Origin of the sequence: Amycolatopsis sp. NPDC051372 (assembly GCF_040682095.1) — a bacterium.
Classification (GTDB): Bacteria; Actinomycetota; Actinomycetes; order Mycobacteriales; family Pseudonocardiaceae; genus Amycolatopsis.
Genome location: NZ_JBFBAF010000042.1, coordinates 1 through 81,121, shown reverse-complemented (window position 1 = coordinate 81,121; position 81,121 = coordinate 1). Strand labels below are relative to the sequence as shown.

Here is an 81,121-nt window from a genome sequence, read left to right as displayed (position 1 = left end):
GACCTCAACGCCAAGATCCGCGCCTTCATCGACGGCTGGAACGAACGCTGCCACCCCTTCATCTGGACCAAAACCGCCGACGAGATCCTCAAGAAATCCAACCGTCAGACCACTTCAAACACAGACCACTAGCAGATATGAACTTCTTTCGGACTGGTAATCTGCTGCCGCTCTTCGTCAGCCGTCCGAGCGTGCATGCCGCGCTTCAGTGCGAGGGCGGCCGCGAGCTCGGGATCGGCCACGTCGCTTGGCTTGACTATGACGCGTCCCGCGCTGATTTAGCAGACACACGAGTTTGCCGAACACGGATGTCGCGCAGTTACACCCGCATCGACCCGGCCGAGGGGCTCGGCCGAGTGAGCCCGTGGGTGGAGGCGGTGGCCGCATGTCGCAGCCGCCGACGCCTCGGCCACCAGCTGTCCTCGTGCGCGGAAATCAGGCTGCTGGCGGTATGTTGTGATTGTTCTGGCTGAAGGTGTTGTCCGGATCGAAGACCTTCTTGAGTTCGCGGAGCCGTTGGTAGGTGTGCGGCGCATAGGCCAGCTCGGCGCCGTCGTGCCCACTGATGAAGTTCAAGTACTTCAGGCCGGTGCCCCAGGCGGAAAGACGTTCGATCAGCGTCTCGATCCGTTCGAGCGGGGCTGCGTTGACTTCGTGCGTACCCACGGCCGCACCCCACACGACGAAGCCGGCGTCGCGATTGCCAACCGCATTCGCGATCGCGGGAGGTCGGGCCAGAGCGCCGCCGAGGTGACGAATATCTACGATCGTCACAGTGCAGCCGGACTTCGGGCCGGCTGCCTCAACGAGGAGGTCGACGGCTTCCGGGGTGAGTTTCTCGAGCAGTGTCGATCGTTCCTCGTACGGCATGGGATCGGTAGGCTCTTGGTGGACTGCGGCGAACTCCGGGAAGGACCGTAAACCGACATCGTCGATGACCCTCGGTGCGACCTGCCGAAGCGGCGCGACGAGGCGCGCTCCTTCCTCCGGGTCACCGATATACGCGATACGCACGTGGACGACCAACTTGCCGCGAAGCGGCTCTGGCACCGACGGCAACGGCGGTAACCTGAGAAGCGCCACGGAGGAGTTCATCTCCTCCGGCGCCTCGTCGGTGAGATCGCGATACGCTTGAAGCACAACAGCGGTTGAGTCGCCAGCGTAGTAGAGGCCGCCACCGAAGAATTCCTTCACCGGGAACAGCGCCAGTTGCAGAGCCGTCACGACGCCAAAGTTGCTCTTGCCGCCGCGTAGGGCCCAGAACAAGTCGGGATCGCTGTCCGCCGACACTTCACGCAGGCAGCCGTCGGCGGTGGCCACTTGCAGACTGAGTACGTGGTCGGCCGCCCAGCCGAAAGTGCGGCCCAGGAAGGGGCTGAGTCCGCCGCCGAGCACATAGCCTGCGACGGCAACGCCCGGTGAAGAACCACACAGAGGAGCCAAGTCGTGGCGGGCAGCGCGATCGACGACATCCTGCCACCGAGCGCCGGCACCAACGTGCACCGTCGCGTTGGTCGGGTTCACCTCGACGTCGCCCATGCGTCCGGTGTTTATCATCATCGACCCGCGAACGGGGTCGAAGGGCTGGTGACCCGTGCACACGACCCCGATCTGGAGCCCGTTGGACGATGCGTATTCCACTGCGGCTTGGACGTCTGCCGCGCAGGTGGCACCGACGACAACTGCTGGGCGGTGTTCGACCAGGAGGTTGAACCCAGTGCACTCCGCCGCGTAACCCGCTTCGCCGGGCCGCAGAACGGGGCCGAGCACGACGCTCTTCAACTCGGTGATTCCATCGAGTGAGGCCTCCACTTGAGTTCGAGCAGCTTTCACTGACCTTGGCCTTTCTCGGTAGACAACCGGCGCGTCATGCGCTGAGAAATTTCTAATACAACGCAGTCAGGCGCTCGGGAAGTTTTGCTGGAATATCGACTCCGAAAGGCTAACCTCCGTTCGGAGCTTCGCGCGCTCGGTAACTGGTTACAGCAGACTTACAAAATTTCCCGAGATAAAGTGAGATGACCAAAGGGACAAGAATGATCGCCGGTAAGCTCTGGACTGGCCCGTCGCTGCCAGGCTATGAAGCTCGCGTGCGACAGTGTTGGAAATCTCATTCATTGTGACGAGGTTCACCATAGGCAATGACTCGCGGTTCCCTAGCGCAGCTCGAAAGTTTCGCTACCAGGATGGCGTGCTTTCGCGAGCACCATCGTGTGACAAATGCTGACCGTGCACCTCAGGGCTTCGAAATCTGTCAGCGCCCAGCCAAGACTCGGTCCAGGAAACCGAGCACGAGCTTGGCAACTTGGTCCAAAGCGCTCTCCAGGAGGAAGTGACCCCCGTTGAGAAGGTGCACTTCCGTGTTCGGGGCGTCTCCAGTGAAGGCCAGGGCACCCTCAGGGCCGAAGATCGGATCGTTCTTCCCCCACACTGCCATCACGGGAGGAAGGTTCGCCCGCAGGTACTCGTGCAGTGCTGGATACATCGGCGGATTGGAGGCGTAGTCCAAGAACAACTTCAACTGGATTGCGTCGTTGCCAGGCCGCGACAACAGCTGGTAGTCGTGGTGCCACGCGTCCGGACTCACCAAGCTCTCGTCTGGAACGCCGGTCACGTACTGCCATCTCGTGGTTTCCAAGGTCAACGCCTTGCGGATGTTCGCCTCTGTTTCCGTGTTCTGCTCGCGCTGGTAAGCCCACACGGTCGACCAAAAATTCTCAACAAAGCCCGAGTCGTACCCGTTGCCGTTTTGCGTGATGATGGCTGTGATCGAGTCCGGATGTGCGATGGCGAGGCGCCAGCCGATGGGAGCGCCGTAGTCCTGGACATACATTGCGTAACTGCCTAAACCTAGCTGCTCCAGCAGCCCCGCCGTCAGGCTCGTCAATGCGTCGAACGTGTAGGCGAAGTCCTCCACCGATGGCGCCGACGACAGGCCGAAACCCAAGTGATCCGGCGCTACGACGTGATACCGCGCCGAAAGTTCCGGGATCAGCGTTCGGAACATGAAGGAGCTCGTCGGGAACCCGTGCAGCAGGACAACGGCGGGAGCATCCGTGGGACCCGCTTCGCGATAGAAGAGCTGCTGACCCTCGACGGTCGCATAGCGATGATGAACGGTGGCCATATCTGACTCCAAGCGATATCAGTTGCAGCTGAGACGAAGCGACAGTTGACCACTCACCTAGGGCAGCGAGCGCAAACTGAGCGCAGCGCGTGCTGCTCTCGCGTCAAACCCGTGGCTCGAGACTAGACGCCGAATCCGTGTGTGGCACGAGTTGCGCGGCGCCGCTCAAGCACACCAGGAATCGTTACGGGGGAAGCGGGCAACCGGACGACGCGCATCCGCAGCTGTGCCTTGCTGCCGCTACCCACTCCCGTGGTGCGGTCTCAGGGTCAGTGGGCAGGTCGGGCGCTGCTGGCGGCGCACTGACCGTTAGTGTTTGCATGCCCCTATGACCGCGGGAGTCAACTCTGGCATCGCCGGCCCTGCCTGGCCGCTTCCGGCCGGACGCCGACGTGGCGGGTCGGCCTCGTCGAGGGGCACTGCAACCACGAGCTGCTGCGTTTCGTCGCAACCAGCCGTTGCGCAGTAGGTAGACGTCGAGTACGCAAAGTAGTCAAGTGCAACCAAAAGTCACCATCACTCAGCGTCGACCGCCTGGGAGTTCAGGGCTGGCGAGGTCGGAGTTCTTCAGAACGCGGCGCCGTCACGAACGCCCTCGTGACAGCCTGCCCTGGAGTTTTTCGACCTCATCGCCTGATAGGCAGCCGTGCCCATCTGGGGCGCCCGGCTCAAGCTTCGAATCCGTGGTGGAAATGCGTTGCGCGGGCGACGCGGACATCATCGTCATCAGCGATCGGCCGAGAACGTGCGGGAGGGTCTCGATGTCTACATGATTGCGGGTGATCCCGACGCGCTCGTTCACATGCGCAGTGAAGGCGTGCAGCACCTGCGCGAACCATCTACCAGCTGTGGTGCAGAGGCCAGGTGGCTGGCACGAAAACCTGGTGATGCTCGCCACATGGCGACGCGCCGCCGCCGCTCAATGGCAGGTTATTGTTTCCTGCGCAGTGGTGGAAACCGGACTGGGGGACTTGGAATCTCTGTCCTTACGGACATCTTTCCGATCCGACCACCGTGAGAAAATTGCCTATAGTCGACGGTGTTGACTCCCGCGCAGTCACCGGCTCGATACGCGGCGGGAGGCGGCTTGCAGTGGCGGGCAGACCGCCCACTTCCGAAGACCCCAGAAGGCATTTCATGACTAATCGTCCATTTCGTTTCGGCGTAACACTCTTCAACATCGGCTCACGGGCGGCTTGGCGCGCTCGAGTGCGTGAAGTGGAGGAACTCGGGTACGACGTGCTTCAGCTTCCGGATCACCTGGGCATGCCGGCGCCGTTCCCCGCGTTGGTCGCTGCGGCTGACGTGACGAACCTCCGGCTGGGCACCTACGTCCTCAACGTCGGTGTCCTCACTCCCGCCTACCTTGCCCGCGACGTCGCTGATGTCCATCGGCTGACCGCGGGGCGTCTGGAGTTGGGCCTCGGTGCCGGCTACGTCCCGGGCGAGTTCGAGGCAGCGGGTGTGCCGTTCGGCACAGGAGGGGATCGGTTGCGAAAACTCGCCGACGTCGTCGCAGCCACCCGGGACCTCCTCGCCTCCGAGCCCGACAAGCCTGTTCCGCCGATCATGTTGTCCGGGGCGGGTGATCGCATGCTGCGTCTCGCAGGCCATGAGGCCGACATCTTCAGCTTCGCGATCATGGCTGGGGTCGAGCCGGGCCTTGCTCCGGAAGAAGCCATGGCTCGTCGCGTCAACGTGTTGCGGGAGGCAGCCGGTGACCGTCTGGGTGACATCGAGCTGAACCTGTTCGTCGCAGCGGTTGGCGAGAGCGCAGATCGGCTCGACCTTTCGATCATCCGTGACGCCAGCGGTCTCGACGACGACAAGCTCTGTCGGCTCCCGGGAGTGCTGGTCGGTTCTCCGCGCGAGATCGCGGACCGGCTGTTGCGCTACCGAGAAGAGTTCGGCACGAGCTACATCAGCGTGCTGGAGCCACACATGACTACCTTCGCTGAGGTCATCAAACTCCTGCGCTGACAGGGTCGTCGCGAGCGTTGTGCTCGCCGGCTTGGTGTGGGCAGGACAATCGTCTAGCTGCTGGCCCCGCGCCCCGTGGGCGCGGGACCAGCAGCGGGATGGCGCAACCGAAGCCCTCCGAGGTTGCCGGAGGTCCATTGTCGATCGAAGAGAGCCGCGCGATCGTCCACCCGGCGACGATTTTCGGGAGACGGCAGGCTGACTGTCCCGCCCGCGCCCCATTCGGTGCTCATTCCGCTCCGCGGCGAACGATCCCTGAGAGGATTGTTTGCGGCCGTGATTCGCGCGGACCGCCGACGGGATCGCGCTGTCGGCTCTCCGCTGGAGCCTGGACGTCCATGGAACCACCGTTGTGCAGAGCAGCTTTCCTGGGGTGCAGCGGGAGGCCCATCATGCGCCGAGGACAACTTGTTCCGCCTCTTGCGTCGCCCTCTGCTTCGCGGTGACGCTGATGATCGATTCGCCCAGTGTCCACAGCGCCACACCGATCAAGACCAGGTCCTTGAGCAGGAACTGGCCAGGTTGTGCCGATAGCACCGGAAATGGCCCCGCAAACGTGACGACCACGCCTGGGGTCGTGAAGAGAAAGCTGAGTGTGCCTAGGAACAGTAGGATCGCCAGCGCGCTGCCCACAGCGGACAGCCGTGGCCGCAACGGCTGGATCGCGATCAGGATCGCGGCCACGATCTCCATGGTTCCCAGTGCCACTGCGACCGTGTGTGGACTGAAGATGTCTAAGAGCCAGCTCATCAGCGGGCTGTTCTCGATCAGTACCCGCGCGTCCATTTTTACGTATTTGCCACCACCGATCCACGCCAGAACGACGACCAGACCGTAGCGGCTTACAAGCGAGCCTGCTCCGGCCAACCGACCACCCCACAATTGGGCGCGCGTGGCCACGATGACGTTCGTCGACATGCAAACAATCCTCTCCGCAACGCTTGCCGCCTGCACTCCGGACGGCGTTGGCTGATCTCGACGAACGCGACGGTATCGGCGCTGACCGCAGCGGAGATCTTTTGCCGGAGATCTCTAAGAACCACGTAAGAAGATACCGGACCGCGCGCTGTCCAGCGTTGTCGTGCACGGGCACCGCACGAGTGACCCGTTGGACGAGTCGGATGGCTGCGCAGCGGTGAGGTCAGCGCAGCGGTGGAGCAGGCGGGGGTGCTCAGTCCTGTCGTCGACTCGCGTAGCGAGATTCTGCCTGGACCAGGTCGGCCTTCAGCTGGTTGATCGCCTAGGCCCGGGATTTCACTGCGAATGCCTTGGGCCGTTTGAACGTCCGCATCGTCTCGACCTGTCCGTCACTGGGCTTCACGATCGTGGTGGCGCGCTCAGCAGCGACCGCATGATCGAATCGCGCAGCCTTGGGTAGCGAGGAGCCCTGCGTGTCCTGGCGAGCACGCGGCCGGCGCGGTCTCCGCCCGCACCGCCGCGTGGATTGGCCGATGACAACGACCTCGTCAAGGGCGCATCTCAGGTCGGCCCGGCGGCAACCACCCCGACGCCGAATGCCGAGTCGGTCGACACTGCCGGCTCAGCGCTGGTGCGGTGTGCCCGCGGAGACGAAGTTCGGCCGGCGGGCACGGTGTTAGGGGTGGACGTGGCCCTTGCCCTTGCCCTTGGGGTGCCCCTTGGCTTTATCGGCTGGATTGGCAGCGTTGTTGTCGCGGTTGGCCGTAAGGGCGCCAGGGCCGGCCACTGAGGCCGGGCCTGGCGCGGCTGGAGGCGGTCCGGCGATCGCCGTGGCAGGTGGCTTCGCGGGCGTCGCCGGCGAGGGCGTGGGGATGATCTGCACAGGCGTCGTGGAGGAGGTGGGGACGGATGTCGTGGGTTGTTCGGCGGCGGGAGTTGAAGCGGGGCTTGGCGCGTCGGGATTCGTGAGCGCTACGACAACCATTGCCAGGGTGGCCGCGGCTGCGAGGCCCCTCGAGGCGATCAGGGTTCGTTGACGCCGCGTGAAACCCGGCATCGAGGCGCGGTCAGGGCCCGTGGTGCCTGTGTGCGTGGCCGTGGCCCGCTCAGCATCTGCAGTGCTTCATGCGCTGTGGGGCGGTGTTCTGGCTCGCGGGCGGTCATACGTGTGAGGGTCCGTGCGAGAGGTACGGGCAGCCCGTCGGGGATGCGCGGAGACCGGTGTAGCCGCGCGAGTGCCGATTCGGCCATCGTGTCGGGGTACTCCCGCTCCGCGGTCAAGCACTCGAGCAGGATGAGGCCGAGCGCGTACACGTCGGCGGCCGGTCCGGCCGGCTCACCGGCGATCTGCTCCGGTGCGAGGTAGGCGGCCGTGCCGGTCACAAAACCAGTGCCGGTGATGTGGGTCGAGTCGAGTTCGTGGGCGATGCCGAAATCGCCGATCAGCGGGCCGTCGGGGTCGAGCAGGATGTTGGCGGGCTTGAGGTCCCGGTGCACGACGCGCCGGTTGTGCAGGTGTGCCAATGACTCGGTGAGCCGGACCCCCAGCTCGGACACTTCTGCGGTTGGCAAGGGCCCGGCGAGCAGGCGCTCGGCGAGATTTCCGCCGTCCACCAGCTGCATCACCAGAAACGGTCTGCTGTGATCGGTCCCGCTGTCCAGCACGGCCACCACCCCGGGGTGGTTGATGCCGGCCTGGATGGTCTTCTCCCGGAGCCGCCGTACCTGGTCCGCCGCGACGACGTCCCGGTCGTACACCTTGAGTGCGACCGGGCGGCCGAGCCTTCGATCGAACGCCCGGTAGACCCGCGCGGTACCGCCGCTGCCGATCAGGTGTTCGACCTCGTAGCGTCCGGCGGTCAAGGTCAGAGGCTTGTCTGGGCCATCCTGGGGCACCACGTCGCCAACGAGGGAAAACCGAGGAGCGGTGACGCCGTTACTCGCTCGCTCATCCGTCATCGGCAGCCACCCCCATGTTGTCGGTGACCCACCAAGTATCCAGCGACACAGTCCGCTAAACGACAATCAGGGAAGTCGTGGCACCAGTGCCTGGAGCGAGTTCCGTGACCCGTGATCGCTGTCTGGCGAGCCGGGCGGGCTCGAGGCTGAGCCCGGTGGAGGCGGAGTTCGCCCACATGCTTCTCACGCGCTGGGACGAGGGACGCTCGTCCCTGGGCCCGGCGGCGGGGTCAGCGCCCGCCGGCGGACACGCGGAAGCCGCACACCTTGCGGGTGCCGCCAGCGCGCACGCCGCACCGAAGAGGACGTCGCCGGCGGCCGACGGGTTCTCGCGGGCGAACGTGCCACACAGGTCGCGTGCGGCGATCTGCTCGCGCACGGCGTCGGCCTCGACGTGTTCGTCGTAGAACCGCGTCGCGGCGGCATCGCCACCCAGCCGCCGCAAACCGTACGGATGGTGGCGAGCACGGCGGCGTGGTGGGGTAGGAGATGGGAGCGGTCCGCGGTCACCCCGTCGGCGCGTATCTCAAGGTCGCGGCGACGTCGCCGCCGCCGGGGACGTCCTCGTGGCGGACGGCGAGCAGGCGGGCGCCCGATAGCCAGGCGCGGCGCGCGATCTCGTCGACGAGCCCACCGGCGTCGGAAGCTCCGAAGGTCACCGCGCCCAGGTCGTCGACCTCACCGGGGACGGTGGCGTCTATGTCCACGAACAGCGTGTCGACGGCGCCGCGCGTGGCGAAGCGGGCCAGGTCTGCGAGGTCCGTTGAGGTGCGACCCTGCCCGAAGCGTTCGTTGAACGTGGTTTTCTCTTCGTCGAGCCGGGAGGCGTACCAATTGTCGAGGACCGCGCGGGCTTCGGCGACCAGTTCGCCGTCGCCGCGGTCCTCCGGGTTGCCGGGCACACTGTGCGGCACAAGGTCGGGGTAGCGGCAGTGCACGCGGAAGATGCTGTCGAGCGGCTCGGTCGCGGCGAGCACGAGCGGCACACCGTGGCCGGGCAGCACCTCGCGCAGCGCGCTGTCGACCAGCCGGGAAAACTGCGCCATTCGCACCTTCTGCCCCTCCACGCCTTGCACCCGGCGGTTCGGAGCGCGGTCCTTGATGGATGCTTTGCCGACGGCGGACGCCACGTCCGCGGGCATGTCCGGCACCCGTACCTCACGTGGGGGAGCGTCGGGCACGGTTTCCAGCACTCGCGCTGAACCCTGGGCGAGAGCCAGCACGAACGCGGTCTGCGGGAAGGTCACCGCGCGCATCAGCGGTTTGACGAAGAACCGTGTCGCTCCGACGGCGGCTGGCGTGAGGCGGTTGGGCAGCCGGAAGCTGCGCAGGGAGGCCGGTGTCGCGAACACGGCGAGGCTGCGTGCTTGGTGCCGCCAGAAGTCCCCGGAGTTCTCGTCCTCCAGCACGGCAAGCTGTTCCGCCAGCGCCGCGAGGTCCTTTTGGTCCACGTCGCCCAGCTGCGCCAGCGCTTCCCGTACTCCGTTCTTGTACGCGATCCGCTCCGCCTCGCCCGGTGACGTGGGCGCGGTCTGCAGGTAGATCGACACGGCGGCCGGAACTTCGGCCCGCCAGAGCGCGTCGATCTCGGAGCGGGTCGGGATGTCAGTGTACAGCGTCATGCGGTCCCTCCTCCTCGAGGTGTCCGTGCGCCCGTCCCGCCTGCGGCCGGGCAGGACCTCCAATTTCGACAGTAGGTCCAGGCGCGGCCGGAAACCATGGAAGTCCGGTGACGCCGCATTCGGCGTAACTTCCTGTAGTCCTGGGAACGTAAGAAATCACAAGTTCTAGCCAGCCACCGCTCATCGCTGTCCTTGGCGGGGTGACGTACACCGCGCTTCATCGGGTGGTCGCGGTCGAGTCAGGAGCTCCGGACAACGGTTTCCTTAACGCCGCGTCGGACGCCGGCGTGGTGGCGACGAGTGACCTGGTCTGCAAGTCTGAATCCGATCTGCAGTGGCGGCTCGTGATCCACGGCTGGACATGGTGTGCGCCGCACGTCCCCGAGCGTTCCGCAAGGCCTACTGGCGGGTAGGCCTGCGGTAGGTGATTTGCGCCAACACATATCACCCGTTGCGGGCGAAGACGGCCACGCCTATCAGAGACTAAATGGGGAGGTAGCTCTACCCGCCGCGCACAATGAATTACACGGGGGGAGTGCGCCGTGACCGGTCCGCGATCGTATCCCACCGAGGCCGTCGCCGAAGTGTCCAATCTGAGCAAGCCGCCCGTCATGGATACCAGAAGCGCTACCTACGCCGCTGAACTCGCCGATATTACAGGCATCACCGTCGTCGGCGTTGAGCACGGCTGCGGGGCGGGCGCTGCATGACCTGGCCACTGCAGCGCGATGCGCTCGGCCGCCGGTAGGGCGGGTGGGCTGGTGGCGGTGCTGCTGGTTACCGCTTGCACCACAGCCCCGCCGACCACGCCCGCTGGTGTGCCACAAAGCCTAGGCAGCCTGGCCGACGTGCCGGCCGTTTCGGCCAGCGTGCTGCCGACCGTGGTCAAAGTGCTCACCAGCGGCGGCAACGGCAGCGGTGTCATCTACACCGCCGACGGTTTGGTTCTCACCAACGAGCACGTCATCCGCGGGGCCGCGTCGGTGCAGGTCGCGTTCGCCGACGGCCAGCGCTATTCCGCCACGGTCAGAGCAGTTGATGTCGCCACCGACCTGGCTCTGGTACAGACCGGCCGCAGCGGGCTCCCGGTGGCCCGGTTCCAGGCCCGACTGCCGGTGATCGGTGAGCTCGCCGTCGTGGTCGGCAGCCCGTTGGGTTTCGAGAACAGCGTGACCGCCGGGGTTGTGTCCGGTCTGCACCGTGAGATTCCCGGCAGCGCCACGGAAACTCAGGCGCTCGTCGACCTGATTCAGACCGACGCTGCCATCAGTCCGGGCAGCAGCGGTGGCGCCGTCGTGAATACCCGCGGCGAGGTGATGGGAATCAGCGAGGCCTATATCCCACCGCAGGCCGGGGCTGTCTCCCTTGGCTTCGCGATTCCCGCCGCCACCGCCACCGACGTCGCCGAGCAGTTGCGGGCCACTGGCCGCGCCCGGCATGCATTCGCCGGGCTCGAACCGGCCCAGATCACCCCGCAGATCGCTGCCCAGATGCACCTGCCGAGTACAGACGGGGTCATCATCAGCGCGATCGTCCCGGGCGGGCCTGCGGCTAACGCCGGCCTGCATCCCGGTGATGTCATCCTGACCGTTGACGCGACACCGACGCGGCGGCCTGAGGACTTTCTCGGCGCATTGCGCCGCCGGACTCCGGGGGACGAAATCGCCGTGACTGTCCGCGGGCCCGGCGGCCAGGAACGCTCGGCCGAGCTCACGCTCACCGATCGACCGGCATTCAGTCAATGAGGGGACGTGCACGATCAGCGCCCGGCGGGTCCCGAGCGCCACTGCTGGGCCTGAACCGCCGCAACCGTTTGGAGCAATAGTCGATGCTTCGGTCCAGGTGGCAGGCCTCGGCGGCCAGGCCCCGGGCGCGGCAATGGTCAGCGCTGTACGTCTCCGGTCGTGTGCTGGATGAGCCCGGCTTCTTGGGGGTGGCTCGCACGGTCGAACACGGCATCGAGAATCTGCTCGAGCTTGTGCACGGTGCCGTCGAACGTCTCGGCCACCGAGCGGCCATGATCAAGGATCAGTCGAAGGGTCGTAAAAGAGGCCCCGGCCGCCACCAGAGCCGCTGGTCTCGTTGTCCAGCGCCGGAAAGAAGCAGCCGCCCTTCGGGAGGGATGTCTTGACGACCCCGGTCTCAACCCGCCAAGGCACGGCACGTCTCCTGCGGACCCAACTCGCGCGATCCCGTTTGAGGACCAGACCTCAGCCGTCCGAAACTGCCCACTCATGACGAGATCATCGCCGCGTGGGACTACCAGACACCGAACGACGGTCCTGTTAGGACCGCTCAGAGTTTCGGGTCCTTGTCGTCCGCCTTCGCCATGCGACGATCACCGGCACGAGCAGGGAGGCGACGATGCCGGCCGCGAACCCGTTGTTGTATAGGTTGAGCCCGGCCGTCAGGCTTCCGACAGTGAGGACTACGCAGGAGTGCAGGAACCCGGCGACCACCCCCCAGTGCGGCCCGAACCGGCCGGGGATCGGGGCCAGTGCCGTGCCGAACAGGGCGGCGAACAGGATCGACGGGTCGGTCACGTGCCACGGGGCGGTCAGGGAGGCGAGGAAGACGCCGGCCATGACGGGGACGATGTTGAACGTGTGCTTGCCGAACGCCGCGAATCCCACGACGCTGAAGATCGTCCCCACGATCGGCCCGTTGAGGTCCCCGCCGATGGCCAGGACGTAGCCCGTACTGATCCCGCCGGTGATCGCCATGTTCAGCAGCGTCGGCCCGAGTCCCACCTTGGTGATGAAGTCGGTGGGTGCCTGCCCCGGCAGCCGGTGCAGCGCACCCAGCTTGCGCCACGCCTGCCGGTCGACGAGCAACCCCAGCATCGCCGTCGACGCGAACAACGCGCCGAGGAATACGCCCAGGATCAGGTTGTAGCCGCTCGTCCAGATCAGCACGGGTTCGGGAACGTATCCATACGCCTTGTAGACCGCCACGACCACCGTGCCGACGAGGCCGGCGACGAAGCCCATGTTGTAGAGGGTGAACCCGTCGTGGGCTCGGAACAGTTGCTTGGCGATCGGCGCCACCACGAAGCCGATGCAGAGCTTGGTGCCGAGCGACAGCGCAAGCCGGGCGGGCAGTGGCAGCGACGTGGTGAAGAGAATCTCGGAGAAGACCGGCGCCAACGCGGCACCGAAGAACGCGGTGTTGATGTGCTCGGCGAAGGGTTGCCGCTGGTGCTTGGCGTAGAGGTAGGTGCCGGCGACCCCGGGCCAGACGTTGAGGAGGTTGTTGCCGAACAAGCCGATGCCGAGCATGAGAAGGAGGCAGGCGACCGCCGCGCCGTCGATTTTGGCCTTGGAGACGCGGTAGACGCCACAGACGAGGACGATGAGCAGGCCCGCGTTGACGAACGCCGCGCCCAGCCCGCCGATTCCCACGTAGTCGGTGACGAGGACGTCCCGCGCCATCAGGATGTCGACCACACCGCGGGCGACATCCACGGGACCGCTCACCGTCAAGCCGAAGGCCACGAACGACAGCGCAAAACAGAGGACGATCAGCAGCACCTGCCCGTCGGTTGCCTGGCCGCTCAGACGGTCTCTGTTCATCGCGCCTACTGACGGCTGGCCGGCAGGGGTTTCGCGCGTTGCTTCCGAAGCTGCTCGGGTGTTGTCAGGCCCTGCCTGAGGTGCTGCTCGGGTGTTGACAGCGTATCGAGCGGCACGGCGTCGAGATTCGTGACGTGTCCCTTGACGAGCAGGATCGCGAGTGTGGCAAGGCAGAAGGGCAAGGTGAGGGCCGGGAGTCCCCACGGAGTGAACAGCACCGACAGGGTCGCGGCCAAGACGGCGGACATGACGGCGGACATGACGGCGCCGAAGATGCCGAGCACGAATGTTCGCCGCGACAGGACCAGAAACACCCCGGCGATGGCTGCCGCCGTCAGGCACGAATTGTATCCCAACAGGCCGTGGTAGATCGCGTATCCGTCGCTGCCGAGAGCTATGCCGATCGCGCCCCCGACCGCTGACCCGGCCAGCACGAGCCCGGCGGCGATCCGTGAGCAGACCGTCATCCCGATGATGATGACGATGCCTGAGATCAGGCTGTTGGCGAGGAAGATCTGGCTGACCCCGCGGAAGAGCGCGTTGGCCAGCGCCGCCACGTCGTACGACCCGGCGGAATCGACGGTCGATCGCAGCGCGGTGCCGGTGGCGGGCCCGGGGTGCTGGATGGTTCCGGGTGTCAGCAGCGTGCCCGCGTGACCATGTGCCAGTCCCAGCGCGGCGACCAGGGAGGCAAGGGTGACGATGTTGAAGGCGAGTGTCAGCGGGGGAGCCTGCCAGGTGGGAACGAGGATGGTGGTCAACGCGGCCATCACGATGGTCGATGCCGCCGCACCGCCGATGATGTAGCCGAAGATCGCCCCGTGCCACGGTGGGGACAGGAACGTCGCGAATCCGGCGCCGACCAGGGTGCCGTTGAACCCGTAGAGACCAGCCCGGATCGCGACGCGGTCGAGGCCGAGCAGATGCGCGGTGACAGTCGCGGCGGCCACTCCGACGATCGTGGCGGTACCCAGCCACGGTGTGTACAGGTAGAGAGCGAGCAGGAAGAGCACCCCGGTGACCGGGTTGTCCATGAAGCAGACCTGCCCGACGCCGCGCAGGCAAGAATCCGCGAACGCAACCGCCGGGTGCCGGTCGGCACGCTCGCTCCACGAAGGCATCGTCGCGTCGAGCGAATGCAGCCGGTAGACGCCGGCGCGGGCCTGGACGGTCATCTTGCCTCCTCCGTGATCGGGCGGAAATGCGCGGGAGGCCGGGGAACCGGCGCCGCAGCGCATCGATTCCAGCTTTCGTACCGATGAGGCGCGGCGTGGGAAAGCGCGGGCCGTCGCCCCGCGAAATACGCCTCCACTGCACCCAGCCAGGCGGACCAGGTACCGGCGAGGATGTGGTCGGCCTCGTGGGCGGCGCCGGTGAGGGCGCGAGCCAGCATGCCGTGCCCCGCGAGCGGTGTCCTACCCGGGCCGATCTCGGTGCCGGTCGACAGGCCGAGCACCATGGCCGTGGCCACGACCCGGTGGAGGCCCAGCATTCCAGGCAGCGCGCGAGCCCGCGGATCGCGCAGGTCCAGCGTCTCCACGAGCAGCGGGGCACCGCCGAGCGTGACGCGCTGACGGGAGAGGACTGAACCGCCGTCTTCCGCGTACCGCCCGAGCACCAAAGTCTCGCGGAATGCCACGACCCCGCCCTCGTCCAGTGCCACGTCGAGGTCACGCTCGACGTCTGCGCCGTCCGCGATGACGAAGGGTGCCGACCGCCAGATGAAACTACCGCCCGCGCCGACCTTGACCCGGGCGGTGTAGGTGGCTCGCCCGCCCCGGGCGTTGTACGCGACGGTGCCCGACGGCTCGATCAGCTCGAGGTACGTACCAGCGCCGACCTCCACGTCCAGTTCGAGCCGGTCGCCGGCCAGGAGCATCGCCTGGTGCCCGACGAGGGCGATCCGGGCGTGCCGTCCGCATCGGGTGAGCAGCCGGGGGTGAGGAAGTCCCCGGCAGTCATTTCTTCGGCACAGAGACCATCGCCGGCACAACCGATCCGCACGCGGGTGGGCCGCGGGCCGGCGCAGCCGGCGGCGTTCATGGGCGCGCGTTCGCGGCCGGTGCGCCACCGTGGCTGTGCAGGTGGGGGCTGGGATGGTGGTCAGCGGCATGAGTGTGCGGTGCCATCGGTCCGGGGTCCCGGGGAGTGTGCCGGCCGCGGCGGTGCTGGGCCACCAGCTGGAGGATCCAGGTACGCAGTTCGGCGATGCTGGCAGGATCGTGCTGGCTCAGTGCCAGGACGGGCAGGTCACCCCGCACCTTGCCGGCGTCGTCGACCATCTGTGCCGGGTCCACTCCCACGTAGGGCGCCAGGTCGGTCTTGTTCACCACGAGCAGGTCGGCTCTCTCGATACCGGGGCCGCCTTTACGAGCGACGTCACCGCCCCCGGCCACGTCGATGCAGAAGATCTGGGCGTCGGCCAGCGCTGGACTGAACGTTGCGGTCAGGTTGTCTCCGCCGCTCTCGACGACCACCAGGTCGAGGGGGGCGAACTGCCGCTCGAGGTCTTCGACGGCGATCAGGTTCGGGGCAACGTCGTCGCGGATCGCCGTGTGCGGGCACGCACCGGTTTCCACCGCTGTGATCCGTTCGACCGGGAGCACCCCAACGGCCCGGAGCAGCCGGGCGTCTTCATCGGTGTAGATGTCGTTGGTGACGACGGCTATCTGCAGCTCGTGCCCGAGCTGCTGGCAGATGGTTGCGATGAGCGTGCTTTTGCCCGTGCCGACTGGGCCGGCGACCCCCAGCCGCAGGGCGCGCACCGCAGCGTCCTGCGGTGAATCGGCAGGGGCGCCGGGACCGTTGCCCCGGCAGCAGGATCGGTGAGCTCGATGTCGTCAGGCACGGAACATCCTCCTCTTGCTGAGATAGTGGGTGAGCGACCACTCCTCGATCAGTGGAGCCGCGCTGGCCGGCAGGGCCGCCGGCTCGGTGATCGTCACCGCTTCCCTTGTGACCTCGTCGATCATGAGCGCGACCGTGAGCAGCCAGCGGACCGGCTCGAGGGGATCGATCGGCAACAGTTTCAAAGCGGCTGAGGCGACAGCCTGAGCGTCGTCGTAGAGGCAGACGCGGGCGGCCTGCCGCTCGTCCATCGCGGTCAGCGCCGTGACTACGCCGAGCGCGACCGGTCGTTGCGGTGCACCGCCCAGCGCCCGCAGCCCCCGCACGGCATGCGCGTGGGGCCACAGGCGCTCCACGAGCCGCGCCAGGCCCCGGCCCAGCTGACCGAGGCCTCCCGCATCGGTGCACTGGGGGTACGCGCCAGCAACTCGTCCTGCAGCGTCCGCAGTCCGGCGCCATCCGCCGTCCCGGCGCTCCTGGCCCAGCGGTGGCTGAGCACGGTGGCCGCGGCCTCCATCCTGCCCACCGTCATGAGCCGCGCGCGCAGGTAATCCGGCACGCCGTAAGCCGACAGGCCCGCGTTCACGGCGGGCTCCAGGCCGGCGGAGTGGGCGTGGCCGCCGACGGGCAGACGACCGTCGGCCAGCAGCAGCGCTGCGATGGATGCAGTCACGGGTCGGAACCGGCCTCCTAGAACAGTGTGTACCGCTGCGCCATCGGCACCTCGCCCACCGGCTCGGGTCTTACCGCCTCGCCGTCGACCGTGACCGTGAAGGTCTCCGGGCCGACCTCGATGGCCGGGAGCGCTGTGTTGTTGGGCATGTCCGCCTTCGTCAGATGCCGGGTCGGGCGGACCGCGGCCAGCCGGCGGGTGAGGCCGAGCCGCCCGGCCAACCCGTCCTCCAGGGCGGCCGGTGCGACGAATGACGTGGCCAGGTGTGGCGCCGACGCGTGACCAGCCGCGAGTGGTGGGCGGATGAAAACCGGCTGTGGTGTGGTGATGACGGCGTTCGGGTCGCCGAGCGGTGCCGCCACGATGGCGCCGCTCTTGAGTACGGCTTGCGGGCGGATCCCGAAGAACGCCGGGTCCCACAGCACGAGGTCGGCCATCTTGCCCGGCTCGATCGAGCCCACTTCGTGGTCGATGCCGTGTGCCACTGCCGGGCAGATCGTGTACTTCGCGACGTAGCGGCGGGCTCGCTCGTTGTCGGCCGGAAAGCTGCTTTCGCCGCGGCCGTAGCGCGCCTTCATCACGTGCGCGACCTGCCAGGTGCGCAGCACGATCTCACCGACCCGTCCCATCGCCTGGGCGTCGGATGAGGTGATCGAGATGGCGCCCAGGTCATGCAGCAGGTCCTCGGCTGCCATCGTGTTCGCGCGGATCCGGGACTCGGCGAACGCGAGATCCTCCGGTACCCGCGGGTTCAGCGCGTGGCGCACGATCAGCGCCACCCTTCTGTGTGACCTGGGTCCATCGGGTGTCGGCGCTGACCTGGGACTTCGCGCCGACAGAGCCTCATGTCAACGGCGCCTGAGTAAATCTATGATGGCCGGGGTAGACATTCAACTAAGGTCATGTGTAGTCTTCTCCACGTACCGAGAGAGACAACGTCAAGCATGCGCGGGAGATGACGGAACTACCCGCGAAGTGAGACAAGACGGTCAGGCAGGACGGGGCCAATCAGTGGACAGGTCTCGGCTGGTGACCGGTGAACGATCCTGGACCGGGCCCGGAAGACGCACTAGGTCAGACGGTCCCGGCGCAGAACGCAAGCGGCCAGGTGCGCTTGTGAGGTTGTTTTACTGCAGCACCAAGTCAGTACGCGGTATCGAATCAGGTAGTGATAAGGCAAGTCAGTTAAGTCAGTTTGTGCAGGACGGTCAGGTGGCCGGAACCGATCACGGACGGGGTTCCGGGCAGTGACCAGCGGCGTGACGCGTGCTGGGGCCGATCAGTGGAAGGGCTCCAGCCGGTGACGTTCGCAGCAGTCGCAGTACACGAAGTCGCAGTACATGAAGTGGTGCACAGTAAGAGGAAAACACAGGAGAGAAGGGAAAGGGCACATCATTGGATCGCCCGCAGCGGCTGGGCAGTAGTGCCGCGCGGGTACCGCAGTCCCATCGGATTGGAAGGTGGTTCTCGGTTACGAATAAGCGATCTCCGCACCGTCCGGCTCTCGGACGGACACCGCGGATACAGGAAGCTGGCCTCACAGTCGGTTGACAATGGTGAAACCCAAACCCCTGGGACCCCGGGTGCCGTGCGCGGCATCCGGGGTCCCTTGTGATGTGGAGGTGGAATGATTCCTGACCAACGCGAGACCCCCGCCCCCGATTCGGGCGGGGCCGACAAGTTCGACGACGACCAGTACCCCGCCTACACCATGGGCCGGGCCGCGGACATGCTCGGCACAAGCCAGAACTTCCTGCGCAGCCTCGACGAGGCCGGCCTGATCGAGCCCCAGCGCTCGGCCGGCGGACATCGTCGCTACTCCCGCCACCAGCTGCGCATCGCCGCACGCGTACGGGAACTAGTCGACCAAGGCACCGCTGTCGACGCCGCCTGCCGCATCATCTCCCTCGAAGACCAGCTCCACGAATCCCACCGCCAGAACACCGAACTGCGTTCGCGCGAGTAACCCCGGCCCGGGTGTGCCGCGCAGACTCCGCGGCTGGTCACCGGGGACACCGGCCGCTCCCACCACCAGGACGCACTGCCCCGGCCGCCGTCCTGTATCCGTCACGTCGGCAGCGACAAGGACGGCCGGATCGGTTGAGCGAAACACCTACAGCCACGACCTTCGCGCCCCTCCTCGACTCATTGGCGGCCGGGCAACGAGATCAGAAGCACGGGTGGCCCGGCACAAGCTGAGGATCGCGCCGGGCCACCTGCTGTGGACGGGTTTACGGAGTGGAGTCGGTGGCGGCGCTGCCGACGATGTGGATCGGGCCGATGTCGATTTGGGAGACATCCATCGTGCGCAGCACCGTGATGAACAGTCCGAATGTGATCGCGGCGCACCGCGGCGATGTCCTCCGGCACGAAACCCAGCCACGGCAGCGTGCACAACTGGATCGCCACCCTCAGCCGGTTCCCCGTCCCGCGCGCAGACGACTCCAGGCACGCCCGATCATCCGCGCCGAGCGTGAAATGCCGGATCAACTCGTCCCGGCCTAGCTCCTCCGACCGCAACCGCCTGATCTCCGCATCGGAGAAGAACCTCGTAAACACCCGACACCACCCGCCCGAAACGATCAACGACGGGCACATCCTCACCACGCTCGCCCGCCAGCCAATCCCGGGCCCCACCGGCAAACCCGATCGCAGCGCGTCCCTTCGCTGCCCCACATGCACCGAGAATCCCATGTCAGATTCGGTCGGTACCAGACTTTGACGGCAATTCATGACACCTGCCGGAGGACATTGCTCTGATCGAGACCAGATTTGGAACCGCGCCGGGTGCGGCGCCAGCATCCGGCGGAAAAGGGGCGGATCAACGCTTTTTGCCGAGGCTTCGAGATGGCGGCAGATGCCCGGTGGTGGGGCCCGGCCCACCACCGGGGAGGGCGGTCAGGCGCGACGGGCGCCGGGTTTGCCGTCGTCGGTGACGAAGGTGGCGAGGGTGTAGAGCGGGGCGTCCTGGCGCAACACGGTGTCTGAGACCCGAAAGTCCGCGCGCCACTGCTGCGGTGTGAGGTCGACCTGGATGTAGCCGCGCTGGTTGTTCGGCGCTCGCGAGGCTGGTGGCGCACGGCACGCAGTACACGCACGCGAACACCACAGTGCCCTCGGATTCGTCCCCCGGCCTCGTCGCCCAGGTCACCGGCGGCAACCCCGCGACGACCGGCGTGTACTACGACGCCACTTACAACCACGCGCTGTTGCCCGCGGGCACCACGAACTGCACCGGCGTGAAGCCGGGCACCGGAGCGGACTACACCGAGGATCTCGACCTCGACAAGAACTCCGTCGACGCCGGGCAGGGCCTCGCCGGTCTGCCCGGCAGCGTGCTGAAGATGACCGGCAACCCGCGCACGCTCATTGACCCGGCGAAGCTGCCGGTCGACCCTCGCACGTGCAAACCCGTTTACCCGCACCAGTACCTGCAGGTGAATACGGTGTTCGAGGTGGCTCGCCAGGCCGGGTTGCGCACCGCGTGGTCGGACAAGCACCCGGCCTACGAGCTGCTGAACGGCCCGTCCGGCACCGGCGTGCAGGACCTGTTCACGCCGGAGATCAACAGCCAGGTGCCCGCCGGACCGCCCGGCGGGGACTGGACTACGGACAACGCCGCGACCCAGCAGTACGACTCATACAAGGCGCGCGCGGTGCTCAACGAGATCGACGGCTACGACCACAGCGGCACCACGAAGGTCGGCACGCCGGCGGTGTTCGGGCTGAACTTCCAGTCGGTGTCGACCGCGCAGAAGCTCCCCGTCTCCGGCGGCCAGGCCGGCGGGTACACCGCCGGCGGCGCACCCGGGCCGGTCGTGCGCTCGGCACTGGACTTCGTGGACCAGGAGCTCGGCGCGTTCACCGCGGAGCTCCAGCGGCGCCACCTCGACCAGAGCACCACGATCGTGCTGTCCGCCAAGCACGGCCAGTCGCCGATCGACTCGAACGCGCTGACCCGCATCGACGACGGCGCCCTGCTCGACGGTCTCAATGCGGCCTGGCGCGCGGCCCACCCGGGCGCGCCCGACCTCGTGGCCCAGTCGACCGACGACGACGCGATGCTTCCTTGGCTCACCGACCGCTCGGCCGCGGCCACGACGTTCGCGAAGAACTACCTTCTCGCGCAGTCCGGCACCGGCAACGGGGTCGCCGGCGCGCCCAAGCCGTTCGTCCACTCCGGACTGACGACCGTCCACGCGGGAGCGGACGCCGCGCGCTACTTCGGCGTGCGCCCCGGCGATGCCCGCGTGCCCGACCTCGTCGGCCTCACCGTGCCCGGCGTGGTGTTCGCCGGCGGGCAGTCGAAGATCGCCGAGCACGGCGGAGCGGCCGCTGACGACCGGGCCGTCCCCCTGGTCGTCAGCGGCACCGGCCGCGGACGCAGCGTCGGCGGCTCGGTGGAGACCACGCAGATCGCGCCGACGATCCTGCGGCTGCTGCATCTCGACTCGCGCTCGCTCGCCGCGGTGCGCGCGGAAGGAACCCGCGAGCTGCCGGAGCTCGACCGGTAGTGGACCGGCGCCCGCACCGCGAGTGCGGGCGCCGCGCACCGGACGAAACAGGCACGGCGCACCCGGAAGAACCGAACGACTACATGGATGTAGATTTACTACATGCCTGTAGAACTTTTCGAAGGCGACCGCGTGGTGATCGTGTCCGCGCGGGTGGGCGCCGGGCACGACGGTGCGGCGCGGGAGCTCGCCCAGTGGCTGGCCGAGCGCGGGGTGCGCGCCGACCGCGTCGACTTCCTCGACCTGCTGCCGGGCCGGCTCGGGCAGACGCTGTGCGGCGCCTACCACCGACAGTTGCAGGTCGCCCCGCGCAGCTGGGACTGGCTGCTCGGGGCACTCGGCTCGCCGGCGCTCGCGGCGATCGCCCGGCGGCTCGCGGCGCTCGCGTCCGCCGGGCTGGCCGAGGTGGTGGGCGACGACGCCCGGCTGGTCGTGTCGACTTACCCGCTCGCGACCCACGCGGCGGCGCACCTGCGGGCGCGCGGACGGCTCGCGCCGAGGCTGGTGGCGTACCTGACGGATCCGTCGGTGCACCGCCTGTGCGTCAGTGCGCAGGCCGACCTGACCGTGGCGCCCAACGAGACCGCAGCGAGGCAGGCGCGAGCCTGGGGCGCGGGCCGCGTGCTGGTCGCGCCGCCCTTGGTCGCGCGGGAGTTCCGGCCGGTCGCAGGCGCGGCCGAGCGGACGCGGCTGAGGTTCGCGCACGGTCTGTCCGCGGATCGCGCGCTGGCCCTGGTCGTCTCGGGGTCCTGGGGCGTCGGAGAGGTCGAACGGACGGTGGCCGACCTGCGTGCCGACGGTTCGGTCGAGCCCGTGGTCGTCTGCGGCCGCAACGACGCGTTGCGCGAACGCCTGCGGAACGCGGGGCACCGGCACGTGTTCGGCTGGGTGGACACGATGGCCGACCTGATGCGCGCGTGCGACGTCGTGGTCCAGAACGCGGGCGGGCTCACGACTTCCGAAGCCCTCGCGACGGGCCTGCCGGTACTGACCTACCGCTGCCTGCCCGGCCACGGCCGCGCCAACGCCGCCGTGCTGGACCAGGAGGGCACCGTGCCGTGGGTGCGGACGCCGGACGCGCTCGGCCCGGCATTGCGTGCCGCTCTGGCCCGTGAAGCCGCGCCGGCCCTGCCGATCGAGGTGGCCGGATGATCCGCGTGGCGGCGGCGGGCGCGCTCGTGGCGCACGCCGCCCCGGCCGCGTTGTTCCTGCCGCACCTGCGCACCGACGCGCTCGCCGGAGTGGGTGATCCCGGGCACGTCGCGCTCACCTTCGACGACGGCCCGCACCCGCGCTCGACCCCGCATTTCCTGGCCCTGCTCGCGAAAACCGGCACGCGGGCGACGTTTTTCGTGCTCGGCCGCGAACTCGCCCGGTGCCCGGAGCTCGGGCGCGAGATCGTCGCCGCCGGGCACGAGCTCGCGGTGCACGGCTGGGACCACCGTTGTTTCCTGCGCCGGTTCCCGTCCGCTCTGCACGACGACCTCGCGCGGACGGTCGAGCTGATCACCGACGTCGCCGGCGTCAGGCCGCGGTGGCTGCGCGCGCCCTACGGGGTGTTTTCTGCCGGCTCCCTGGTCGCCGCCCGGAAGCTGGGCCTGCGGCCCGTGCTGTGGACGGCCTGGGGGTTCGACTGGTCCGCCCGCGCGACTCCGGCGTCGGTGGCCGCGACAGTCCACAAGGGACTTCGCCCCGGCGGCACGATCCTGTTGCACGACTCGGACACCGCCGCCTCCACGGTCGGTTCGTGGCGGTCAGCGCTCGGCGCACTCCCGGCGATCCTGGTCGGCTGCGCGGACCGCGGTCTCGCCGTGGGACCCCTTCGTGAACACGGAGTGGGACGCGCACGAGGCCTGCTGGGCGGCTTCGATATCGGCGTGCATCGCGATCGCGGCCTGAGCCCCGGCTCCGGCGGACCAGCCGCAGCAGCCGAGTACCACGGCGACCGCGAAGGCGGTCAGCACACCGCGACGGCGCGGGGGTGACGCGGGGATGTCGAGCAGCGCGCGCACTCGACGGCGGGTGCCGGGTGAACCACCAGTTCTCGACGGCGTTGACCACACCGCCGAGAACAATCTCCCGCAGCCAATTCACAGTCCGGACGGAGACACTCGCGTCGCCGGGGTAAGCGAGCGCGTAGCCGTAAGTGCCGGCTGGGTAGGCCAGCAGGGCCGCGATCACCAGCAGCACGATCCGGCGTCGGCGGCGCTTCGGCCGCGGCGGCGCGGGTGGCTGCCGGGCCACCGGCTGTGGCGGAAGGAGGTGCGGCGGAACCGGGTGCGGAAAGTGCTGGTCGGCGGACATGTCCGCAAGCTATTCCGGGCCTGGTGCACGCCCGGAAAGCCGCGGGTTACGAGACATCCCTTAGCGGTGGAATCCACCGTCAATTGATCGGAGTGCTCTGATGTCGATGGCGTCGGCCATGGGTCCGCGTAGGGACCACGCAAGCACCGGGAAGGCTCCGGCGCGGGACCACCTACATGCCGTCCGCCGGTCCGGCGCCGGGTTCTGGACGGTGGCCGTGGTGTTCATGACGGCCATGGCGTTCTCCACGGTTCCCACGCCGCTGTATCCGCTGTACCAGGTTCATGACGGGTTCTCCACGTTCACGGTCACCGTCGTGTTCGCCGTCTACGCCGTTGGTGTGCTGATCAGTCTGTTGCTCGCCGGGCACGTCTCGGACTGGCTGGGCCGGAAGAAGGTCATGACGGCGGCTCTGGCGCTGGAACTGCTGGCCGCCGCAGTGTTCCTCGCCACGCCGTCACTGCCGGTGCTGATCGTCGCCCGGCTCGTCACCGGCCTCGGCGTCGGCATGCTGTCGGCGACCGCCACCGCGTATTTGCACGAGCTGCACAGCGCTGACCGGCCCGGCGCCTCGACGCGGCGGTTCGAGATTGTGTCGACCGCGGCCAACATTGGCGGGCTCGGCCTGGGTCCGATCGTCGCGGGAGTGCTCGCCCAGTACCTGGGTGCGCCGCTGCGTCTGCCGTATGCCGTCTTCGTCGTGCTGCTACTCACCGGCGTCGCCGCCCTCGCGCTAACACTGGAGACCGTCCACAGGCCCGCGGTCCGGCCGGGCTACCGTCCGCAGCGGGTCGGGGCGAGTCGCGGTGACCGCGGATACCTCGCCGCGGCCGCGGCCGGATTCACGTCCATGGCCGTGTTCGGCCTGTTCACATCCGTGGTACCCGGCTTCGTCGGCGGGACCCTCCACCACCCGTCCCGCGCGCTGGCCGGACTGGTCGTGTTCGCCGTGTTCGGTGCCGCAGCGGCGGCGCAGACGGGCACCGGCCGGCTCGGCACACGGACTCGCCGGCACATCGGGCTGCTCGCCCAGGCCGTGGGTATAGCGGTCCTCGCGGTCGGTATGCACGCTGCCAGCCTGCCTGTGTTCCTGCTCGCTGGGATCATCGCCGGAGCCGGCGCCGGGGTGCTGTTCAAGTCTGCCGTCGGACACGTGGCCACCACGGCCACCCCGGCCCGGCGCGGCGAAGCCCTCGCCGGCCTGTTCCTCGCCTCCTACCTCGGTCTGGCCCTGCTCCCCGCCGGGCTGGGCGTCGCCAGCCGCTCCATGAACGTGACCGCCGCGACGACGTGGTTCGCCGCCGTCGTATTGGCCCTGCTCGCCGCCGTCGCCGTGCTGACACGCCACCGCGGGCCCACCACATCCCCCGAGCCCGCTAATGCTCGGCCCCTCCAGGAGCACGACGGGAGTGCACCTCACGTTCACCACCAGCGCGGATCGGCTTGAGCCCGGTCTGCCAGGGCCTCGTCAGCGCGATGTTGTGGTCCGGCGACCCCCTGGCCGATTACGCGCGCGGCACGGAAGCGGGGCGCGATGGTGCGATGGGCGGACAGCCCGAGGTCGCGGGCGCACCACCCGGTGGCGGAGCGCGGGCCATCACAGGCGGCCCGTCCCGAGCCGATGTTCGCGCAGCAGGAACCGTCTTCCGCGAAAGAAAAACAGGCCTTCGCGCAGGAGGAACCGGCGGCGCAGCCTAAGCCTGCCGGGGGAAGAATAGGTCGCAGACATGGACAACAGTGGCTGAGCCGATCGCCGCAGTCGTGCGCGCCGCCGCCCCCGGCCGGCGCTCGTGGTCCTCCGGCGAACACACCCACCTCGAGGTGCGTGGCATGCATCAGCCGGGCAAAGCGCGAACCGGGCCGACCGGATCGCTCTTTACGTTTTCCTGATACTGACCTGAGGTCGCGGCTGCGCACCGAACTGGGCCCGTCCGGGCGGCGGCGCACCTCGTCATCGCGCCCGCGATGACGAGGTGGGGCCGACTACCACCGCCAAAGCACCGGCGTGTCCCAAGATTCACAACGGGAAGGGCCACAATTCTCTGACATACCGGAGCTACTCAACGCTGACACAGCCAGCCGCTGGGCTGGGCTTTAGCACATATTCCGCAGGACGCAGTTGCTATGCACTAACGGTCAGCCCCGCGTGCCGGCCGCGGTCCGTTCGGGCCGGCGGAGGCCGGAGAGATCGACCTTCTTGACGATGTTGCGGTCCACCACGTTGTTCCCCAGCGCAAACTGCGCCCAGCTTCCCGCGAGTTCCTGACGGCTGCGCTCGCTCCACTCGCGGGCCAGGTCGCTGCGCGACTTGTGGAAGTTCAGAGCGAACCCCTCGCTGTGCAGCCGGAGGATCGAGAAGCCGCCCGGGTACTCCTTGGCCGCGGCGACCTCCTGCAGGGTCACCCGCGGTGCGCTCGGGCTGACCGTGTGGTGGTTGCGGTGAGTGTGTCCCGCGTGGTGCAGGAAGACGCCCGGAGTCTTCGCGTAGGTCTCCAGGATCGACGCGGCCTGGGCGGCGTCCAGCGAGCTGCTCGACTTGATCGGCTTCGACGACTCCTGAACGACGAGCGGGTGGTGACCGAACACGAGGGTCGGCTGCTCCTTGTGCTCGGCCAGGTCCTTCATGAACCAGGCGTACTGCTCCGCTGCCAGTGCACCCGCGTCGCCTCCGCCGCCGGCCTTGTCGTACGTGTCGAGTCCGATCACGTGCAGACCGGAGAGATCGGTCGAGTAGAAGGCGACCTCGTCGTCGGGGAAGTAGCGGTCCTGGAAGCAGTCGTTGCCCTGCCAGCGACCGACCCGGCAGTTCGCGTAGGGGTCGCCGACGTGCGCCCGGTCGTGGTTGCCGCGCGTGAGGAAGTAGTCCTCGCGGTACACACCGAACCGGTCGAGCAACTGACCGGCTCGGCTGAGGTCGCCGGGTACGGCCTCGGCGGAGATGTCACCCGCGGCCAGGAGGTAGGTCGGGTCGAAGCTTCGGACGTCGCGCACCAGGGATTCCAGCATGACCTCGGGATACGGCGGCTCGCCCGGGACCTGGACGATCGGGATGACCGACGGGTCCCCACCGACGAGCCCAGCCTGCGTCTCGCCCATGTGCAGGTCGTTGCACAGCACCACCGAGAAGAGGTAGCGCCCCGGCGGCGGCTGCGGCGTGGTGAACGAGAACGGGCCGCCCGGAGTACCCAGGCCGTAGTCGCTGGTGCCGACGGCGTTGCCGGCGATGAGCGTGAACACCATGGGAGCAGCCAGCTTCCCACGGGAACGCGCCTGGTAGTAATACGTCTGCCCCGGCTCCAGGCCGGTCAACTCGACGTGGTGGTACGGGGTGAGTGGACCGCTCTGGCCGGCGACGCGGTTGAGCCGGCGGGGGTTGGTGCCGTACCAGACCTCACCGTCAGCGGGCAGCGGCACCATCCTGCCCGTGCCGTCGTTCGTGCCGGCCTCGCCGGTGTACCAGGTCACCACGGCCCGGTCCTCCGTCAGAGTCACCAGTTCCAGGTTGACCGGCACGACCTCGCCGGTCCCGGCAGCGCCGGTGGAGGCGTCGCTTCGAGCGGGATCGACCACTCCCGCCAGCGGTATGGCCGCAGCAGCGATCGCACTCCAGCGAAGAATGTCTCGACGGGTCACATCACAACCAGGCACGCACAGCCTCCGGAATACCTCCCCAGGCCGAGTCGCCGGGGACGCCAACATCCCACCTCACCAGACCGTGGACTGAAAAGAACCCACGCAGTGAACACCATGTGTCAGCACCGGATCACCGGCACAAACAACGTCGCTGTCAACAGCCAGACGGCCCAGCGCGACCGGCGCGAAACTCCCGGCGTGCGCATACCGGGCGACGGCGCTGGCAGCTTGCTGGGTTCGCCACCGCCGACGTGGGATGCCTCCAGCACGCGGGCCGGCCAAGCCCTCCACATCGTCTACGGAGCCAACCAGGTGCTGCGATCGGCGGCGGATGCCTCGCCGCGGCGTCAGCGGTGGCGTGAACCCCAGCTCCGTCGCCGGCTGGCCCCTCACCGGTCGGGACGCGGGGCCGGTTGTTTCCGTTCCTGCGCATCCGGCGGGCACCCCTCGGGGCCCGCCGGAGGCCTTGCCCCGATCTCGGCCGCCGGGTCGACGATAAGGTCCTGCGGAGGCCTGCAGACTCTCGTATCCAGTACGTGAACAGACGTTCCGGTGGGGCCGGGTGACGGCTGTGGTCGGGCGATCGCCTCGTCGACCACGCTCGCGGGGCCGAGCCGGCGATGTGCGCCATGGTGTGCAGCTGGATCAACGAGCTTTACCACGGTGACGGACCCAGCCCAGCCCGCTCGCCGATGGTCACCAGTCCGCACGCTCGGTGACCTGGTCGGGCGAAGGCCGGAGCTGGAGTCCCGGTGGCCGACGTGGTGCGGGCGCCGCGCGCTTCGCCGCGGTGATGCGGGGCAGGCTGTGATGCGGGGGAGGCTATGGCCTTCTCCGATCCACGGTCTGTGCACGGGGCGCGGTCACGGATCAGCGTCACCGCGGCGCGGGCGGGGCGTCTTGTCGCTCATTCTCCGGTCAGGTCGTCGAGCGTGCGGGCCAGGGCCAGTTCCGCGGGCCGGGTCTGGAGACCGGTGCTGGAACGCGGCCTGGATCCGGTGTTGTGTCTCGGCGAGGATCCACGCGTACCTGCCGATCCTCGTTGACGAGCGGTCAGATCCGCGCTGGGACGGCTGCAAGCTGAAGGCCACAGGGTGTCGCCGGGCGGGCTTTGGCCAGTGTCGGCTGCGGTTGGGGTGTGCCCGTCGCCTGGGTGACACCGGCCTGCCGGGTGACGCGTTGCCCGGCAGGGAAGGCTGCGTCGGCGTCGTGAGACAGGCTCGGCGTGGCGAACTAAGGGGTCGGGGAATGCAGAGGGCCCGATCGAGCGGGAGTGGAACTCGGCCGGTGCGGAGTGGGTTCGCACCGGCCGGGTATCCCTGATGTCGCCTGAGCACTAGCGCAACCCGGCTGGAGGTGGGGGAAGCCTGTTCGTCGTCAGGGGCTCGAACCCTGGACCAGGGGCTAGAAATCTGAGGGAACCCAGTGTCGGCGAGTCGCGCCGGATGCCGGCGAATGCCGCTCACCGTGCGATCACTTGGTCCCGATGTGGTCGGGCAGTTGTGTTCGGTGGGCGAGTTGCAGTCGTTCCGCTCCCAGCCGAGCAGAACTCCGTAGTGGTGCAGGTAAAGCGTTGCCTGGCCCTGGTCCCGGTCCTGGGCGCGGGAATAGTGAGCCAGGCTTCCCGGACACGAAGGAGCGGCGCCTAGGTTGCGAGCGGGATACCGATGGATGGCTTCGTTCAAAAGCACGAACTTCTCACCGAATGCGGTATTCCGCGCCCAATGGCTGTCGCGCCGCCTGTTCCTAGTGTCGTGGTTACTGACTCGATCCAATCCACGTAGACGATAAGGAGCGGTAGATGAACGCGACACACGACACAGCATCCGGCTCGGGCCAGAGCACCCTGACTGGGGCCTCCTCGGGAGGGAACGGGAGGTCGGGGGTGGAGCCGCCGGTGCTGGGTGGGACCGAGCAGTCCGACTATTACCTGCTGGGTGAACTGCTGACCGACGAGCAGCGGGCCCTTCGCCAGCAGGTCCGCGATTTCATGGACCGGGAGGTCAACCCGGTCATCAATCCTTACTGGGAGCGCGCGGAGTTCCCGCACGAACTGGTCCCCAAGCTGGCGCAGTTGGGTATCGCGGGTTTCCAGATCGACGGCTACGGCTGCCCGGGTATGAGCAATGTGACGACCGGCGTGGTGATCCTCGAGTTGGCTCGCGGCGATCTGAGCATGTCGACGTTCACCGGTGTCCACTCGGCCCTGGCCATGACGTCGATCGCGGTGCTGGGCTCGGAGGAGCAGAAGCAGCGCTTCCTGCCGCCGATGGCGCGTTTGGAGAAGATCGGCGCGTTCGGTTTGACCGAGCCCGCGCATGGCACGGACGTGGTCAAGTTGGAGACGACCGCGCGCCGGGACGGTGATTCCTACGTGCTCAACGGTCACAAGCGGTGGATCTGCAACGCGACCTTCGCCGACTACGTGATCATCTGGGCGCGCGGCGATGACGGGCATGTGGGCGGCTATGTGGTCGAGAAGGGTACGCCGGGGTTCGATGCCCAGGCCATCACGGGCAAGACGGCGCTGCGCTGTGTCCAGAATGCTCAGATCTCTCTGACCGACGTCCGGGTGCCCGCGGAGAACCGGCTGGCGGGCGGCAACACCTTCCGCGATACCGAAAAGGTCCTGCTGGCCTCGCGCTTTTGCGTGGCCTGGGAAGCGATCGGCGCCGCCATCGCAGGCTATGAGACGGCCTTGGCTTACGCCAAGCAGCGGCACCAGTTCGGGATGCCGCTGGCCGCTTTCCAGCTCGTCCAGTACCGGCTGGCGCGGATGCTGGCGGACATCACCGACATGGTCTGCATGCAGTACCGGCTCAGCCAGCTGATGGACGAGGGCAAGTACTCGATGCCGCGAGTGGCGCTGGCCAAGATGCACTACACCGAACGCGCACGAGCAATCCTCGCCGACGCCCGCGACATGCTCGGCGGCAACGGCATTCTGCTCGACTACCACATCGCCCGACACCTGTGCGACATCGAGGCCATCGACACCTATGAGGGCACCGACACCGTTCAGGCGCTGATCGTCGGCCGGGACATCACCGGATACAACGCCTTCGTGCCCGCGGCTCCGCGCCGCTGACTCAGCACGCATCGCGTCGGCGCGACTGCCGACGCCGCCTGAATTTCCTGTCATGGAGAACACGCCCCTGCTGGAGGGCCTGCACGTCGTTGATCTTGCCAGCTTCATCGCCGGGCCGGCCGCGGCCACCGTCCTCGGTGACTTCGGCGCCGACGTCGTCAAGGTGGAACCACCGCACGTCGGCGACGCCTACCGTGGTCTCAGCCGGGTGCCGCCGAACCCTCATGTCGAAGGGGTCAATTACCCCTGGCAGCTGGACAACCGCAACAAGCGCAGCATCGCGCTCAACCTGAAGTCACCCGGCGCCAAGCCCGTGCTCGAGCGGCTGGTGCGGTGGGCCGACGTGCTGGTGACCAACTTTCCGCCGCAGACCCGGGCCAAGCTGGGCCTGGACTACGACGAGCTCGCCGCCCTCAATCCCCGGCTGATCTACGCCGATGTCACCGGCTTCGGTGAGGCAGGTCCGGACGCGCACCAGCCGGGCTTCGACGTCACGGCGTTCTGGGCGCGCAGCGGTCTGATGGACGTGACACGCCAGCGTGACGCGCCGCCGGCGATGAACGCCTTCGGATCAGGCGATCACGCGACGGCGACAACCCTGTTCGCCGGGATCATGACCGCGTTGTACCGGCGAGAGAAGACCGGTCAGGGCGCCCGCGTCACGGCGTCGTTGCTCGCGGAAGGTGCCTGGGCGGCGAGTATGTGGCTGCAAGCCGTACTGGTTGGGGCGAAGGGGCCTCGCCCGGTCGACCGGTTGCACCCGCCGAATGCGCTGGGGAACACGTACCGGACAGCAGACGACCGCTGGGTGCTGTTGGTGTTCGTCAACGAGGACAAGGAGGTCCCCCTGTTTCTTAAGGCCATCGGCCATCTCGAGGCGGCGCAGGATCCACGCTTCGCCGACACCGCGAGCCGTCGCGCTCACGCCGCCGAGATCGTCGCCCTGCTGGACAAGACGTTCGCGACCCGCCCACTGGCCGAGTGGCGTGAGGTTCTCGACGCCGCGGGCCTCACCTACGGAGTCGTCCAGACTCTCGAAGAATGCGCCCGCGACCCCCAGCTCCTCGCCAACAAGGTCCTCGTACCGATCGACGACGGCAGCGCTGAGCCGCAGCTGACCGTCGACAGCCCCGTGCACCTGGACCAGGAACAGAAGGTCCGCCCGCGCCCGGCCCCCGACCTGGGCGAACACACCGAGTCCGTGCTCGGCGACCTCGGCTTCGACGCTGCCGGAATCGAGGACCTGCGCACGGCAAAAGCGATCGACTGACGGAAGACCGAGAGAAGGGAACCATCATCATGACCACGGCCACAGGCGCCACCACGGTGCACACCGAGGAACGCGACGGCATATTCGTGATCACCATCGACCGGCCAGAGGCCCGCAACGCCATCGACGGCGCCACCGCCCGGGCACTGGCTACCGCCGTCGACCAGCTCGACGCCCGCGATGACCTCATGGTCGGCGTCCTCACCGGTACCGGAAGCGTTTTCAGCGCAGGCATGGACCTCAAGGCGTTCGCGGCCGGAGACACGCCCGTCCTCCCGGGGCGGGGCTTCGCCGGCATCACCCGCGCCCAGATCAAAACGCCCCTCATCGCCGCCGTCGAGGGCTACGCACTGGGCGGCGGCACCGAGATGGCGCTGGCCTGCGACATGATCGTAGCCGCCCGAAACGCCACCTTTGGCCAGCCCGAGGTCCACTACGGCCTCGTGCCACCCGAAGGGGGCATCGTGCGCCTGCCCGAACGGATCCCCCGCAACATCGCGGTCGAACTCCTTCTCACCGGCGAGCCCCTGCCCGCCGAACACGCCGAACGGCTGGGGCTGGTCAACCAGCTCAGCGAAGCGGGCCAGGCACTGGACCGCGCGCTGGCACTGGCCGCTCGCATCGCGCACAACGCACCACTGGCCGTAGCAGCCGTGAAACGCGTCGTCAACGAGCGAACTGCCTTTCGCGACCAGGATGCCTTTCCCGAGCAGGATCAGATCGTCTCACCCGTGCTGGCGTCTCAGGACGCGCGGGAAGGCGCCCGTGCCTTCGCCGAAAAGCGCGGGCCCCACTGGCAGGGCCGCTGACGGTGCCCAAAGACCACGGGGTTGGGCGAGGGCGCAACGCCGGACAAGGTGCGCTCCGGCGAGTGCACCTTGTCTCATGCCGAACCAGTTCGAAGGACCGCCGAGCCGAGGTATTCGACGGCGAGCAACGCCACCTCCAGATCGGTTCGCCCTTCTTGTACGGTCCGTCCCATGATTTTCTCGGCCTTCCGGATGCGGTACTGCACAGTGTTCTTGTGCAGAATCTGGCTGCTCGCAGTACCCGCGTAGCTACTTCCGGTGGCCAGAAAGATCTGCACGGTCTCGCGCAGCCGGGCGGAGCGCTCGTCATCGACAGCCAACGGACCGAGGGCGCTCCATACCCAAGCACGCAAGTCCTCGAAGTGCGTACACATCAGGGCAATCGGAGCCACGTGAGAATACGCGGTGAGCTGTGCACCTGAAATCGCCACCGACGCAAGCTCCTGTGCGCACAGCGCCTGCCGATGTGTGCTGCGGAATCCCTCGATGCCGGGTGCCACACGTCCAGCGCATACCCGCACGGAAGGATCGCCGTTTTCGACCACGCTCGATAACCGTTCCCAGCAGACGTCGCTGTGTGAGCCCAATGGCAACCAAGCCCACGACACTATTTCATCTCGGGGGACAAACAGCGGCCTGGCAGGGCATTCGAACTCCTCGGCGATCTTAGTGGTGAGCCGGTCGAGTCGGGCCAGTCCCACATCGCCACGGGTAGGCTCGGGCAGCCAAGCCACCAGTCCGAGGTGATGTTGTCGCAGCCGGTAGCCAAGGGCTGGTTCCGCCCAGTCCAGGTCGACCTCCTTCTCGGCAAGGATGTCCCGCACGCGAGCGGCGCGCACCGCAGTCTGCGCCAGCAGCCAGCGGTCCCGCTCCATTTGGTGGACCTCAATGAGACGCTCAGTGACTCGGTCGATGTAGCTGAAGCTCACTCTCAGCATCCGCAGGTTCGTGGCGGCACAGAGGTCACCGTCGGCTTCCTGACGGTCAAGCTCTTGAAGGCACCATTGAAGAAAACGCCAATGCCCGATTCTGTACGCTCTGACCAAAGCGGTTATGGGCATATTCCTCTGGGTCAGCCTCTTGGCGTACTCCTTGGCTGCTACAGGCGCTTCGATATCACCCGGCGGAATGTCGTTTTCAAAAATGTGCAGCAAGGTGGTGACATTTTCCATGACGCTCGCCTGCAAGGCTTCAACGATGGCCTCATCGCCCCGAAGTGGCGGTATTTCGGCAGTCAGATATAGCCATACGTCGCGGCTGACCTCGGGGAGGTGTGACTCCACGTTCGCTGCGACTGCAGACAGTTGTTTTGCGGCGTCGGAGTTTCCCGCAGCCATTTTTGCAAGCTACCACTCCGTGTTCGCGACCCGCGCTCACGCGCGGGGTTCCTGGACCGTCGAGGGGTCGTTCAGTGTGCGGTTTTTCACCCCGCTGTGGGTAACTCCCGGGTCGTCGACAGGTTTGTGGATAGTCAGGTCTCAGATCAAGCTTGCCACTTGCCACTTGCCACTTGCCACCTGTCACGCTGGCAACCCGAGTCGGCCCCACCAGAACCGGAAAGCCGGCAGAACCCGCCCGCCGCTCTCGCTCCGCGATGTCCAGCCGGTCGTCAGCCTCGGGATGCACCCTCTCCAAAGGCGCCAACGCATCGTGCGCACGCGCCGGCGACGATGGCCACGAGGACCGTGGCAATCGCGATGACGGCTGTGGGGGGCCACTGGAGGATGCCCGCATCGGCTGCGGCGCTGGTAAGTATCGCGGCGGTGGAGCCGAGTCGTCGGTGTGGTTTGGCGCTGGGGTCGCGGACCAGTGCGCTGTCGGCGGTCAGGCCGGTGAGGGTCAGCGTCATTACGGTGGTGGTCAGGTCGCGCGCGCCGAGGCGGCGGACGGCCCTGGCGCTGCGGATCTACACAAGCGGCCCGACAGGCTGTTCGAAGGGGGTACTCGGCCACTCGAACCTCACCGCGGTGGCCGGGGTGATTGCCGAAGCCATATTTCTCGGTCCAGCGGACCACTGCCTGCTCGTGCATCCCCTGGTTTGGCCGACCTACTTCTCCGCCGTCCCGACCATCTACGCTCGGCTCGCCGAATTGCCCGAGGACGTCCGGCCGGACACCTCCTCCGTGCAGTTGACGGTCTGCGAAGCGGCCCCAGTGCCGATGGAACTGCTGGCGCGCACCGAATTGCACCTCGAGGTCCCGCGCCTCGCAGGCTGCGGCCTGACCGAAGGCACCTGCGCGTGCACTGTCAATCCAGTCGACGACCCGCGCAAGCCGGGCACCGTCGGTGTGGAAGGAAAACCAGGTACTTGGTGTCTTCTCGACGGGAAGGCCGTGGGCACCGCACGGGACGTCGTTGCAGCCTGGCCTCCCGGCGCCACCCCGCTGGCGCCGGGAGGCCGGCTCTGAACCGCGACGACGGTCAGCCGGTGATGTACACGTCGTCGCGGAGGTCGTAGACGCCTGCTGTCATCCATGCGGCGTCCAGTACGGCGTCGTGCTCGGCCCACGTACGCACGTGCCCGGTGAGCATGACGGTGTTGCCGTTGGTGTCGACGACCACGTCGCTGTCGTCGAGGATCAGCGCGTACCGGTCGAGCGCGTCCTGGACGGCCGCCAGCACGTCCACCGGGTCGGCGTCGTAGGCGATGTCGATGTCGTTCTTGACATTCCGCACACCGGTCAGCGAGCCCACCGCGGACGCGGCCGCGTCCCGCTCGGAGCCGTACTTCACGGTGCCCGTCAGCGTGATGTTGCCGCGACGCGCGCTGGCTTCGATTCCGGCTGGCACGGTGACGTTCACCGCGAGTGCGTTGTTCGCGGCAGTGGTCAGCATCGGGTCGTCACGTTCGTCGCCGGGCGGCAGCACCACCTCCAGATGGTTGTGCAGGCGGCTCACCCCCGCGACCCGGCGAGCGGCGGCGGCCGCGTTGAGGTACTGCGGGTAGCTGGGCACTGTGCCGTTGAGAGCGACGTCCCCGCGCAGGTTCTTCACGGTGATGTCCGTCGCTTCCACCGTCGGGTCGAAGATGAGCTCGGCTTCGACCGCCTCGCGGATGTCCTTGGTCTTGGTCATGCTCTGGATCCTTTCTGTCGGCCGGCTTTCGATGTCGACCGATCGCGTGTGTTTCTTGTTTTCCAGTACATCGAAGTGGTGGGCTGTCGTAAAAGTGATGGGGCCTGTCCTGCCATAGGTCGCCGCAATGGCTGCGGCAATCCATGCGGCTGCACCAGCGTGTCGCATACCAGACAGGCCACAGTGGCCGGAGCGATGTCCGAGTCGTCGAGGAAACAGTGGCAATGGCCGGCTGAGTCGTCACCCGGCCATTCGGTCCACCAACCGAGGCCGTCGCGCCACACCACTATCACCTCTCGGCGGACATACGGTCTGCCGGGCGCCCTTCCGCCGGCGATCCGCAGGCGGTCGCGTGGCACCGGGCCGAGGCTGACCTCGACCGATCGGATGTGGACGCCGCGACATCGCAACTCATGCGCCACGTCCTCGACATACCTGACCGCACGAAGGCTGTCGGCCGGCCGTATGAGCGGCCGGGAGGGCCACGATGGACTCGTCGCGTGCATGGTGAATCCTCCGTCCGCAGCGCGCAGCGACCGTTTCTGCGCGGGGGAGTGGCTGCTTTCCGAAGCTCAGCCGGATCCGGAGTCGCCGGCCAATTGGCGTGGCCTATGGCTTGATTGGTCGTGCGCGGATCGCGACACCGGCGCACCGTGCCCTGTGCCGGGCGCGGTCGCATCGGTGACGCACCGAGTGTTGCGTGACATGCGATCGGCGACGAGTGCCATGCGGCGCCACACCTCGCGCCGCCGACGGCTACGCGTTCGCCGGATTCGGCCTACCACGCACCACGGCATTGTGGTCACTGAGCTCGATCACCTGAGCGCGCGTGCGTCGTCGATTCAATCAGGCCATGGACAAGGAAACGAATGCATGGAACAGAAATGACGCAACAAACCGGGCCTGATCAGCAGCCTCGTGTGGGAACAGCTCTCCGTCAGGGGATTGAGCTCCGTCATCTGCGGTACCTGGTGGCGGTCGCCGACGCCGGAACGATCACGCATGCGGCGCGGCGGATGTTCGTTACCCAGCCCACCCTCAGCCAGCAGATACGGCGGCTGGAAGAGCTGGTCGGTGCGCCGTTGCTGCACCGGCGGCGGACCGGTGTCCGTTTCACTGCCGCCGGCAGAGTCTTGCTTGAGGAGTCGCGCGCCGTGCTCTCAATGCTTGAGCACGGAGTGACGCGAAGCCGGCAGGTGGCGGGCCTGGGCCGGCCCCGTCTGAGGTTTGTGCTGCCGCCGAATTTGCCGGAGGGGCTCGTGGTGCGGACGGCCTCTCGTCTTCGGTCCACGGCGGACGCTGCCGGCGTCGATGTCGAATGGCTCGAAGCACCGCTCGACGCCGAGTTCACGCCGATCCGCCAGCGACGTGCCGACGCCGGGCTGGGCTGGCTGATGTGTTCCCCGGACGCACTACCGGATCCGCTGGAGGTCGTGAGCGTCGGGGAGTTCGAGCCGGAGGTCTGGATACCCGCGACAGCCGGCAACGCTGACCGCCGAACCATCAGCGTGGACGAGCTGGCCGACATGGATGTCGTCCACCACCACGCCGTACCAGTCCAGCCACCTACGACGCCTGGTTGACGCTGCTGCGTGGCAACCGCCCGCGTTTCGAGTTCACCGACCCTCCGATCTCGCACTCGCTACCGACGACACTGGCGTTCGCGGCGACCGCCCCGCGTCCGACCGCGGTGCTGACCGGCCCGCTCAACCCGAGCAGTGAGCGGGCGGCACCGCGCATCCGGCAGCCGATGGCGAGCACGTACGCCATGGTCCGGGTCGCCGTCGAACCCTGCCCGCTCATCGCGACTGCCGTCGTGGCGTGGTGCGGGGCTCTGCCGCGTGACCTCCAACAGGTGCTGTTCGACGCGGCTGACGGAGTCGGTTCTTCAGCTTGCTCGTCGGCCGAGCCGGCTGAGGTCGAGCCCACGCCCTCAGCCGCCTCTACCGTTGGGATTTTCCGGCAACATTGCCCGCCGTAGCGGCTGCGGGCTACGAGTGGGGGTCGTCGACCTTGAGCTCGGCTCCGGGGTCGGCGACAAAGACGACCAGGAGCCTGGCCCGTTTCGTCGAGCTGGTGTTCTCCGTGAGCACATGGTGCACACCCGGCTGCTCGGTCCAGTTCTCGCCCTGGCGGAATGTGCTGACCGGTTTGCCTTCGAGTTGGCTGCGCACAGTGCCTTCGAGGACGTACGCGTCGACGAAAGCGTCACCGTGCCGGTGCGGTAACGCGCGTGCGCCGGGCGGGAAGTCGACCCCTACGGAGGTGAACGTCTTGCCTGTCACATTCGGAAGGGCCTGCTGGATCAGGGGGGTGAGGTTTTCGGTGGGTGGCTGCGATGCCGTGGTGGGCATCGGAGCTGTGGCGGGGGCGGGCTGGTCCGGGCGGCGCAGGTCGTGGCCCCGGCCAGCGTGGCGACGGCCAGGATGCCACCGGCGATCCGCATTCCGATCAGGATGGGTCTTCTGTTCAGCTTTCGGTGACGCGGAGAATCGTCGTGCCGTAGGCGCATTTGTTGCTGGGCTCATGGCGATTGTCTAAGGATGCACGCCACAGCTGGACCTGTGCCATACCGCATGGTTGAACACAACGTCGCGTTTTCCGTCTCATCAGGGAGACGAGGCAGCCCCTCCGAGTGCGACGGCTCCACTGGCTACTCGCGACTGCCGCGTAGGACCGTCTCGGCGTGTCGCTTCTTAGACACCGGTTCCCGGTAGTCGCCAGCCCTGCTTGCAGCTGCAGGCCTCATCGCTGACGCCGTTGGCCCATCGCGCGGACGTGTACCTCGGCGTCGTTCTGCCGGTCATCGGTGTCGGTTTCCTGGCCACCGTGGTCGGACTCCTTGCCGCCGTGCAGTATTTCGCCGGTGTCGTCGCCTTGCGGTGTATGGTGGTCCTGCCCCCTGGCCCGAGCCCGTCAGCGCGCACCGGTCACCACGCCATGATCTCGCCGGGCCGACCGCGAAGGTCAAGCCGCGAGGGACAATAGTGTCGTGTCCAGGATGGACCCGTGCGGACACTCAGGATCGGCTCGGGCGCGGGGTTCGCCGCCGATCGCATCGAGCCGGCCGCGGAGCCGGCTGAGCACGGCCACCTCGGCTGTCTCGTCTTCGAATGCCTGGCGGAGCGGACGATCGCCTTGGCACAGCTGGACAAGCTGCAGGATCTACAGCGGCCAACTGCGTCAGCCGTCAATCGCGTGCGGTCGATGTTCCAGTGCCTCTCGGTCCCATGCCCCAAGATCGGCCGCGGCGACATAGGTTGACCGAAGAAAGCCGAGGAGCATGCCATCCGGGTCTGGCGCTGTGCGCACGGCCTCGTACGGCAGCAAAAACTCGCCCAAACCAGCGTCAAAATAAGCAACGTTGGGCGTCACGCGGCGCTGCCGATAGCCAGCGGGCTCAGGGTAGGAGTAGGCGTAGAAGGAGCCCTCTGCGCTGCCGCCTGGCCAGAACCCGCAACTGGCGAGTTCATGCGAGTAGCCTTCCACCATCACGCGGTCCGGACAGTTCGGAACTCCACCGGGGTGCCGTGGAGCGGCGCGGCCGGAGAACCGGGTGCAAGCCAGGTCCATCGCTCCCCAGAAGAAGTGCACCGGGCTGCTTTTCCCCATGAACTCGGCTCGGTACTCGCTCATGACCCGGTGTGCGGCCGAGAGCTGACCCCAGAACCGGCGGGCGTGATCGTGCTCGTACGTGCGATGCGCGTTGTCTTCGGCGAAGGGGATCGCCCGCTCGACTTCCACGGGGGTCGCCCAAATTGACACTTCGATGCCCAAGTTGGCCAGCGCCGCGACCGTCTCCCGATAGAAGACGGCTACGGGCTTCGACTCGAGGACCACCTGACCGTGCGCGCCGTTGCTGACACGGATGTTCAGGCGGTGGTCCACGAAGTCGAATTCCAGGTCGAAGAGCTGATTCCCGTTCGGGATCGAAGACGTGGTGAGGCCTCTCGCGGATACATACAGGGGAACCTGCCACCAGTGGTTGACCGGCGGCGTGTTGGCCATGCGGATCTTGCCGACGACCTGGGTCCACATGTGCAAGGTGTCACGCGTGTCGGTCCAGTCGTCGACCCGAAGCGCAGGCCACGGGTCCGCGACAGCGAGTTCACTGGACATCGTGACTCCCGATCAGTGCCAACCGCATATTGCACAGTGTAATCGATCCTGGCGGAGGCGAGATCATGCGAAGTCCAGGGGTGCCAGCCGCCGATGAGCAGCACGGGGATTCGCGTGGCGGTCAGCGCCGCCGAGGCCCCGTACGGAGTCCAAAAAGGATCATCGCGGTCGGGATGGGAGAGCCAGTCGGTGAACCACGTGTGGGCGGGACCTAGCGCCTTCGCAGCGGCGGCTTCCGCGGTCGGCTCGCGTAGCGCGGTGTCGACGCGGCGGCGCGCGGCGAGCATCGTGCGCGGCCCGCGGGCCTGCACGTTGGTGCTCCAGCCGAGAAAGTCGGCCAGGGCCACCGAACCGGTACCGCGGATGGCGCGGGCGAAGTCGTGCGGAACCACGAGAACGATGGCCGCCCGCAGCTCCGGCGGAGGGTCCTGCAGCAGCGCCCACTGCGTCCAGCCCAGGTAGGAACCGCCGAGCGTCGCGAGGCGGCCGGTGAACCACGGCTGCTCGCGCAGCCACGCGACGGCGTCCTGGCTGTCGGCGGTTTCTTGCGCGATGGGCCGCAAGGCGCCGATGGATCCGACCGTCCCGCGGACGCTCTGCACCACGACCTGGTACCCGCGTTCGGCGAAGGCGCGGCCGTGGAACAGGCTTTCGGGCAGCCCGCGGCCATACGGCGTGCGGATGAGCACAGTGCCGTGCGCCTCGCCCACGTGCAGGTAGAGGTCGGTGAGCAGCTGCGCCCCGTCGGTGGTGGGCACGGGCACCGCGCGCGCGATCGTGTAGCGCCGTCCGCCGGGGCAGGCTGAACACCGCGCGGTGGACGGCGCCGATCGCGCGCGAGCACGCCGGGCTGGGTCATGGTTCCTCCTGGTGGTGCGCCTCAGCCGGCGTGCGGCAAGACCGCCTCGGGCTCAGGGTCGGGTTTCGCGGACTTGCCGGGGCACAACGCCGCGGCGACCAATGCGGCCAGCGCAAGCGCCACGGCCCCACCCCAGAATGCGGCGTGGTGCCGGCCAGGTCACCACCAGACCGGGTGCGGAAGCCGAGAGGCTCATCAACAGCGCGACCCCGATCGAGCCGCCGATCTGCACGGTGGTGTTGACCGTCGCGGACGCGACGCCGGTTTCGGCGGGGGAGACCCCGACCGTCGCCGCGGACATCGCCGAGCCGGACACGGTGCCCAGGCCCAGCCCGGCGAGCAGCAGCCCGGGCAGAGTGGTCGTGGCGTAGTCGTTTTGGAGGCCGGTTCGGGTGAGTGCCACGAAACCACGCCGGCGAGGCCGCGCAGCGGCGACCGGTAAACCGTCGCCATGGTTCGCGTTGCTTGTCACCCCGCGACGATTGCGGCCGTGGCCTGCTGGACGAGGGCGGCGACTGCGGCCGGTTGCGATACGTAGATGGAGGGGCTGCCGGCCACTTCGACCACGGTCGAGCCGGCCCGCTGGGACATCGCGTGCTGCGCGGGGGGTGGGATCATCTTGTCGTCGGTCGCGATCAGGTACCAGCTGGGCTTGGCTCGCCAGGCGGGTTCGGTGATCGATCCGCCGAGGGCGTCCACACCCCACGGGACCTGCGAATCGGCCATGAACGCGGCCTGCTCGGCGGGCAGGTCACCGGCGAAGGACGCGTGGAACTTCTCTCGGTCCAGGAACAGGAAACCATCCTGAGGCGGCACGGGGCGCCGGGCGGCGGGTCGGCGATGAGCGTGTTCACCGATTCGCCCGCGTCCGGTGCGAACGCCGCGATGTACACCAGCGCGTCGACGTTCGGGTGTGCGCCCGCCTCGGTGATGACGGCCCCGCCGTAGGAGTGGCCCACGAGAACGATCGGCCCGTCCTGCGCATCGATGATCCGCCGTGTCGCTGCGACGTCACCCTCAAGCGACAGGGTGGGGTTCTGCACGACAGCGACGCGGTGGCCGTCGCGTGAAAGCACGTCATAGACCCCACGCCAACCGGACCCGTCGACAAAACCGCCGTGCACGAGCACGACATTTCTCGCTGATCCCGCGTCCATCCTGACCCCCTCTCGCAAGTTTGGTGGTCGATGTCGGTGAGACTAAGCAGACGACATGGCACACGGTTCCGCCAGATTGCCGAACCTGACCCTCGCAGCGGCGACTGCGCCAGGGCTGCGGGGGTGTTGCGCTGAGTGAGATCGTCGGAACGTAACGGCGCGCAAGGCGCCGGAGGCGCTAAGACCGGCAGCGTCCTTGAAGCTGACCATCAAGACCGGCAAGAACGCCGGCCAGCCGTTGCGCTCCCACGCTGCGTCTTTCGTCCCGAAGTGAGGTGAAAGACACAATTGCCGCCAACTGGGTCAGTATTCGATACTCCTTTCAGTGGGGAATTATACGCACGCTGGTCCAACAATTTACTTTTTGTTTTTTGAGTATTGACACACGTGTTTGAAACTTCATACGGTTTTGCCGTGAAGCACACCAAGGCGAGGTACAGCAGCGTGGGCGTGGCCCGGGTCCTGTGCACCGTTTTACCGTGAACGCCGACGGTTTGGGCTTGCCTCGCCACTCGAGCATTTGCCAAAAGCGGTAGATGTACATTTTCAATTCGTGTAAATTATCTATTTTGCCCTCGGGTCATCGGCTCTGAGTGAACTGTGTTCATCAGTGCTTGAGATTGCGGTGAACCGAGTAACACGCTTTCGGAAACCTCCATCACTGTCCCCTGCAAAGGATGCACCTTGACGACGAAGTCCGAAACCTCCGAACCCACCAGCCGCAGAGCGGTGCTGAAAACGGTGGCTGCTGCCGCCGTCGTACCCGCGGCGGCGGGGTTGCTCGGCGCCACCATGCCGAGCTCGGCCAGTGCCTCCGAGGCCGACACGCTGCCGGACTTCGCACCGGTTCCCTCCGCCTCGGCGGGGCCTGCGCTGAACGCGAACGGCTACTACGTCGGCCGGATCGAAGGAAACCTCTATTGGGTGACCGATTCGTTTTACCAGGCTATGTTCCTGACCACCTCTGAAGGAGTCGTGCTCGTCGACGCTCCGCCGACGATCGGGCACAACCTCTTGCGGGCTATCGACGACGTCACCAAAGCCAACGGTATGCCCAACAAGGTCACGCACCTGATCTACTCCCACTCCCACGCCGATCACATCGGCGCCTCGGCGATTCTGGGTTCGGACGTGGTGCGCATCGGGCACGCGGAGACCCGCCGACTGCTTCGTACCGCCGGAGATCCCAACCGGCCGGTCCCGACGGAGACGTTCGACGACCGCTACGTTCTCAACGTGGGGGTTGAACGCCTGGAACTCACGTACCACGGCCCGAATCATTCGCCTGACAACATCTTCATCCATGCACCGGGCCATCAGACTCTCATGGTCGTGGACGTGATTTTTCCGGGCTGGGTGCCGTTCAAGAGCCTCGCCGTCTCCCAGGACATCCCCGCCTGGGTGAAAGCGCACGACATCGCCATGGGATATCCCTGGAAGACCCTGGTCGGCGGGCACCTCGGACGCCTCGGTGCCCGCTCCGACGGTTACCTCCAGAAGCAGTACCTCGCAGACCTTGACGCAGCGGTCCGCGACGCCTCGGAGACAGTCGACCCCGCGCCCTACTTCCAGAAGTACGGGGCGAGCGGTAACGCGTGGGCGATTTTCAAGACCTACCTCGACGCCGTCTCCCGCCGGGCCGCCGAGCCGGTGATCGCCAAGTACACCGGCACGCTGGCCGCCGCCGACGTCTTCACCGTGGAAAACGCCTTCGCAATGCTGGAGTCCCACCGGATCGACAAGGATCTCCTCGGCCCCTTCGGTGTCCACCCGTGACGGCGCGCTCTTGAAATCACGTCGCCTTGCTCGGTGCTGTAGCGACCGGACGCAGGACAAGCATGGAGATCGGCAAGCCGGGTGAACGCTGAAGACTAACGTCGTGAATGGCTCTTCACTCGGGTTGGTGCTGACCGTTCCGCACCGGGACGGTCAGCACCAACCCGGCTGGTGGCGCAGCGCTCGGCGGACCGGCAGGTCACGCCGACCGAACTCGTTTCGCAATCGCGACCGCACGGCCGAATCGGTCAGCAGGCCACGCTCGACAGCCCCACCGCGCGCGAGCGGGGAGTGAGCGGGACGGGAGCGTCCAGCACGATGGGTGCACGCACGTCCGCCTCACCAGCCTGCGGTCGAGCAGCTCCGTCAGTAGCCGTGCCGTGTCGGTGGGGGCAATGTCCTCGGGTATCGCGAGCCGTTGCTGCACCGCGGCGGCCGCGGTACCCGGGTCGCCGGCGAGCAGAGCGTCCAGCACGACCGTGGCGGCCGCCGAGCGGCTCGGCCAGGGGCGCCGGCGAGCTCGGGGTCGCGGCCCGATGAAGTCGTTGTTGGAGCAGGGGCGGGAGCGGTGGGTGGCGGTGCTGTCGGAGGCCGAGGCCTATGCGGCGGCGGAGCTGCTCGGGCAGTTCGCGCAGCTCGATCCGCCAGGCGAGTTGAACCGGCTGGCCGCCTCCCTGGCCAGCCGCCTCGGCGCCTGACCAAGTCTGGGGGTCACCGCCGGCGCTTTTGGGAAGCCCACCACCCCAAGGCGCCATACTGTGACGGAACCGAATTTTGTGGCCAAGCTGGGCCGACCGCGGTGTTGTTCGTCAGGCTGTCTTGATGCAGTGGTGAGTGTCAAGAGGGTGACGTATGGCTGATTCCATTCGACTCAGCGAGGGCCGGGTCCTGCCCTCCGGGACGGACGTGGAGCGGATCGTGCGGTCCGGGGACGAGCGGGAGCTGTTCGCTGTGCGCGAGACCTACCGGCCTCGGCAGCGGTGGCAGCAGATCGCGGATCAGGCTGTCGACGAGGACCATCGCAGGCTGTGGGAGCCGGCCGTGGCGGTCACGGCGGAGGTCACGCCGCTGCAGGAGCTGGCGGCGGCGCACCGGTTGGCCCGGATACTGACCAGTAGCCGCTGGTACGTGATGCGTGATGCCCGCGGGGCCGGGGCCAGCTGGCCGGAGATCGGTGTGGCGCTGGAGATGAGCAAGCAGGCCGCTCAGGAGTGGTACCAGCGCAAAAGACCAGGAGAAGTACCTGCCGGACTTCCACGACGCCACCCGGGTCCAGGCCGTGCTCGACGAGGACGCGCCGGGCACCACGGCGAGCTGACCTAGCTTTTGCCGGCCGGCCTTCGGCGCGCTGCGAGGAGAGAAGGACCTCGGCGATCAGCTTGTGGCTACGGTCGGAGGTGTCCCAGGAAGGTCGATGCCGTTCGGAGTTCTCATGTCATTTCAAGTCCTTGGTACCGCACACACGGGAATCACGGTCGTCGACCTCGAAAGGTCGCTGTCTTTTTGGAGGGACGTCCTCGGGCTCAAGGTCGTGATGCGCGATGAAGTGGCTGGCGAGGCGCTCGAAGAGATCACGGGTGTCCGTGGAGGCGCCATGTCGTTCGCCATTCTCGAGGTTCCCGGTGGCGGAGGCCAGATCGAGCTGTTGGAGTACACGGAGCCGGCCGATCGGCAGCATTTGCGGCCACGTCCCTTCGATGCACGTTGCGTTGTTCGTGGACGACATCGAGGCTGTGCCGCGGGATTGCGCTGCAGCTGGATGGCGCGGCCACGGGGCGCCGCGGATCAGGCAGGAGGGCCCGGCCAAGGGGATAACCTTCCTGTATACGAGCGACCCGGACGGCACCATCGTGGAACTCGTCCAAGCCGCCTCCTGAGGAGTTTTCCGCCTCTTCGAAAAGATCCACCCTGGTGAACACCGTGTGCCATCCTCCAGTCACTGACACCAACATTTCCGGTGTCAACAGCCAGACGGTTCACAACAAGGGCGCGAATCACCCAGCGGCCCCATGACCGGCGACGCCGCAAGTCTTCACCGCCCAAAGGGAACGGGTCCGCCCGCGCAGGAGCGACGAACATGCTCGTGTCGAACCCCGGGTCCGGGGTCTGGGCTCGTCGATCACGGCGTCGTTCAGTTCGGGCCGGCGTGCCGTCGCAGCTCGGACCACTCGTCGTTCGGTCTGTCGGCGGCCAGCGCCGCACATCGTGGGCAGGTCCTCAGGTTCAAACCGCCAACCTGCGCGCCGAACGGCTTCATGCTACGGATGACGACGCGCAAGGTGCTGTCGCACAACGGATAGTCGGCGTCGTCGTGCACCGCGTGCCGCAACACGACAGGCTGCGGGGTGGCTTCGCCGACGCGCGCGAACCGGCGGCTCACACCCTGCGAGCGAGGTGCGGGCATCGTCTCGATGAAGCCTGAGTACAAGGTCATCTGACTGTTCCTCCTGGTGGCGTCGCCATTGAATCGCCGCCGAAGGCTGCAGCGCTACGCCCACTCTGCAAACGGACGCACCCGGGTGTCACCACTCGCGCCAGCGCTGCCCGGCCGAGCGGGGTCGCGGGCCGCGCCTGTTGAGGAACCGCAGCAGGCGGCCGCACAGGGGACGCCGAGGTCGCCGTCGACCCGCTTGATGTCGTCGTGGGGCAGCCCGGTGCCGCAGAGCGCGGTCATCATGTCGTCGGCGCGGCTGAGGGCGGGAGAGGGCACGCGGGCGGTATGCCCCGAGGACCGCATCGGGGCGCTCGAGCACGTCCAGGTCGACGGCGAGGTTCGGCGCCGCGGCTACGGGCGGGTCCTCGCGCTCGCCGTGTTCTCCCGCCTGGACTGGTTCACCGACGGGCCGGACTGGATGCACGGTGACCGGCGCGTACGGGCGCTGCGCGCGGCGCAGCACGGCGCCGGGTACACGTGGACAACCATGCTGATCGAAGACACCCCGCAGGCACGCGGATTCGCCGAATGGCTACCGCTATCGAAGGTCGGGGAACCGCTGTACTGCCGGCACATGCTCGACGCGGCCGGCCTGACCAGTATCGATTCGCCGGGTGCATAACCTGGCCGTGCAGGGGTACCACGATCGGCAACGGGAAAGACAGGAAGATCACGACAGCGCGAGGAAGTGCCCATGTCCCTGGTCGGTGAATTCGGCGGGGCCGCGAACGATTACCTGCGGGCCGGGCGTGCCCGCGGCGGGTGACGGCCCTCTGTCGGAGGAGATTGCGCTACCCGGGCGGAGGGTTCGGTTTGGGGCGAGCACCGGGCTGTTCTCTGGGTATGCCGCCGGTGACGGCGAGTGCCAGCAGCGTGAGCATCGCCAGCACCGCCAGTGCCGACCGCAGCCCCGCGATGCGGCTCTGGGCGTTGGTCGCCACCACCGTGTCGACCGTCGCCGGAGGGACGTCCGCGTTGTCCAGTGCGACTCTCAACTGGTCGTCGGACAGGAACGGCACCCCGCCGGACAGCTGTGTCTGCGCTTGTGACGCGAGATCGGCAGGCACCTCCGGGTTGTCCTGAATGCCAGTGAAGAAGGACGCGGTCAGAGCGGAGATCACGACAGCGCCTGCCAGCGCGGTGCCGATCGACGCGCCGAGCTGGGTTCCGGTGTTCTGCAGGCCGCCGACCTGGCCGCTCATCTCGTCGGGCACGGACGACACCGTGACGCTGCCCAGCTGTGACGCAAGCGCACCCAGGCCCGCGCCGGCAAGCAGCAGCGGCCAGGTGATGATCTTTGCCTCGGCACTGACGTCGAGCAGCACGACGAGGAGCACACTGCCCGCGAAGACGGCCAAGAACCCGAGTCTGACGACCCGCTGCGGCGAGGCGTCGGGCCGCAGCTTCGGGATGCCTACCGCGAACAGCAGCAGCGTCAGGGACAGGGGCAGCAGCCGGATGCCGGTCTCCACCGCCGACAGCCCGAGAGCGACGGACAGGTACAGCGGGACGGTGAAGAAGATGCCGGCCTGCACGAGGAACATGAACAGGAACGAGCCGACACCGCTGCGTAGCTGGCGGACACGCAGCAGCGCCGGGTCGACGAGCGCGCCCTCATGTCGCGTGACACGCCGCTTTTCCCACGCGAGGAAGACCGCGGACATCACGCCGCCCGCGAGCACAAGCCAGATCCCCGGCGAGAGTCCGAGCCACGTCGGGGCGCCGGGCTTCGGCTGAATGAAACCCCAGCTGCCGGAGACGAGGACACCGAGCACGATCATCCCGAGTCCCAGCGCGGACATCGCGGTGCCGCCGAGGTCGAGATTGGTCCGTTTTTCGGCTGGCGTGTCGTTCACGCGCCTGACCAGGACCAGGATCACCAGCACGATCAGCACCTCGCCGGCGAAGACCCAGCGCCACGAGGCGTAGGTCGTGAACGCGCCTCCGATCACCGGGCCCAGCGCGGCGGCGATAGCGCCCGCCGCCGCGACCAGACCGTAGGCCCTGGGACGCTCGGGTTTGCCGAAGTTCGACGCCACGAGCGCCACGATCGCCGGCATGATGAGCACCGCTCCCAGGCCTTCCAGGAAAGACCAGCCGATGATGAGGACTACGAGGTTCGGTGCCAGGGCCGTGGTCAACGACCCGCACGCGTACACGACGCAGCCGATCGAGAACGAGCGCTTGCGGCCGAGGATCTCGCCCAGCTTCCCGCCGGTGATCATGAGCGAGGCCATCACCAGCGTGTAGAGCGTGATCGCCGTCTGGATGCCGGTGACGGTCGTGCCGAGGTCCTTGGCGACGGTCGCGATCGCGGTGTTCATCACGGTGGTGTCCAGGGCCATGACGAACTGCCCTGTTGCCAAAGTGAGCAGAACAGACCTGCCGGCTCGCGACTCTCGCCTGGTCTTCCTCTGGGTCAACGCACTGCCTCCTCGTGCGGCCGACGTCGGTGTCGGGCAGAATGCGCACGTCGCCGAGCTCGTTCTCGCCGCCGCAAGTACGGATCGAGAACGTGCACCCGCTTACTCGGTAGGCGGAAACAGGCGGCGTCGTGTTACCAGAACTTCTGTGGCACCGACGCTGAGGCGCTGGCGCCAAGAGAGCCTGACGAACGCACCCGTACGTTCGCCGAGCGCGGCGGTGACACCGACCCGAACACCCTCTACGAGCAGGCCCACAAACTCGTCCTCGGCCTCGGCGATGCCCCGACAGGGATCGTAACCGCCGGCGACCCCGAGTACTTCGGCCGGATGCAGCACTGCGCGGCGAACATCCTCACCCAGCTGTGGTTCACCGGCTACCTGCTCGGCCCGATCTCCAATCGACGCCTGGCCGAACGAGGCGACCGCCCGCCAACTGCTCACCACCATCGAACACCACGCGGACGTCATCACCCTGCTGCACGAGACTGAGCACTTCGACGAAGACGACCAGCCCTGACCAGCTGGACGCGACCAAGTGTTGTTTTCGGCGCCTGCTACGTAGACGCCCGGATTACTTCGGCCCGCTGCCGGTTCTCCGGCGGACCGGCCCGGACGCGCGAGCATCCCACCGTCCTCGGCGCGGACCACACGACGTGATCGCGCTCCGGCACGACCTCGACCACCTCGCCCGGAGTCCTGCGGCTGCTGGCGTTCCTTGACCTACCCTCCAGGCCTGCGCGGTGAGTCGACCCCGTGGATGTGTCCGTAGCCGATCCGCATGGTCCAGGCCGAGAACCCTCGAGAACGTGACGTTGGCGCGGACGCGGGATGCTTTACAGATCGGCCTGCGGAAACGTCGATCAGCCACCTGTTCGCGAACGATCGTTTGTGCACTATGCGTTCCCGTTCAGGCACCGGCAGGGAAGCAGCTGAACCGAGCCGCACCTCAGGTCCGTGTGACGGGTGTCGACTGCGGGACCATCATGGCTTCGGTCCGCCCGGATCATCTGGCTCTTCGAGAAGATCGGCTGGGCCACCGACGTCCGCTAAGGGATGTCTCGTAACTGCTCTTGTGGTTGGTGGGGCTGGTGTTGCGGATCAGTCTGCGAGGAGGATGTTGTGCAGATGCGCGATGCCGGAGACCGTGTCGTTCAGCGTGCTGGCGGCGCGGCGATAGTCGCGCAGGATCTTCCAGCACTTCATCCGCGCCAGCGCGTGCTCGACACGGGCCCAGATCTTGCGATGGTCGGCGTTGAGGTCTTCCTGCCAGCCGGGCAGATCGCTGCGGTCACGGGGTTTGCGGTAGGGCATGATCACCTCGGGATTGCCTTGGTAGCCACCGTCGGCCATCACCGGGCGCCCCGCCAACTTCTGCTCGATGCCGCAGTCGCGATAGACGGTGCAGTCGTTGCGGTTGCCTGGATGCGCGTCGCCGGTGGCGATCACCAACCGGGTGTCGGCGTCGATCGCGACCTGCACGAACGCCCGAGTACCGGTAGTTCTTCGACGGTGCTGCCAGCCGGTGATCCCGCGTCGGCACCAGGGTGCCGTCCACGATCGCGATCGCGTCGATCCGCCGCTTGCGGACCGGGCCCAGCGCCAGCAGCGGCCCGATCGTGTCGATCACCCGGTGCGCCGCGGAATGCGACACTCCGAACAGCGGCCCGATCTGGCGCATCGTCAGGTTCGTCCGCCAGTACGTCGCGACCAGCAGCACACGATCGGCCAGGTCAAGGCGCCACTGACGACCAGGTCGGCCATCGGCGATCTCGTCACCGCCACGTTTCGCCACGATCCGTACCAACTTGCGGAACTGACCCGGTTCCAACCCCGTGAACGGGGCAATCCACTCCGACCGCGACGCCGAGATCACCTGCACCACACCATGATCAACCACCACCCCCAACCGACCCACACCGGGTTACGAGACATCCCTTAGCCAAACCCGAACGCCTGGCCCGCAAGCTCAATCCCGGCTACACCTTCACGCCTAGCGGGTTCGGCAAACTGGAGCGTGGCCCGCTCGCCGACGCACCCGCCCGCAAACACCGCAGCATCACCCGGCCGGAAGGCCGCTGACAATGACGACCGGCGGCGGAAGCATGGCGGCCGCGCTCCCGCGACGCAGACACCGGATCGCTCGCCGTCGTCACCGCTTTGCAAACCGCGTGGGCCAGGTCGAGCGGATCAGCTACCTCCTCGGTGGCGGCTGGGCGATCACCCACCGCAACCTCGCGCTGAAAGGCCACCTCCGTGCGGCTGAAATGATTCCACGTCATCCCGGCGCACACACACCAACGGCGCCGAGGAGGCGAGTCGCCCAGCGCCGGCATGGCAGCCGCGAATGACGGCGCTGGTTGCCCGGGTAGGGCAGCACGATCGCTATGTGTGCGGCTGATGGGAGCGCCCGGCACCAACAGGGCCGGGCGCACATCGGTTGTTTACCGCATCTGTTCGGGAATCGTGTCCATGGTGTGCAGTAGTTGCACGGCAAGGGCCTGACAGGCGGTGTCCGACAATTTCGTGTTCTCTTTCAGAACATCTCGCACCAGTTTGACGCGCAGGTCGTACCGGGACGCAAAGGCGACTTCCGTGGTCATGATGTTTCCTTCTCAGGTTCGCAGTGCCCGCCGACGCAGACGCATCGGCGGTTGAACCCACCCGCCACGGTGGCCGTGCAGTAACGGCGTGCGATTGAATCGTGCGTGTGTTGGGCATGCTGGCAGGCCGCGCACGCAACTGCGGCCGTACCGCCGGTCTCTGTGACGGCGCCAGCCGGTTTCGCGTTCGCCCCGGCAGTCATGACGGTGGAAACCCACGCCCGGCCTGTTGCCACTGGGCCCGGTGTCATCGGCGGGCGCGGCGTCCGGACGGGTCGCGTGCCCACGTGCTCGCCGTGCCGGGGCGCCGTTGCGGGCCGCGTGCTGTCCCGCCGTCGGTTGGCGGTGTCGGGGTGTAGACCGGCTGGCGGAACAGGCTCCCGTACCGGTCGTCCGGGGAGGTGGTGAGCGCTCCGGGCCGGGGTTGCTCGGCGATGGGGTGGCTGAACATCGAATTGTCCAGTGTGGACGTACTGATCAGAGGATCCTTTCGTGGGTGCTGCCCGGTGGGCGGGGTGGTTCAGGAGTGCAGTGGCGCGCGGCTGTTGGTGTGCTTGTGCCCGGCGGCCAGCAGATGTGTGCTGTCGCTGGTGTTGTCCGGGTCCGCGGCGGTCGTGAGGGCGTGCTGTGCGGCGTCGGGGCCGGTTTCCGCGGCAATGACCAGCAGGGTCGTTCGGTGCTGGTCCCAGCCGATGACCGTCAAGGTGGCGGATGGCTGCGACCGGAATCCCTCGAGCCGGATGACGCTCTCACCGAAGGTGACGTCGCGGGGTGGATCCGGCCAGTCGCCGAGGTGGTAGGTGACCCGGTCGATGCGTCCCAGCCGAGCGGCCAGCGCCGCGAGCAGCGCGGGCAGTTCGGCGGCCAGATCGCGGGACCGGGGCCACCATGCACCGTCGACGTGTCCGGTGGTGGGTGCCGCCGGTTTCAGCCGTAGACGGGGCTCGGTGACCGGTTGCGTCGAGAGTGTGGTGTTCGGGCCCGACGGCATGTCGGTGCTCCCGTCTCCGGCCGCTGATTGCCGGCCGGACTGGGGCCGAGGACGGCGCAGGTTCGATCACTCGCGCACGAAATGCTCTCGGTCAACACCGAGCGTACAGGACGACTGCGCTGAGTGTTGAAGAGTGTGACGCATTCCGGGGTACTGGGCGTTGGCGCCGACATGTTCGCCGTTGAGGACGAGGTCGGCCAGAGCGAGTTCCCAGCCTGCGGTAGCTGCGGAATGTCGGAAGCACCAGCCGGGCGGTGGGGTTTGCCACAACGGGTGCTGCCGCGGTCCCCCTCCCGCGGAGGCGCCGGTCGCAGTCCTCTACTCCACGAGGTGCGGGTACTCCGCCGCGCGGTGTTGGAAGACCAGGACGGCGGGATTCCGGACGACACCGTCGCGGATCTCGATGGCGCGGCGGACAGTTTCGTCACCGTCCCATGCGGACGGTCCGCCGAGCACCGTCCCCAGGAACGGGAGCAGGGCCTCGCTGATCTCCGACGTGGCCGAGTTCCACAGGTAGGACGGGCTGTGATCGACGGCGTAGTACGTGATGCCGTCGCCGACCACGAACGACGGCTCGGCGAACGTGGTGGTCCGCGCCCAGCTGAAGCCCATGCCTTCGTCGCAGGAGACGTCGACGATGAGGCTGCCGGGTGCGAACGCGGCGAGGTCGTCTTCGAGGAGGAAGGTCAACGGCGCGGCGGTGTCCTGCAGGACGCAGTTGACGACGATGTCGTGCGCGGCGAGGAACCCCGCCAACGGTACCCGGCCGCGGTCGGTCAGAGCGTGGCTGCGGCGGGGGTCGTCGGGGTTGTTCACGTCGTGCTCGAACTGCACCATCGTCGCGGAGTGGATCGGCGAGCCGACCGCCGTGACGTCGCGGCCGGTGAGCACGCGCACGTCGTGCACGCCGTGCGCGTTGAGCGCGGTCACCGCACCTCGCGCCGTCGCCCCGAAGCCGATCACCGCCGCCCGCAGCCGGCGGCCGTAGTCGCCGGTCGAGCCGATCACCTGCAGGGCGTGCAGCACCGAGGAGTAGCCGGCCAGTTCGTTGTTCTTGTGGAAGACGTGCAGGCCGAACGAGCCGTCACGGTTCCAGTGGTTCATCGCCTCGAAGGCGATCAGCGTCAACCGGCTGTCGATGGCCTGCTGCGTGAGCTCGCGGTCCTGGACGCAGTGCGGCCAGCCCCACAGCACCTGGCCCGGCCGCAGTTGCGCGACGTCCTGCGGCAGCGGCTTGGCCAGCAGGATGATGTCGCACTCGGCGATGAGCTGTTCCCGCGTACGCATCCCGGCGACGGTGCCTGCCAACTGTGCGTCGGCTACGCCGAAGTCTTCGCCGTAGCCGTGTTCGAGGTAGATGCGGTCACGGAGGCCGGCGTCAATTCGTCCGACGTGGCGTGGGTGGATCGGCAACCGGCGTTCGTCCGCTTTCCGCGAATGCGCGACGACGCCGAGGGTGAGCTGGTGCACATGGGCCCCTTTTGCTAGACCACAGTCTAAACACACGGCGGGTACGGCGCTCCGCCCACGGGGTTCCGGCCGCCAACACGTCAGTAGTGGACGTGCCGCGGAAGCGGCGAAAGATCTTCGGGACGACCGTGCCGAGCGAGCTGCGCCGGAGTCAGGGCATCGGAACGGTCCACATCAGACGGATGCCGTCCGCGGCCGGGTGCGCAGACAGTCGGTCACGACGAACCAGTTTCGGCGCCGGACAGCACGCTGCTTCACAGACCGGATCGGTCGACGGTCATTACCCTGCTCTTGTCGTAGAACTTCACCTCGCCGGTGTCCGGGAAGTGGACGCCGACACAGTGAACGTGAGCGTTACCGGAGCCGAAGCTTTTGCCTTCGTCGACGACGAAGCGATGTCATCACGGTCGAGAACCTTCACTCGCCGCGGCCCCGGTCGTTCCTCACTGGTCGAACTGCGTGTCGTCTCCTGTTCGAAAAACAGGCCGTGTATGGCGATAGGACACTACGTGACACTACGTGATCCCGACGGCACGCGAAATAAGAGCTCCGGCTGCGGTGGCCCGGCTCGCGGGCTTGGCCGTTCGCCGCTCGGCGGCGTGGAGACATACGAGGCACGCTGGACCCGGCCACGTCCTTGCCGGGACGGGTACTGAGCCATGGAAGGCGGACGCTCATGACAACCGATCGGCCGGTGAGCCGGAAGAGCGAATCCTCAGAAGAGGTGCTGTCCGCGGTTCCCTACGGGCTCCGGGTCGCGGCCGCCGTCGGCTGGCGCGCGCTGATCGTCGCGGGCGGTCTGACGATCGTGGGCTTCCTGGCCGTCAAGCTGGCCTCAGTGCTGGTCCCGGTCGCGGTGGCGCTCTTGCTCGCGGGCCTGTTCTCCCCGGCCGTTTCCTGGCTGGCGGGCAAGAAGGTCCCGCGTGGGCTGGCGACCGCGATCGTGTTGGTCGTGGGAATCGTGCTGGCCGGTGGTGTGGTGACGTTCGTGGTCATCAGCGTCACTGTGGGCATGCCCGGGCTGATCGATCAGTTCACCACGAGCCTGACCGACCTGCACACCTGGTTGCGCACCGGGCCGCTGCACCTGAGCCAGGGCCAGCTCGACGAGATGCTCGGCAACCTGACCGCCATGCTCGGCCGGAACAAGTCGGCGATCGCCTCGGGCGCCCTCACCACCGCGGTCACCGTCGGGGAACTGCTTGCCGAGTTCCTGCTGGTGGTGTTCTGCCTGATCTTCTTCCTCGCCCAGGGCAACACAATCTGGGCATTCGTGCTGAAGGCCGTTCCGGCACGCCTGCGCGGCCGCGTCGACGTCGCCGGCCGCAGTGGATTCACCACCCTCGCGCAGTACATCCGCGGCACCGCCGCCGTCGCGTTCGTCGACGCCGCCGGCATCGGCCTCGGACTGGTGATCGTCGGAGTCCCGTTGGCGGCTCCGCTGAGCACGCTGGTCTTCCTCGGCGCGTTCATCCCTGTCATCGGCTCGGTGATCGCCGGCACGATCGCCGTCCTCGTGGCACTGGTGGCCAACGGCGTCTGGGCGGCCGTCATTGTGCTCGCCGTCGTCGTCGGTGTCATGCAAATCGAAAGCCACGTGCTGCAGCCATTGCTGCTCGGGCGGGCCGTCCGGCTGCACCCCCTGGCCGTGGTCCTCGCCCTCGCCGCCGGGCTCGTCACCGCCGGCATCGTCGGTGCCCTGCTTGCGGTGCCCCTGCTCGCCGTCGTCAGCTCGGGCGTGCGAAGCCTGACTACGTCACCGGCGCCGGACTGACTGTCTCGCTGTGCCGCTCGCGCTGACTTCCGACGGCGGGATGGCCACGGACCTCCGCGGTCGATCGAGGTGTACCGCCCGCGGGGTGCCGGCGGTACACCTCGCGGCCTCAGTTGGCGGGTTGGGGACTGGTGTTGCGTCGTCGGGCTTCGTGGAGCTCTCTTCGAGTGAGATGATGCGGCATGCGGGGTCGATGGCCGTTCCGTCGTCGATGAGTTTGCCGTACTCGCGCGGCGATGCGCAGCTGGTGGCGGGAGAGCGGCGGTGCGCGCCCGCAGAGCGCGACTTGAACCCGTCCACACGGGAGATCTCCCATGTGGACGGTTCTCGGACACCCCGCACGGCCGTCGCTAGCTGATCGAGCTGCGCGTGTTTGCTCGGCGGCGACGAAGTCCTGCTCGGTGACGAGGGCCGCATGTGAGGGCTTGGTGGATGCGGGTGTTGATGTCGGACGTCCCGTGCCGTTGGCACGGCGGTTCCACGGCGGCACCCTCACCGGCGCACTCGCGTGCAACGCCCCGCGCGAGCTCGCCCGGTTGCGCGCCGTCTTGCTGAAGTCCGCGCCCGCACCGTAATGGGTCGTGCGCCTGCGGCCGACCATCGACCTGTTGCTGATCGGAGTGAGGTGCACGTCCGCGCGTCTCTCCGGCATGACCGCCAGGCGTAGGTAGCAGTCGCCTCTACAGTGGGGCTCAAGGGTCGACCGAACACACACAGCAAGTTGTGCAGATGTCTCGAGAGCGGCGCTTCGAGTTTCTGTCGGGAGGTCACCGCTAACGTCTCGGATTGATACAGACACGACCCGCTCTTCACGTCTACATTATCCCGCGACCTGGGTAAACGCGACGACTAGTTCATCTTCGCGAGGCGTCGAGCGTTGCTTCGGCACCGCGCTCCGCGGGGGGTGCCCCGATGTGGTTGTCAAGCCGCGGCAGGGGCGAGAGCGGCTTCGGGGTGGCGGTAGTGGGTGTGGTTGCGGAGCATAGGAGGACGTCGCAGCGGCGGCGGGCCAGGCAGATCAGGGCGACGCTGTGCGTCGCCGACTCGAGCAGGATGCGGGCGGCGGTCCTGACGCCGATGCCGGGCATCGAGGCCAGGACCCCGGCAAGAGGGTGCGCATAGAGTATCCCCTCAACCTCCTCGGCAACCTGTTTGCGTTGCTGAAGGACGCTTTTGAGGCTGTCGGCCAGTCTCGGGAGCACGGTGTCTGCGGCTGCGGTGCCCGGGACGGTGACGCTCTGTTCGGCCAGCGCGGTCATGATCGCGTCGATGAGCTTGTCGCCCATGCGCGGCGCGTGGGCCTTCGCGATCGCGGTCAGTTTGCGGCGGCGGACCTGGGCGATCCCGGCTGGTCCGCCGCAACGGGAAAGGATCTCCAGCACCGCCGGATGACTGATCCGTGGTCCGATCGCCCGCTCGAGGGCGGGATGGATGCCGGTGAGCAAGCCGCGGATGCGGTTGGCGATGCGGGTGGCTTCGCTGGCCAGGGTCGTCATCGAATCCGACCAGCACATCGAGCTCGGCCAGGGCTTCGTCGCCGACGTCGACCGGGCGCAGCGTGTCGGACAGGGAGCGGGCGGCGTCGGCGATGATGAACGCGTCCCGGGCGTCGGTTTTGGCGCGGCCTGGGTAGAGGTCCGCGATGCGGCGCATCGCCGGCCCGGGCAGATAAGCCACTTGATGGCCTGCGGCGCGGGCGACCGCGACGGACAACGCGCCGATCGTCGCGGGCCGGTCGGCCACGACCAGCAGTGGTCCGTGCTGGGTGAGCTTGTCGAACAAGGCCTTCAGTTTCGATTAAGTGCTGAGCAGCGGCGCGTTGTGCAGCCGTTTGCCGTCCGGGTCGAGACCGACCGCGTGACGCTCGCCTTTTCCGACGTCCAGGCCGAGGAACCGGTGAGCGTGCAGGCTGTTCCGCACTGGAGCGGAACGGCCACCGCCGTCGACGAGTTCGACGGCCGCGGCCTGGACCACGCCTCGACGACGGCCCCAGGACGGCAAGACCGCGATACTGTCGTCGGGCCGTGGATCCGAGGGGCGGTGGTCGCTGACTCTGATCACCCAATTTGGGGGATCCTGCCAAACCCAAGGGATTATGGCCGGAACGCTCGCCGACGACCTGCGTTTTCGCAGGTCAGCACACCGCTGGACTCAGGAGGACCCATAATCCCTTGGCCGTCGGTTCGAGCCCGACCCGGCCCACTCTTTGTCTTCAAATAGCGGTCCTGAATGCACAAACGGTGACTGTAGTTGATCTTGTGGTGCCTGTTGGCATACTGTCAGCAATTAGCACAGCGCTTGGAACCCAAGGGATCTTCCGGGTACGACTGATCACATGACCGCAGCTGAGACACCGGAGGAGGTGCTGGACCCCGATGACATCAGAGCGCTCGTCGGGGACTGGAGAACGCATCTGAGGGCCAAAAACCGCGCCGACTCGACGATTGATGCGTACATCGAGGGCGTCGCCATCGGCTGACGCCGCGTCCGGCAACGGACAGTTACGTGGCGGCCAGCAGCACGTACCCCATACCCGCGCCCATCACCGCGCGGTACACCTTCCGCGACGTCAGCCCCGGCGCCGCCACCCGGGCAGTCCGCACGGCGGCCACTCCCGACCGCGCGGCGTCGAGGAGGAAGTAGCCAGCGCCGACAACCGCGAGCAGCGGTAGCGCGAGCCCGGTATCCATTGTGGACATCGTGAGCCACGGCCCGTGCGCCATGCCGCCGTGGGGCATCGCGGTCACCATGTACAGCATCGCCGCGGCCGAGAGCGCGTGGTGCCCGCAGCTCGCGGTGTGCGCCTGACCGCGGCCGCGCCACCAGGCGAACCCGAACCAGGCCGCCGTGAGCACGAACACTGCCTGCCAGCCCGCCGCGGGGATCGGGCCGCCGACGGGCGAGAGCATCGCTACCATAGCGACCACGAGCAGCAGCTCGGCGAGGTTGGCGTGGCGCAGGCCGTGGCCCAGCCGTGCGTAGTCGAGTTGCACGAGCCGCAGCACGCACGGCAGCGCGAGCAGCGCGAAAACCGCGGTGAGCAGCCAGGCGAGCAACAGCGGCCCGCTCACGGCGAACCCGCCGGTAGGGGTCGGGACATGGCCTCACTCCAGGTTTCACGCTCTGTCAACGATCTCGGGATCCACCGTGGCACTCCGCGGCGAGTCAGCACCAGTCAGCAAAAGGTGAAACCCGTTGCCCCACAAGAGCTACGACTCCAAACGCCTCGTCTTACCGGGTCAGGCTCAGCACGCACGACGGACAATCGGTGACGGAAGCTGCCGAGCCAAATGCGTGCCCCGCGCGCCTCGACCACCGGTCCCGCCCCCAACGACGCGCTCGCCGCCGCGATCAGGGGTCGCCGGTCTCCAGCTGCTCGGCCAGGTACTCCCACCAGCTCGATGACGACCACGCCACCCGCTCCGCGTGCCGGCAACAACCTCGCGATCACAGTCCTCTCCGAGGCGGAGCTGCAGAAGGGCAAGAGCTCGTGGAGGACAACGGCGTCAAGATCAAGAGCGAGCTGGACCGCGGGTTCTGTCACTCGATCTACTTCGAGGACTCGGTCAACCAGATCGCGCTTGAGCTTGCCACCTGGCAGCACGCGCGATCGTCACAGTCAGCCGGCGACGTGGTATCGGCTGGTGATGGCGACGCGGTTGAAGGCGTTCATCACGATGACCAGCCAGGCGACGGCAGATACCTGCTCGGGGGTGAGCACGGCCGCGGCGGCGGCGTAGTCCTCGTCGGGGACGTGTCCGTCCGAGACGCGGGTGATCGCCTCGGTCAGCCGGAGGGCTGCGCGGTCGGTCGCGGAGAAGTAGCCGGTCTCCTCCCACGCGGGCAGCACGGCGATCCGGTCGGGGTTTTCGCCCTTCTTGAGGGCGTCACCGGTGTGCATGCGCAGACAGAACGCGCAGCCGTTGATCTGGGAGGCGCGGATCCTCACCAGCTCGACCAGAAGCGGGTCAAGGCCCGCCGCGGCGGCGTTGGTGTCCGCCTCCGCGGCGACGGCGATGAGGGTCTTGTAGGCGGTCGGGTGCTGCTTGTCGATGCTGACGCGCTGGATGTTGGTCACGGTTTCTCCGATTCGTTTTGTGCGGCCTTGCCGGCGGATAGGTTTTTGCAGATCTGCCCGCTGTAGCCGATTTCGAGTTATCCCTCGGATCGTCGGCCCGGAGTGAGAACCATCGGAAGCCGCCCTGGCTCGGCCCGCGTTCCGAGCCAGGGCGGCGCGCGACGACCGGCGATCGATCGTGCCGACCGGTCAGGTCGGATGGCTACCGGTTCGGCGCAGGAATCCGCTTGCTCGCCTTGGCTGCGAGCTCCTCATCACTGACCATGGTGAGCATCTCGACCCCCGGGGTCATCATCGCGACCACGACGAGGCGGCTCGTTTTGTCGGCGAGCAGGTTTGCGATCGTGTAGTGGATGACGTCGCCCCCCGGTTCCCAGAAAGCCTCTCCCGCCTTGACCGGATAGGGCGCCTCACCCTCGAGTTCGAACAGCATCTCGCCCTCGAGCATGTAGCCGAAAACGGGGCCCGAGTGACGATGGGGAGCGATACCAGGGTCCCCCGGCGGCAGCTCGAGTATCCGGATCATCGCGGAGGAACCCGGCGCGATGAACGGTGGAACGACTTCCAGCAGATCCTTCTGCCTCATGTTGCTGACAGCAGACATTTCATCCTCTCTAGGCTGCGTGTACCTCGTGCCTTCGCCGGGACTTCACTGGGACCCGAAGTCCGGATCACAGGTATCAGCGGTGGAGCACGCAGTACGAACCAGGCGAAATGACCATGGTTCCGATCTCTCAGGCCTTTCGGCCTCGAACAGTGGTGGGTTGCGCGCACCTGCTCGCGACCATGCCCTCGTCGCCTCGTTTTGATCTCTCATCAGGGAGACGAGGTAGCCCCTCGAGGTGTGACAGCTCAGACGTGATTAAGTCCGGGAGTATGGGCGAGCAGAACGTGCCACCAGCGTCGATCAGTCCGGATTGTCGCAGCGACCGCAGGGAGATGACTCGGTGACGGCAGGAAGCTCCACACCGGCGACTGCCGCGGTGACGGCGCTGGTCACCGACCTGGCTCGGCGGCTGGCGAGCGAGGGCCTGCCCGAGCACGCGGCCGACCTGCGCAGCACGCACCCGACCGCGCCGGTCGCGCCTGCGGCGCCGAGCGCCGCCCTGCCTGCCCTACGTAACCTGCCGAAAGCCCTTCGCATCGCGCTGGCGGACGACGTGACCGGACTGGTGCAGGTGCTGAGGTCCGCGCGATGGACGCAGACCACCACGTACGTCAGCAATCCACCTAACGAACGCTTCCTGCCCGGCTACGCGCACTGCACGCTGCTCGGCCCCGCCGCCGCGCTACCCGTGGCCGTCGACCCCGCCAGCCTGGTCACGCTCGGCGTCCTGCTGCTCGGCCCCCACGTGCACTACCCGCCTCACTGGCATCCGGCCGACGAGGTCTACGTGCCGCTCACCAGGGCCCGCTGGTCCACCGACGAATCCCCCTACGTCGCACGCGAACCCGGCACGGTCCTGCACCACGCCCCCACCCAACCGCACGCCATCCACACCGACGCCGTCCCCCTCCTCGCGCTCTACCTCTGGCGCGGCGACCTCCACACACCCGCCCGCCTCATCGACCCACCCCATTGAAACCCGGCATCAACGCTCAACCGGGTGCTACGACGACCCCGACGCCCCTACAACGACTCGACCGAAGAGGACCTGGCCGTCCCCGCCCGAGGGTATGACGGTCGCCGAGGCGGTTGCCGCGGCCGGCGTGACCCTGCCGCGACGGTGGAATGACCGCGCGTTTCGGACCCCGTCAGCGCCCAGTTCGGCATGCTCGCGGGTGAGCAGCCCGGCGAGGTCGAGCTGATCTGGATGTAGCCAAGCCTTGGACTCTGGCGAGGCGGATGGTCCCGCTGCTCAGCTCCCGGCACGGCACCAGCGGGTCTGTCAGGTCGGGCGCTGCTAAGCCAGCCGCCAGCCGCTGCCGTCGCGCCCTTTCGGCAGCGGTGCGCCGAAGCCCACGGCATCCCCATCCGCCAGATCTCCCGGGACCTCGGCCACGCCACTCTCGCCACCACCGAGGCCTACCTCGAACAAGGCCACCACCTCGTCGGCACCGCCGCGCCCACCCTCGCCGACCTCTTCACCGCCGGCGGAACCCCCACCCGTCCCGTCGACGCAGGAGTCCTCCGGTGAGCGCCCGAGCGGACACGAGACCACGGAATAGCCACTGACCAGCCCGCCCGCGGACGGCACGAGGATCGAGGCGGCCGTCCCGTTCGCGGAGCAGCCCAGCAGCGCCGCGGGCTGATACCGGCCAGCCGGTAGAGCAGGCCCCCGGCACCCGGGACTGGGAAATGCCCGTTGGCCGTGACGACGCGGACACCTTCTGCCCGCCAGACTGAACGAGTCCCGTTCAGCCCGGAAGAAGCGACATCATGAACAACCACCACCACGTCAGCAACAAGTACTGCGGCCAATGCGACCGCTGGCACTGCCAGTGCGACGGGTGTGGCTGGTTCTGGTACAACGCCTCCACGTTCGGCGAAGCGCTCCGGCACATCCGCCTGCACCAGCTCGACCGGGTGTACGCGGAAGCGGTTGCCGGCCCGCGGCGTGCAGCCTAGGGCTTGACGAGGAAGATGCCGGTCATCGATCGACGCTGGCCGTTCGGGGCGAAGACCGCCACTCCATTTCCGTTGTCGACCTCCAGGCGGTAACCGTCGATCGTTCGCAGAACTTCGGAGCCGTCGGGCCGCTGGTGCAGAACACCGCTGGACAGGTCTGTGGGATCGACATTGAGCAGCACGAAGGTCAACCCGGATTCGCAGGGCGCATTCCAGTACACGATGCCGTCGGCACCGACGTGGTAAGGGATGACCGTGTCGAGCTGAACGGTGCCCGGCCCGTCGAACTCGGCGGCGAGCAGCAGCATGCGCACCGTGCCGTCAGCTGTAGGAACGGTCATGGCGTCGCCCTCCGTCGGTCTCGCGCGAGCTGTTAGTTCGCCAGCGCCCTCGGTATCGGCCTGGGCCGCCGGTGATGGGGAGACGGAGCGCATGGTCCAACCCGTTGCACTGCGGAGGCCACCACTCGCACCAGTGCTGTTGAGGAGCCGGGCGGGGCCCGCTGGGCGAGGAGCTCGAGCAGGCAGCTGACGCAGGGGACACCGCGCTGGGTCAGAACACGCCGTGGTCACCTGGACCAGGGCATTGTCAGACACGCCCTAGCCGTCACCGCTCCCGCGGGAGGTAGGTCGGCGAGCCGGTTGCTGTGGAATTTCGTAGCCGCTCGGGTCGGCGCCCAACGTGGAGCAGGTAGTCGTAGCGTGGCGATGATGTGGTGTGTGCGTACGACTTCGGGCAGCCGGACGACGGGAAACACTCGCAGACCGCGACCGGTGACGGCCGGATCGACGTCGGCGCGGGATCGCCCAGGTTCTCTCCGATCGGCGGACCCTGCGCAGGGCAGGGTGCGGACGACCGGCCCGCGCGCGCAGGGAGGTCGGCGTTGCTGATCCGGCCGTCGGTTCCGAGCACAGCCAGGATCAGTGACCACGTCATCCCGCTTGTCGGCCGCCGTCCGCTGTCGGGCTTGGCCGGCATCGGGTCGATTCAGCCGGAGACCGGGGAACGGTTTTCGGCTGCACGTGCCGTCGCGGGCTCCCGTCAGTGCGCCGAGAGCGCCGCTCCTTGCCGGCGAGCGGTATTCACATCTCGATGGTCGCGCGGCGCCGCCTCAGGCGGCGTCGGCGGGGGTGAACGCGTGGGTGAAGAGGGCCTGCGCCAGCTTGAGCACGAGGGACTCGATGAGGTTCGCGCCGAGCTTGGCGAGGACGGTGGCGAAGAACTCGGCCATGGTGGTCTCCTCGGGTCACGGGGGCTTCGAGGGGACGAAACCCGCTGCGGGTGAGGGAAAGACGGAATCGGGATTGCGGCCCGGTGAACGCGTTGGGAAATCCGGTGGTTCAGGCGCGGGCGAGGACGCGTTGGGCGGCGGCCTGCGCGACGGTCGCGGTCGCTGCCGCGCCGAGGGCGAGCGCCCATTGGTGCGGCAGCAGCGGGCGGCAGCCGAAGAAGCCGCTGACTCCGGGCGTCTGGACGATCGCCGCGAGGGTCAGCAGGGAGCCGGCGCCGGCCGCGACCACGAGGGGGGTGCGGCCGCGTACGGCGATCGTCTGGCCGAGCTGGGCCGCGACCAGTGTCACCAGCCCAGTGGTGCTGGCTTGCTGGGGCGTGCTGACCGTGCGCGCGGCGAGCCAGCCCGCCAGGGCTGCACCGGCGGTGGTCGACGCGCGGGCGATCAGGTCCTTCGTGAGCACCGCGCCGAGTGAGGCTTCGGGGCCTTCGCGCAGCAGGTCGTCCGCGCTCGCGTGTGGCGGCGGGCGGACGGCGACGGCCATCGCGGGGAGCACGTCGGTCAGCAGGTTGATCAGCAGCAGCTGCCTCGCGTTGAGGGCGTCCCGGGTGCTCAGCAGGCCGGCGCCGACGGTGAAGGCGACTTCGCCGAGGTTGCCGCCCAGCAGGATGGACAGGGCGTCGCGGACCGAGGCCCACATCGCGCGGCCCTCTGCGATGGCGTCGGTGATCGTTTCGATTCGGTCGTCCGTCAGGACCAGGTCCGCGGCCTCACGGGTGGCCGGCGTTGCGGTGGCCCCGAGCGCGATGCCGACGTGCGCGAGCCGGACCGCGGGCGCGTCGTTGGCGCCGTCACCGGTCATCGCGACGACCCGTCCGAGGCCGTTGAGCTGTTGCACGATGCGCGCTTTTTGCGCGGGGCTGACGCGCGCGAACACCGTGACGTCTTCGATGCGGGCGGCGAGCTGCTCGTCGTCGGCGGCGTCGACCTCGGCGCCGGTCATCACCGCCTCGCCGGTGCCGAGGGACAGCTCGGCCGCGATCGCGGCGGCGGTGCTCGGGTGGTCCCCCGTGATCATCGCGACCCGCACACCGGCGTGGCCCAGCTCGGCGATGGCCCGCGCCGCGGTGGGCCGCACGGGGTCGGCGAGGACGAGCAGGCCGCGGAAGGTCAGGTCGTGGATGTCGTCCTCGGTCAACTCGATGCGCTCAGTCTGCTCGGCCCGGTCGATCCCGTCGCGGGGTACCCGGCGCTCGGCCACCGCGAGCACCCGAAATCCCTGTCGTGCCATGCGATCGACGGTGCCGAGCAGGTTGCCGTCCGGCCCCGCGCAGCGGGCGAGGACCGCCTCCGGGGCGCCCTTGACGCTGAGGAGGGGTCCGTCCGGTGTGTCGGCCAGTGCCGCGTGGTAGCCGCGGGTCGGCTCGAACGGCAGCTCGGCGAGCCAGGTCAGCTTTCCCACGCCGCGCCCGGGTTCGACGCCGTGGGTGGCGGCGGCCTCGAGCACGGCTCGGTCGGTGGGGTGCGGCGTCTGTCCCTCCGCTTGCCACGGGCTCGCCCGTACGGCGGCGGCGAGCACGTCACGCAGGTGGAGCGTGAGCTCGTCCGGGCGACGTCCCGTGGTGCCGTCGGAGACCTCGCGCAGACGGATCCGGCCCTCGGTGAGCGTGCCGGTTTTGTCGAAGCAGAGCAGGTCGACCCGGCCCAGTGCCTCGATCGTCGACGGACTGCGGGCGAGCACACCTCGGTGCGCGAGGCGCCGGGCCGAGGCGAGTTCGGCGATCGTGGCGACGAACGGCAGGCCTTCGGGTACCGCGGCCACCGACAGGCCGACGGCCCGGCCGAGCGCTTGGCTGATCGCGTTGCCGCGGGCGAGGTCGGCCAGCAGCAGCGCGGTGCCGGCGCCCAGAGTCACCGGCAGCGTGATGCGGGTCAGCTCGGACAGCCGGGCGGCGACTCCGGTGACCGGGGGCGCTGCTCCGTTCACCTGTGCCGTGCGTCCTGCCTCGGTCCGTTCGCCGGTCGCGACGACGACCGCGGTGCCGTGTCCGGCCGCGACCACGGTGCCGCGGTAGAGCATCGACGAGCGATCTGCGACCGCGTCGGCCGCGCTGGCGGGCACGCTCTTCGTGACGAGCTGCGACTCGCCAGTCACGCTCGACTCATCCACCTCCAGCCCGTAGGCGTCGAGGAGCCGGCAATCGGCGGGTACCGCGTCGCCGGGCCGCAATTCGATTACGTCGCCGGGTACGAGCTGCTCGGCTCGCGCCGTCGTCGAAGTGCCGGCACGGCGCAGCCGGACCTGCGACGCACTCGTGTCGAGCAGGTGGTGCAGCTCGCGGTCGGCGCCGAGCCGCTGGGCACCACCGATGAGCGCGTTCAGGGCGAGCACGCCGATGATCAGCACGGCGTCGGTGATCGAGCCGAGTGTGGCCGACACGCCGGCGCCGGCGGCCAGCGCCGGGGTCAGCGGGCCCGCGAGCTCGTCGGCCGAGGCGCGGGCCAGCCCGAGCCCCTCGGGCTCGGCTCGGCCTTCGGTGCGGCGGCGTTCCGCCGACTCGGCGGCGAGCCCGTCGTCGCTGGTCTTCAGGCGGCTGAGCACGGCCTCGGGTGACATCGCGTGCCACGGCGTGCGGTCGAGCGGGATCGGCTCGGGCCGCCGTCCGGCCTCCGCCCCCGTCCAGGTCCCGGTGGCCAGCGCCAGCAACGTGGCGAAGTGGACCGGGAACGATCCCCGCGAAGCCGCTGTCTCTTGTGGACCGAAACCCCCGAAGAGCGTGCCGAGCGCCGATCCGGCGACGGTGAGTCCCGCGCTGTAGCGGCTGGCGCGGTGGGCGGGCTCGACCGTGTCCAACAGCGTGCACACCTGCGCGAGTCCGGGGCACAGGACGTGCGCGGTCCACGGCACGCTGCGATCGGTGTCGGCCACCCCGAGGCCCACGTCCGCCTCGGCAAGCCCGGCCGGATCAGCCGACACGACCGCGACGACGTGGCCGTCGGCCTGCAGCCTCCGCACCTGCTCGCCCAGTGTGCCCGGCTCCGCCTCGATGACCTCGCCGGCCCGCCGGGCGGCCGCGGTGACGGCCTCGGCCAGCGGGTGGGTCTCGTCCTCCAGTTCAGCCCGCGCCACGATTGTTCCGTCGTGGTGCACGCGGAGCACGTCGCCCCGTGCGTGCACCGTCCACTCGTGAGATCCGCCGCCAGGGTGCTGCGGGTCCGCGAGGTCGTAGAGCGTGCGCAGCACGTCGGCCCGGTCGGCGGCGCCCGTGATCGTGACCTCGCCGACGACCTTGCGGCCGGTGCGCAGCAGCGAAGTGTCGAGCACGACGCGGTCCACCCGGTCCAGACGTCGCAGTGCGGCCGGCTCGAGAACCAGGCACCCGCTCGTGGAGACGTCGGTGCTCACTTGCGCGGCGAACGCCTCGCGGCCGAGCTTCGCCGCGCGCGGCACGGCGGCGAGCAGCACGCCCATGGCCCGGTCCGCGCTGCGGCTGGCCGCGAGCACCCCGGCTGCTCCCGCGAGGCCGAACGCTGCCGTTCCGTTCGCGGTCCGCTCGATCGGCCCCACCGGCAATGGGCGGGGGCGCTGTACCGCCTCGGTCGCCGTGGAGGAATGCCGGTGTACCTCAGTTTCCGGCTCCCACCGTTCCCAGGCGTCGCGGCGGGCGGTCACCTCCCGGCGCAGGCACCACCGGTAGATCGCGTCGGTGGCGAGAGCGACCGGCCGCCGCGCCAGCGTCTGGCTGACTACGCCTCCGGCCGCGAAGACCGTGTCCGTGGCGGAGCGCCCCAGCACCGATTCCACGCCGGCACGCAGCGCCGGCGTGGAATCGATGAGCGACGCGAGCGCGGGCGCCACCGGCGGCAACGCCCGCCCCGGCAGCAGCCGGCCCAGCGCGGAGTAGGACAGCCCGAGCACGTTGGCACCGACTGCGGCCACTTCACGCAGGACCGGCGCCGGGTTTCCCGGGTGCACGTCGCTCGTCGACGCGCGGCCCTGAAGTGCCCACTCCTTCTCGACCGCGGAGATCACCTCGGCCAGTTCCCGGACCCCGGTCGTCTCCGGGTCGTGGTCGACGACGACCCGGCCGAGCACCGAGTTCAGGATGACGTCCCGAACGCCGGGTTGTTCGCTCAGGCTGCGCACGAGCACCTGCGCTGCGGCCTCGTGGCCCGGCTCGTGCAGGCCGCGCACCTCCAGGTGGGTGCGCTCGCCGGAGGTCCACGAGCGTCGCCCGGGAGCTGCCGCACCGCGCGCGACTGCGGCGATCGGCTCGGCCACCGCGCGGACGAGGCCGAACGGATCGGGCAGACGCACGGGCTACTCGCCGCCGGGCGCGGAATTGCTGTCCTGCTTGCCCGACTTCGCCGCCTCGCCGGACGGTGCCGGTGCCGCGGGCTGCAACCTCGCCGGGGTGGACCCCGTCCGCGATTCTCGCTGCGCGGGCGCGGTTTCTGGCTTCTTCGGCGTGCGACGCTTCGCGGCCGCGGGTTCGGACTTGGCCACGGCGGGTTCGGGCTGCCCGGCCTGTGGTGGTGTGCGCTCCGCCAGCGGATGGTGCGCGCCCGCGATCTCGGGCTGGCCGGCCATCGACGGCCGCTCTCCTGATGTGACCCGCTTCGTCGGCTGGTGTGCACCGGCGGTCTCGGGCTGGCCGGCGGGCCGCACCCGATCCTGGGGTGCTCGCCGCTTTTCGACCGGCTTCACCGGCGCGGTCCGCGCTCCCGGCTCGGCGGCACGCGATTCACGACCGCGTCCTGCCACCGCCGTACCCACTCCGATCGCGATGGCCACCGGCCACTCGATCAGCTCGACCGCGGTCAGCACTCCCAGTGCCCCGTAGTAGACGAGCTGCCGCGGCGGCGGCAGGAACGAACGAGCGGTGTCCAAGGCCGCGCTCATCTCGTGGCGCGCCTGCTTCGGAACCCGGGGCATCCGCACGTCGGGTGCGTGTAACTCGGGGAGCCCAAACGGGAGTTTCACCTTGGCGGTGCGGGACTGCTCCTGCGTTTCGCCGGTCTCGACGGCGTTGGTGGCCATGGCTTCTCCCTTTGCCGATCCACAGCGACCGCGCCCATGTTACGAGCCGCGCAACGTCCACTGAAGGCTCGACGAACGGCCGCGACGACGAGGATTTCAACCCGTGCTTGCGGCCGAACGCCTCCGTGCCCTCGCGTTCGTGACACACGACGTGCGCCCCGGCAGTCGCAACGTTTCCGGCTGGGCCGTCGCCTGCCCTGGGTCGGCGGTGTGGCACGGTCCGGCAATACGAGTGGACCGCGCGGCTGCAATTGAGCCCTGACTGTCACCGATTTCGGGTTGGGGTAGCCGACGGGCTTCCGTGTCGCCGATGCCTTCATGACTGGTTGACAGAGAGCGGGAATGGTGAAAAAGCGACCCTTCAATGCCGAGTGTGGGCGCGGGATGCTGAGCAGCGGGCCCGCAGAAGGGAGACGTGGTTGGTGGATGTGCGGAGGAGTGGCGCGGCTCCGTGAATTGCGCAGGCCCCTCCGCAGACAGTCGCGCACGTGAGTACACCGTTCATCGCCCATTCGTGCCGGCCTTTGTGCTTCGGCTGCAGGAGTCGCTGCCCGAGTTCCGCCGTGGCCAAGCAGTGCTGGGGCTGCCAACCTGTCACTGCCTTCCCGCGCGGCCGGATGCCCGGTAGCCAGCGGAGGATGCCCATGAAGATCGTGGTTATCGGCGGTACAGGTTTGATCGGTTCGAAGCTTGTGACGAAGCTCGGCGAGCACGGCCACCAGGCGGTAGCCGCATCGCCGAACACCGGCGTCAACACGCTCACCGGCGAAGGACTTTCGGACGCCCTGGCCGGCACGACGTTGGTGGTCGATGTGGCGAATTCGCCGTCGTTCGAGAATGCCGCGGTGATGGAGTTCTTCGAGACCTCGACCCGCACACTGCTGGCCGCCAGTGGCTGCTTCCGGGTGAAGATCGCGCAGGAGTCGCCGATCGAAAAGTCGTCGATCCCGTATTCACTCGTGCACGCCACGCAGTTCTTCGGATTCGTCGCGCGCATCGCGGACGCGGCCGCCGAGGGTGGCGCGGTCCGGTTGGTACCTGTGCTGTTCCAGCCCATCGCGGGCGACGACGTCGCCCAGGCGGTCGGCTCGACCGCGGAGGGCTCGCCGCTGAACGGGACGGTCGAGATCGCCGGCCCCGAGCAGTCCCGGATGGACGAGTTCTTCCGCGCGGCGCCGGCCGCCCGCAACGATCCGCGTGAGGTGGAGCCAAACCCGCACGCGCGCTACTTCGGAACCGAGCTGAGCGAGCGGACTCTCGTGCCGGCCGGCCTGGCGATCCGAGGCGAGATCCGCAACGCCGAGTGGCCCGGCCGGATTCGGGAGTAACGCCGCCCTGCACCACCCATCCGACACGGAGGTGTTTCTCATGCCGAACATCGATCCGGCGCCGACCGGGCAGAAGCCGCGATCGACCGCCTGGGAGTCGGCGTTCACCACGCTGCAGGAGGTAGAACCGCCTTTCATTCCGGCGGGAGCCCACGTGATGACCGTGGTTGTCGAGTATCCAGCCGGTGATCCCGGTGCGCCGCCGCACCGGCATCCGGGGCCCGCGTTCGGCTACGTGCTGGACGGCGAGATGCTGCTGGAGCTGGAAGGCGAGCCGTAGCGGGTCGTGCACGCCGGAGAGGCGTTCTGGGAGCCGGGTGGCGACGTCATCCACTACCAGGACGGCAACAACCGCGAGGACGTCCCGCTCCGGTTCACCGTCACGATGCTGTGCGAACCCGGCAAGCCGATGCTGGTGCTGGTGGAGGAAGCAGAGCTCGCCCAGCGCAAAGATCGCCGGGCCCCGCGGAGGACCTGACCGGGCCGTCCGACGGGAACGGGGTGCCAGGAATGACGGACCCGATCGGCAACACCGGACGCGACGTTCTCGCTCAAGCAGCGCACGGACGAGGGGCTCGCACAGAAGGCGCTGGAAACCGTCATCCGCCGGCGCCACACAACCGGGCGCGTCGCCACCCCGGAGATGCTGCATCTCGCGCTGGCGCAGGACGTCCTCGCCGCGATCGGCTGTAGCGCCTCATCAGACCCGGCCAAACCTTTCTGCGCCCGCGCACCACTATCCGACCGCCGTGAACCTGACGCCGATGCACTTCGGCGAGCTGGCCCTCCAGCACTTCATGTTCCTCGAACGCGCGGAGGGCATGGCGCTCGAAGGTGCGGAACGCATCGACGCGCCCGTGCACAAGGCGGTTCCTCTGATGCCCGCGGGCGACATCATCCCCCAGCTCCAGGACTTCGCCACGCCGTCACGAACAGCTCACCCGAGCGCGTGGCGCGCGCTCGAACCGGCGCAGCGTGCGCTGACCGTCGCGGCGGACTCGCTCGCTGCGCACTTCGCCGGCCGGGGCGCGGTCGGTCGCTTCGCGCCCGGCGGCGACATGGCAGGTACAACCGCAACGGAGGATGAGCCGATGCACTTCGAGCAGGACGTCAAGCCACTGTTTCGCGAGCAGGACCGCGATGCGATGGCCTTCGCCTTCGACCTCTGGTCTGTCGGCGATGTCTCGGCCCACGCCGACGCCATCCTCGGCCGGCTCGAAGCCGGAGCAATGCCGTGCGACGGAGGATGGCCCGCCGACGAAGAAGTGCTCCTCGTGCGGGAAGTCCGAGCCCGGGCCGGGGGCGCGTTGTGCCTTGCCTCGGGCGTAGCGGGCGTCGAATCCGGTGATCGGGGCGGAGACAGCGAGGGTGTCGCGGCCGCGGGAACTACGAGGCGATGGCGGGGTCGGGGGTCAGGATGCACCCGGCCCGGGGTCGGGCAGATCGAGCTCGCCGTGGCGAGTGGCGAGGGTTTCGGCCAGCTCGACGAGTTTGACGTTGAGGTCTTGGGACGTGCGGCGCAGCAGGTCAAACGCTTCGTCGGCGGACAGGCCGCGGCGCGCCATCAGGATGCCTTTGGCTTGGCCGATGACGTCGCGGGAGTCGATAGCCCGCTCCATGTGGTGGTTCTGGAGCCGGCCTCGGGTGACGGTGTCGACGTGGGCGAGGGCGAGCGAGGCGTGGGTGGCCAGCAGCAGCGCGGCCGCCCGGTCGGGCTCACCGAGCCCACCGGCGCGCCTAGCGTAGACGTTGAGCGCGCCGGATAACCGCGGTGGCTGCGCGTCGGTCAGCAGCGCGGTGGACATCACCGCACCCCAACCACGCTGGGCGGCGGCCGGTCCGAACCGTGGCCACCGTGAGGTGGTGGCCAGGTCCGGGCTGTCGGCGACGGCGGGCCCCGCCGGGTCGGCGGCATCCAGGCACGGCCCTTCATGGAGCCGGTATTGCAGCTGATCGAGTTCGCCGGCGACCGGGTCGGTCTGGATCGGGGTGTGGAACGTCCCGTCCGGGGCGCGCAGCGTGATGCTGACCAGCTCGGCGCCGGGTACCACCCGCAGCGCGGTGTCAGTGACTTGCTGCAGGACGTCGCCGACCGTGTGGGTGTTCAGCAGCGAATAGGTCAGCGTGGCGAACTGCTGGGCCAACGGCCCGAGCGGCGCGCCGTGCTCGGGCGCCGGGCGCCGGGCGACGGCCACGGCCGCGTCGGCGGAGAATTGGAGCTTGTCGCAGGCCCAGTCTTCGTCACTGGGCGATGTGTGTGGCACCTCGGCCCCCTCTCCGCACGGCCACGAGGCCGGCTCGTGACTCGGACCACCCGACTCTCATGATGATGCACTGCAGGGAAGCCCGATGGTGGTGCCGGACACCCGCCGGGCCGACACGTCCATCACCTGTTGCCGCAGCTCATTCACGACGCTGGTCCCGGTGCCGGTGTGAGTGCCGGGCCACGACGTCGCGGGCGGCCTCGATCAGTGGCCGACCCGAGGCGAACGCCGACGCCCGCAGGCGAACCAGCGCCTCGTCGGTGCTGATGGTCTGCTGAATCGACAGCAGACCGACCGCGATGTTGATGTCCTCGTACGCTGTGGAGCTGCTGATTTGCTGGGCCAGCTCGCGGTCGTCCGACAGGGCCGTCGCGACCAGCTCGACCAGGTCGTGGGCGTCGGCCAGTCCGGCCGGAGGCGTTCCGGTATCGCGCCGGTAGAGGGTCATCGTGCCCAGCGGGAGAGCGGTCGCCGTGGACAGCGGGAACGCGAACACCGCGTCGACCCCGTATTCGCCCGCTGCACCGACGAATCCCGGCCACCGCCCTGCGTGCTCGGACAGTCGGGTGACGGTGACCGGTTGGCCAGTGGTGAACGCGGTGATCGAGGGCCCCTCGCCGGTGATGTATTGCAGCTCCTCGATCCGCTGTCCCCAGGGGTCGGTGGCCGCGAGCTCATGCTGCGTCAGTCCGCGTCCGCGGATGGTGATCACCACCGCGTCGACATCGCGCACCAGGTGCGCGGCCGCTGCCGCGACCGCCCGACTCACTGGTGGGTCGGCCTGACTGGCGGTGTGGGCGAGGTGGCGCCGCAGGACGTTACGTCGAGCCGACAGGGTTGTCTCGCCTGTTGTCGGCAGTGCTGAGCATTCCGCGGCCCGCCGACGGTCCGCCTCGGCATCGGCACGATGTCGGGCAGCGTGCCCTCGGCAGGCGAGCACGTCCCCGATTCCGTGTTCGGCCACACGCTCGAGGACTCGGGCGGCCCGCTCGTGCGCGGCGGCCGCGCGCAGAAAGCCCTGCCGGAGGCTCTCCCGCGCCGTGGCCGCGCGCTCCTGCGCGACCTGAACCCGCTGAGCAGCGCGGGCCGCAGCAGTCCGGCCCGGCTCGGCACGTCCACGGCCGGTCAGGGCCGCTCGACGGGTCGCCAGCTCACGTGCGCGCGCGCCCGCAGCCTGCCCCCTCGCACGAGCACGCTCCGCTCCCTCTTCTGTCGTGATCACCCTCCCTACATTCCCCCTTCGGCTACGGTTCAATCAGCAGAAGAACGGGCCAGCCTCACGTTCCCGCCAAACGGCGGGGCAAGCGCGTTTCGGGGCTGGCCCGCTGCTCGGGACCGTGTCCAGTCTCGTGGTGGGACCGGCTACGTCGCGATCTGCGCGGCGGGCTCGCGACCCTCCGCCACCGTGGGCGCCACCGCACCGAACGCGGAGAGCCTGGGGTGGGCACCGTGGACACTGGCGCCACGCGTCGTCGTCAGCGTCGCGCGGGCCGGTGGTGCCCTGCCGGCACGCGCAGGGTCGCCCAGACGACCTTGCCGCCGGCCCAGGTGCGGCTGCAGCCCCACGCGCGGGCCAGTTGCGCGACGATCTTGAGCCCGAGGCCGGGTTCCATCGGATCTCGCTGCTCGTCGAGCTCGACGAGGCGGGGGTCGTCGTCGGCGACGGCGATCGTGCAGATGCCGCGGCGGAGATTGAGGCGGACCTGGGGTTCGGAGTGCGTGTGGTGCAGCGCGTTCGTCACGAGCTCGGTGACGATCGTTCCCGCCTGGTCGGTGAGCTCGGGAACGTTCCAGGCCCGCAGCACCTCGCCGGTGAAATCGCGGGCGAGCTCGCCGGCCACTTCGGTGCGCGGGAACTGGCGGACGGCGCGCTGCCGCACGGGGTTGCCGAACTCGCGTTCCGCCTCGGCCGCGTCGCGGTGGACGCGGGCGTAGCGGGCGAGGGAGAAACGGGTCGGAGTGCCCGCTGGTGCGGCTGACGCGTGGCGAGGGCGAACGGTACCCCCGGCCAGCTGCCCACCCGCATCGCCACCAGCGCGAAAACACTCAGCCGGGCGTCCTCGGGGAAGGCCAGCTCCGAGACATCGGCGATCAGGCCGTCCGGTGCCTCCGCGGCGGCCTTGAGCAGTCCGTCGCGCACGGTGCGGCGCGACCGCGGGTCGAGCGTGCCGGTGAACACGAGCACCGTCGATCGAGCGCGCCGGACGAGCTCGGTGCGGACCTCGGACATCACCGCCCTCTTTCCGCCCGGACGGGCTGGTTTCTCCCTCCTCGGCGCCCAGATTACCCCGTTCGTTAACTGTCCACTGTGGAATTCCGTGACAGGGCGGGGCCATCAGAGCCGAAGTGGTTTCGCGTGGCGCGAGCGGGGAAACCAAACCATCAGTGACTACGCTCACGCGGAATGTGAGGAGGTGCGAGCCGTGTCGCTCGTCAAGCGCAACCTGGTGGTTGTCGGTGCTTCGGCCGGTGGCATCGAGGCGCTGCGCGCATTGGCAGCGACTCTGCCGCCGGACTTCCCCGCGGCTGTCCTCGTGACCGTCCACCTCGGCATCGGAGCCCGCAGCGCACTTCCGCTGATTCTCGATCGCGCCGGGCCGCTCCCCGCGAAGTCGGCCGAGCACGGGGCGGACCTGGCTCCGGGCACGATTTACGTCGCCCCGCCGGACCGGCACCTGCTGACCGCCGGCGGAAAGATCGTGCTGCCGAGAGGCCCTACGGAGAGTGGCCACCGTCCCGCAGCCAACGCGATGTTCCGCTCGGCCGCGCTGACCGAGGGACCCCGGGTGATCGGCGTCGTCCTCTCTGGGATGCTCGACGACGGGGCGGCCGGGTTGCGGGCGATCGTGGACCGGGGTGGGCTCGCGGTCGTGCAGGACCCGGCGGACGCGTTGTTCGCGGGAATGCCGACGAACGCCCTCGCCGAGGTCGAAACCGAACACGTGCTCCCCGCCGCGGAGATCGGCGCCGCACTGGACAAACTCGCGCGAACACCGGTGGATCCGCCTCCCGTCGCACCGCCATCGGACGCGCTTCGAGCCGAGGACCTGATCGCCCGGGAAGGCGTGGACTTCCAGGCGGTGCGGCCGGGGGAGAGCGGCCCGGCCAGCGGGTACACCTGTCCCGACCGCAACGGCGCGCTGGTCGCGGTCGGGGACGCCCCGGAACGGTACCGCTGCCGCATCGGTCACGCGTGGTCGGCGGAGGCTCTGCTGGGGGCTCAGGACGAGGAGTTCGAACGCGCGCTGTCGATGGCGTTGCGGTCCCTCGACGAGAAGGCCGGCCTCGCGCGCAAGCTTGAGCGTCGCTCCCACGACCGGGGGCACGGGGCGCTCGAAGAGCGGTACTCCCGTTCCGCCGGCGAGGCCGCGGACGCGGCGAAGACTCTGCGCCGCTTTCTGGTGGACTCCGTCGGCGCCGAAACGGAGGAGGAGGTCCGGCCGTGACCGACGGGCCACTCGAGCTGTCGCGGCACCGGCGGACGAGCTCGACGGTGGTGACCGCGACGGGTCACCTGACCGTCGCGGCCTACTCCGAGCTGCGGGACTACCTGCTGAAGTCGGCTGTCGAAGCTCCGGACGGGCTCGTCGCGGACATCAGCGGGCTCGACGTCGACGACTCGATGCTGGTGAGCGTGTTCACCCTGGTGGCCATGCGGATCGGGGAGTGGCCGGCGATCCCGCTCGCCGTCGTGTCCACCTCGGCGGAGCACCGGGCCCTGCTCCGGCGCCGGACCGTCGACCGGTACGCCTCGGTCCACGCCGACACCCAGGAGGCGGAGGCCGGGCTCGACCGGCCCGTCCGGCTCAGAGGGCAGCAGGAGATCGTGCGCTCACCGCGGGCGGCGGCGCACGCGAGATGGTTCGTGAGGGAGAAGTGCGCGGACTGGCGGGTACCGCACCTGGGCGACGACGCCTGCCTGGTCGTCACCGAGCTCGTGGAGAACACGATGGCGCACACGGAGTCGGCGCCGCGCCTCCGGCTGGATCTGCGACGGGAGATTTTCACCGTCGCCGTGGCCGACGACAGCCCCGTGAACGCGTATTTGCGCGAAGGCCTGGGTTTCGCCGATCGTGGCTTCGGCCTGAGGCTCGTTGCCCGGCTCGCGCGGACTTGGGGGAGCAGCCGGACGTGGCAGGGCGGCAAGGTCGTCTGGGCGGTCCTCGCCTCGCCGGCCCGGCCGTGGTGACCCGCGCCGGCGAGTAGCGTGTCGGAGCGTGACGGAACCGAAGCTCGAGCCCAACGGTGAATTCGAGTCGGTCCTCGCGTACCTCAAGGAGTCGCGGGGCTTCGACTTCACGGGTTACAAGCGCAGCAGCCTGATGCGCCGGGTCCGGCGGCGGATGACGCAGATCGGGATCGAGAGCTACGGCGATTACATCGACCAGCTGCAGGTGAACGCCGAAGAGTTCGTCGCGCTCTTCAACACGATTCTGATCAACGTCACCGGGTTCTTCCGCGATCCCGACGCCTGGGAGTACCTGCGCGAACCGGTGGTGCCCGCGATCCTGGCCGAGCGCAGCCCCGAGGAACCGATCCGGGTGTGGAGCGCCGGGCTGGCTGCGCGGATGAATCCGGCCCGGGCACGAGCCCGGGCGCTCTCTGCGCGTTGTCGTGCTTCTGCCAGCGCGGCGTGTGCTTGGACCACCGCCTCATGATGCCCACGGCCGCTGGTCTCTTCGTAATCCGCGGCGGAGTCCGCGTAGTCAGTGGCCTTCGTCCGCAAGGCGCTGCGGCGGTTCGCCGCGGTCAGCGCGCGTGCGGCGGCGTGCCCAGCCGCTTCCGCGGCGGCTGCGCCGGGGTCGTCGGAACTGCTCACCTGTCCACGGTGCCACGGCTCCGCGGGGATGAACACGCATCGGCCGGTCCGATGTGCCTCGGCTCCCCGGATCGGCCGGGGCCGGGGCGACCGGAGGCCGTCGGGTTCTCCGATCAGGCCGGCGCCGGGCGCCTGCCGGCCTGGCACAGCGGGCGGTCGAGGAGTCGGCGTTCGCCTTCGCCCCTGGGCCCACGGTCGTGGCCGGGGCTACCGTGGGTAGTCGAGACCGTGCCGCCGAGGTGGGCTCGCCGGACGTGACGCGGAAGGGGGCGTCGATGACGGTCCGCTGCCGCGCCGACGACGTGCGCCGCCTCCGTTCCGCGGTGGATTCGTCCGCTTCGGCTCCGGCGCGGGTGGTGGTTCTCGTCGGCGATCTGGCCGGTCCGGAGCTGGCCCAGGTCGAGGCCCGGTTGCTCGAGTTGGTCGGCCACGACCGGTGGCCGGTGGTGCTGGATCTGTCGCGCGTGTCGCTGCTGAGCGCGGCCGGGGTGCGCATGGTGCTGCGGATCGCGCGGACTCTTGCCGGCTCGGGCCGCGCCAACCGGGTGGTCGCCGCGGACGGTGTGGTGCGTCGGGTGCTGCGCGCGGCTCGTGCCGATGACGTGGTGGAGATCGACAACACGGTCGAGGCCGCCGAGGATGCTCTTCGTGGGCGTCGCGTCGTCGGCGACGGACCGGACGTGCCCACCGAGCAGTTGGCAGAGGACATCGCCGACCTGCGGACGAAGTTGGCGGTACGGCCGCTGGTCGCGCAGGCCCTTGGGCTGCTTCAGGAGCGCTATCGCCTGCCCGACGCGGACGCGGACGCGGCGCAGGCGTTGCTGCGCGACGCGTCGCAGGCCTTGAACGTGCGGCTGGTCGAGGTCGCGGCGACGGTGCTGAAGCTGCCGCGCCCCACCTCGGCGAACGGATCGCGATGGCTCACCGGATCACTGCGGCCTCGGCAACCCGACCTCGGGTTCGCGGTCCGGCGGCACCACGGACGCGCCACCGAAGCCGTGCTCGACGGTGCGGCGCAGCGCTGCCTGAGCGCCGCCGAAGCGGACGCCGCGGACGCCTGGCTCGTCCAGCCCGACGCCATGCTGCGGATGGCCGCCCACACCGGGCTGCCCCGGGTGTACGTCGACCACTTCGAGCGCGCGGCGCTCGCCGAGGCGGCCTGCGCGGTCGTCCTGCGCACCCGGCAGCGCGTCGTGGTGCCCGACGTCGGCGACGACCCGATCTTCGCCGGCACCCTCACCGAGGGCATCGTGCTCGCCGCCGGCTTCCACGCCCTGCAGAGCACCCCGGTCCGCGACCCCGACGACGGGCGGGTGCTGGTCGTGCTCTCGACACTGCACCACACCATCGGGCACACTCCCGCGGCGGTCGAGTGCGCCACCCTCGATCACATCGCCGGCGCGACGGCGCGCTGGCTGCGTTGGCAACACGACGACACCCTGCTCGCCGCCGCGGAGCACTGCCATTCCCTCGCCACCGGCGGGTAGCGGCCCCGCCGCGGCCGTGAGCAAGAGACCCGGACGCACCGGTGTTCGACGTGTCACGCCGGCTCCGGGCTCGATGACACCGGTGAAGTGCATCGGGAACATCGTGATCAGCCGGCGGGCGACCGGCGAGACCGGCGGCCGGATAAACAGGGTGACGCCGCGTTCCTTCGCCAGGAAGTAGACCCGTTCCCAGACGCGCAGCCCGTCGAGCTCATCAACGACACCGCGGTCAGATCGGCCAGCGTGCTGATTGTGCCGTGCAGGAGCCCGTCGCGCTGATCGTCGGGCCGGCGGAAAGGAGCCGAGGCTCGTCGGGTCCGTTGCGATTACCTGGTCTGCCGCGGGGTACGTCCACGTCCAGCGTGGTGGCCGTCCGGGCCCCACCGAAGCCCGTTTCACGGGGAGGAGAAGGCCATGTCGACTCACACGTCGTCGCACACCGCAATCGGACGGTCGTCCGCCCAGCTCGCGGCCGGCATCGTCGCCGTTGTTTTCCTGGTGGTCGGCGTGCTGGGGTTCATCCCCGGCGTGACGACCGACTACGACCAGATGGGTCTCGCCGGGCACGGCTCGATGGCCATGCTGTTCGGGGTGTTCATGGTTTCGACCCTGCACAACGTCGTGCACCTGATTTTCGGCGTCGTCGGCCTGGTGTGCAGCCGCACCGCGCACGCGGCGCGGCTGTTCCTGCTGATCGGCGGGGTGGTGTACCTCGTGCTGTGGCTCTACGGGCTGCTCATCGAGCACGGCAGCGACGCGAACTTCGTCCCGGTCAACGGCGCGGACAACTGGCTCCACCTCGGTCTCGGACTCGGCATGATCGCCTTGGGCCTGCTCACCGGACGCGAAGGACGCGCCGTCTCCGCCCCGCACACCGGGGGAGGCGGCCGCTGACAACCACGTGCTGTGGTCAGCCGGTTTCGTCGGTGAGGTGGTGTTCGGCGCCGACGGGTTTGGAATTCGGGGGAGCCGCGTTGGTGGAGGTAGACGCTGAAGATGGCCATGCAGCCGATGGCGAGGAATTCGGATTGCCAGTTTTGGAGGGTCCGGTTCCAGAAGTCGGCGGAGAGCAGGTATTCGCCCCAGGTGAGGGGGTCGCCGAAGTCGCTGAGTTGTTCGGCGTTGTAGGCGCTGACGCCGGCGATGGACTGGGCGAGCCAGGAGAGCAGGAAGATCGTGGCCATGATCAGGCCGAGGGATCGGGCGAACACGGCGGTTCGCCAGCCGCCCGTTTTCGCCCAGCGGGGAGAGGCGTTGCGGGCGTGGCGGCCGAGCAGTTGGTCGTGGTCGGTTTCCAGGCCGATCTTGTGCGTGGGCTTGGATTCGGGGGAGCCGCGCTGCACGAGCCAGACGGTGGCGAAGACGTAGAGGAAGAATTGCAGGTATTCGGATTGCCAGTTTTCGGCGACGTCGACGGCGAACGACGAGGAGGTCAGGTAGTCCGGCAGTCCGACGGGCGGGGTGCCGTGGGCGAGTTGCTGGTTGTTGACGTCGGTGAGGCCGGACCAGGCTTGGCCGGCGAGGCTGAGCAGGAACAGTGCGCCGAAGGCGAGGGAGAGGCCGTTGTTGCGTAGGTGTGTGCGGAGGGTGCTCATCGTCCGAGGGCTCCGAGCGTGATGAAGTACGCCAGTCCGGCGACGATGAGGACGAGGTAGGCGGTGAACACGAATCGGGCCTTCATCGTCCACCGACCGTGCAGTCGTAGACCTGCTTGTTGCGCTGGTGGCAGCCGGCGCCGGTGATGCGCCAGCCGTCCGGGAATTCGTGCAGGAACAGGGTGTCGGCGGCCGAACGTGCTTGGGCTTCCTCGCCCCACACCGAGGCCGAGACGACGGGTGCGTGCGGCACAGTCGCCAGGATCGGCTGGCAGCCTGCCGGGCCGAGTGCGTCACGGGCACGCGGGGCGAGCAACGCGCAAGCATCCACGGGCGAACCGCTGGCCGCAGCGGTCACGAACTCCTGAGCGGCAGCGCGCACGTCCGGCGAGTCGGCAGCACCGCAACCAGCGGCCGAAACCAGGAACGCCGCTGTGATCACGCCGCCGACGATCTTCTGCACGCGTACGGGTACCCATTCGTCGGCGGTCTACACCTGGACGCCGCCGTCAGGCAGGCCACTGAGCCGTGGCGCCGGCGCGACGACGAACGCACAGCTTCAGCGTTGCCCGCGGTGGGCTGGTGGTCCTGGATTTGACCAGCGCCAGGTTCTTCTCTTCCGCCGCTCTCGCGGCCGTGGTCGACGCGAAGCGCTACGCCCTGAGTGATCGCATGCTCGTTGACTTGCGCGAGTGTCGGTCTCTTCGAAGCGGGTACCCGTCGGGCGAAGTCGGCGAGCGGAGGTGGGGCGATGGCGGACGGGGTGGAGACCTACTTCGAGAACGGGCTGTGGAAGAACCGGCTGGAAGGCAACGTGCGGGCATCCAACACCGCCAAGGCCGCAGGCGACGCGGAGAAGACCGGTCGCCACATGGCCAAGGCGCGGAAGAGCGTTCATGTGGTGCGCGATGAGTACGGGGTCGTTGTGCGCGAAGACGACTACCGCGGCCGCCGTTGACTGCTCGTCGCACTCCTCTTTGTCGAGTTGGAGAGGCGCCTGGCCTTCGTGTGACGCTGAACCACACAGCCATTTCCGAGCAAGCTCCGCCGCAGCGTCGAAGCGCTGCGGGCTGTGCCAGGCCACGTCGGACTGCAAAGTGGCCGCGACACGCAGCAGCCGCCTGTGCGGGGCAACACTTTCAAGACCGTGCGATCGCCGTCAAGACGGGCGCCACATGGCGAAGGCGCGCCACGTCGCCCATCGCGTGCGCGACGAAGTCGGCACCATCGTCGGCCACGACGATTACCGCGCCGGCCCCAAGGGTGTGCGGGTTGAAATCCCCGACTGATCGTAGGCGCCGAAATGCGGGCGGTCCCCGTTCGTTTCGCGCGTCGTGATCCGCAGTTCCCGTGGTGGGCACGGAGCAAGGTTTCGCCGGAACGGCAGTGTGCGTGCCCGAGGCGGTTCAGTCGAGGGGACCATCCAACTGCAGGAGTGTGGCCATGTCCCGTTGATCGCCGGCGTCCAGCGGGTTGACCTGGAGCGAGGGGTCATGCGAGGCGAGGGCGTCGAGCAGGGTGAGCAGGAGGCCGTCGCGGGTGGACCAAGGGCAGATGGCCATGCGGCCGCCCGTGATGGTGAGCAGGGCTTCGGCCACGACGGCGCCGCCGAGGGCCTGCTGCGCGCGCTGGCGCGAGATGCCGGGCAGTTCGGCGCGTTTGGCCGAGGGCATGGCGGCCAGGCGCGGGATCCAGACGCGCAGATCGTCGAG

The 81,121-nt window shown here is 68.4% G+C and carries 71 protein-coding genes and 10 pseudogenes; 32 read left to right on the top strand and 49 right to left on the bottom strand.

Annotated elements, in window-relative coordinates:
- Window positions 1–435: 435 nt before the first annotated feature.
- The 3 genes from AB0M56_RS43610 to AB0M56_RS43600 form a co-directional block, all read right to left on the bottom strand.
- The gene (locus tag AB0M56_RS43610) at window positions 436–1,782 is read right to left on the bottom strand and encodes an FAD-binding oxidoreductase (protein ID WP_364187470.1); all 1,347 of its coding nucleotides are present in this window, start codon (window positions 1,780–1,782) and stop codon (window positions 436–438) included.
- Window positions 1,783–2,254: 472 nt separating this feature from the next.
- Complete coding sequence (locus AB0M56_RS43605; protein WP_364187467.1) at window positions 2,255–3,127, bottom strand: alpha/beta hydrolase; 873 nt, start codon at window positions 3,125–3,127, stop codon at window positions 2,255–2,257.
- A 583-nt stretch (window positions 3,128–3,710) separates the two neighbouring features.
- A complete protein-coding gene (locus AB0M56_RS43600; RefSeq protein ID WP_364187465.1) occupies window positions 3,711–3,953 on the bottom strand; it encodes a hypothetical protein in 243 nt (80 codons plus the stop codon).
- Between the two features lie 311 nt (window positions 3,954–4,264).
- Here AB0M56_RS43600 and AB0M56_RS43595 point away from each other — a divergent pair, with 311 nt between their 5' ends.
- Entirely contained in the window at window positions 4,265–5,107 is an 843-nt protein-coding gene (locus AB0M56_RS43595; protein WP_364187462.1) for a TIGR03621 family F420-dependent LLM class oxidoreductase, read from the top strand.
- A 390-nt stretch (window positions 5,108–5,497) separates the two neighbouring features.
- Here AB0M56_RS43595 and AB0M56_RS43590 read toward each other — a convergent pair whose 3' ends face one another.
- The 4 genes and pseudogenes from AB0M56_RS43590 to AB0M56_RS43575 all read right to left on the bottom strand — a co-directional run bounded on the left by AB0M56_RS43590 (window position 5,498) and on the right by AB0M56_RS43575 (window position 9,606).
- On the bottom strand, window positions 5,498–6,025 hold the full coding sequence (locus AB0M56_RS43590; RefSeq protein ID WP_364187459.1) for a DUF417 family protein: 528 nt from the start codon (window positions 6,023–6,025) through the stop codon (window positions 5,498–5,500).
- A gap of 1,023 nt (window positions 6,026–7,048) precedes the next feature.
- The gene (locus AB0M56_RS43585; protein ID WP_364187456.1) at window positions 7,049–7,984 is read right to left on the bottom strand and encodes a serine/threonine-protein kinase; all 936 of its coding nucleotides are present in this window, start codon (window positions 7,982–7,984) and stop codon (window positions 7,049–7,051) included.
- A gap of 55 nt (window positions 7,985–8,039) precedes the next feature.
- Window positions 8,040–8,441: pseudogene (locus tag AB0M56_RS43580) on the bottom strand (iron-containing redox enzyme family protein); the annotation flags it as partial.
- Between the two features lie 49 nt (window positions 8,442–8,490).
- Complete coding sequence (locus tag AB0M56_RS43575; RefSeq protein ID WP_364187453.1) at window positions 8,491–9,606, bottom strand: hypothetical protein; 1,116 nt, start codon at window positions 9,604–9,606, stop codon at window positions 8,491–8,493.
- A 542-nt stretch (window positions 9,607–10,148) separates the two neighbouring features.
- Between AB0M56_RS43575 and AB0M56_RS43570 the strand changes: the two genes are divergently transcribed.
- Both AB0M56_RS43570 and AB0M56_RS43565 read left to right on the top strand, forming a co-directional pair.
- Entirely contained in the window at window positions 10,149–10,316 is a 168-nt protein-coding gene (locus AB0M56_RS43570; protein ID WP_364187450.1) for a hypothetical protein, read from the top strand.
- Between the two features lie 51 nt (window positions 10,317–10,367).
- On the top strand, window positions 10,368–11,351 hold the full coding sequence (locus AB0M56_RS43565) for a trypsin-like peptidase domain-containing protein (RefSeq protein WP_364187447.1): 984 nt from the start codon (window positions 10,368–10,370) through the stop codon (window positions 11,349–11,351).
- Between the two features lie 137 nt (window positions 11,352–11,488).
- On the opposite strand, the gene AB0M56_RS43560 is transcribed toward AB0M56_RS43565, so the two are convergent.
- The 8 genes and pseudogenes from AB0M56_RS43560 to AB0M56_RS43525 all read right to left on the bottom strand — a co-directional run.
- A complete protein-coding gene (locus AB0M56_RS43560; protein WP_364187444.1) occupies window positions 11,489–11,614 on the bottom strand; it encodes a hypothetical protein in 126 nt (41 codons plus the stop codon).
- A 277-nt stretch (window positions 11,615–11,891) separates the two neighbouring features.
- Window positions 11,892–13,178 carry a DUF1576 domain-containing protein gene (locus AB0M56_RS43555; protein WP_364187441.1) on the bottom strand — a complete coding sequence of 429 codons (1,287 nt, stop codon included), beginning with the start codon at window positions 13,176–13,178 and terminating at the stop codon, window positions 11,892–11,894.
- A 5-nt stretch (window positions 13,179–13,183) separates the two neighbouring features.
- The gene (locus tag AB0M56_RS43550; RefSeq protein ID WP_364187438.1) at window positions 13,184–14,353 is read right to left on the bottom strand and encodes an urea transporter; all 1,170 of its coding nucleotides are present in this window, start codon (window positions 14,351–14,353) and stop codon (window positions 13,184–13,186) included.
- Window positions 14,350–15,057, bottom strand: coding sequence for an urease accessory protein UreD (locus AB0M56_RS43545; protein WP_364187435.1), 708 nt, complete (start codon window positions 15,055–15,057; stop codon window positions 14,350–14,352). Before AB0M56_RS43545 ends, AB0M56_RS43550 begins: the two co-directional genes overlap by 4 nt.
- A gap of 160 nt (window positions 15,058–15,217) precedes the next feature.
- Entirely contained in the window at window positions 15,218–15,943 is a 726-nt protein-coding gene (gene ureG / locus AB0M56_RS43540; RefSeq protein ID WP_364187432.1) for an urease accessory protein UreG, read from the bottom strand.
- A 75-nt stretch (window positions 15,944–16,018) separates the two neighbouring features.
- Complete coding sequence (locus tag AB0M56_RS43535; protein WP_364187430.1) at window positions 16,019–16,351, bottom strand: urease accessory UreF family protein; 333 nt, start codon at window positions 16,349–16,351, stop codon at window positions 16,019–16,021.
- Window positions 16,294–16,698 (bottom strand): urease accessory UreF family protein, encoded by a 405-nt coding sequence (locus AB0M56_RS43530; RefSeq protein WP_364187427.1) that lies wholly within the window; start codon window positions 16,696–16,698, stop codon window positions 16,294–16,296. Before AB0M56_RS43530 ends, AB0M56_RS43535 begins: the two co-directional genes overlap by 58 nt.
- Before the next feature lie 17 nt (window positions 16,699–16,715).
- Window positions 16,716–17,477 (bottom strand): annotated as a pseudogene (locus AB0M56_RS43525) (amidohydrolase family protein); the annotation flags it as partial.
- A gap of 848 nt (window positions 17,478–18,325) precedes the next feature.
- Here AB0M56_RS43525 and AB0M56_RS43520 point away from each other — a divergent pair.
- Window positions 18,326–18,664, top strand: a complete 339-nt coding sequence (locus AB0M56_RS43520; protein WP_364187426.1) for a MerR family transcriptional regulator — start codon at window positions 18,326–18,328, stop codon at window positions 18,662–18,664.
- 179 nt (window positions 18,665–18,843) lie between these two features.
- On the opposite strand, the gene AB0M56_RS43515 is transcribed toward AB0M56_RS43520, so the two are convergent.
- Window positions 18,844–19,296: a DUF4158 domain-containing protein gene (locus AB0M56_RS43515; RefSeq protein WP_364187473.1), complete on the bottom strand. Its 453-nt coding sequence runs from the start codon at window positions 19,294–19,296 to the stop codon at window positions 18,844–18,846.
- A 467-nt stretch (window positions 19,297–19,763) separates the two neighbouring features.
- On the opposite strand from AB0M56_RS43515, the pseudogene AB0M56_RS43510 reads away from it, so the two are divergent.
- From AB0M56_RS43510 to AB0M56_RS43495, 4 genes and pseudogenes are all read left to right on the top strand, one after another.
- Window positions 19,764–21,212 (top strand): annotated as a pseudogene (locus tag AB0M56_RS43510) (alkaline phosphatase family protein); the annotation flags it as partial.
- Window positions 21,213–21,314: 102 nt separating this feature from the next.
- Complete coding sequence (locus AB0M56_RS43505) at window positions 21,315–22,364, top strand: glycosyltransferase (protein WP_364187423.1); 1,050 nt, start codon at window positions 21,315–21,317, stop codon at window positions 22,362–22,364.
- Complete coding sequence (locus AB0M56_RS43500; RefSeq protein ID WP_364187420.1) at window positions 22,361–23,197, top strand: polysaccharide deacetylase family protein; 837 nt, start codon at window positions 22,361–22,363, stop codon at window positions 23,195–23,197. The genes AB0M56_RS43505 and AB0M56_RS43500 overlap by 4 nt, the downstream gene beginning before the upstream one ends.
- Before the next feature lie 530 nt (window positions 23,198–23,727).
- Window positions 23,728–24,963 (top strand): MFS transporter, encoded by a 1,236-nt coding sequence (locus tag AB0M56_RS43495; protein WP_364187417.1) that lies wholly within the window; start codon window positions 23,728–23,730, stop codon window positions 24,961–24,963.
- Window positions 24,964–25,652: 689 nt separating this feature from the next.
- On the opposite strand, the gene AB0M56_RS43490 is transcribed toward AB0M56_RS43495, so the two are convergent.
- Window positions 25,653–27,215: a metallophosphoesterase family protein gene (locus tag AB0M56_RS43490; RefSeq protein WP_364187415.1), complete on the bottom strand. Its 1,563-nt coding sequence runs from the start codon at window positions 27,213–27,215 to the stop codon at window positions 25,653–25,655.
- Between the two features lie 1,819 nt (window positions 27,216–29,034).
- Here AB0M56_RS43490 and AB0M56_RS43485 point away from each other — a divergent pair.
- From AB0M56_RS43485 to AB0M56_RS43475, 3 genes are read left to right on the top strand one after another with little or no spacing between them, the layout of a single operon-like run.
- Window positions 29,035–30,237, top strand: a complete 1,203-nt coding sequence (locus tag AB0M56_RS43485; protein WP_364187412.1) for an acyl-CoA dehydrogenase family protein — start codon at window positions 29,035–29,037, stop codon at window positions 30,235–30,237.
- A 52-nt stretch (window positions 30,238–30,289) separates the two neighbouring features.
- A complete protein-coding gene (locus AB0M56_RS43480; RefSeq protein ID WP_364187411.1) occupies window positions 30,290–31,507 on the top strand; it encodes a CoA transferase in 1,218 nt (405 codons plus the stop codon).
- Window positions 31,508–31,536: 29 nt separating this feature from the next.
- A complete protein-coding gene (locus AB0M56_RS43475; protein ID WP_364187408.1) occupies window positions 31,537–32,316 on the top strand; it encodes a crotonase/enoyl-CoA hydratase family protein in 780 nt (259 codons plus the stop codon).
- Between the two features lie 74 nt (window positions 32,317–32,390).
- On the opposite strand, the gene AB0M56_RS43470 is transcribed toward AB0M56_RS43475, so the two are convergent.
- Window positions 32,391–33,653, bottom strand: a complete 1,263-nt coding sequence (locus AB0M56_RS43470; protein WP_364187405.1) for a helix-turn-helix domain-containing protein — start codon at window positions 33,651–33,653, stop codon at window positions 32,391–32,393.
- A gap of 272 nt (window positions 33,654–33,925) precedes the next feature.
- Window positions 33,926–34,165, bottom strand: a complete 240-nt coding sequence (locus tag AB0M56_RS43465; RefSeq protein ID WP_364187402.1) for a hypothetical protein — start codon at window positions 34,163–34,165, stop codon at window positions 33,926–33,928.
- 118 nt (window positions 34,166–34,283) lie between these two features.
- Between AB0M56_RS43465 and AB0M56_RS43460 the strand changes: the two genes are divergently transcribed.
- Window positions 34,284–34,724 (top strand): AMP-binding protein, encoded by a 441-nt coding sequence (locus AB0M56_RS43460; protein WP_364187400.1) that lies wholly within the window; start codon window positions 34,284–34,286, stop codon window positions 34,722–34,724.
- 13 nt (window positions 34,725–34,737) lie between these two features.
- Here AB0M56_RS43460 and AB0M56_RS43455 read toward each other — a convergent pair whose 3' ends face one another.
- Complete coding sequence (locus AB0M56_RS43455) at window positions 34,738–35,391, bottom strand: BON domain-containing protein (protein WP_364187398.1); 654 nt, start codon at window positions 35,389–35,391, stop codon at window positions 34,738–34,740.
- Between the two features lie 884 nt (window positions 35,392–36,275).
- On the opposite strand from AB0M56_RS43455, the gene AB0M56_RS43450 reads away from it, so the two are divergent.
- A complete protein-coding gene (locus AB0M56_RS43450; protein ID WP_364187396.1) occupies window positions 36,276–36,974 on the top strand; it encodes a LysR family transcriptional regulator in 699 nt (232 codons plus the stop codon).
- Between the two features lie 408 nt (window positions 36,975–37,382).
- On the opposite strand, the gene AB0M56_RS43445 is transcribed toward AB0M56_RS43450, so the two are convergent.
- Window positions 37,383–37,676, bottom strand: coding sequence for a cupin domain-containing protein (locus AB0M56_RS43445; RefSeq protein ID WP_364187393.1), 294 nt, complete (start codon window positions 37,674–37,676; stop codon window positions 37,383–37,385).
- Between the two features lie 724 nt (window positions 37,677–38,400).
- Here AB0M56_RS43445 and AB0M56_RS43440 point away from each other — a divergent pair.
- A complete protein-coding gene (locus AB0M56_RS43440) occupies window positions 38,401–38,655 on the top strand; it encodes an acyclic terpene utilization AtuA family protein (protein ID WP_364187391.1) in 255 nt (84 codons plus the stop codon).
- Here AB0M56_RS43440 and AB0M56_RS43435 read toward each other — a convergent pair.
- From AB0M56_RS43435 to AB0M56_RS43415, 5 genes and pseudogenes are all read right to left on the bottom strand, one after another.
- Window positions 38,575–39,510, bottom strand: a complete 936-nt coding sequence (locus AB0M56_RS43435) for a DUF5996 family protein (RefSeq protein WP_364187389.1) — start codon at window positions 39,508–39,510, stop codon at window positions 38,575–38,577. The genes AB0M56_RS43440 and AB0M56_RS43435 overlap by 81 nt on opposite strands.
- A 125-nt stretch (window positions 39,511–39,635) precedes the next feature.
- A pseudogene (locus tag AB0M56_RS43430) lies at window positions 39,636–40,220 on the bottom strand (CocE/NonD family hydrolase); the annotation flags it as partial.
- 201 nt (window positions 40,221–40,421) lie between these two features.
- Window positions 40,422–40,772 (bottom strand): hypothetical protein, encoded by a 351-nt coding sequence (locus tag AB0M56_RS43425; protein ID WP_364187386.1) that lies wholly within the window; start codon window positions 40,770–40,772, stop codon window positions 40,422–40,424.
- A 65-nt stretch (window positions 40,773–40,837) separates the two neighbouring features.
- Window positions 40,838–41,185 (bottom strand): alpha/beta hydrolase, encoded by a 348-nt coding sequence (locus AB0M56_RS43420; protein ID WP_364187383.1) that lies wholly within the window; start codon window positions 41,183–41,185, stop codon window positions 40,838–40,840.
- A gap of 104 nt (window positions 41,186–41,289) precedes the next feature.
- Window positions 41,290–41,526, bottom strand: a pseudogene (locus tag AB0M56_RS43415) (alpha/beta fold hydrolase); the annotation flags it as partial.
- Window positions 41,527–42,210: 684 nt separating this feature from the next.
- On the opposite strand from AB0M56_RS43415, the gene AB0M56_RS43410 reads away from it, so the two are divergent.
- The 4 genes from AB0M56_RS43410 (at window position 42,211) to AB0M56_RS43395 (ending at window position 45,217) form a co-directional block, all read left to right on the top strand.
- The gene (locus AB0M56_RS43410) at window positions 42,211–43,302 is read left to right on the top strand and encodes an MBL fold metallo-hydrolase (RefSeq protein WP_364187380.1); all 1,092 of its coding nucleotides are present in this window, start codon (window positions 42,211–42,213) and stop codon (window positions 43,300–43,302) included.
- A 536-nt stretch (window positions 43,303–43,838) separates the two neighbouring features.
- Complete coding sequence (locus AB0M56_RS43405) at window positions 43,839–44,000, top strand: hypothetical protein (protein ID WP_364187377.1); 162 nt, start codon at window positions 43,839–43,841, stop codon at window positions 43,998–44,000.
- A gap of 154 nt (window positions 44,001–44,154) precedes the next feature.
- Window positions 44,155–44,625, top strand: coding sequence for a hypothetical protein (locus AB0M56_RS43400; protein WP_364187376.1), 471 nt, complete (start codon window positions 44,155–44,157; stop codon window positions 44,623–44,625).
- A gap of 91 nt (window positions 44,626–44,716) precedes the next feature.
- Window positions 44,717–45,217, top strand: coding sequence for a VOC family protein (locus AB0M56_RS43395; protein WP_364187373.1), 501 nt, complete (start codon window positions 44,717–44,719; stop codon window positions 45,215–45,217).
- A 216-nt stretch (window positions 45,218–45,433) separates the two neighbouring features.
- On the opposite strand, the gene AB0M56_RS43390 is transcribed toward AB0M56_RS43395, so the two are convergent.
- On the bottom strand, window positions 45,434–45,736 hold the full coding sequence (locus tag AB0M56_RS43390; protein ID WP_364187370.1) for a hypothetical protein: 303 nt from the start codon (window positions 45,734–45,736) through the stop codon (window positions 45,434–45,436).
- A 199-nt stretch (window positions 45,737–45,935) separates the two neighbouring features.
- Here AB0M56_RS43390 and AB0M56_RS43385 point away from each other — a divergent pair, with 199 nt between their 5' ends.
- Entirely contained in the window at window positions 45,936–46,358 is a 423-nt protein-coding gene (locus AB0M56_RS43385) for a hypothetical protein (RefSeq protein WP_364187367.1), read from the top strand.
- Window positions 46,359–46,527: 169 nt separating this feature from the next.
- Here AB0M56_RS43385 and AB0M56_RS43380 read toward each other — a convergent pair whose 3' ends face one another.
- The 7 genes and pseudogenes from AB0M56_RS43380 to AB0M56_RS43350 all read right to left on the bottom strand — a co-directional run bounded on the left by AB0M56_RS43380 (window position 46,528) and on the right by AB0M56_RS43350 (window position 53,223).
- Window positions 46,528–48,102 (bottom strand): MFS transporter, encoded by a 1,575-nt coding sequence (locus AB0M56_RS43380; RefSeq protein WP_364187364.1) that lies wholly within the window; start codon window positions 48,100–48,102, stop codon window positions 46,528–46,530.
- A 159-nt stretch (window positions 48,103–48,261) separates the two neighbouring features.
- Entirely contained in the window at window positions 48,262–48,630 is a 369-nt protein-coding gene (locus AB0M56_RS43375) for a hypothetical protein (RefSeq protein ID WP_364187362.1), read from the bottom strand.
- A gap of 630 nt (window positions 48,631–49,260) precedes the next feature.
- Window positions 49,261–50,041 (bottom strand): annotated as a pseudogene (locus AB0M56_RS43370) (transposase family protein).
- A 562-nt stretch (window positions 50,042–50,603) separates the two neighbouring features.
- Entirely contained in the window at window positions 50,604–50,762 is a 159-nt protein-coding gene (locus tag AB0M56_RS43365) for a DUF6307 family protein (protein WP_204089352.1), read from the bottom strand.
- Window positions 50,759–50,965: an RGCVC family protein gene (locus AB0M56_RS43360; protein ID WP_364187359.1), complete on the bottom strand. Its 207-nt coding sequence runs from the start codon at window positions 50,963–50,965 to the stop codon at window positions 50,759–50,761. The genes AB0M56_RS43365 and AB0M56_RS43360 overlap by 4 nt, the downstream gene beginning before the upstream one ends.
- Before the next feature lie 317 nt (window positions 50,966–51,282).
- Entirely contained in the window at window positions 51,283–51,753 is a 471-nt protein-coding gene (locus AB0M56_RS43355) for a DUF5994 family protein (protein WP_364187356.1), read from the bottom strand.
- A gap of 318 nt (window positions 51,754–52,071) precedes the next feature.
- On the bottom strand, window positions 52,072–53,223 hold the full coding sequence (locus tag AB0M56_RS43350; RefSeq protein ID WP_364187353.1) for a N(5)-(carboxyethyl)ornithine synthase: 1,152 nt from the start codon (window positions 53,221–53,223) through the stop codon (window positions 52,072–52,074).
- Window positions 53,224–53,899: 676 nt separating this feature from the next.
- On the opposite strand from AB0M56_RS43350, the gene AB0M56_RS43345 reads away from it, so the two are divergent.
- Entirely contained in the window at window positions 53,900–54,997 is a 1,098-nt protein-coding gene (locus AB0M56_RS43345; protein ID WP_364187351.1) for an AI-2E family transporter, read from the top strand.
- Window positions 54,998–55,918: 921 nt separating this feature from the next.
- On the opposite strand, the pseudogene AB0M56_RS43340 reads toward AB0M56_RS43345, so the two are convergent.
- A pseudogene (locus tag AB0M56_RS43340) lies at window positions 55,919–56,917 on the bottom strand (IS110 family transposase).
- 415 nt (window positions 56,918–57,332) lie between these two features.
- Here AB0M56_RS43340 and AB0M56_RS43335 point away from each other — a divergent pair.
- The gene (locus AB0M56_RS43335; RefSeq protein WP_364187348.1) at window positions 57,333–57,476 is read left to right on the top strand and encodes a hypothetical protein; all 144 of its coding nucleotides are present in this window, start codon (window positions 57,333–57,335) and stop codon (window positions 57,474–57,476) included.
- A gap of 22 nt (window positions 57,477–57,498) precedes the next feature.
- Here AB0M56_RS43335 and AB0M56_RS43330 read toward each other — a convergent pair whose 3' ends face one another.
- The 3 genes from AB0M56_RS43330 to AB0M56_RS43320 all read right to left on the bottom strand — a co-directional run bounded on the left by AB0M56_RS43330 (window position 57,499) and on the right by AB0M56_RS43320 (window position 59,679).
- Window positions 57,499–58,068, bottom strand: a complete 570-nt coding sequence (locus AB0M56_RS43330) for a DUF5134 domain-containing protein (RefSeq protein ID WP_364187345.1) — start codon at window positions 58,066–58,068, stop codon at window positions 57,499–57,501.
- 548 nt (window positions 58,069–58,616) lie between these two features.
- Window positions 58,617–59,075 (bottom strand): carboxymuconolactone decarboxylase family protein, encoded by a 459-nt coding sequence (locus AB0M56_RS43325; protein WP_364187342.1) that lies wholly within the window; start codon window positions 59,073–59,075, stop codon window positions 58,617–58,619.
- Between the two features lie 202 nt (window positions 59,076–59,277).
- Window positions 59,278–59,679 (bottom strand): cupin domain-containing protein, encoded by a 402-nt coding sequence (locus AB0M56_RS43320; protein ID WP_364187340.1) that lies wholly within the window; start codon window positions 59,677–59,679, stop codon window positions 59,278–59,280.
- Between the two features lie 343 nt (window positions 59,680–60,022).
- Between AB0M56_RS43320 and AB0M56_RS43315 the strand changes: the two genes are divergently transcribed.
- On the top strand, window positions 60,023–60,658 hold the full coding sequence (locus tag AB0M56_RS43315; RefSeq protein WP_364187337.1) for a dimethylsulfonioproprionate lyase family protein: 636 nt from the start codon (window positions 60,023–60,025) through the stop codon (window positions 60,656–60,658).
- 321 nt (window positions 60,659–60,979) lie between these two features.
- On the opposite strand, the gene AB0M56_RS43310 is transcribed toward AB0M56_RS43315, so the two are convergent.
- Window positions 60,980–61,273 carry a hypothetical protein gene (locus AB0M56_RS43310; RefSeq protein WP_364187334.1) on the bottom strand — a complete coding sequence of 98 codons (294 nt, stop codon included), beginning with the start codon at window positions 61,271–61,273 and terminating at the stop codon, window positions 60,980–60,982.
- Window positions 61,274–61,455: 182 nt separating this feature from the next.
- Between AB0M56_RS43310 and AB0M56_RS43305 the strand changes: the two genes are divergently transcribed.
- Window positions 61,456–61,644: a hypothetical protein gene (locus AB0M56_RS43305; RefSeq protein WP_364187331.1), complete on the top strand. Its 189-nt coding sequence runs from the start codon at window positions 61,456–61,458 to the stop codon at window positions 61,642–61,644.
- Here AB0M56_RS43305 and AB0M56_RS43300 read toward each other — a convergent pair.
- From AB0M56_RS43300 to AB0M56_RS43290, 3 genes are all read right to left on the bottom strand, one after another.
- The gene (locus AB0M56_RS43300; protein ID WP_364187328.1) at window positions 61,641–61,958 is read right to left on the bottom strand and encodes a hypothetical protein; all 318 of its coding nucleotides are present in this window, start codon (window positions 61,956–61,958) and stop codon (window positions 61,641–61,643) included. The two genes, AB0M56_RS43305 and AB0M56_RS43300, sit on opposite strands and share 4 nt — an antisense overlap.
- A gap of 1,026 nt (window positions 61,959–62,984) precedes the next feature.
- Complete coding sequence (locus AB0M56_RS43295; protein ID WP_364187325.1) at window positions 62,985–67,193, bottom strand: HAD-IC family P-type ATPase; 4,209 nt, start codon at window positions 67,191–67,193, stop codon at window positions 62,985–62,987.
- 3 nt (window positions 67,194–67,196) lie between these two features.
- Window positions 67,197–67,916 carry a hypothetical protein gene (locus AB0M56_RS43290; RefSeq protein WP_364187322.1) on the bottom strand — a complete coding sequence of 240 codons (720 nt, stop codon included), beginning with the start codon at window positions 67,914–67,916 and terminating at the stop codon, window positions 67,197–67,199.
- Between the two features lie 644 nt (window positions 67,917–68,560).
- Here AB0M56_RS43290 and AB0M56_RS43285 point away from each other — a divergent pair.
- Genes AB0M56_RS43285 through AB0M56_RS43275 form a run of 3 tightly spaced genes read left to right on the top strand, consistent with a single transcriptional unit; the run spans window position 68,561 to window position 69,722 of the window.
- A complete protein-coding gene (locus tag AB0M56_RS43285) occupies window positions 68,561–69,244 on the top strand; it encodes an SDR family oxidoreductase (RefSeq protein ID WP_364187319.1) in 684 nt (227 codons plus the stop codon).
- Window positions 69,245–69,284: 40 nt separating this feature from the next.
- A complete protein-coding gene (locus AB0M56_RS43280; RefSeq protein ID WP_364187316.1) occupies window positions 69,285–69,524 on the top strand; it encodes a cupin domain-containing protein in 240 nt (79 codons plus the stop codon).
- Between the two features lie 6 nt (window positions 69,525–69,530).
- Window positions 69,531–69,722 (top strand): hypothetical protein, encoded by a 192-nt coding sequence (locus AB0M56_RS43275; RefSeq protein WP_364187313.1) that lies wholly within the window; start codon window positions 69,531–69,533, stop codon window positions 69,720–69,722.
- 448 nt (window positions 69,723–70,170) lie between these two features.
- Here AB0M56_RS43275 and AB0M56_RS43270 read toward each other — a convergent pair whose 3' ends face one another.
- From AB0M56_RS43270 to AB0M56_RS43255, 4 genes are all read right to left on the bottom strand, one after another.
- Window positions 70,171–70,437, bottom strand: coding sequence for a hypothetical protein (locus AB0M56_RS43270; RefSeq protein WP_364187310.1), 267 nt, complete (start codon window positions 70,435–70,437; stop codon window positions 70,171–70,173).
- Window positions 70,438–70,656: 219 nt separating this feature from the next.
- A complete protein-coding gene (locus tag AB0M56_RS43265) occupies window positions 70,657–71,439 on the bottom strand; it encodes an ANTAR domain-containing protein (protein ID WP_364187308.1) in 783 nt (260 codons plus the stop codon).
- 208 nt (window positions 71,440–71,647) lie between these two features.
- Entirely contained in the window at window positions 71,648–72,730 is a 1,083-nt protein-coding gene (locus AB0M56_RS43260; protein WP_364187305.1) for a hypothetical protein, read from the bottom strand.
- A gap of 253 nt (window positions 72,731–72,983) precedes the next feature.
- Complete coding sequence (locus AB0M56_RS43255) at window positions 72,984–73,388, bottom strand: ATP-binding protein (protein WP_364187302.1); 405 nt, start codon at window positions 73,386–73,388, stop codon at window positions 72,984–72,986.
- 543 nt (window positions 73,389–73,931) lie between these two features.
- Here AB0M56_RS43255 and AB0M56_RS43250 point away from each other — a divergent pair.
- From AB0M56_RS43250 to AB0M56_RS43230, 5 genes and pseudogenes are all read left to right on the top strand, one after another.
- The gene (locus AB0M56_RS43250; protein WP_364187299.1) at window positions 73,932–74,954 is read left to right on the top strand and encodes a chemotaxis protein CheB; all 1,023 of its coding nucleotides are present in this window, start codon (window positions 73,932–73,934) and stop codon (window positions 74,952–74,954) included.
- A complete protein-coding gene (locus AB0M56_RS43245; protein ID WP_364187296.1) occupies window positions 74,951–75,697 on the top strand; it encodes an ATP-binding protein in 747 nt (248 codons plus the stop codon). The genes AB0M56_RS43250 and AB0M56_RS43245 overlap by 4 nt, the downstream gene beginning before the upstream one ends.
- 28 nt (window positions 75,698–75,725) lie before the next feature.
- Window positions 75,726–76,073: pseudogene (locus AB0M56_RS43240) on the top strand (chemotaxis protein CheR); the annotation flags it as partial.
- 508 nt (window positions 76,074–76,581) lie between these two features.
- Window positions 76,582–77,814: an ANTAR domain-containing protein gene (locus AB0M56_RS43235; protein WP_364187293.1), complete on the top strand. Its 1,233-nt coding sequence runs from the start codon at window positions 76,582–76,584 to the stop codon at window positions 77,812–77,814.
- A gap of 414 nt (window positions 77,815–78,228) precedes the next feature.
- Entirely contained in the window at window positions 78,229–78,708 is a 480-nt protein-coding gene (locus tag AB0M56_RS43230) for a DUF4383 domain-containing protein (RefSeq protein ID WP_364187291.1), read from the top strand.
- Window positions 78,709–78,833: 125 nt separating this feature from the next.
- Here the strand turns inward: AB0M56_RS43230 and AB0M56_RS43225 are convergent.
- Window positions 78,834–79,409: pseudogene (locus AB0M56_RS43225) on the bottom strand (DUF6766 family protein); the annotation flags it as partial.
- Between the two features lie 82 nt (window positions 79,410–79,491).
- Window positions 79,492–79,872: a hypothetical protein gene (locus AB0M56_RS43220; protein WP_364187288.1), complete on the bottom strand. Its 381-nt coding sequence runs from the start codon at window positions 79,870–79,872 to the stop codon at window positions 79,492–79,494.
- A gap of 288 nt (window positions 79,873–80,160) precedes the next feature.
- Between AB0M56_RS43220 and AB0M56_RS43215 the strand changes: the two genes are divergently transcribed.
- Window positions 80,161–80,367, top strand: a complete 207-nt coding sequence (locus AB0M56_RS43215; protein WP_364187286.1) for a DUF2188 domain-containing protein — start codon at window positions 80,161–80,163, stop codon at window positions 80,365–80,367.
- Between the two features lie 448 nt (window positions 80,368–80,815).
- Here AB0M56_RS43215 and AB0M56_RS43210 read toward each other — a convergent pair.
- A pseudogene (locus AB0M56_RS43210) lies at window positions 80,816–81,121 on the bottom strand (hypothetical protein); the annotation flags it as partial.

Coding starts and splice junctions, on each gene's coding strand:
- AB0M56_RS43605 (WP_364187467.1), bottom strand. CDS start 3,127: ATGGCCACCGTTCATCATCGCTATGCGACCGTCGAGGGTCAGCAGCTC.
- AB0M56_RS43595 (WP_364187462.1), top strand. CDS start 4,265: ATGACTAATCGTCCATTTCGTTTCGGCGTAACACTCTTCAACATCGGC.
- AB0M56_RS43590 (WP_364187459.1), bottom strand. CDS start 6,025: ATGTCGACGAACGTCATCGTGGCCACGCGCGCCCAATTGTGGGGTGGT.
- AB0M56_RS43585 (WP_364187456.1), bottom strand. CDS start 7,984: ATGACGGATGAGCGAGCGAGTAACGGCGTCACCGCTCCTCGGTTTTCC.
- AB0M56_RS43575 (WP_364187453.1), bottom strand. CDS start 9,606: ATGACGCTGTACACTGACATCCCGACCCGCTCCGAGATCGACGCGCTC.
- AB0M56_RS43555 (WP_364187441.1), bottom strand. CDS start 13,178: ATGAACAGAGACCGTCTGAGCGGCCAGGCAACCGACGGGCAGGTGCTG.
- AB0M56_RS43550 (WP_364187438.1), bottom strand. CDS start 14,353: ATGACCGTCCAGGCCCGCGCCGGCGTCTACCGGCTGCATTCGCTCGAC.
- AB0M56_RS43545 (WP_364187435.1), bottom strand. CDS start 15,057: ATGCTCCTGGCCGGCGACCGGCTCGAACTGGACGTGGAGGTCGGCGCT.
- AB0M56_RS43520 (WP_364187426.1), top strand. CDS start 18,326: ATGATTCCTGACCAACGCGAGACCCCCGCCCCCGATTCGGGCGGGGCC.
- AB0M56_RS43515 (WP_364187473.1), bottom strand. CDS start 19,296: ATGTGCCCGTCGTTGATCGTTTCGGGCGGGTGGTGTCGGGTGTTTACG.
- AB0M56_RS43505 (WP_364187423.1), top strand. CDS start 21,315: ATGCCTGTAGAACTTTTCGAAGGCGACCGCGTGGTGATCGTGTCCGCG.
- AB0M56_RS43500 (WP_364187420.1), top strand. CDS start 22,361: ATGATCCGCGTGGCGGCGGCGGGCGCGCTCGTGGCGCACGCCGCCCCG.
- AB0M56_RS43490 (WP_364187415.1), bottom strand. CDS start 27,215: ATGTTGGCGTCCCCGGCGACTCGGCCTGGGGAGGTATTCCGGAGGCTG.
- AB0M56_RS43480 (WP_364187411.1), top strand. CDS start 30,290: ATGGAGAACACGCCCCTGCTGGAGGGCCTGCACGTCGTTGATCTTGCC.
- AB0M56_RS43475 (WP_364187408.1), top strand. CDS start 31,537: ATGACCACGGCCACAGGCGCCACCACGGTGCACACCGAGGAACGCGAC.
- AB0M56_RS43470 (WP_364187405.1), bottom strand. CDS start 33,653: ATGGCTGCGGGAAACTCCGACGCCGCAAAACAACTGTCTGCAGTCGCA.
- AB0M56_RS43465 (WP_364187402.1), bottom strand. CDS start 34,165: ATGACGCTGACCCTCACCGGCCTGACCGCCGACAGCGCACTGGTCCGC.
- AB0M56_RS43455 (WP_364187398.1), bottom strand. CDS start 35,391: ATGACCAAGACCAAGGACATCCGCGAGGCGGTCGAAGCCGAGCTCATC.
- AB0M56_RS43450 (WP_364187396.1), top strand. CDS start 36,276: ATGACGCAACAAACCGGGCCTGATCAGCAGCCTCGTGTGGGAACAGCT.
- AB0M56_RS43435 (WP_364187389.1), bottom strand. CDS start 39,510: ATGTCCAGTGAACTCGCTGTCGCGGACCCGTGGCCTGCGCTTCGGGTC.
- AB0M56_RS43405 (WP_364187377.1), top strand. CDS start 43,839: ATGAAGTCGTTGTTGGAGCAGGGGCGGGAGCGGTGGGTGGCGGTGCTG.
- AB0M56_RS43400 (WP_364187376.1), top strand. CDS start 44,155: ATGGCTGATTCCATTCGACTCAGCGAGGGCCGGGTCCTGCCCTCCGGG.
- AB0M56_RS43395 (WP_364187373.1), top strand. CDS start 44,717: ATGCCGTTCGGAGTTCTCATGTCATTTCAAGTCCTTGGTACCGCACAC.
- AB0M56_RS43390 (WP_364187370.1), bottom strand. CDS start 45,736: ATGACCTTGTACTCAGGCTTCATCGAGACGATGCCCGCACCTCGCTCG.
- AB0M56_RS43385 (WP_364187367.1), top strand. CDS start 45,936: ATGTCGTCGTGGGGCAGCCCGGTGCCGCAGAGCGCGGTCATCATGTCG.
- AB0M56_RS43375 (WP_364187362.1), bottom strand. CDS start 48,630: ATGACGTCCGCGTGGTGTTCGATGGTGGTGAGCAGTTGGCGGGCGGTC.
- AB0M56_RS43365 (WP_204089352.1), bottom strand. CDS start 50,762: ATGACCACGGAAGTCGCCTTTGCGTCCCGGTACGACCTGCGCGTCAAA.
- AB0M56_RS43360 (WP_364187359.1), bottom strand. CDS start 50,965: ATGACTGCCGGGGCGAACGCGAAACCGGCTGGCGCCGTCACAGAGACC.
- AB0M56_RS43355 (WP_364187356.1), bottom strand. CDS start 51,753: ATGCCGTCGGGCCCGAACACCACACTCTCGACGCAACCGGTCACCGAG.
- AB0M56_RS43345 (WP_364187351.1), top strand. CDS start 53,900: ATGACAACCGATCGGCCGGTGAGCCGGAAGAGCGAATCCTCAGAAGAG.
- AB0M56_RS43335 (WP_364187348.1), top strand. CDS start 57,333: ATGACCGCAGCTGAGACACCGGAGGAGGTGCTGGACCCCGATGACATC.
- AB0M56_RS43320 (WP_364187340.1), bottom strand. CDS start 59,679: ATGTCTGCTGTCAGCAACATGAGGCAGAAGGATCTGCTGGAAGTCGTT.
- AB0M56_RS43305 (WP_364187331.1), top strand. CDS start 61,456: ATGAACAACCACCACCACGTCAGCAACAAGTACTGCGGCCAATGCGAC.
- AB0M56_RS43290 (WP_364187322.1), bottom strand. CDS start 67,916: ATGGCCACCAACGCCGTCGAGACCGGCGAAACGCAGGAGCAGTCCCGC.
- AB0M56_RS43285 (WP_364187319.1), top strand. CDS start 68,561: ATGAAGATCGTGGTTATCGGCGGTACAGGTTTGATCGGTTCGAAGCTT.
- AB0M56_RS43280 (WP_364187316.1), top strand. CDS start 69,285: ATGCCGAACATCGATCCGGCGCCGACCGGGCAGAAGCCGCGATCGACC.
- AB0M56_RS43230 (WP_364187291.1), top strand. CDS start 78,229: ATGTCGACTCACACGTCGTCGCACACCGCAATCGGACGGTCGTCCGCC.
- AB0M56_RS43215 (WP_364187286.1), top strand. CDS start 80,161: ATGGCGGACGGGGTGGAGACCTACTTCGAGAACGGGCTGTGGAAGAAC.